The organism is Blautia sp. LMAG:36 (assembly GCF_008680535.1).
Classification (GTDB): domain Bacteria; phylum Bacillota; class Clostridia; order Lachnospirales; family Lachnospiraceae; genus Blautia_A; species Blautia_A fusiformis.
The window spans coordinates 1-115,343 of record NZ_NALB01000007.1 but is presented as its reverse complement, the minus strand read 5'-3'; the positions used below and the strand labels follow the sequence as shown (position 1 = coordinate 115,343).

Below are 115,343 nucleotides of genomic sequence, written 5' to 3'. Positions count from 1 at the left end.
AAAAGAGAAAAGGAGGAGTTGCCTTGGCAAGCCGCAGATTAGGTCGAGTGGAGAAAGGTCAGCCGCTGATACTTGGCGCCAACAAAATGGAGGGCGGTTATAATTTTGCAGTGGAGGCATCGGAGGATTCCGAAGTGTCCCTGCTTTTATATAAAAAAAGAGGAGCTGCCGCACCGGTGGAGATCGTTTTTCCAAAGGATTTCCATACAGGACGTGTGTGGGCACTGAAGCTGTGCAGTGCTTCTCTGAAGGAGTTTGAATATAATTATAAAATAGACGGTGAGATCGTGCAGGATCCGTATGCATACGGACTTCACGGGAGAGAGCATTTCGGAGTACCTTACGATCCGGAAAAGGAGGTCCGCTGTCGCTTCCTTAATGAGAATGTTTCCGGCTGGGAAAATGAAACTGCACCGGCAGTAGAATATGAAAATATGATCCTGTACAAGCTTCATGTCCGTGGTTATACGAAGCTTGCCAGAAAGATGGTTTCCCATAAGGGGACTTTTCTTGGCCTGACAGAGATGATCCCTTACTGGAAAGAACTTGGGATCAATGCCATTGAACTGATGCCTGCCTATGAATTCTGTGAGGTTCCGATCAATAAACCGAAGGAAGGCAGTGAACACATCAAGACCCGTCGAAAGGAAAATGTAGTGAATTACTGGGGCTATGCATCCGGCTTCTATTTCAGCCCGAAGAGTGCTTACTGCAGCACCAGAGAACCGGAGCAGGAATTTCGGTATATGATCCGGGAGCTGCACAAGAACGGCATTGCCTGTATCATGGAATTCTATTTTCCAGAGGAAACAGACAGCCTGATGGCTCTTCGAGCTTTGCAGTTCTGGAGAGATTTTTACCATGTAGATGGATTTCATGTGCTGGGAGAGGGCTTTAACCGGGAGATGCTTCTTCGGGATGGGATCCTTTCCGGAGCAAAACTGATCTTCCAGGGCTTTGATTTTGATCATTTTTACAGAGGAAAGCTTCCGGTCAGACGCTGCGGAGCGGAGAGCAATATGAATTTTCTCCAGGATATGCGCCGTTTCCTGAAAAGCGATGAAGGTATGGTGGAGGCTGCAGCATGGCATATCCGTCATAACAGCGAGAATCATGGAGTGATCAATTACATGGTCTGCCAGGACGGATTTACCATGAATGACCTGGTGAGCTACAATTATAAACATAACGAGGCCAATGGCGAGGGCAATCAGGACGGAAGCAGCTATAATTATTCCTGGAACTGTGGTGTGGAAGGCCCTACCCGTAAGGTTTCCGTCCGTCAGATGAGGGAACGCCAGATCAAAAATGCCTTTCTGATGATGCTGCTGAGTCAGGGTGTTCCCATGATCTATCACGGTGATGAATTCGGCAATTCCCAGAGCGGAAACAATAATGCCTACTGTCAGGATAATGCTACCGGCTGGACAGACTGGAAGGGCCTTTCCAGAAACCAGGGACTGAGGAAATTTGTAAAGGATGCCATTGCTTTTCGTAAGGCCCATCCCGTTCTTCATATGCCGGTGGAACTGAAAGGGGTAGATTATCTGACCAAGGGGTTCCCGGATGTGTCTCTTCACGGGGAACGTGCCTGGTATCTGAGCTATGAGAATACCAGCAGGCTTCTTGGTATGATGTACTACGGAGCCTATGCAAGGGAAAAAGAGGATCTGGAGGCTGCAGAGGATGATTTTATTTACATCGGCTATAATTTCCACTGGGAAAACCGGAGCCTTGCTCTGCCCAATCTCCCGGAAGGCATGTGCTGGAAAAAAATCGCAGATACCTCTCTTCACGGAACAGGATTCTGTCTGGAGGAGGAAGAAGAATATAAAAAATCAATCGAAATAGGCCCCCGCGCCATTGTGGTATTGCTGGGCAGACAGGAGGCGGAGAAAGATGCGATCATGGCACCCGTGGCTGCACTTCAGGACCATCACGAGGCATAAGCTTCTGGTGATGAAATATTGTTTTCGTATCGGGTTATATAAGCAGGGGTTGCTTCATGACCTGTCCAAATATTCCCCGACGGAATTTCTGGTAGGCTGTAAATATTATCAGGGGACAAGAAGTCCCAACAACGCAGAACGTGAGGCAACCGGCGTATCCATGTCCTGGCTGCACCATAAGGGAAGAAACAGACACCATTTTGAACATTGGGTAGACTATTCCCTTGACGGTGAGCATGTGATCATGGGAGCCAGAATGCCCAGAAAATATGTGGCGGAAATGGTCATGGACCGGATCAGTGCATCCAGAAACTATCTGGGAGAGGAATATACCTATCATGAACCATTGCAGTATTTTCTGAAAAGCAAGGAGAAGCTGTGGTTTATCCACCCACAGACAAAGAAAGAGCTGGAGGGACTTCTCCGGATCCTGGATAAATACGGAGAGGATAAGACCCTGTGGTATATCCGCAATGTATATCTATGTGATAACCGCGGAAAAAAAGTGAAAAGCCCTGGGAAAAAGCTTCGAAATCACAGATAGGGGTGTATTTTTGGCAGGTTGTCTGATATAATATTCAGATATCAGGAGGAAGAATGAATGGATACACCAACAATTGCGAAATACTATAGAGAGAAAGATCCCATGGAGCGCCTGAAGCTTCTGGAGCAGTCCATTGCAGCAGGAGAAGAACCGGAAGAAAACAGGATCCGCAAGGAACTCTGGGAGATCCGTTACAGCGATAAAGCTGAGACTGGTGATACCAGGGCAGACGGTTATCTCGGTCTCTGGATGACCATGGAGTTTAACCGGAATTCCGCTTCCAGATTCTTTGGTACAAGAAGTGCGAAGAAAGAGATAGGCAAGTATCTTAAGAAGCTGAAATTTCAGGAGCTCCAGGAAAGGGGCGGCCTTTATGAGGAGCTTCTTTACCGGGAATGCTGTCATCTGGTTCTGGTCTACATGGATCTCTGTCAGACAGATAAATCCTATAACACAACGATTTTCGGCCTGATCCACATCAAGGAGGACAGTGCGAAGGCCAAGGTCCAGAGAGACATCAGGGAAACAGCTGTGGAGCTTCCGGCTAATCTTGGAATGGAAGCTGAGCTTGGAATCATCACAAGAGCTGCCAGAGAGATCTACAGGCAGTATTATCCCAACGAAGGAAACATTTAGGAGGCCGGAGAGCTTCCGTTTCAGGCTGTCTGACTACTCAGGCAGCCTTTTGTTGCCATGCATCCGATAAAATATTCTGAGATTTTTTGAACGAAGATCCATGTCGGGTGTGAAGAGAAACATTCAGGAGGTTACTATTTTATGAATCCCAATCATCTGAAAGCATATGAAGTCCTGAAGGAAGAGGAGCTTCAGGATATTCATTCAAAAGGATGGCTTCTGAGACACAAAAAAACAGGAGCCAGAGTGATGCTCATCGAGAATAGTGATGAGAATAAGGTTTTTAACATTGCATTCCGTACACCGCCGAAAAACAGCACAGGTGTTGCTCATATATTGGAACACAGCGTACTGTGCGGCTCCAGGGAATTTCCGCTTAAGGATCCTTTTGTGGAGCTGGTAAAAGGTTCTCTTAATACCTTCCTTAATGCCATGACCTATCCGGATAAGACCTGCTACCCGATAGCAAGCTGTAATGACCGGGATTTCCAGAATCTGATGCATGTATATCTGGATGCGGTATTCTATCCGAATATTTACAAAAAAGAAGAGATCTTCCGTCAGGAAGGCTGGAACTACCATCTGGAGAAAAAAGAAGGCCCGCTGAAATACAACGGTGTCGTTTACAATGAAATGAAGGGTGCTTTTTCCTCACCGGATGATGTTCTGGAGCGTGAGATCATGAATTCCCTGTTCCCGGATACCACCTATGGCTGTGAGTCCGGCGGAGATCCTGTAAATATCCCGGATCTCAGTTACGAGGAATTCCTGGATTTCCACAGACAGTACTATCATCCGTCCAACAGCTTTATCTATCTCTATGGAAACATGGATATGGAGGAGAAACTGGAGTTTATTGACAGCCATTATCTGTCTGCCTTTGATTCCCTTGCCATTGATTCCCAGATCCGGGATCAGGAAGCTTTTGCCCAGGTAAAAGATATCCAGAAAAATTATCCGGTGTCAGAGGACGAAGGAGAAGAGGATAACACTTATCTTTCCTACAATATGGTTGTGGGTGAAGCAGCAGATATCAACTTAAGTCTTGCTTTCGAAGTCCTGGATTACGCACTTTTAAGCGCACCGGGTGCACCGTTGAAACAGGCACTTCTGGATGCAAAGATTGGCAAGGATATCTATGGCTCCTTTGAGGATGGAATCAAACAGACCTATTTCTCCATCGTGGCAAAGGGAGCCAACTTAAGCCAGAAAGAGGAATTTGTCAAAGTGATCCGTGACACCCTCACAAAGATCATGGAGGAAGGTATCGACAAGAAGGCAGTAACAGCCGGAATCAACTACTACGAATTCCGTTTCCGTGAGGCAGATTTCTCTTCCTATCCGAAGGGACTGATGTATGGCCTGGATATTTTAAGCAGCTGGCTTTATGACGATACAAAGCCGTTCTGTGAAGTACAGCTTCTTGAGGGATTTGAGTTCCTCAAAAAAGCTCTGGAAGAGGGATATTTTGAGGATCTGATCCGTAAATATCTTCTGGATAATACCCATGGCGCGATCCTTTCCCTGGTACCGGAGAAAGGCCTTGCTGCTAAGAGAGACAAAGAACTGGAAGAAAAACTGGAGAATTACAGAAAGAGCCTTTCTGATGAAGAGCTTACCCGGATGGTAGAGAATACAAAAGCCCTGGAAGCTTATCAGGAATCCGAGGAAGATCCGGAAACACTGACCTGTATCCCGATGCTTTCCAGAGAAGATATCAAAAAAGAGATCACAGGACTGACAAACGAGGAGCACCATGTGGAGGACAGCCTGTTTCTGTATCATGATGTGTGCACCAATGGTATCGGTTATGCAGATCTTCTTTTTGAGATCCATGACTTTGATGTTGACACAGTCCATTATCTGGGACTTCTGAAATCTGTGCTTGGTGCAGTGGATACAGAGAATTACACATATGGCGAGTTGTTTAATGAAGTGAATGCGAGAACCGGCGGTATTGCCTATGGGATAGAGGTTTTTGATGATGCCCAGGATACCGATGCATTCCGTGCCATGTTTGCCGTAAGAGGAAAAGCGTTATATCCGGAGATGGATTTCATGTTTTCCATGATCCGGGAGGTTCTTACAACTTCGAAGCTGGATGACACCAAACGTCTCTACGAGATCATTGCCAGAGTGAGATCCAGAGCCCAGGCCAGCCTTGCAAGTGCAGGCCATTCCACCGCCGTTCTCCGTGGTGCTTCCTACGCATCTCCGATGGCGGCATTCCAGGATGAGATGGCAGGAATCGGATATTATCAGTTTATCGAAAAACTGGAGAAGGATTTTGACAGCTGCAAGGATGAGATCGTGAAAAATCTCCGTAAGGTGATGGAAGAGGTCCTTCGTCCGGAGAATTTCTGTGTAAGCTATACCGGAGAGAGAGAATCTCTGGATGTAGTAAAAGCACAGGCTGCCGGGATCAAAAAAGTTTTGTTTAACGGACAGAAGCCGGAGTCTGTGAAGCAGGCCCCCTGCATAAAGAAAAACGAAGCCTTCAAGACCTCCGGCCAGGTCCAGTATGTGGCACAGAACGGAAACTTCCGCAAAAAAGGCCTGGAGTATACCGGTGCACTGGAGATCCTGAAAGTGATCTTAAGCTACGATTATCTCTGGATCAACCTTCGTGTAAAGGGTGGAGCGTATGGCTGCATGAGTGGCTTTAAGAGAAACGGAGAGAGCTTCCTGGTATCCTACCGTGATCCCCATCTAAAGAGAACCCTGGAAGTATACCAAGGAGTGCCGGATTATATCCGTGCCTTTGAGGCAGACGAGCGTGAGATGACAAAATATATTATCGGAACGATCAGCAACAAGGATGTGCCGAGAACTCCGCAGATGCAGGGAAGTATCTCAAAAACCGCATATTTCTCCAATGTTACAGAGGATATGCTCCAGAAGGAAAGAAATCAGATCCTCGGAGCGCAGAAGGAGGATATCCAGAAACTGGCAGCTCTTGTAGAAGCAGTACTTTCCGATGATCAGATCTGCGTAGTAGGAAGTGAGACTGCAATAGAGAAGGCGGAAGATGTATTCATGGAAGTGAAGCCACTGATCGGCTGATGAGAAACAAAGCCTGCTGTCCGTTAAATGGGATAGCAGGCTGTGAAAGGATTATGAGAGGATAAAGAATGGATAATAATTTTAGATCAGGCTTTGTTGCGATCATCGGAAGACCGAATGTTGGAAAATCCACGCTGATGAACCATCTTATCGGACAGAAGATCGCCATCACATCAAACAAGCCACAGACAACCAGAAACAAGATACAGACTGTGTATACCTGTGATGAGGGACAGATCGTATTTTTGGACACACCGGGTATCCACAAGGCAAAAAACAAGCTTGGAGAATACATGGTACAGGTTGCGGAGAGAACCCTGAAGGAAGTAGATGCCATTATGTGGCTGGTGGAGCCGTCCACATTCGTAGGTGCGGGAGAGCGCCACATTGCCGAGCAGCTGCAGAAGGTTGGAGTTCCAGTGATTCTCATCATCAACAAGATCGATACGGTAAAAAAAGAAGAGCTTCTTCCTGCGATCGATACCTACCGTAAGATCTGCGATTTTGCAGAGATCATTCCTTGCTCTGCCCTCCGCGGAAAAAACACACAGGATATCATTCCAAGTATTTTCAAATATCTTCCGTACGGACCGATGTTCTATGATGAGGATACAGTTACCGACCAGCCTCAGCGCCAGATCGCCGCAGAGATCATCCGTGAGAAGGCTCTGCATGCACTGGATGAGGAGATCCCTCACGGAATCGCCGTTGCCATCGACCGGATGAAGAAACGTCCGGGAAGAAGCAACATCATAGATATTGATGCGACCATCATCTGCGAGCGTAATTCCCACAAAGGCATCATCATCGGAAAACAGGGTGCCATGTTGAAAAAGATCGGAAGCAATGCCCGCTATGAGCTGGAGCGTATGCTGGAAGCAAAGGTAAACCTAAAGCTCTGGGTCAAGGTGACTAAGAACTGGAGAGACAGTGATTTCCTGATCAAGAACTTTGGATATGATAAGAAAGAAATCTGAAAATGAGTGATCTGATTACCGTACAGGGAGTGGTACTTTCTGCCATGCCGGTAGGGGATTATGACAAGCGGATCGTCCTTCTCACAAGAGAGAGGGGGAAGATCTCCGCTTTTGCCAAGGGAGCGAGACGGCAGAACAGTCCGTTCATGGCAGCAGCTAACCCGTTTGTATTCGGAAGCTTTACTCTTTATGAGGGAAGGACGAGCTATAATCTGAACCAGGTCAGCGTGCAGCATCATTTTGTGGAGCTGGCCACCCGGCAGCCGGGGGTTTACTATGGATATTATTTTCTGGAGCTGGCAGATTATTTTGGCAAAGAGGGAACGGATGAGAAGGAGATGATGAATCTTCTCTATGTGACCATCAAAGCCATTTTGAATCCTCATATAGAAGACCGGCTGGTGCGCTGTATCTATGAACTGCGGACTATGGTGATCCAGGGCGTGATGCCGCAGCTGTTCCAGTGTGCGGGCTGCGGGAGAGAGCTTACGGAGGAAGAAACCGGAGAACTTTTTTTCTCCCAGGACGAGCATGGGATCCTGTGTGCGGACTGCAGCAGGATGGCCATGGACAGGAAACGGATCTCAGCGGCTGCCCTGTATGCCATGCGCTACATAGCCGTGTCCCCCCTGGCAAAGCTGTATACGTTTACAGTACGGGATGATGTGCTGCGGGAACTGGAACGCCACATTTACCGGTATACGGAGCTGAATACAGACAAGCGGTTTAAAAGTCTGGAGATCCTGGAATTGATGAGATAGATCACTGCCGGCTGCGGAATAACCGTAACGATTTATTTTTCAAAAGCAGGACAGGAAGCAATGCAAATGGAAATATCCTTGAAAAATCATGAGGATACTAGTATAATAAGACCAAAAATGTAAAAAAGCAGCTTTTTCCGGAGCTTTCCGGACGCATTTGGCGGAACAGCTGCAAGTCAAGAGGAGAGAAATCATGGAAAAGACAATGGAAAAGATCGTAGCTCTTGCAAAAGCCAGAGGATTTGTTTACCCGGGTTCCGAGATCTACGGCGGCCTGGCAAACACGTGGGATTATGGAAATCTCGGTGTAGAGCTTAAAAATAACGTAAAACGTGCATGGTGGCAGAAATTCATTCAGGAGTCTCCGTACAATGTAGGTGTTGACTGTGCGATCCTTATGAACCCGCAGACATGGATCGCTTCCGGACATCTTGGCGGATTTTCTGATCCTCTTATGGACTGTAAAGAGTGCCACGAGCGTTTCCGTGCAGATAAACTCATTGAGGACTTTTGTGCAGAGCATGACATTGCCATTGAGGGAAGCGTAGATGCATGGTCCCAGGAGAAGATGATGGACTTCATCAAAGAACACGAGGTAGGATGTCCGAGCTGTGGTAAACACAACTTCACAGATATCCGTCAGTTCAACCTGATGTTCAAGACATTCCAGGGTGTTACCGAAGATGCCAAGAATACTGTATATTTAAGACCGGAGACTGCACAGGGTATTTTCGTAAACTTCAAGAACGTACAGAGAACATCCCGTAAAAAGATCCCGTTTGGTATCGGCCAGATCGGTAAATCCTTCCGTAACGAGATCACACCGGGTAACTTCACATTCCGTACCCGTGAGTTCGAGCAGATGGAGCTTGAGTTCTTCTGCGAGCCGGATACAGATCTTGAGTGGTTTGCATACTGGAAGAAGTTCTGCCTTGACTGGCTGAGTGCTCTCGGACTTAAGGATGATGAGGTTCGTTACCGTGACCATGATAAGGAAGAGCTGAGCTTCTACAGCAAGGCTACCACAGATGTGGAATTCCTTTTCCCATTCGGATGGGGTGAGCTCTGGGGAATCGCTGACAGAACAGATTATGACCTGACACAGCATCAGAATGTATCCGGCCAGGATCTCACATACTTTGATGATGAGAAGAAACAGAAATATATCCCATACGTTATCGAGCCATCACTTGGAGCAGACCGTATGGTACTTGCTTTCCTCTGCAGCGCTTACGATGAGGAAGTTCTGGATGCAGAGAAGAACGATGTCCGTACAGTCCTTCATTTCCATCCGGTGCTTGCACCGGTTAAGATCGGTGTGCTTCCGCTTTCCAAGAAGCTTAACGAGGGTGCTGAGAAGATCTACCAGCAGCTTTCCAAGAAGTACAACTGTGAGTACGATGATCGTGGAAATATCGGTAAACGTTACCGCAGACAGGATGAGATCGGTACTCCGTTCTGTATCACTTATGACTTCGAGTCTGAGAATGACGGTGCAGTTACAGTCCGTGACCGTGACACTATGGAGCAGGTACGTGTGAAGATCGATGAGCTTGATGCATACTTTGCTGATAAATTTACATTTTAAGTAAATACATTTTTTAATAAAAAACCTCCGGCTATTTTCTGGCCGGAGGCTTTTTTTCAATAAGTCTGTTTTTCATCCGCCAGTTTCTTGGCGACATTCCGTATACATTTTTGAAAGCCCGGGAAAAATGCAGCTGATTGGGATATCCGACTGCATTTCCGATATCTGCGATAGACAGGGCTGTGATCTTAAGAAGTTCTGCAGCTTTGGTCATGCGATAGCTGATCAGGAATTCCTGGGGAGAACGTCCGATGGTGTCGTGGAAGATCTTACCGAAGTAGCTTCGGTTCAGGCCGCAGCAGGCTGCGATATCCTCAATGGAAATATCATTCTGGAAATTCTGTTCAATAAAAGAGAGCGCCTCCTTGATATAAAAATCACGGATACTTCCATCCTGTTTCATGCGGACAGTTTCAGTAGAGCGCATAAAGTAATCCAGAAAAAGCCAGGTATGTCCGATAAGATGAAAGGGTGATTCCTGGGAATTATGGCTGATATAAAGCATTTCCTCCATCATTTTCTGGCGGAGATCTGCAGAGTGGCTGTGATAGACCGGATGATCCGGACTTAAACCTGCAGTTTCCACGATCTCTTTTGCCCGGAGCCCGTCAAATTCCACCCAGGTGTACTCCCATGGAAAGTCGGTATCTGCAATGTAGGTGTTGATCTGACCGGGAAAAAGCATGAAACCCTGGCCGCTTTTTACCTGATAGGTGATGGTCTCTCCTGCGGAATTGTCTGCCATCAGAGTTCCTGTACCGGAGATCACATAATGAAAAATATAATGGTTTCGTGCGGCCGGGCCGAATGAATGTGCCGGAGCGCAGTGCTCCCAGCCATATTGGTATAGTCCGATATCAACAAAGTTTTCATTTGGAAAAACGGAGAAGAGAAGGTCATTCATATTTTTATCCTTTAGGCGCATGATTTTGTCTGGTTTCAGTAACATTATATATTAAAACAGCAGGGAACTTCAACATATGTATAAAAATGCAATTACAAAAACAGCCTGTAAAATATACAAAAAAGAGAAAAATAATCGAGAAAACTTTGTGAGAAAATTAAGTTTCGCGAGAAACCTATTGATTTTCGATGAATCAGGAATATACTAATTTTAGATAAAAGTAGTGATATAGGTATAGAATATATCAAAATGCTAGATGACTTTAATGAAGACAGAGAAAAATTGCATTTTGGTATAAAACAAGAAAAACACTGCTATTTATGCAAGCATAAAGCTATGTTAAAATAGCTTTCAGAAAAAAGAAACCAGAGAATAAGTATTGGAGAACCCGGATAGCCATATCAGTTAAATGGGTGATATCCGACTTATCAAATAAAAGGAAAAGGAAGGAGCATTACAAGATGCGCAACAGAAGTAAATGGATCCTCTGTATGGGACTTGCCTTTACCATGGCAGCTTCCGTTACATTGAGCGGATGCGGCACAGGTAAAAAGGATAGCGGAAAGACAGAGATCGAACTTGTGCAGTATAAACCGGAAGCGGTTAAGGCATTTGAAAAACTGGAAGAAAAATTCAATGCCACTCATGATGATATCCATCTTACCATCGAATCACCAAACGATGCTATGACTGTATTGAAGACAAGATTTATCCGTGAGGATAATCCGGATATCATTGGAATCGGAGGCGATGTTAACTTTTCCAATTTTATTGATTCTGATATGCTGATGGATATTTCCGATTATCAGGGACTGGATTCGATCAAAGATGCATATAAAGAAATTGATAAAGCGCTGGAATTCGTTCCGGAAGACGGAGTCTATGCGGTTCCTTACGTGGCCAATGCCGCCGGAATCCTTTACAATCGTGAGCTTTTCAAGGAGCATGGCTGGCAGATCCCGACTACATGGGATGAATTTATGAGCCTTTGCCAGGAAATTCAGGATGCAGGTATCCAGCCGCTTTATTTCGGATTTAAAGATACCTGGACCTGTCTTGCACCGTGGAATTCTATTGCGGTAGATCTTGCACCAGCCGATGTATGCCGCCAGGTAAACCAGGGAAACACTACTTTTGCAAAAGAGTATAAGGAAGTAGCAGACCGTATGCTGGAGCTTATCCAGTATGGACCGGATGATCCCTTTGCCTATGATTACAATGGAGCCTGCACCGCTTTTGCAAAAGGGGAGGCTGCCATGTATCCCATCGGAAGCTATGCGATCCCGCAAATCCAGAGTGTAAATCCGGATATGGATATTGATTCTTTTGTAACACCGGCAAGCAATGATCCGTCAGAAAACAAACTGAATTCCGGAGTTGACCTTCAGTTCTGTGTGATGGATGACTGTGAGAATAAGGAAGCTGCATATGAAGTGCTGGATTTCCTTCTTGAGGATGAGAATATACAGACATATCTGGATGACCAGAAGGCAGTTCCCTGTAAAGAGGGTGATTTCACACTTCCCTCTACGCTGGATGGTATGAAGGAATACATAGAAGAGGGAAGGATGGCCGACTACCAGGATCATTATTATCCTACAGAGATGGCTGTGGATGCACAGATCCAGACCTTCCTGATGAAAAAGGATAAAGATGCATTCCTGAAAAAATTTGATACAGACTGGACAAGATATAACCGTGACATTATCCGTAAAGTACAGGACTATGAGGAGAAGAACGGGGAAGGAGAGAACTGATCATGGGAAAAAAATCTATGAGTGGAAGAAAGCTGACCTTTCTTCTGATCACCATTCCGATCGTGGCATTATTTTTCTGCTTTAACACACTGCCTCTGATCAAGGGTGTGATCTACAGCTTTACGAACTTTAAAGGCTATGGAAGCTATGACTGGGTAGGACTTCGAAACTATAAGGATCTTTTTACAGACAGCCGTGTTGGCGGTTCCTATCTGTTTACCTTTAAGCTGGCCATCGTGGCAACTATTGTAACGAATGTACTCAGCCTGATCCTGGCACTTGGACTGAACAGCAAGATCCGTTTCAAGAGTGCACTGCGTGGAGCTTATTTTATTCCTAATGTACTTGGCGCACTGGTCGTAGGATATATTTTCAATTATTTCTTTACATATATCCTGCCTGCATTCGGAAAGATGATCGGAAATAAAACATTGTCTTCCAGCATGCTTTCCAGTACGAGCCTGGCATGGGTTGCCATCGTGATCGTTTGTGCATGGCAGTCCATCGCAATGAATACCATTATCTATATTTCGGGCCTCCAGACAGTGCCGGAGGATGTATACGAGGCAGGAGCTATTGACGGTGCTACCGGATTCAGTAAGTTCCGTTATCTGACATTCCCGCTGATCGTTCCGTTTTTCAGTATCAACATGGTTCTCTGTGTGAAAAACTTCCTGATGGTATTTGATCAGATCATGGCTTTGACAAAGGGTGGTCCTGCACAGAGTACAGAATCCATTTCCTATCTGATCTATAACAATGGTATGAGTGGCGGTCAGTTTGGATTCCAGAGCGCTAATGCGGTTATATTCTTTATTGTGATCGTGATCATTTCTGCAGTGCAGTTGACTATCACAGGGAAAAAGGAGGAGCAGCTGTAATGAAAACGAAAGTAAGAGAAAAAGCGAACTGGCCGGTAACGATCCTTCTGATCCTTGGCCTTATCACAGTGGTATTTCCGCTTTATATGACAATTGTGATCGCATTCAAGCAGCCGACAGAGATGACCAACAGTGTAGCCGGGATCCTGTCTCTGCCAGAGAAATTCAGTCTTGCCAATTTCAGGGAAGCTATGGAGGTAACAGACTTCTGGCATTCTCTTGGAAACAGTGTATTGATCACTGTGATTACAGTGGTTCTTGCTATTGTAATTCATTCACTTTTAGGTTATGCTATAGCCAGAAACAAGAGAAGTAAATTTTATAAATTTATCTATCTCTATGTAGTGAGCGGTATGTTTGTTCCGTTTGCTATCCTGATGATGCCGCTTGTAAAGCAGACTGCTGAGATGGGCCTTGATAACAAAGTCGGTGTGATCATTCTTTACACGGTATTTTATATGCCTATGAATGTGCTTCTTTATTCCGGATATCTGACAAACATTCCAATGGCCCTTGAGGAGGCTGCCTGTGTGGATGGAGCCAGCACCTGGAAAACATATTGGAAGATCATCTTTCCGATCATGAAGCCGATGCATGCCACAGTGGCAGTTCTGACAGCACTTGGAACCTGGAATGATGTTATGACTCCATTGGTTATCATGTCCGGATCTACGGGTGGAACCACATTGCCTCTGGCACAGCTGAATTTCCAGACTCAGTTCGGAACAAACTATAACCTTGCGTTTGCCTCTTATCTGCTGGCACTGCTTCCGATCCTTCTGTTTTATCTGATCTGCCAGAAGCATATTTTAAATGGTGTTGTAAACGGTGCCGTAAAATAAAAACACAAGAAAAAGGAGGATTCACATATGGGAATCATCTACTGCGAGAAAGACAGAACGTTTACCCTGCAGACAAAAGAAACTACATATCAGATGCAGGTGGATCAGTACGGATTTCTTCTTCATCTCTATTATGGTAAAAAGGCAGAAGGCTGCATGGATTATCTTCTGACCTACTATGACAGAGGATTTTCCGGAAATCCCTATGATGCGGGAACAGACAGAACCTATTCCATGGACTCTCTTCCACAGGAGCTTTCCTGCTACGGAAACGGAGATTTCCGCAGTGCATCACTGATGCTGGAAAACGGTGACGGAAGCATGAGCTGTGATATGCGTTACAAGAACTATACTATCCGTGACGGTAAATACAGCCTTCCGGGGCTTCCGGCGGTTTATGCAGATAATGATGAGGCACAGACTCTGGAGATCGTACTGGAGGATCCGGCTACTGGCGTGGAGGCCATGCTTCTTTACGGTGTACTTCCGGAACTGGATATCATTACAAGAAGCGTCTATATCCGCAATCAGAGCAGTGAGAAGATCTATGTGAACAAGGTGATGTCCGCAGAACTGGATTTTCTTTACGGAGATTATGACCTGCTTACTTTTTACGGAAGACATGCCATGGAGCGGAATCTGCAGAGAGTACCGGTGGCTCATGGAAGTCAGATGATCGGCAGTGTCCGTGGCACATCCAGCCATCAGTATAATCCGATGATGATCCTGGCAGAGAAGGACACAACAGAGGATCATGGAGGCTGCTATGCTATGTCCTTTGTATATAGTGGAAATTTCCAGGGTGAGGTTCTTAAAGATCAGTACAATCAGACAAGAATGCTCCTTGGTGTACAGGAGGAGTGCTTCCGGTATCCGCTGGAAGCCGGGGAGACCTTCTATGCACCTGAGGTGATCTTAAGCTACACAGATCAGGGAATGAACCGTCTTTCCCAGAATCTGCACAGCTGCATCCGTCATCATATCTGCCGTGGTAAATATAAGACAGAGGTCCGTCCAGTGCTGGTAAACAGCTGGGAGGCAGCATATTTTGATTTTACAGGGGAGACTTTATATAATCTGGCAAAAGAGGCAAGGAGCCTTGGTATCGATATGCTGGTTCTGGATGACGGCTGGTTTGGAAAACGTGACGATGACAACAGTGGTCTTGGGGACTGGTATGTCAATGAGAAGAAGCTTGGAGAGACTCTCGGCGGACTGGTAAAAAGAGTCAATGACCTTGGAGTGAAATTCGGTATCTGGATCGAGCCGGAGATGATCTCTGAGGACAGTGATCTTTACCGTGAGCATCCGGACTGGGCACTTACGATTCCGGGAAGAAAACCAGTGAGATCCAGAAATCAGCTGGTACTTGATTTTTCTAGAAAAGAAGTTGTAGACGGAATCTTCGGACAGATCAGTGCGGTATTGGATAATGCCAATATTGAGTACGTTAAATGGGACATGAATCGAAGCCTGATGGATGTATTTTCCGTAATGACCAAGGATCAGGGACGTGTAATGTATGATTATGTCCTGGGATTGTACGATTTTCTGGACCGTATGGTGAACCGTTATCCGGATCTTCTGATCGAGGGCTGCAGCGGCGGCGGCGGAAGATTTGACGCAGGTATGCTGTATTACACACCGCAGATCTGGTGCAGCGACAACTCCGATGCTATTGACAGGCTTCGGATCCAGTATGGAACTTCCTTCGGATATCCGGTATCGGCCATGGGAGCACATGTGTCTGCAGTGCCGAACCATCAGACAGGAAGGATCACCCCGTTACATACCAGAGGTGTGGTTGCTATGTCCGGAACCTTCGGCTACGAGCTGGATCTTCTGAAGCTGACTGAGGAAGAAAAAGATGAGGTCCGCAGCCAGATCGGGGAATTCCGTAAATATGCGCCACTGATCCAGAACGGACGGTACTATCGCCTGACAGATCCGTTTAAGAGTGAGGTCTGTGCATGGGAGATCGTTGGAAATTCTCAGGAAGAAGTTCTGCTCAATGTTGTCATGGAGGAGTTCCATGGAAATATGACTGTGAATTATGTGCAGCTTCGCGGCCTTGATGAGAGTGCACTTTATAAGGAACAGACTACCGGCAGGATCTATTCCGGAGCTGCTCTGATGCATGGTGGAATGCCGCTTCCTGCAGAGTTTGGGGAGTACAGAGCTTATCAGTATCATTTTGTGAGAGAATAAGAGCGTATTGAGACAGTAAGATAAATAAAAGGATCCGTCATACAGACAGCTGAAAAAGCCGATGTATGGCGGATCTTTTTTATCATAGCTCAGTGTACGGTGATCTGATAGCTCTTGATAAATTCCTCATCCGGTTTCAGCACATTGATATTTGCTTTTTCGGAAAGAGGTTTTTCAAAACCACAGTCATCACAGCGTCCCATCCACGGCTCCAGGCATACGAAGGGAGCACCGGGTACGGACCAGATACCGAAATTCGGGAAGCCCTCACTGGTAAGTGTCAGATATGGAGTTCCGTCCGGGAAGAGGATACCGGCCTTTTGGATCTGGCCGTTATCAAAAACAAGAGCGTCTTTATCAAACATGTGAGGAGCAATGGAACAGGTTCCGTTTTCAAGGGAAAGTGTATGTGGCTCGTCAGCAAGGACTGTTCCTACAGACGTATCGATAAGGAGATAGGTAAGAGTGTCCAGGCCTTCAAAAGCAAGACGGTAATCACTCTGGGATTCGCCTTCACGTACCGGAACACGGAATGCCGGATGGCCGCCGATGGTAAAATACATAGTTTCAGAATCATTATTAACTACTTCCCAGCATACTTCCAGGTCGTGCTTCTTCAGAGTGTAGGTGATCTTCAGAGCGAAAGCAAACGGATAAACATTCAAGGTTTCTTCAGAGGACTTAAGGACAAAGGAAAGGGAAGTATCGGTGATATCCGTGCAGATAAAATCGCTGTCTCTTGCAAAGCCGTGCTGGCTGGAAGGATATTCCTTTCCGTTCAGACGCCAGATATCTTTGTAGTTACGTCCCACGTTGGGAAAAAGTACAGGCGCATGGCGTTTCCAGTAAGCCGGATCTGCCTGCCAGAGGATCTCCCTGTCATTAGTCTTGTCATAGATGCCGGTGAGTTCAGCACCGTGATCGGAAACGGAAATCTTAAGAAAGCTATTTTCAATCGTTCGTGTCATGATAAACCTCCTGTATGACAGCATTCGGGTAATATTACCTCGGAATTGCTGCATGTTTTTTTCTATTTTAGCACATTTTTCAGATGATAACGAGAAAAATACAATCTGTGAAAAATATAACTGGAAAATCTGTCATATTTCACAAGAGAAATTGCTGTTTTTTGGAAGAATAACCTTGACTAATGAAGGATAAATCTATAAAATAATTATGTGCGTAGAAAACATACATTTTTTATGTTTTAAAGAACAATAATTAGGAGGAAAATGTAAAATGGCAAAATGGGTTTACATGTTTACAGAAGGTAATGCTACTATGAGAAATCTTCTGGGCGGCAAAGGTGCCAACCTTGCTGAGATGACAAACCTCGGTCTTCCTGTACCGCAGGGCTTCACAATCACAACAGAGGCCTGCACACAGTACTACGAGGATGGCAGATCCATCAACGATGAGATCATGGCTCAGATCATGGAAGCAATTACCAAGATGGAAGGAGTTACCGGTAAGAAATTCGGTGACAAAGAAAATCCTCTGCTTGTATCCGTTCGTTCTGGTGCGAGAGCATCTATGCCAGGTATGATGGACACAATCCTCAACCTTGGTTTAAATGAAGAAGTTGTTAACACTCTTGCTGAGAAATCCGGCAATGAGCGTTGGGCTTGGGACTGCTACAGAAGATTCATCCAGATGTACTCTGACGTAGTTATGGAAGTTGGTAAGAAATACTTCGAGGAGCTCATCGATGAGATGAAAGCTAAGAGAGGTGTTAAGCAGGACGTTGAGCTTACAGCTGCTGACCTGCATGAGCTTGCTGACCAGTTCAAAGCTGAGTATAAATCTAAAATCGGTTCTGATTTCCCAACTGATCCGAAGGAGCAGCTGGTAGGCGCAATCAAAGCCGTATTCCGTTCCTGGGACAACCCACGTGCGAACGTATATCGTCGTGACAACGATATCCCATATTCCTGGGGTACAGCTGTTAACGTACAGATGATGGCATTCGGTAACATGGGTGATGACTGTGGTACAGGTGTTGCCTTCACACGTGACCCTGCTACAGGTGCTAACGGTCTGTTCGGTGAGTTCCTTACCAATGCACAGGGCGAGGACGTAGTTGCTGGTGTTCGTACACCTATGCACATCTCCGAGATGGAGCAGAAGTTCCCGGAAGCATTCGTACAGTTCAAACAGGTTTGCGAGACTCTTGAGAAACATTACAGAGACATGCAGGATATGGAGTTTACTGTAGAGCATGGTAAACTGTATATGCTTCAGACACGTAATGGTAAGAGAACTGCACAGGCTGCTCTTAAGATCGCTTGTGACCTCGTTGATGAGGGAATGAGAACTGAGGAAGAGGCTGTTGCAATGATCGATCCTCGTAACCTTGATACACTTCTTCATCCGCAGTTCGATGCAGCTGCTCTTAAAGCTGCTACACCGATGGGTAAAGGTCTTGGTGCTTCTCCAGGAGCTGCTTGCGGTAAGATCGTATTCTCTGCAGAGGACGCTGTTGAGTGGGCTGCAAGAGGAGAGAAAGTTGTTCTTGTTCGTCTTGAGACATCCCCAGAGGATATCACAGGTATGAAAGCTGCTCAGGGTATCCTGACAGTTCGTGGTGGTATGACATCTCACGCAGCTGTAGTTGCTCGTGGTATGGGATCCTGCTGTGTATCCGGATGCGGCGATATTGCTATGGATGAGGAGAACAAGAAATTCACACTTGCTGGTAAAGAATTCCATGAAGGAGATGCAATCTCCATTGATGGTACAACAGGTAACATCTATGACGGACTTATCCCGACTGTAGATGCTAAGATCGCTGGTGAGTTCGGACGTATCATGGGATGGGCTGACAAGTACAGAACAATGAAAGTTCGTACAAACGCTGATACTCCTGCTGATGCTAAGAAAGCTCGTGAGCTTGGTGCAGAGGGAATTGGTCTTTGCCGTACAGAGCATATGTTCTTCGAGGGCAACAGAATCGATGCATTCCGTGAGATGATCTGCTCTGAGACAGTAGAGGAGAGAGAAGCAGCACTTGCTAAGATCCTTCCGGAGCAGCAGGGAGACTTCGAGAAACTCTATGAGGCACTTGAAGGAAATCCTGTAACAATTCGTTTCCTTGATCCGCCACTTCATGAGTTCGTTCCTACAGAGGAAGAGGACATCAAGAAACTGGCTGATGCTCAGGGCAAGACTGTAGAGCAGATCAAGACAATCATCGCTTCCCTTCACGAGTTCAACCCGATGATGGGACATCGTGGATGCCGTCTTGCTGTTACTTATCCAGAGATTGCTAAGATGCAGACAAGCGCTGTTATCCGCGCAGCTATCAACGTTAAGAAGAATCATCCGGATTGGAACATCAAACCGGAGATCATGATTCCGCTTGTTGGTGACATCAAAGAGCTTAAATATGTTAAGAAATTCGTTGTAGAGACAGCAGATGCTGAGATCAAAGCAGCAGGTTCTGACCTTGAGTACGAGGTTGGTACTATGATCGAGATCCCGAGAGCAGCTCTTACAGCTGATGATATCGCTAAAGAGGCTGACTTCTTCTGCTTCGGTACAAACGACCTTACACAGATGACATACGGATTCTCCCGTGATGATGCTGGTAAGTTCCTTAACGCATACTATGATGCTAAGATCTTCGAGAACGATCCATTTGCTAAGCTTGACCAGACAGGTGTCGGCAAACTTATGAAGATGGCTATCGAGCTTGGAAAACCGGTTAACCCGAAACTTCACGTAGGTATCTGCGGTGAGCACGGTGGAGATCCGTCTTCCGTAGAGTTCTGCAACGAGATCGGACTTGACTATGTATCCTGCTCACCGTTCCGTGTACCGATTGCTCGTCTTGCAGCAGCACAGGCAGCAATCGCTAAGAAGAACGCATAAGTAAGAATACATTTCAGGCTGAAGTTTCAGTCTGAGCATATATAAAGCTTCTGGCAGTCTGTAGAAATACAGATTGTCAGAGGCTTTTTTTTCTTTATGATATTTTTTGAAGTATTCCGACGGTTTACGAAAAATAGGATTCATGGTATCATGAAAGAAACAGGGCAGATAAAGCCGGAGGATAAGGAGAATTTTATGAATCAGGAATCACAGACACCTCATAAGAGACGTGTACGATATAAAGGAAAATATCCGAAGAAATTCGAGGAGAAATATAAAGAGCTTCAGCCTGAAAAGTATAAGGATACCATTGAACATGTGATCAGCAAGGGAAACACACCGGCTGGAATGCATATTTCCATTATGGTAAAAGAGATCATTGATTTTTTGGAGATTAGGCCGGGACAGGTTGGATTTGATGCTACACTTGGTTACGGTGGGCATACAAAGGCCATGCTGGAATGTCTGAGAGGTCAGGGACACATGTACGCCACGGATGTGGACCCGGAAGAATCTGCCAAGACAAGAAAACGTCTGGCAGAGCAGGGATTCGGAGAAGATATCCTGACAATTAAACTCCAGAATTTCTGCACCATTGATGAGATCGCAGAGGAAGTTGGAGGCTTTGATTTTATCCTTGCGGATCTTGGGGTGTCTTCTATGCAGATCGACAATCCCAAGAGAGGGTTTTCCTTTAAGGTGGATGGTCCTCTGGATTTAAGGCTGAACCAGGAAACCGGGATCAGCGCAGCACAGCGTCTGGATACCATTTCAAGAGAAGAGCTTGCCGGAATGCTGGATGAGAATTCCGATGAGCCGTACTGTGAGGAGATCGCGAAGGCCATCACAGATGAGATCCGAAGAGGAAACCACATAGATACCACTACGAAGCTTCGTGAAGTCATTGAGAAGACATTGTCTTTCCTTCCTGAAAAAGAGAGGAAAGACACGGTGAAAAAAACATGCCAGAGAGTTTTCCAGGCACTGCGTATTGATGTGAACCGGGAATTCGAGGTCCTCTATGATTTTATGGAAAAACTTCCCGGAGCGCTGAAGCCAGGCGGCCGTGTAGCAATCCTTACCTTCCATTCCGGAGAGGACAAGCTGGTAAAGAAAGCCTTAAAGCAGGGCTATAAAGACGGCATCTATTCCGACTATTCAAAAGATGTGATCCGTCCTTCCGCACAGGAATGTGCACAGAATGGGCGCGCCAGATCCACGAAGATGCGCTGGGCTGTGAAGGCCTGAGTGAAGAGTGAAAGAGCAGTTCTGATACAAATACAGAAACAGAAAAATCCTGGAATGCGTTGACATTCGGGATTTTTTTTGCTATGTTATATAAGTTTACATATGATAAAGCTACGGCTTAAACTGAATAGGAGAAAGGGTATGGATGTGGAGGAAAAGAAGGACATTTTTGATAAACTGATGCATCTTCCGGTGCTGAATATATTTGAACCTTTTTATAAGAAACATAAGGAAGTTCTGATGTATCTGTTCTTTGGAGGGCTCACATTTTTTCTGAACATTGCATTGTATGCATGGCTGGATAAGGGCCTGGGCATGAATGCGCTGATTGCCAATGTGATCTGCTGGGTGGTCTGCGTACTGTTCCAGTATTTTACAAACAGGACATGGGTATTCGACGGGCAGGTGGATTCCGCCGCCGGATTTTTAAAGCAGATGGCTTCGTTTTTCGGAGGACGGCTCTTTACTCTGATTGTGGAGGAAGCAATCCTTGCGGTATTTATCACCTGGCTTGGATTTAACAGCATGGCAGTGAAACTTGTTGCTCAGGTGGTTGTGATCGTATTGAATTATGTGATCAGTAAATTGATTGTTTTTAAAAAATAAAAGATAGTTATATTTGTGGAAAAGGAGTTGGACTGAAATTGACAAAGGACAAGACCAATGATATGACCGTGGGAAATCCGGTGAGCCTGATCATCCGCTTTATGATTCCCATGTGTCTCGGAAATATTTTTCAGCAGTTTTATAACATTGCGGATTCCATTGTTGCGGGGCAGTTCCTGGGAGTAGATGCGCTGGCTGCAATCGGAAGCACCGGTTCACTGATGTTTTTTGTTACCGGATGGCTTAACGGACTGAGCAGTGGCTTTGCCATTCTGGTATCCCAGTGGTTCGGGGCGAAGCAATATGATAAGATGCGTCATTACGTAGCTATGTCCATTTATCTGGCAGCAGCCTTTGCCATTGTGATGACCATTGGCTTTGAGGCTTTGAATGAACCGATTCTGCGGCTGATGAATTCACCGGAGGATCTGATGGGATCTGTGAAGGGATATATGGGAATTATTTATGCAGGCCTGATTGTAACAGCGGCATATAATTCACTGGCAGCGTTTCTCCGTGCACTTGGAGATTCAAAATCTCCGCTGTATTTTCTGATCATTTCGGCAGTGATCAATGTGTTCCTGGATATTCTGTTTATTGTAAAAATCGGGATGGGAGTGGAAGGCTGTGCCTATGCTACGGTTATCGCGCAGGCAATTTCCGCAGTCTGCTGCCTGATCTATATTATCAAAAAGTTCCCGATCCTGCATCTGAAGAAAGAAAACTTTGAAGTTTCTTTTACCAGCTTCCGTTATCTGCTGGCCCTTGGTATTCCCATGGGACTTCAGTTTTCCATCACAGCGATCGGAACCATTATTGTGCAGGGTGCGGTAAATATTTACGGTTCTGTATATATGGCAGGATTTTCCGCTGCGGGAAAAATACAGAATATCATTGCAACTGTATTTGTAGCTTTTGGTGCGACGATGGCAACCTATGTAGGACAGAACCGGGGCGCCGGAAAGATGGACCGTGTAAAAGCAGGAATGAAATATACCCAGATCATGGTCCTGATCTGGAGTGTGATCACTATGATCATAATGTTCTTTTTCGGAAAGTACATGACCTGGTTATTTATTGACAAGTCCCAGACGGATGTTATTAATGTTTCTGTTACTTATTTTCATACGGTATTCTGGGCATATCCGTTCCTTGGAAGTATCTTCCTCTACAGAAACGGACTTCAGGGACTGGGATATGGCTTGGTTCCCATGCTGGGCGGTGTGTTTGAACTGGCGGCAAGAAGTGCGATCGTTATGTTTGTTGCAGGAAAAACAAGTTTTGCAGGTGTATGTCTGGCGGATCCTGCCGCATGGATCGCAGCGCTGATCCCTCTGATCCCGTATTATATTTATGTGATGAAAAAGTGGAGCAGGGGAAAAAAGGAAACTGCTGCCTGAGTGGGTATAATACAGAAAATGAAAAGAATAAATTTAGGCTTGCAATTATGGAAGATACAGTTATAATGATATTATAACTGCGGAAAAAACCAGGAAACCGGGATTCCGGGTAAGATTACAGATCCAGAAGGGAGAATATAGATCATGGAAATCACAAAGGAAACAACAATGGGCGAGATGCTTGCATACGATGAGAAGATCGCATACATTCTTATGCAGGAAGGAATGCACTGCATCGGCTGTCCGTCTTCTATCGGTGAGTCTCTTGAGGAGGCATGTATGGTACACGGACTTGATGTAAACGCTGTACTGGCAGACATCCATCATTATGAGGAAACCAAGAAAAAGAAATAATCAGCAGTACAATTTATATTAGAACGTACAGATTACGGACCGCAAGGGGATAACGACTGTGCATGTCTTTTTGGCATGCCGTCGTTATCCCTTTTTTTGTGAGCAGACGATAAAGAGAGTCTTAAATATCTGCTTGATATGGAGGAAAAAAGCATGTATGTGATGATCGATAATTTCGATTCATTTGTTTATAATCTCAAGGCATATTTTCAGGAACTTGGAAGAGAGATCCTGGTCAGACGCTACGACGAGATCACCCTGGAGGAGCTGGAAGAGCTGAACCCGGAAGGAATCATCCTTTCTCCGGGACCGAAGCGTCCCTGGGATGCGAAGCTCTGCGTAGATACCGTAAAAAGATTTCAGGGAAGGATTCCTGTTCTTGGTGTCTGTCTGGGGCATCAGGTGATTGGCCACTGTGCGGGAGCAGTAGTGGAAAAGGGAGTGTGTCCCATGCACGGAAAAGTAACAGAGATCCACAACCACGGAACAGGAGTGTTTGCAGGCCTGCCTGAGAAATACAAGGTGACAAGATACCATTCCCTGATCGTGCGGGAAGACAGCATTCCGGAGGAGTATCAGGTGGATGCGCTTTCTGATGATGGTGCTGTTATGGGAATTTCCCATAAAGCATTGCCTATCTATGGTGTGCAATTCCATCCGGAAGCCGTTCTTACGGAATATGGACATGAGCTTCTTGAGAATTTTTGCAGGATCGCGGAGAATTTTCAGAAGGAGGAGTAAAAATATGTACAAAAATCAGCGAAGAATAAAAGAACTGACCCCATATATCCCGGCAGTGGACATTTTTCGGATCTACGAGAGAGAACCCGGAGCAGCGTTTCTGGATTCCTCCCTTGTCAATGAGCTGGGACATTATTCTGTGATCGGAAGATGTCCGTATCTGAAGCTGGTAAAGGACGGAGAGAACTTTACTATCAACGGAAGGCCGGAAACAGAAACAACCTTTGAAGACTATATGCGGGAATATTTAAATACCCATGAAGACAAAAATAACAGCGGACTTCCTATCGTATCCGGTGCAGTAGGATATTTTTCCTATGATTACGGAAGAAAACAGATGGGAGTACCATCCGGAGAAAAGGATCTTGTGACTGTTCCGGAGGCAGTTCTGACGTTTTATGACTGTTTTATCATAGAAGACTGTCAGGAAAAAAGAACCTATCTTGTGTCAAATGGAATCAGTGCAGACGCTGCAGCAGAAATCGGAGCGATGGAAAAAGCAATCCGGGAATTTACAGAGGCGGGGAAACAGGAAGGATCGGAAACAGGGGAAAAAAAGGAATCCGGAAACAGGATGGTCACGGAAAATTCTCACCGTGAGAAATTCAGGATCCAGGTTCATCCCAATTTTGAAAAAGAAGAATACAAGCAGGCAGTAGACCGGATGATCCGCTATATTATAGAGGGCGATATCTATATTGCCAATATGACGCAGCAGCTGACCATTGAAAGCGAAAAACCACCTCTGGATGTTTTTTATGATCTTCGGAAAAATAATCCGTCTCCTTTCGGCGGATATCTGGATTTCGGAGATTATCAGATCGTCTGTGCATCTCCGGAACGTTTTCTGAAGATGAAAGACCGTCATGTAAATACCCGTCCTATAAAGGGAACAAGGAAACGTGGCGTAACATCTGAGGAAGATGAAATGCTCCGTCGGGAGCTTCAGGATTCCGGAAAAGATAAGAGTGAACTTCTTATGATCGTAGACCTGGAGCGAAATGATCTGAACCGGGTGTGTACACCGGGAAGCGTGAAGGTAACCGAGCTTTTTACAGTGGAAGCATACGCTACGGTTTTTCATCTGGTATCGGATATTGAAGGAAAACTGGAAGACGGAAAAAATGTTATGGATCTTCTGGAGGCTGCATTCCCCGGCGGTTCTATTACCGGTGCGCCGAAATACCGTGCCATGGAGATCATTGACGAGCTGGAACACGGAAAGAGAAATCTTTATACAGGCTCTATCGGCTACCTGACACTGGACGGAAGCTGTGATTTCAACATCGTGATCCGTACAGCTCTTCATAAAAACGGAAAATATCACCTTGGCGTTGGCGGCGGGATCACAGCAGAGTCAGATCTGGAATTTGAGTATGAGGAGACTCTGCAGAAGGCGAAAGCGATCCTGGATGCACTGCAGTAGAGAAACATACAGAACGGTAAAAGTGAAAGGCTCTGTGGACAGATCAGAGAATCTGACAGGGACACTTCATAAGGAGGTCAAAGGAAATGAACAACATAACCTTAGACGAATGTTTTCAGTTCGGTCTGGGAGCATTTGAGACCATAGGAATAGAAAAGGGAACCCCCATACTTCTGGAAAAGCATCTGAAAAGACTGGAACGAGCGGCAGATTTCCTGAAGCTGGGTGATCCGGCAGTGCGTGGGATCACAGCCGGGAGGATCGAAGAATATCTGGAAGAACAAAAAAAACGCCCGGAGGTGCAGAAAGAATTTGGCGGACTGGAACACTGTGCGCTGAAGCTTATGCTTACAAAGGAAAATGCAGTGTATTCTCTTCGTGCCAATCATTATACGCCGGAGAATTATGAAAAAGGCTTTATCATGGATGTCAGCAAGGTAAAACGAAATGAAACATCACCTCTTGTATATCACAAAACCATGAATTACGGAGATTGTATCCTGGAAAAACGAAATGCTACAGCAGCAGGAATGGATGAACGGTTGTTTCTGAACACAAAGAAACAGATATCGGAAGGGACAGTAAGTAATGTATTCTTTGTGCGAAAAGGCGTGATCTATACACCAAAAGTCAGCTGCGGACTTCTCCCGGGAATCCTCCGTGAATACCTCTGTGACACGGAAGAAGTGGAAGAAACTTATATCTATGTTCAGGATCTTAAATGGTATCAGGAATGCTTTGTCACCAATTCCCTGATGGGGATCATGCCGGTGCGCCAGATTGAGGGAATCCGGTTCGAGGAAGACAAAGTGACGAAGGAGCTGATGGGAAAATATCAGAAGATGGTCAGAGATACTGTGAATAAGAAACAAGTCGGATAAAGGTTATTGCGAAACCATCACATTCCGGAATGAGAAATAAAATGTGGATAGCTGATTTCTGAGAAATGTACCTGAAGATGGCGGAAGTATAATCAGGAATTCGAAATGATACATAGAATGATAACGGAATTTGACAGAATATGACCAAGACAATCAGGGATAAAGGTGCATCAACCTGGAAATACTAGGGATGATGCACTTTTTTTGTGCAAACTCAACCAAAATCGGTCATAAATTTTGTGAAGTAGTTTGGTTGACTTTGAACGAATTTGGAAGTATACTAAGTTCAACAAATAAGGAACAACAAAAAGCGGTCAGAAACCCGCAGAAATGCGAATACCCGCTTAACAAATAGGGAGGAGAAAGAAATGATCTGTACCGTTACTTTTAATCCATCTCTGGACTATATCGTTTCCGTAGAAAACTTCAAACTGGGGCTTACCAACCGGACCAGTTCCGAGCTGATGCTTCCGGGCGGAAAGGGAATCAACGTTTCCACCGTGCTGATGAATCTTGGAATCGAGAATACAGCACTTGGTTTCATGGCAGGATTCGTCGGAGATGAGATTGTAAGAAAGCTTGAGGAGATGGGAGTGAGATCTGATTTTATCAGGATCCCGGAAGGCGTTTCAAGGATCAACCTGAAGCTGAAATCTATTGATGGAACTGAGATCAACGGAATGGGACCGGAGATCAGCGCTGAAAAGGTTCAGGAGCTGATGAAGAAGCTTGACAGACTGAAAGAGGGAGATGTGCTTTTTCTGGCAGGAAGTATTCCTTCATCTATGCCGGATGATATGTATGAGAAGATCATGGCGAGGCTGGACGGAAAAGGCGTGATGATCGTTGTGGATGCAACGAGAGATCTTCTTGTAAATGTCCTGAAGTATCATCCGTTCCTGGTGAAGCCCAATAACCATGAGCTTGGAGAAATCTTCGGCGTAGAGCTTAAGAACCGTCAGGATGTGATCCCTTACGGAAAGAAGCTCCAGGAAAAAGGAGCCAGAAACGTGCTGATCTCAATGGCCGGTGAGGGAGCTGTCCTGGTAGCAGAAAACGGTCAGGTGTTTGAGAAACCGGCGCCGAAAGGAACACTGGTAAACGGCGTAGGAGCCGGAGATTCCATGGTAGCAGGCTTTATGGCAGGCTGGATGGAAAAACAGGATCACGAATATGCATTCCATATGGGAATTTCCGCAGGAAGCGCAAGTGCATTTTCTGAAAATCTTGCCACAAGGGAAGAGGTTCAGGCAGTATATGAACAGGTAACAGAGGGGTAAAGAAGAAAGGAGAAGGGAAGATGAGAATCACAGATCTGCTTGACAAACGAAGCATATCACTGGATGCTGCACCGAAGACGAAATCTGAAGCTCTGGACATGGCCGTAGATCTTATGGTAAAAAGTGAAAAGATCAGTGACAGGGAAGCTTATCGGAAACAGGTGTATTTAAGAGAGGAAGAAAGTACGACAGGAATCGGTGAGGGAATCGCTATTCCTCATGGAAAATGTGATGCGGTAAAGAAACCGGGACTTGCTGCCATGGTAGTAAAAAACGGCGTGGAATTTGAGGCATTGGATGATGAGCCGGTTACCCTTCTTTTCCTGATCGCAGCACCGAATACAGAAGATAACATTCATCTGGATGTACTCAGCAAGCTTTCCGTAATGCTGATGGATGATAATTTTACAGAATCCTTACGCAACGCAGGTTCTGTAGATGAATTTATGGAGATCATCGACAAGGCCGATGAGGAGAAAAAAGATATTGATGAAAGACTGGCAGATACAGGAAGTTCCGAAGGAGCCAGAGCTAAACTGCTGGCAGTTACTTCTTGCCCCACAGGTATTGCCCACACCTACATGGCAGCAGAGGGACTGGAAAAAGCAGCAAAGGCGAAAGACTGTTTCATTAAAATAGAGACACGAGGCTCCGGTGGAGCAAAAAATGTACTTACGGATCAGGAGATCCGGGAGGCAGACTGCATCATTGTAGCTGCAGATGCCAAGGTTCCCATGGATCGTTTCGATGGAAAGAAAGTCATCGAATGTCAGGTTTCAGATGGAATCAGCAAAGCGGACCAGCTTGTTGAACGTGCGATTTCCGGAGATGTTCCGGTATATCATGCAGCAGCAGGCAGTCAGAGCTCTTCCTCAAATGCAAAAGCAGGCGGCGGAGCAGGCCACAAGATCTATATGCAGCTGATGAACGGGGTATCTCATATGCTTCCACTGGTTGTAGGCGGTGGTATCCTGATCGCTCTAGCATTCTTGATCGATGGTTTAAGTGTAGATTTGAGTTCCCTTCCTGCAGACCAGAGAGCAAACTTTGGTACCATCACACCGGTAGCGGCTGTTCTGAAAAACATTGGTGGAACCGCATTTGGTTTCATGCTTCCGATCCTGGCCGGATTTATTGCAATGGCCATCGGTGACAGACCGGCACTTGCAGTTGGACTTGTGGGCGGTATGATCGCGGCAAACGGAAAATCCGGTTTCCTCGGAGCACTTCTTGCAGGCTTCCTTGCAGGATATCTGATCCTTGGACTTCGTAAGGTTTGTGATAAGCTTCCGGAAGCACTGGAAAAAATAGCGCCTGTACTGATCTATCCGGTTGTTGGTGTCCTTCTTATGGGACTCTGTATGACCTTCGTTGTAGAGCCGATCATGGGCGGTATTAATACAGGATTAAATAATGCCTTGACAGGCATGGGAAATTCAAGTAAAGTAATTTTAGGGTTGGTTCTTGGTGGTATGATGGCCATTGATATGGGCGGCCCGTTCAACAAAGCAGCATATGTATTTGGTACAGCAGCTATTGCGGCAGGCAACTATGACATTATGGCAGCAGTTATGGTGGGAGGTATGACTCCTCCGTGTGCCATCGCACTCGCATCCCTGCTGTTTAAAGACAAATTTACAAAAGAAGAGCGTGAGGCAGGACCGACCAACTTTATTATGGGACTTGCATTTATCACAGAAGGTGCGATTCCTTTTGCGGCATCTGACCCGGTCCATGTACTTCCGTCCTGTATCGTCGGTTCCGCAGCAGCTGGAGCGATCTCCATGTTCTTCAACTGTACACTGATGGCACCACATGGCGGAATCTTCGTATTCCCGGTTGTAGGTAATGCAATGATGTATCTGGTCGCACTGGTTGTGGGAACTCTGATCTCAGCTGTACTTCTCGGGGTACTGAAGAAAAAAGTTGCTTAAATTTTTTTAAATTAAAATGAAAACTGGAGGATAAAGAAATGAAAGAATTCAAGTATGTAGTAACAGATAACGAAGGAATCCATGCACGTCCGGCCGGAGAGCTTGTGAAGCTTGTAAAAGGTTTCGAGTCCAAGATCACTATCGAGAAGGACGGCAAGACTGTAGAGTGCAGAAAGCTTCTTGCACTTATGGGACTTGGCGTAAAGAAGGGACATGAGGTTACCTTTACATTCGATGGTGCAGATGAGGATGCAGCATACGAGGCAGTAAGCAAATTCATGCAGGAGAACCTGTAATCTCAGAATGAGTGAACAGAAGGCATCCCGGTCCGGTCGATCGGGATGTCTTTTTTGAAGGAGGAAAAGGAATGCTGACGGAGCAGAGATACGAGATCATACTCGGCCTTCTCAGAGAAAAAAACAGTGTTACGGTAACAGAACTGAAAGATATCCTGGATGCATCGGAATCTACGGTCCGCAGAGACATCACGGCGCTTTACAAGGCGGGGAAGCTGACCAGGGTTTTTGGCGGTGCGGTGGCACTGGAACATACTGTCAATGCCTATGAGCCTACCGTAGCCCAGAAAGTTGAGCTGAATATTGAAGAAAAAAAGAAGATCGCAGCCTATGCGGCAGCTCTGATCCGTCCGGAAGATTTTGTGTATCTGGATGCGGGAACGACTACCGGATATATGCTGGAGCATCTGGAAGGCTCCGGGGCGACTTTTGTCACCAATGGTGTTTCCCATGCCAGGGCTCTGGCTCAGATGGGAGTCCGTGTGCTGCTGATCGGCGGAGAACTGAAGGGATCTACGGAAGCTGTGATCGGAAGTCAGGCCATGCAAATGCTGAAGAATTATCATTTTACAAAGGGCTTTTTCGGGACCAACGGGATGACTCAGAGAGAAGGCTTTACCACGCCGGAATCCAATGAAGCACTGGTAAAGCGAACCGCCATGGAGCAGTGTCTGGAAAAGTACGTAGTGTCTGACAGCTCCAAATTCGGACAGATCAGTGCGGTGACGTTCTTTTCATTTGACGGAGCAGTGATCCTGACGGAAAGCTGTTCCAAAGAATATAAAGATTGCAGAAATATACAGATCGTATCATAGAAAGATCGCAAAAAAAACCGGTTTGGAAGAAAAAATTCTTCGTAAACCGGTTTTTGGTTTGCTGAGGATCTGTTTCAGGCTTCCCTGGAGATCATGGCTTCTAGATCTTCTACGGAAATGTCTTTTTTTTGCATCAGCTTGAGCAGACGTTTCAGTTCAGCAGCTTCCTTTGCCTTTTTTTCAGCTTTGCGGATCTCATCCAGCTGAGCTGCCAGTGCAGTTTTTTCATCCTCCAGCGCTGCTATCTTTTCGGTGCAGGCAGCAATCTTGGAATCTACTTTGGAAATTTTCTCATTGAGTACTTCTATCTTTGTACGTCTCTGTGCCATATGAAACCTCCTGATAAAAATATTACTTCTTATACACTATACAATAGCATAAACGACGATGAAATACAATTGTGAATTGATGTGCAATATGTTATCATGAATGTATATAATATTTCAGAAACGCAGGATAATACTATGGATAAAGATAAGGGTGTATTTATGACTGCCCGGGAAGTAAATATGGAAATAGAAATGCTGAAGACGGTTTTTGACATTGTAAGACTGGTGGATGTCAGCCGTACAGCTCCGGTAAATATTGGCTTAGACGATTGCTCTTATGAAGCAGAACATAAATGCTTTGCAGTGTGGAATAAAGGCAGAAGATGTGAGAACTGTATTTCTGCCAAAGTTTTTGCCCGTAAAAACAAAATGACGAAATTTGAGTTCGTCAATGATGACATTTATCAGGTAATCGCCAAATATGTGGTTATAGACGGGACACCTCTTGTCATGGAAATGGTCTTTAAAATGACGGATAAGATCTTTCTGGGAGCTTATGGAAGCGGATTTCTGATCGATAAGATCAGCAGATTCAACCGGGAATTATATGAAGATCCGCTGACTGGTGCCAGAAACCGGAGATATTTTGAGGAACAGCTGAAATCCCTGGATAAGATGGGGGCTATAGCTATGATCGACGTGGACAATTTTAAACAGATCAATGACAGCTATGGCCATGTAGCTGGAGATGCGGCGCTTTGTACCATTGTCAGAACGATCTTTGAGCATGTGCGGGCAGATGACGTGGTACTGCGTTATGGAGGAGACGAATTTCTTCTGATGTTTGAAGAAATCCCGGAAAAGGTATTTCAGCAGAAGCTGGAAGATATCCGGGAAGAGATCGCAATGGCAGATGTGCCGGAATACAAAGAAATCCGGCTTTCCATGAGCGTGGGAGGTGTATATGGAAGCTGTAAGGTCAGAGATGGAGTGATGGAAGCGGACAGGCTTCTCTATCAGGCCAAGCGGCAAAAAAACTGTGTTGCCTACAAGAGAATCTGACGGAAATGACATGACAGTCATTGAAAGCAGAATTATGTAACAGGCGCATGAGGTGTATATCTGGCAAGTGAAAGGGAGAATAGGGATATGAAGATAATCGCAAGGATCAGAAGTGATTTTCCGACAAAATTCGGAATCCCGCGTCAGAGCGGTCGAGTGGAAGAACTGACAGCCTGTATTGTTTTTGAACCGGAATACCGGGTACGGGAAGCGGTAAAAGGACTGGAAGATTTTTCGCATATCTGGCTGCTGTGGGAGTTTTCACAGTCGATCCGTGAGAACTGGTCCCCTACAGTACGTCCGCCACGCCTGGGCGGAAATGAAAGGATGGGCGTATTTGCCACCAGATCGCCCTTCCGTCCCAATCCTGTAGGCTTATCCTGTGTGAAGCTTGAAAAAATCGATCTGGAAAGCAAAGAAGCTCCTGTACTGATCGTATCCGGTGCGGACCTGATGGACGGAACCCCCATCTATGATATCAAGCCATATCTGCCTGTGGCAGACTGCCATCCGGAAGCACTGGGCGGCTTTGCGACGAAGGTGGAGCAGCATTTTCTGCAGGTAGAGATCCCGGAAGAATGGAAGGCAAGGATTCCGGAGGATAAGCTTACTGCGTTGGAAGGCGTGCTCAGAGAGGATCCGAGGCCTGCCTACCAGAAAGATCCGGAGAGGATATACGGAATGCCTTTTGCAGGAATGGATGTTCATTTTCAGGTAAAAAACGGCATACTTACAGTATGCGAGATCACAGGATATAAAAAATCAGACAGAATTTAAAATTACCTTTGACAAACTTTTTGTAAGATGGTATTATAATAAATGAGTTAGCAAGTGCTAACTCAATATTTTAAAAGTAAAGTTAGTTTAAAATAACCTTGAAACAGTCATATAAAAGTTCAGAGATCAAAGGAGAGTGAATTATGAGCGTTGTAATTGTAGGCGGTAATGAAAGAATGGTATGTCAGTATGAGGATATCTGCAAAGGCTTCGGATGCAAGGCGAAAGTTTTTGCCAAGGAAAAAGGAGCCATGAAGAAAAAGATCGGGGTGCCGGATCTGATGATCCTGTTCACCAGTACCGTTTCCCACAAAATGGTAAACTGCGCAGTAGAAGAAGCAAAGAAAAAATCCATTCCGGTATGCCGCTGTCACACAAGCAGCGCTGCAGCTCTCGAGAACATTCTGAAGCAGTACTGTGCATAAGAAACAGGTCAGGAGATACTTTTCTCTTGTATAATTTGACTTTTTTTGCGGAAATGTTACGGAAAGGCTTGCAAAATTACAAATTATTCAATAAAATAGCCGTAGGTTTCTGTGGTAAAGCGTTGCAGTGAATGGTGAAAAGGCGGCGCTGGAAGTCGAAATTACAGGTGAGAGGTGTTATCATGAAAAAAGTTGTAAAATTCGGTGGAAGTTCTCTTGCAAATGCGGAGCAGTTCCAGAAAGTGGGCGATATCATCCGCAGTGATGAGAGCCGCCGTTATGTAGTTCCGTCAGCTCCGGGAAAGAGATTTGACGAGGATATCAAAGTGACGGATATGCTTTATGGATGTTATGACGCAGCATCCAAAGGGGAGGATATCACTGAGAAGATCAATGCGATCAAGGCGCGATATTATGAGATCATCAAGGGACTCGGACTGAGCCTTTCTCTTGAGGAGGAGTTCAAGAAGATCGATGAGGATTTCCGTGCACAGGCAGGAATCCAGTATGCGGCATCCAGAGGAGAGTTTCTTAATGGTAAGATCATGGCTGCATATCTTGGATATGATTTCGTGGATGCAGCTTCTGTGATCCGTTTTGATAAAGCTGGTAATCTGGAAGCGGAGGAGACCAATAAACTCCTTTCCAAAAAGCTCAGCAAATCCCAGCATGCGGTTATTCCGGGATTTTACGGCGCATGTGCAGATGGCACGGTAAAGACATTTTCCAGAGGTGGTTCTGATGTGACAGGTTCCCTGGTTGCAAAGGCTATCCATGCAGATATTTATGAGAACTGGACGGACGTTTCCGGTTTTCTTGTAACAGATCCGCGTATCGTTCACAATCCGGAGCCTATCGAGGCAATCACATACAGAGAGCTTCGTGAGCTTTCCTACATGGGAGCTACTGTTCTTCATGAGGATGCCATTTTCCCGGTTCGTAAAGAGGGAATTCCGATCAATATCCGTAACACAAACAGCCCGGAGGATAAAGGTACTCTGATCGTAGAGAGCACCTGTAAGAAGCCGAAATTCACTATTACCGGTATCGCCGGAAAGAAAGGCTTCTGCTCTATTAATATCGAGAAATCCATGATGAACAGTGAGATCGGGTTCGGACGCAAGGTACTTCAGGTATTTGAAGATCAGGGAATCAGCTTTGAGCATGTACCATCCGGAATCGATACCATGACTGTATATGTTCATCAGGACGAATTTGAGGAGAAAGAGCAGCAGGTTATCGCAGGTATCCACCGTCTGGTGCAGCCTGATTTTGTGGAGATGGAATCTGACCTTGCACTGATCGCAGTTGTTGGTCGTGGAATGAAATCCCAGAGAGGCACTGCAGGAAGGATCTTCTCTGCTCTTGCCCATGCAAATGTAAACGTAAAAATGATCGACCAGGGTTCCAGTGAACTGAATATCATCATCGGTGTAGAGAATCGTGATTTCGAAAAAGCAGTCAGAGCAATCTACGATATTTTTGTTCTGACACGGATATAAACAAAATCCGGAAACGGATTTTGTTTATGAGAAAGTAGCGAAGCGGATTTCGAATATCCGATTGATATAAATCCGGAAACGGATTTTGTTTATGAGGAAGTAGCGAAGCGGATTCCGAATATCCGATTTATTTAAAACCGCCGCAGTACGTGTAACATGATATGCCCCTTGTCAAGTAGACAGGTGAGATATCTAAAGGTAAGCGACAAAAATACCTACATTTCATTTTGGAGTGTAGGTATTTTTATGCACACCATTTCTCTTTATATTTTTTAATTCGTTTGTTTTCTGGAATAGGATATTCTACTGGTATGTCAGATTTCAGTGCTTCTTGACGTACTTCTAGGGGTGTTTTGCAGCAATACCTATCCTGTGGACGTTCTTCACTATAAAATCTTATATAATCCTTTATTGCAAATCTTAATGAGGATTCATCAGTTATTTCGTACATCTGATACATTTCTGCTTTGATAATTCCCCAGAAACCTTCTGTTGGTCCATTATCAATACAATGTCCAACCCGAGACATGGATTGTCTCATTTCTTGTTTTACAAGTTTCTTTTTAAACATTTTGCTGGTATACTGGAATCCCCGATCTGAATGAAAAATCGGCTTTGCACAGGGGTTCAACGCAATTGCCTTATCAAAAGTTTTAAATACTAATTTATTATCATTTCTGGCACTAACAGCATATGACACAGGATATCTATCATACAGATCTATAATGGCACTTAAATACAACTTCTTTTTTTTACCTGGCACTTTAAATTCAGTCACATCAGTAGCCCATTTTTGATTGGGTGCAGTTGCGTAAAAATCTCTTTGTAATATATTTTGTGTTGTTTCATCTGCATTGGCATTCCTATATTTTTTCTTCTTTTTTCGTATAACGGAATGGATTCCCAGTTTTTTCATAATTCTGTGAACTCTATTTTTGCTGTACTTTGTTTGATTAAAATGATTGATCCAAGAAGTCATTCTCCGATACCCTAAGATATGACTAAAGCGTTCATCATACTCCTTAATGAGCTCTGCAAGTTTGATGTTTTCCATTTCATCCTCAGGTGTTTCACGGTGTAGCCATTTATAATAAGCAGCTCTTGCGACCTCCAAATGTTTACACATCCATCCAATACTCCAGTTTTTCTCTGTATGAAAATATTCTATCGCAAGATATTTTGATTCATGACGAACCTTACCCAGCCTCACATCCTTTCGAAGTCTTTCACTTTTTTTAACAATTCAACAACCATATCCTTTTCTTCCAGCTGACGCTTTAGTCGTAAGTTTTCACGTCTCAAACGTTCTAATTCATCTACTTCATCATCTGTTTTACGTTGACCGCGTCTGTCAGTTAATCCGGATTCCCCATCACTATCATATTTCTTTACCCAAGAATAGACCTGACCGTAAGAAACATTGAATTTTGTAGCTGTATTCTTATAGTCACGATTATGGTTGATGCAATAATTAACGATTTCTTTTCGTTCCTCAAGTGTTGTTTTTCTTCGTGCCTCTGCCATATAGACCTCCCGTTTTGGATTATAATCCTTGAACTCTCTATTGGCATTATACACCTTAATCCAACTTCGCAAAACAGAACGACTAGATATTGCATATTTAGCGATGATATCGTCAACAGTCCCTTCTCCATTTAGAACTGCTTCTACGCATCGGAGTTTAAACTCCTTTGAATAAGTTCTATTTCTATTCGATGGATGACAAAATGCAGCTATCCCATGAATTTGATATTCATTAATCCATCCTTTTAGTGTTGAATATCCTATACTGTATTTATCAGCAAGGAACTGAATAGAACCTATACCATCCAGATATTCCTGCGATACTTTAGCTCTAAACTCAGGTGAATGTTTTGATTTTGGCATGAAAAATACCTCCAAAGTAACAGATTTTTATATTTAATCTGTCTACTTTAGAGGTATCATATCAACATACCGTCCTGCGGCGGATTTTTTTGGAAAAATCCAAGATTTATCTAAAAATAATACAATCAAATTCAACAGGATTTCCAAAGGAAAGACAAAGATATTGTACATTGTGTCGAAAAAAGTTTGATATGAAATAAACAGTATTGACAAAAACTTAACTTTTGTGTAAAACTGAAATATGAAAAAATCAGAAAGGCAGGCGGTCAGCTATGGAGAAACAGATCAAACTGGATGAAAAAAGTGCACAGGAGTTTGTCAGTGCAGCCAGCAGATGTAATTTTGATATTGATGTATTTTATAACCGTATTATCATTGATGCAAAGTCGATCCTCGGACTTTTGAGTCTGGATCTGACAAAGACTCTGACAGTAAAGTGTTACGGAGAAGATGAGGATTTTAATCGTGTTCTTTCCAAGTATGCAGCAGGTTGAGAAATATGAATAAAGAAAAACGGTGATAAAAGGGCGCAGTTCATGAGAAGAAAAGCAGAACATGCGTCCTTTTTATTATGGGAAGCTTTCGGATCATATTTTATGGTATAATCCTGGTATAGCATGGAAAAAGAATAGCTGCCGGACTGGAATTCCGGCAGCTGCCGGGAGTGAAAATATGGAAAAACCAAGAGTGAGGATTTCTGTCAGAAATCTTGTGGAATTTATACTGAGGAGCGGAGATCTGGATAACAGCAGTGGGACATCCGGAGATAAGGAAGCCATGTTAAAAGGCGGAAGGCTTCACCGCAAGATACAGCGGAGTATGAAGGGCGATTATCAGGCAGAGGTTTCTCTGAAAAAAGAAAGTGAATACGACGATGTGGTCATTCAGGTCGAGGGCCGTGCAGATGGGATCTTTACAGAGGACGGAGCCGTTTATATTGATGAGATCAAGGGGACTTACGGAAATGTCCAGGCAATGGACATGCCAATACCTGTCCACCGTGCCCAGGCCATGTGTTACGGAATGATCTGGGGAGAAAAAGAAGGGATTTCTGAAATCCACATTCAGATGACATACGCTCATCTTGAGACGGAAGAAACCAGGAGATTTCGTGAGGATTTTTCCATAGAGGAGCTTAAAGGCTGGTATCAGAAGCTTCTGGATGCCTATCACAAATGGATCGCATATTCTCTTAACTGGAAAAAAGAGAGAAATGCATCCATGAAGGATCTGCAGTTTCCGTTTCCATACAGAGAAGGGCAGCGGGATATTGTTAGTGGTGTGTACCATACGGTTTCCAGCGGGAAGACCTTATTTGTTCAGGCGCCTACCGGTGTGGGAAAAACCATGTCTGCCATTTTTCCGTCCGTGCGCGCCATCGGTGAGGGAAAAGGTGAAACACTTTTTTATCTTACCGCAAAAACCATCACAGGAACTGTGGCGCAGGAGGCATTTCACATCCTGCGGGAAAAAGGTCTGAAATTCAAGGTAACGGCGATCACGGCAAAGGAAAAGCTGTGTTTTCAGGATACTCCGGAATGTACACCGGAGAAATGTCCTTATGCAAAGGGGCATTTTGACCGGGTAAATGATGCGGTTTATGAGCTCTGGACCACTGAAGAGGTATATTCCCGAGAAGTGATCCGTGCTCATGCAGAAAAATGGCAGGTGTGCCCTTTTGAAATGTGTCTGGATCTTTCAATCTGGGTAGACGGGATCATCTGTGATTATAATTACGTGTTTGATCCCAATGTTCATCTGAAACGTTTTTTCGGGGAAAATATTTCCGGGGATTATATTTTTCTGATCGATGAGGCACATAATCTGGTAGAACGTGGCAGAGAGATGTACAGTGCCGGTATTTCCCGTCAGAGTCTGGTAGCACTTCGAAAGAAGATAAGAAAGAGATTTTCAAAACTGGCCAGAACACTGGATAAAGCAAATCGCCAGATGATGGAACTGGAAGAGAATCTTGCGGAAACAGGAAAAGGGTATCAGGTGCTTCCCAATCCCGGAGTACTGCCGATCACATTTCTTACAATATCAGGTGAACTGGAAGAAATACTGGAGGAAAAAGAACTGGAAGAAGAACTACGCAGGGAAATACTGGAATTTTATTTTATAGTGCGTGATTTTTTAAATGTTTCAGAGCTGGTAGATGAAAATTATGTAGTATATACCGAAAACAACGCAGAAGAAGGATTTCGTCTGAGGCTGTTCTGTGTGAACCCGGCAGAAAATCTGGGAGAATACCTGAAAAAAGGGAAAAGTGCTATTTTCTTTTCAGCTACAATGTTTCCCATGCTCTATTACCGGGAGCTTTTGACAACAGACCGTGATGCCTATGGGATTTATGTGCAGTCTCCTTTCCCAAAAGAAAACCGCAGGATTCTTATCGGCAGCGACGTAAGCAGCCGGTATACCCGGAGAAATCGTGCAGAATACCGGAAGATCGCCGGATATATTGCCAGATGTGTCTGGCAGAGGCAGGGAAATTATATGGTGTTTTTTCCGTCGTATCGTCTTATGGAAGACGTACTGCAGGTTTATGAGGAAGAATTTTCCGTAGACTGGGTGCGCTGCGTGTGTCAGACGCCGGATATGACAGAACAGGAACGGGAAGGATTTTTGGAGGAATTTCAGGAACGGGAAGGTACCCTGGTAGGGTTCTGTGTCCTTGGAGGAATTTTTTCTGAGGGTGTTGATCTGACAGGGGAAAGTCTGATCGGGGCAGTGATCGTAGGAACCGGACTTCCCCAGATCGGCAGTCACCGTGAGATCTTGAAAGAGTATTACGATAAAAAGAATCACTGTGGTTTTGATTATGCATATCGCTATCCGGGTATGAACAAGGTGCTTCAGGCCGCCGGGCGCGTGATCCGCACAAAAGAGGATAAAGGCGTGATATTGCTTTTGGATGACCGCTTCTGGGATCGGGATTACCAGGAAATCTTTCCCAGGGAATGGCAGGACCGTACAGGCTGCAGGCTGGATACGGTAGAAGGTGCAGTGGAGACGTTCTGGAAGAGGTTTACTTGACAGAACGGAGAAATCCGATATACTTATAGAGTCTTTATCTGGAAAATCACTGGAGGAATGTGTGGATGCCGGATCAGGACAAGAAACTGTAAAATAGGATCATAAGAAAAGTGAAAGAAGTATATGAGACGAAAAAAAATATATAAAGCATTGGCATTTTGTCTGAGCACAGTGATGCTCGCACAGCCGGTTTTTGCGACAACAGTGCAGCAGACAGCACAGGGAAGCCTTGGTTCTGTTACGGAGGAGTCCCAGATACTTCCAATTCCCGGTGAAAACGGGAAATATATTCTGAAAAGCAATGGCTTTTACTGCCTGAATGAAGATGGAACCAAAGAAAATACTCCGGCAGTGTATTATTTTGATCATTTTGAGATCGACGGAACGGTTTTTGATGGATATTATTATCACGACGAAAGCGGTAAATTTACAGCGGGAAACTCGCATATGGTCCAGATCACCGATCTGAAGGCTCCGGCAAAAGACGGCAGCGGTGAGGAAGTTTCTTTTGACGGCTGTTATATGGTAAACAATCTGGGAAAACTCAGCGCCTCTCCACAGGTACGTTATATGGATGAGCTGGTGGTGGACAAAACAACATACAACGGGCTGTATTATTTTGATGAATATGGAAAAATGGTCACAGATTCAGGTATCCATTATCTGGAAATGAATGCTGCAGGACAGATGTTTGACGGATATTATTATTTTGGCGGAGAAAACGGCGTTCTGCTCCAGGAAGAGGGAGAGACTCCGGAGGGATTTTCCGTGGATAAATCTGGAAAAGTCGAGACGAAAGATCTGGGAATGGATGGCCTTGAGAAACGGCTTGCGGATCTTCTTGGAACCTATGAGGGTACATGGAGCGTTTATGTAAAGGATCTGACCAGTGATCAGGAGTTTGAACAGAACAGTCAGTCACTGTACTCAGCCAGTCTGATCAAAGTGTTTGTCATGGCCCAGACCTATGCCAACATGGATGCAGTCCTTCAGAACGAAGCGGCAAAAATGAAAAAAGATGTTACAGATCCGTCCGTATCCACAAAGGTCAATGACCTTCTCTGGAATATGATCACAGTCAGTGACAATGAATCTTTTAATGAGCTGGTACGTCTGCAGACAGCATCGGGTGTTTTTAAGGACGGAGCACAGGCTGTAAATGGATTTCTTGCGGAACAGAAATTTGCAGATACTTCCGTACAGCACATCTTAAGCCCGTCCTCTTCAAAGGACGTCGGCCTCGGTGGCAGGAACACTACTTCCGTAAAAGACTGCGCAGAGCTTCTTTCCCGGATCTATAAAGGAGAATGTGTATCGAAAGAAGCTTCGGAGGCTATGCTGAACCTGCTTCTGAACCAGCAGGTTACTACTAAGATCCCCAGCGGGATATCTGTGTCCGTGGAAATTGCAAATAAGACTGGAGAAACGGATACGGACCAGCATGATATCGCCATTGTATATGGAGAAAAGACTACATATATCCTCTGTGTGATGTCAGAAGACTGTAAACCTGGGGACGCAGTTTCGCATATCCGGGATATTTCCGGTATTGTTTATAATTATCTGAATATGGACCTTGACCAGGGGTGATCTGTGAGTTAGAATAAAAAACAGCTGAGCAAGATCCTGATGGATATTTCCGCCAGAGAAGTATCCGAAATGTTCATGAAAGGGGAATTCTATTATGAAGACAGTACATACAGACAAAGCACCTGCAGCAATCGGACCATACTCCCAGGCTATCATCCATGGAGATACACTTTACACATCCGGTCAGATCCCAGTGGATCCGGCAACTGGAGAGGTAGTTGGCACAACCATCGAGGAGCAGGCTGACCGTGTTATGAAGAATCTCGGAGCAGTTCTGGAAGCTGCCGGTTCCAGCTATGAGAATGCGATCAAGACAGTATGCTTCCTTGCAGATATGAACGATTTTGCGGCATTTAATGAAGTATATGCCAAATATTTCGTAAATAAACCTGCACGTTCCTGTGTTGCAGTCAAGACACTGCCAAAGAACGTTCTCTGCGAGGTAGAAGTGATCGCAGCGATCGGATGATCTGATAAAAAATCCCTGTTGTCTGATTTCAGTCAGACAGCGGGGATTTTTTTTCGTGGTGATAAAGTATTTTTCTCTGTTTTGGAGCAATCTCTTTTTTGTGTTTTCAGGCGTTAAAACGGTAATGTTTTTTCTTGTGTAAAGTAGAACGCTGTAGTATAATAAAACCAGTTTTTTAGGATACGTATAAAAGCTTAATAAGGATGATCGGCAAACCAGATGAAAGTCTGGGACGCAAAGCTACAGGGCCTGTAAAATGGCAGCCAGTTGCATGAAATGAGGTGCACTGTCTGTGAGACGGTGTTTTTTTTATGATGTTATTCGGTTATGAGCAAGTAGCGAAGCGGATTGCGAATATCTGTTTGACAGACAGTGGGGTTGTAGGTCTGGATGCTGCAAAAGAGTTTTTTGGGCAATTAAAGACTTTAAGTGAAGCAGACGCTGAATGGAAATAAGCGGAGGGGAAGGATGCAGAAGAGCAAGAGTACAGAATGAATTGAAAAAGCTTGAAAATGTAATGTAATAATCAGAGCCACTTCCCTTTATTGTGAGTGGCTTTTTATTATGACAATTTTTGTGACAAACAAAAGAAAATAGACGCAACCAGGCGAAACATTGTTTGGCGTAGAAACACCGGAAATCCTTGAAAATAAAGGATTTTTGCTATATGATGAAACAAGTTGAACTCTATCATTGCGTAATAAAAAAAAATCCTGTATAATACCAAACTGTAATATTGTATCATTCAGCGGACAGAGAAATACGCTGTGAATCATTAAAAGAAGTCAGGAGGACATAAGTACATGCGAGTCGATGCGGACGATTTTGCCCGACCTTGCAGCTGCGGGAGGGAGCACCACATAGACGTTAGAGAAATTGTAATTGAATCAGGAGCTATCGGGAAATTGGAAAAGGAAATGTCAGACGGTGATCTGAAAGAATGTATTTCCCCGCTTCTGATCTGTGACACGAACAGTTACAAAGCTACAGAGGAACTGATGGAGGATATCTATGACCGGTGTCAGGTACTGATCCTGGATGCTGAAGGTCTTGAGGCAGATGAGCGTGCCGTGGAGATCGTGGAGAATTATATGGAAGAGGACATCGATCTTGTTCTTGCAGTTGGAGCGGGGACGATCCATGATCTCAGCCGTTTTGTCGCCCATCAGTACCGGATCCCTTTTGTCTCTGTGCCCACCGCAGCCAGTTCAGACGGATTTACTTCCACAGTAGCAGACATGACCTGGAATGGTGTAAAAAAAGTATTTCAGGCATCTGCGCCACTTTTTGTTTTTGCGGATACGGATATTTTTGCTAAGGCGCCTGCAAGGCTTACAGCAGCCGGGGTGTCAGATATTCTGGGAAAATACATTGCGCTGGCAGACTGGAAGATAGCAAGTATTCTTATGGATGAATACTATTGTACAGCGGTGGCAGACCTGGAAACAAAAGCGATCCGGACTGTTAAGGATAATCTGAAAGAAATTGCAGCAGGAGAGAAAGATGCATGTGAGAAGCTGATGTATGCGCTGATCCTTTCCGGACTGGCCATGCAGATGACAGGAAACTCCAGACCGGCATCCGGGGCGGAGCACCATATGGTCCACCTCTGGGATATGGAAGTGGTCAATGGTCACCTGGATGCTCTTCACGGGGAGAAGGTTTCTGCAGCAACCATGCTGGTCCTTCTGGAATATAAAAAGCTTGCAGATGCTATCCGAAGAGGAGCCTGCAGAGTGCATGCCTTTACAGACGGAGATACAGAACTCCTGCAGGAGACCTTCGGCAGAAAAGGGATTCTTGAAGCACTTGAAAAAGAAAACACCCCGGAACTTCTGGACGATGTAAGCACAGAAACACTTTCCGGTGCACTTCCGGAAATCCTTAAGATCATAGATCTTCTTCCTGCAGTTACAGATATGCAGGAGATGATGAGTATCGTTGGCTGCGTGAGCAGAGTCCGGGATATCGGACTGCCGGGAAAAGCGATCGAGGAGAGTCTCAGACTTGCACCGTATACAAGAAGAAGGCTGAGCCTTCTGAGACTTCGGAAGATGCTCACATACTGAGCAGGAACAGCTCATAAAAGGTTCTTTTGACTTGACATAAATTTCAGGAAAGGCAGTGATGAACGGTTTGATGAGAGTAGGAATGGGATATGATGTACATAAACTGACAGAGGGCAGGAAGCTGATCCTTGGTGGTGTTGATATTCCCTGGGAAAAAGGTCTTTTGGGCCATTCGGATGCGGATGTTCTGATCCATGCGATCATGGATGCACTTCTGGGAGCTGCGGCTCTTGGAGATATCGGAAAGCATTTTCCGGATACAGACCCTGCATATAAGGGAATCTCCAGTGTGAAACTTCTGGTGCATGTTGCCGGATTACTGAAGGAGAATGACTATGCGATCGGAAATATCGATGCCACCATCATCGCTCAGAAACCGAAGATGGCACCACATATTCCGACGATGAGAGAAAATATCGCAGAAGCACTTGGGATTAAAATATCACAGCTGAATATCAAGGCGACCACAGAGGAAGGCCTTGGATTTACAGGACAGGGAGAGGGAATCTCCTCACAGGCGATCTGCTCCCTGTACAGAATCGGGAAATTGGAGGAAGAGTAACATGAAGATTTTTAACACACTGACACGCAGAAAAGAGGAATTTGTACCTCTGGAAGAAGGAAAAGTAAAAATGTATGTCTGCGGACCTACGGTATACAATCTGATCCATATCGGAAATGCCCGCCCTATGATCATTTTTGATACGGTGCGCAGATATATGGAATATAAAGGATATGAAGTAAATTATGTATCCAACTTTACCGATGTAGATGACAAGATCATCAAGAAGGCCATTGAAGAGGGCGTTTCCGCAGAGGAAATCTCTACCCGTTATATCAAAGAGTGCAAGAAGGATATGGCAGATATGAATGTAAAACCTGCTACAACTGCACCTCAGGCTACACAGGAGATCCAGGGCATGATCGACATGATCCAGACTCTTATTGATAAAGGATATGCATATCCGGCAGCTGACGGGACCGTTTATTTCCGTGTAAAGAAATTCAAAGAGTATGGCAAGCTTTCTCATAAGAATCTGGATGATCTCCAGTCAGGATTCCGTTCTCTTAAGGTATCCGGTGAGGATCAGAAGGAAGATCCGTTAGACTTCGTGCTTTGGAAACCAAAGAAAGAGGGCGAGCCGTCCTGGCCATCACCGTGGTGCGACGGACGTCCTGGCTGGCATATTGAGTGCTCTGTTATGTCCAAGAAATATCTCGGAGAAGAGATTGATATCCATGCAGGCGGTGAGGATCTGATCTTCCCGCATCATGAGAATGAGATCGCACAGAGTGAGTGCTGCAATGGTAAGATTTTTGCAAGATACTGGATGCATAATGGTTTCCTGAACATCGACAACCGCAAGATGTCCAAATCTCTCGGAAATTTCCGTACCGTTCGTCAGATCGGTGAACAGTATGATCTTCAGGTTCTCCGTTTCTTTATGCTGAACGCACATTACAGAAGTCCGCTGAACTTCAGCGCAGATCTGATGGAGGCAGCAAAGAACTCTCTGGAGCGTATCCTTGAGGCGGCAGGCAAGCTCAGTGACCGTAAAGACAATGGGGCGGCAGAGAATATTACAGAGGAAGAGCTTGCGCTTCTCAAAGAAGCGGAAGGTTTTGTTACCAAATTTGAAGCTGCCATGGATGATGATTTTAATACTGCAGATGCACTTGCGGCAATTTTTGAGCTTGTAAAATTTGCCAACACAAACGTAGACGAGAACAGCTCAAGGGAGTTTGCCGGTGGCCTTTATGAGGAACTTTTTAAGCTCAGTGATGTGCTGGGACTGAAAATCGAGAAAAAAGAAGAGATTCTTGACAAAGAGATCGAGGATCTGATCCAGGAGCGCCAGGCTGCAAGAAAGGCAAAGGATTTCAAGAGAGCAGATGAGATCCGAGATGAGCTCCTGAAAAAAGGTATCATCCTTAAAGATACAAGAGAAGGTGTGAAATGGCAGAGAGCTTAAAGAAACTGAAAGAGCTGTTTGATCTGAAAGACGCAGACCTTCGGACCTATTCGCCGCTGACGCTGGCCTATATCGGGGATGGCGTTTATGAGCTGGTGATCCGTACTATTCTTGTGAAAAAAGCGAATTGTCCGGTAAATCGTCTCCACAAAAAAGCCAGCAGCCTTGTAAAAGCATCTGCACAGTCGGGTATGATGGAGATCCTCGAACCACTTTTGACAGAAGAAGAAAAAAGTGTATATCGAAGAGGAAGGAATGCGCATTCCGCTACTATGGCCAAACATGCCACCATGGCGGATTACCGGCGTGCCACAGGGTTTGAGGCGCTGATGGGATATCTTTACCTGAAAGAGGATTTTTCAAGGATACTGGAGCTGGTCCATGCAGGACTTGAGAAGGAGGAAGTTTAAATTGACTGAAATGATAGAAGGAAGAAATGCGGTCCTTGAGGCATTTCGTTCCGGTAAATGTGTTGATAAACTGTTTATTCTGGATGGCTGTCAGGACGGACCGGTCCGCACCATCGCAAGAGAAGCCAGAAAACATGACACCATTGTAAAATTTGTTCCAAAGGAACGATTGGATTCCATGAGCGAGACAGGTGCACATCAGGGTGTGATCGCACAGGTTGCGGCTTATGATTATTCTACAGTGGAAGACATCCTGAAAAAAGCAGAAGATAAGGGAGAGCCTCCGTTTATCATTCTTCTTGATAATATTGAGGATCCTCATAATCTGGGAGCTATCATCCGTACCGCAAATCTCGCAGGTGCTCATGGTGTGATCATTCCCAAACACAGAGCAGTAGGACTGACTGCTACGGTTGCCAAGACGTCGGCAGGCGCACTGAATTATACACCGGTTGCCAAGGTTGCTAATCTGGGACAGACTATTGATGAACTGAAAGAAAAAGGCATCTGGTTCGTATGTGCAGATATGGACGGAGAGGTGATGTACCGTCAGAATCTGACAGGACCTATTGGCCTTGTGATCGGAAATGAGGGAAATGGTGTAAGCCGCCTTGTAAAAGAGAAATGTGATTTTACTACCGCGATCCCGATGAAGGGGGATATCGATTCCCTTAACGCTTCTGTAGCAGCAGGGGTGCTTGCTTTTGAGATCGTGAGACAGAGACTGTCAAAATAAATACATCAAATACAGCCATAGCTGTTCGGAGAAAAAATGTGCCGATATAATGAGATGACGGATGAAGTTCTTATCGAAAGACTTCGTGCAGGGGAATCTGCAATTGCAGATTATCTGATGGAAAAGTATAAAGGTCTGGTCAGAAAAAAGGCCCGTGCCATGTTTCTGATAGGTGGGGACACAGATGATCTGATACAGGAGGGGATGATCGGACTGTTTAAGGCAGTCCGTGATTACCAGCCAGACAGGGAGTCGTCTTTTCAGTTTTTTGCAAATATATGTATTGACAGACAGATATATACTGCAATTAAAAGTTCAAACCGCCAGAAACATCAGCCACTGAATACTTATGTGTCTTTAAGCGACGGAGAGGCGGAGGAAAACTTCAGAGATTCCTGTGTGGAGCATGATAATCCGGAATCGATCCTGATCGACCGGGAAAATGTGGCGGCTCTCGAAAATGAAATGAAAAAGAGCCTGAGCCCTCTGGAAAACAGGGTACTGCAGTTGTATCTGGATGGAAATGGATATATGGATATTGCCCGGATCCTTGGAAAAACACCGAAATCCATTGATAATGCACTGCAGAGGATCCGTGGGAAAATTAAAAGCTATTTTTGAGAAGAGTAAATACCTCTTTCCTTTTGAATATAAAAGTATTAAAATAATATTCATAAGGAGCAGAATAAGAAAGGAGACCAAATTATGGCAAAGATCAATAAATATTGGGGACTTGTTGCAGTAGGAGCGCTTACCGCTGCCGCAGCAGGAGCTATCGCAGCACTTGTATCCAGACGATCCGTATGCGAAGAAGACTTTGAGGATGATTTCGAAGATCTTGATGATTTCAAAGATGACGAGAAGAAGGAAGAAAAAGAAGAGAAAGAAGTCTTCCAGGACTGGGACAAGACTGCATCTGAGACTGTAGAAGTTTCCAAAGAGGCAGAGGATGCTAAAGAGGCACCAACAGAAGCAGAAGAGGAAACACCTGCAGATGATGAATCGGAGGCCGAAGCGGAAGAAGAGACAGAAGCAGAAGAGACAAAGACAGAAGAGTAAAAAGAGAATCCTGCGTGCTGTGTCTGTGAGCGACAGCACACAGGATTTTTTGTGCTATAATCATGAAAATATGAATTTTTAAAAAAATAAAAATAATGTATTGACAATATGACAATCATCTGATAATATAAACAACTGTGAGCGGCACAAACGTCGCGAAACAAGCTGCTGTGGCTCAGTCGGTAGAGCGTCGCCTTGGTAAGGCGGAGGTCACGGGTTCGATTCCCGTCAGCAGCTTTTTTTGTGTCTAAAAACAGACAATTTTTTGTTTAGATACAGGTTTTGCGGGTTTCAAAAACTCCGGATTTATGATAAGATAAAACATCAGGATGATATTTAGGAGGGAAAGCAATGGAGAACGAAACAGTTTCCAAAAACTTTATTGAAAATATTATAGACAAAGATCTTGAAGAAGGCGTTTATGACACCGTGCATACACGTTTCCCACCGGAACCTAACGGCTATCTTCATATCGGACATGCGAAATCCATTCTTTTAAATTATGGACTGGCTCAGAAATACAACGGAAAATTCAACCTCCGTTTTGATGATACCAACCCTACAAAGGAGAAATCCGAATTTGTAGAGTCCATCAAGGCTGACGTGAAATGGCTTGGTGCAGACTGGGAAGACAGACTTTTCTTTGCATCTGATTATTTTGATCAGATGTATGAGGCAGCAGTGAAACTTATTAAGAAAGGCAAGGCCTTTGTCTGCGACCTGACTGCAGACCAGATCCGTGAGTACCGAGGAACTCTTACAGAGCCAGGTAAAGAGAGCCCGTACAGAAACCGTACTGTAGAAGAGAATCTTCAGCTTTTTGAAGAGATGCGTGAGGGCAAATACGGAGATGGCGAGAAGGTTCTCCGTGCCAAAATCGATATGGCATCACCGAATATGAACATGCGTGACCCGGTCATTTACCGTGTAGCCCGCATGACACATCACAATACAGGAGATAAATGGTGCATCTATCCGATGTACGACTTCGCTCATCCGATCGAGGATGCCATTGAGGGTGTGACACATTCTATCTGTACTCTGGAGTTTGAGGACCACAGACCGCTTTATGACTGGGTGGTAAAGGAACTGGAATATCCGCACCCACCGAAGCAGATCGAGTTTGCAAAGCTGTACCTGACCAACGTTGTTACAGGTAAACGTTATATCAAGAAGCTTGTTGAGGACGGCATCGTAGATGGATGGGATGATCCGAGACTAGTATCCATCGCCGCACTTCGCCGCCGTGGATTTACACCGGAGTCTATCCGTAAATTTGTAGAACTCTGTGGTGTTTCAAAGGCGAACAGTTCTGTAGATTATGCAATGCTCGAGTACTGCATCCGTGAGGACCTGAAGCTGAAACGTCCGCGTATGATGGCGATTCTTGATCCGATCAAGCTCGTGATCGATAACTATCCGGAAGGACAGGTTGAGTATCTTGAAGCTCCGAATAATATGGAGAATGAGGAGCTTGGAACCAGAAAGATCCCGTTCAGTGGAGAACTTTATATTGAACGTGATGATTTTATGGCAGAGCCTCCTAAGAAATACAAACGTCTTTATATTGGAAATGAAGTTCGTCTTATGAATGCATATTTTGTAACCTGCACAGGTTATGAGGCAGATGACGACGGAACGATCCGTGTAGTCCACTGTACCTATGACCCGGAGACCAAGGGCGGAAATGCACCGGACGGACGTAAGGTAAAAGGAACGATCCACTGGGTGGAAGCATCCAATGCAGGTAAAGTTGAGGTAAGACTTTACGAGAATATCGTAGATGAAGAAAAAGGTGTTTACAATAAAGAAGATGGTTCTCTTAATGTAAATCCGAATTCTCTTACAGTAACAAGTGCTTATGTAGAGCCGGAGCTTCTGAAAGCAAAAGGTTATGACAGCTATCAGTTTGTACGTAACGGTTTCTTCTGCGCAGATATCCATGACTCCAGGGAGGGAGCACCGGTATTTAACCGCATTGTATCTCTGAAGAGCTCTTTCAAATTACCGAAAGCATAAAAACTGTCAAAAAGAATACGAAACATATGACAGCAGTACACCGTGAACAGGTATCAGGGTGTACTGCTTGTTTTGTTTTATCGTCATCAGGAATAAATGGATAAGTACAAAATGCTCCTGCAACGATTTCGGTTGCGCCCATTTACAGAAACGGTTATACTGATAACACAGGAAAGAGAGGAATTACACATGAAGAAAATCGTGCTTGCTTCCGCATCTCCCAGGAGGCGGGAACTTTTAAGCCAGGTAGGAGTCGCCTTTGAAGTGAAGCCTGCCAGCGGGGAAGAACGGATCACCAGTGCAGAGCCTGCGAAAGTGGTGGAGGAACTTTCTCGTCAGAAAGCTATGTTTACGGCATACGCGCTGGAGGAAGAGGAGAACCGAGATCTGAGAGATGTGGTTGTGATCGGTGCAGATACCGTTGTATCTTATGAGGGTAAGATTTTAGGTAAACCGGCAGATGAGACAGCTGCAATAGAGATGCTCGCTATGCTGCAGGGGAATACACATCAGGTATATACCGGTGTAACTTTGCTGATAAGAGAAAAAGGGAGATGGAAAGCTCATACCTTCCATGAGTGCACAGATGTGAGCTTTTATCCGGTGACAGAGGAAGAAATAAAGGAATATGTAAACAGCAAAGACCCAATGGACAAAGCCGGAAGCTATGGGATCCAGGGCGCCTGGGGAGCCTATGTGAAGGGAATCCGTGGTGATTATAACAACGTGGTGGGACTGCCTGTGGCAAGACTGATTTATGAGACAAAAAAACTGGGAATGAACCTGAGAGGATGAAAGAGAAAATGATAAAAGCTTGTATATTTGATCTGGATGGAACAATTGCGGATACACTGGAATCTATGGCATATGTGGCGAATGAGATCATGGAAAAGTTTTCCCTGAAACCACAGCCGGCAGATAATTTTCGTTATTACAGCGGTGAAGGTGCAGATATGCTGATCAGAAGATGCCTGATCGATGCAGGAGATCCGGAGCTGGTACACTACGAAGAAGTCAGGGAACTTTATCGCAGGAAATTTGATGAAGATCCGCTGTATAAAGTTGTGCCATATAAAGATATGCCGGAAACCCTTCAGAAGCTGAAACATGCAGGCCTTAAGATGGCTGTATGCTCCAATAAGCCTCATGTTGCGGCACAGAAAGTGGTAAAGGCGATCTATGGCGATCTGTTTGATGAGGTGATGGGACAGCAGGAAGGGATCCGCAGAAAGCCGGCACCGGATGGTCCGCTGAAGATTGCAGAAGATTTCGGCGTAAAGCCGGAAGAATGTATGTATATCGGAGATACAAAGACAGATATGCAGACAGGAAGTGCTGCTGGAATGTATACCGTTGGTGCACTATGGGGATTCCGTGACAGAGAAGAGCTTGAAAATAACGGTGCAGATATTGTAGCAGCTGTACCTGGTGATCTGTTTACTATTTATGAGGAGAAGCAGCATGATTAAGATGGTTGCCAGCGATCTGGATGGAACGCTGCTTATCGGTGGAAGACAGACGCTGCCGGAAGAGATCTTTCCGCTGGTAAAGGAACTGAAAAAAATGGGAATCCTCTTTGTGGCAGCCAGTGGCAGACAGTATGCCAATATGAGGAATCTTTTTGCGCCGGTAAAGGACGAGATGGCATTTATCAGTGAAAATGGCGGGCTCGCTGTCCAGAATGAGAAGCTTCTGTACTGCGACAGCTTTGACAAAGAACTGGTCAGAGAGATCATTCAGGTAATATGGGAAAAGCCCGGAGCGGAATTTTCCTGTTCTACAAAGGATTTTTATTATATCATGCCCAAGACAGAACATTATCGCCATCTGATGATCGAAGAAGTAAAAAATCAGTGTAAGATCATAAAGAGTTTTGATGAGATCACAGAGCCTTGTATGAAGGTTGCAGTTTATGAGAGAGAAGGAATGACGGAGGAATCCATCCAGTACTGGAGAGAACGGTTCAAAGACAGATGTACTGTTGTGACATCCGGATTTGCGTGGGTGGATTTTGTTCCATTTACCACGAACAAAGCAAAAGGGATCCGTAAATACCAGGAACTTTTGGGAATCGGACCGGATGAATGCATGGCGTTCGGGGATGAATACAATGATATTGAAATGATGAAATCTGTAAAATACAGCTTTGCCATGAAGCATGCGAAGCCAGGGGTAAAGGCGGCGGCTTTCTACGAGACAGAGAAGGTGGAACCAGTACTTCGCAGACTGATCGCGGCGGGCGGAGATATAAAGGAGGTACTTTAATATGTACAAGAAAGAATATGTCCAGACATTTCTGGAAAAACAGGGTCAGCTTTTTGATGAGCCGGTAGCAGAGGATTTTGAGGAGGCAGAGGAATTTCTAGAGGATTGCATGGCAGTTGTGCTGGATTCCCTGAAGGATGTTAAAAAATATCTGGATGGAATGGGCGCAGATGTGGAGGGGATTTCCCTGAAGGAGCTGGAAGAAGAAAGCGAAGTATTTAAACTCCCGGACGGAAAATATATGATCGTAGAAGGCTGACGGAAAGCAGGGATTACACCTCTGAAAATTAAATATGATAAACTTGCATCAGCAAAAGAAAGCCCTGCGTAGAAAGGGTAAATGTGGGGAAAATAAAATGATGTAAAGGAGGATGGGATATGAAAAAAAGCAGAGTGCTGGCAGTCGTCATGGCTGTGCTTATGATGGTAACGCTGCTTCCATCGATGGTATTTGCCACTGCAGTTCCATCTGGAACTCTTGATGGAAAGTTGAAGGTCAAAGGAACACTTGCGATCGGGTCTACTTTAAGTGCAGATTACTCAAAGGTCAAGCCGGAGGGGATCACAGATGATAATGTGAGTTTTTCCTGGTCATTAAAGGACGGAGACCTTCTTACAGAGGTAGGAACTGACAAGACTTATAAAATCGATGAAAAAGATCTGGGTCTTCCGATCGTTCTGAAGATTACCGGAAAAGAAGAGACGGGAGTTAGTGGTGAGCTTACGGTGACGACCCAGGAGGTTTCCGAAACAGAGGAGGAAGCCAAAGCACTGGCAGAAAAGAAAAAGGAAGAAGCCAAAGCAGCAGGAGAAGATCCGGATGCGGAGGAAAGTGAAGCTTCGGCAGCTTCGGAGTCTTCAGAGAACACGCCGGATACAGAAGCTGGAATGTCAGAGGAGCCTGATAGTGCTCAGCCTGAGGAAACCATAGAGCCGGCAGAAGAAACGGAGTCAGCGGATGTGCAGGAGAATACAGATGTACAGGAAAATACAGATGCACAGGAACCTGCAGATACCCAGGAGCCTGCTGAAAACTCTGTTATAGAAGTAAACGGAGAACAGTCAGGGCCTCAGAATACCGATGAGGCAGATACATCTGGAGATAGTCAGACAGAGACACCGGATTCCGCAGATACAGCAGCAGACGCTTCTGAAAAAAATGAGGAACCGACATATTCGGCATCTGCATACACGGAAGATGGAAGTGGAATTCTGGATTTTGGTTCCGTGGAAGAAGGATATACGGAAATTCCGGAAGCACAGATGGTTACTATCAAAAATAACGGAACCGGCGATCTTAATTTTAAAGAGATCGCCCCGGAGAATTTCATGGCTGCGGATATTAATGATGCGCCATTAAAGAGTGGTGAAAGTGTTACTGTGTGGGTAAAACCACGAGAAGGTCTGAAGGCTGGGGAATACAAAGATCTGATCACGTATCAGACAGAAGAAGGTGCCGATGTCTTCTTTGAAGCGGACTTTACAGTAAAAGAACCGGAAAATAAAAAAGCCGAAGATAATGAAAATAATGAGCAGACAGATCCCGGGGAAACATCGGACCCTGCAGCGGAAAAAATATACAAGCTAACTGCGGATCCGACAGAACTGCCTTTTGATGATCTGACTGCCGGTTATGAAAAGGTAGAAACAACAAGTACAGTCACGATCAAAAACGAAGGTACAGAAGCTGTGACGTTAGTACAGCCTGAGTCGGAGTTTTTTGATATTGCGCCGGTCAGTGAAGTGGAGAGTAGCGGAAATATCCAGTTGGCGCAGGGAGGAGAGCAGACCTTTACCGTACAGCCTAAGCTTGGACTCTCTGCAAAAGATGATCCATACGTGGAAGAGCTTGTATTTGCTTCTGATGAAAGCACGGAAGCATCTGCTACAGTGACGGCTTCGGTTATGGTAAAGACAGAAACACCAAAAACAGTTACTGCAACAGTGAAACCGGAAGGTCCTCTGAAGTTTGGAACACTGGAACAGGGCTATGAGACTGCGCCGGATGCACAGCCTGTAACCGTAGAGAATACAGGTACAGAGGCTATCCGGATCCAGCTTTCTGCTCCGGAGGATTATGAGGTGGGAGAGCCTTCTGCGGAAGTGCTCAATCCCGGAGATAAGGCGGCAACCTTTACCGTACAGCCCAAGACCGGTCTTCAGGTCGGAGATCACAGCGATACGATTTCTGTGACAGATCAGAATACCGGAAACACACTGGCTGAAGTCCGGCTGGAATTTACAGTTTCGGAGCCGGAACCGGAACCGGAACCCAATCCCGGTCTTTCGGTAACAGATAGTCTGGAGTTTGGAACCAAAGAGGAAGGCTATAAGGAACTTCCTGATGCGAAGAAAGTTACAGTTACCAACACCGGAAATACAAAGATCGTTCTGAAACAGCCTTCATCAAATGCATATACAATTGGTACACTTTCCGCCACAGAGCTGGAAGCAGGAGATAATGCAACCTTTAGCGTACAGCCGGTCAGCGGACTTTCACAGGGGGAATATCTGGAAGACATTGTGATCGCCAATGATGCAAATGTGGAAGCTTATGTAAATGTCCATTTCAGTGTTACAAAGAAAAAAACAGATAACGGTAAGAAGGCGAATAACCTTACAGGCATCAAAAAGCCATCCGATATCAAAGATCTACCCAATGGAACCCAGAAAACCCAGAAAGCCCTGAAGCTTCCGGGAACAGTAAAGATCACTACAACAAAGGGAGAGCAGAAGGCATCTGTTAAATGGGATGTTAAGGGATCTTCTTATGATCCGTCTTCTGCAGAACGTCAGATATTTAATGTAAAAGGTACCGTCATTCTTCCGGAGGGGGTTAAGAATCCCAACAAGATCAGTACAGTGATCGCAGTAAGTATTACAGTAAATGGATATCAGGGCACGGAAGCCGCTGCATCGGACAATAAGATCACAGGCATTGATTCCAATGGCAAGTATGATACCAATACAAAGATCACCTTTACAGCAGCTGGTGCAGGAATGGATAATACAAACCCGCGTAAGGGAGATACCAGATATCAGCCGAAGAGCTGGAAGATCACAGAGACCCGTACCTGGGATGGAGAGCCTTATACTGCAACATTCCGTGTCAGCAAGCCGGGAAAATATACTCTGAAAGTTACCTTTGGACAGCAGAAATACGACGGCTCCAGCTGGAAGGATACCGGTACACAGTCAGAAAGTACGGTTACTTTTACGGTATCACAGGCAGCAGTTCTTACTGCGACTCCGAGTCCGGCAGTGACACAGACAAATCAGAAATCTGCAGTGCAGACGGGAGACAGTACACCGATCATGACATTTGTGATCATTTTGATCGTGGCTGTGGTATGTATTGGAGGAATCCTTGTATATCGTAGAAAGAAAAAATAAGAACAGAATGTAGAAGATAGTTTTACAGCACCCTCCGTACAAAAAATGTACGGAGGGATTTTTTTGCACATAGAGATCCGTTTTACATGCTGTTACTAGCACTCTATAATGATGAGTGCTAAATTTTTCTTGACTTTTGTAAAAAGTCGTATTAGTATATATTTATTGAAAAAAACAACAGGTTTCCGGCTCTGTCGGAACATCAGAAATAAAAATAAAAACAAAAGGAGAGTGACATATATGTCAGCAAAACATGGCAGTTTATCAATCAACAGTGAAAATATTTTTCCGATTATCAAGAAATGGTTATATTCCGACCATGATATTTTTGTAAGAGAGATGATCTCCAACGGATGCGATGCGATCACCAAACTGAGAAAGCTGGAAGTTATGGGAGATTATACATTCCCGGAAGGTTACAAACCGGCTGTAAATGTTATCGTTGATCCGGATCAGAAAACTTTGAAGTTTATCGATAACGGTATTGGTATGACAGCAGATGAAGTAGAGGAATATATCACACAGATCGCTTTTTCCGGTGCCACAGAGTTTCTTGAGAAATATAAGGATAAAACAACGGATGATCAGATGATCGGTCATTTCGGACTTGGATTTTATTCTGCATTTATGGTTGCAGATGAAGTTCATATTGATACTCTCTCTTACAAGGAGGGTTCCACACCGGTACATTGGACCTGTGACGGTGGTACGGAGTATGAGATGGCAGACGGAAACAAAACAGAACCGGGAACAGAGATCACTCTTTTCCTCAATGAGGAAAGCCTGGAGTTTGCCAATGAATATCGTATGAGAGAGGTTATCGAGAAATACTGTTCTTTCATGCCGGTAAATATCTATCTTTCCAAAGCAAATGCTGAACAGGAGTATGAAACGATCGATGAGGCAGATCTCCGTGAAGATGATGTGGTAGTTGAGCATATCCATGAGGATGCCAAGACAGAGGAAAAGGAGAATGATAAAGGCGAGAAAGAAGTTGTGGAAGTTTCTCCTGCCAAAGATAAAGTAAAGATCAATAAACGGCCGGTATCCTTAAGCGATACACAGCCGCTCTGGATGAAACACCCAAATGAGTGCACGGATGAAGAGTATAAAGAATTTTACCGTAAGGTATTTATGGATTACAAGGAACCGCTGTTCTGGATCCATCTGAACATGGACTATCCGTTCAACCTGAAGGGTATCCTGTATTTCCCGAAGATCAGGACAGAGTATGATTCCATTGAGGGAACCATCAAGCTTTATAATAATCAGGTATTTATTGCAGATAACATCAAAGAGGTGATCCCGGAATTCCTTCTTCTTCTGAAAGGTGTGATCGACTGCCCGGATCTTCCATTGAATGTTTCCCGTTCTGCACTGCAGAATGATGGTTTTGTGAAAAAGATTTCTGAATACATCACCAAGAAAGTAGCAGATAAGCTCACCGGAATGTGCAAGACAGACAGAGAGTCTTATGAGAAGTACTGGGATGATATCAGCCCGTTTATCAAATTTGGTTGCATCAAGGATGCGAAATTTGGTGAGAAGATGAACGATTATATCCTCTTTAAGAATCTGGATGGCAAATATCTTACCCTGAAAGACTGCATTGAGGAAAATAAAAAAGAAGAAACAAAAGCAGCTGAAGAGGAGAAGACAGAGGAGAAAGCTTCTGAAGGATCCCAGAATGAGGAACCGGAAAAAACGGTGATCTATTATGTGACCGATGAGGTACAGCAGAGCCAGTACATTAATATGTTCCGTGAAGCGGGTAAAGATGCTGTACTGCTGAAGCATGTGATCGATTCACAGTTTATTTCCCATCTTGAACAGCAGGATCAGACGATCCAGTTCAAGAGAATTGATGCAGATCTGACAGAAGAGCTTCGTGAAGACGGAAAAGCGGATGAAGCAACAGTCAAGACACTTACTGAGGTGTTCCGTAAGAATCTTGGCAAGGATAAACTTGAAGTAAAAGTAGAGAAGCTGAAAAATGAGGGAACTGCAGCGATGATCACTCTTCCTGAGGAGAGTCGCCGTATGCAGGATATGATGAAAATGTACAATATGTACGGAATGGATCCGAATATGTTCGGTGGTCAGGAAGTACTTGTACTGAACGCAAATCATCCTCTTGTAAGATTTATAGCAGAAAATCAGGGATCAGAGTATGTTCCGGTGATCTGTGAACAGCTTTATGATCTTGCAATGATGAGCCATAAACAGCTTTCTCCTGAAGAAATGACAAAATTTGTAAAGAGAAGCAACGATATCCTTATGGTCCTTACAAAATAAAACGACATATAAAATGATCGAAAGGCTTTGCCCGTAATGGGGCGAAGCCTTTGCTTTTTTTATAACAATATGTGTATCTTTAACACAATTATAGGAATTTTAAATAAAATAATAGCTATTAAATAAAAATAACCTGTAAAATATGACTAAAAATTTAAATTAGTATCTAATATGTATAAAATAAATTTTCAGAAGAAAGCGAAAAATATAGATAACTGTCGTATTATACATAAGGGAGTGCTTTTAAAAAGAGAAAAAAATGAAATGGAGGAACAAATGTATGAAAAAGGTGTATGGATTGATCAGAAGACTTGGTGCAAATTCGAAATACAAAGGATATTTTTTCGTTGCGGAAGCGGTAAAGATTTCCATGGGGTATCAGTATAAACCATTGCGGATCACAAAGGACATTTATCCATGCCTGGCGCGGAAGTACAGATCAACACCTACCAATATTGAGCATGATATCAGAACAATGGTAAATGTGTGTTGGGAAGGAAATAAAAAACTGCTGGATGAGATTGCAGGATATCCTCTGGAATACAAGCCTACCAACAGTGAATTTATTGATATGCTTGCGTATTACCTGAGGGAAATAGAAGAAGAGAATTGACTATAGCCTTTCAAAAAGAATCTGATTCCTGGACAGAAAGCTCAGGATCATATCATCCCAGAGCTGCTCTGGGCGTTTATCCATAGAGAATGTTTTAAGAGAGGTTCCGGTAGTACAAAGAAGGCTGTTATTTTTAAATTGAAGATTTAAGAATAGTCCGTCTATCTGTTCGGAGGAAATTCCGAAATCTGTATTTCTCATTGCAGCTTCAACTCCACTCCGACTTAAATGCAGCACGATCCTGAAGCTTAAGGGCGTACGCTTACCGCGGATCACAGACCAGCAGAAAGGTCTGATGTCCTTCCAGAGAGAATGTGTCCGGCCGTGCTCTGTGAGTCTGTTCATGCTGTCTGTATCAAAAAAATCTTTCTGAAGCCTGCCATCAATGGTAAAAGTATTAAAAGTAGTCACAGTCGCTTCGGACAGACAGAATTTGTCAAATACTTCTCCTATAAAAAGTTTGTTTGTGAAATCCCGGATATCTGTGATCTTTAATGCAAGCATGCCGCACTTCCTTTCTTTTATGTGATCGCGTGTAGACATTATATCTCAGATAAAGAAAAAAGGACAGACTTTTTAAAAAACTCTTTTCAAATATCTGTTTATGTGATACGATAGATGTGGTATTGAATACTACATATAATGGAAAAGAGGACGATATAATTGAGCTATAAGATTGCGATAGATAGCTGTGGGGAGCTTTTAGATGAATGGAAAAATGACGGCAGGATTGAATCCATACCACTGACGCTGACAGTGGGCGGTGAGAATATTATAGATGATGAGAATTTCGATCAGAAAGATTTTTTAAAGAAGGTTGCGGCCTGCCCGGAATGCCCCAAGTCTGCATGCCCTTCTCCGGAACGCTATATGAAGGCATATGAGTGTGATGCGGAACACATTTATGCGGTGACGCTATCGGCAGAATTGAGTGGTTCCTATAACAGTGCGATTCTTGGAAAAAACCTGTTCCTGGAAGAGCAGCCGGAGAAAAAGGTTCATGTATTTAATTCCAAATCTGCATCCGGTGGTCAGAGTCTGATTGCCATGAAGATCGTGGAGTGTGAAGAAAAGGGACTTTCTTTTGAAGAAGTAGTAAGTGAAGTAGAGAAATATATTGAAGAGATGAACACATTTTTTGTGTTGGAGAATCTGGAAACTCTGCGCAAGAACGGACGTTTGGGCAGAGTGAAAGCTCTGGTGGCCAGTGCACTGAAGATCAAGCCGGTTATGGGAGCTACTCCGGAAGGAACGATCTGTCAGCTGGATCAGGCCAGAGGCATGAATAAAGCAATCGTAAAAATGGTGGATCACATTGGAGAGAAGGGGATCAACATCCCGGAAAAGACAGTTGCCATCACTCATTGCAACTGTCCGGAAAGAGCGAAGATGCTGGAGGAGGCTATCCGTGAGAAACTGCACCCAGCAAAGATCGTAGTTATGGATACTGCCGGTGTCAGCAGTATGTATGCCAACGATGGTGGCGTTATCGTAGCAGTCTGATCAGAGAAAATCTCCAGTTCAGAAAATTATCACATTTCTTCAGGGAGTTGCCGCTTTTCTTTTGAAAACAAGTGTGCTATAATGAACGAAGTACTGAAGCGGCAAAGGAGAAAGACAATGAGCCAGAAGAAAGTTGACAAATATAAAAACAACAAATACTCGCGAAACAGTGCCCTGAAGAAGGAACGCGCAGAATTTGTACTTGAGATGGCGGCATGGATCCTCATCGCGGTTCTGCTTGTAGGCTGGATCGGATATTCCGCATATGCCAAGATCCAGGCGAAGGAAGCCAGTGTGAAGGTGGATACTGTGATGGATACTTCTGCATTGACAGATTATATTTCCGGATTATCTTCAGACAGTGCGGAATAGAAAACACATATGAAATGATGGGTTCCCGGGATGTGTTGAAGCATCCCGGGGATTTTTATATACAGGATAAATACAATGCAATAAAAAACGGGTCTGCCATAAAGCAGCCCCGTTTTGACTTATACGTTTTTTATGGTTATAGAATTATAACTTTGTAACGTTAGCAGCCTGCATTCCGCGAGCGCCCTCTGTTAAGTCGTAGGATACAGCCTGTCCTTCTTCAAGAGATTTGAAGCCTTCACCGTTGATAGCGGAGAAGTGTACGAATACATCCTGTCCGTCCTCACCTGTGATAAAACCATAACCTTTTTCTGCGTTGAACCATTTTACAGTTCCCTTGTTCATTTTGTGTTACCTCCATAAAAATAAAAAAAATTAAAATAGCCTTCTGATGATAATAAAAAATCACCAGATTTTACAGACTATATTCATGTAAATATAATCTCTAAAAACTAGTGATTTTACATTAAATATTTTGCCATGCTCTGATTATATAACCCGTGTTTTGAAATGTCAAGGAGAAAATTCCAACAATTCCGGGGTGTAAAAAGAGGCGAAATTGCTTTGTAAAAAAAATCTTTATAAATAGAGAGATTTCGTGTATGATATAGGAGAATACAAGCGGATTGAAGGATCTGCTTTGAAAATACAGGATGAGAGGAGAACAGAAATGGGGATTCTGATTCGAGGAGGCCGGATCGTGGATGCGGCTACAGATACGGATAAAACAGGCGATATTTATCTGGAAGACGGAATCATTGCGGAAATAGGCCAGAAGCTGAAAAAGAAAGACGGCGACCGTGTGATCGATGCGAAAGGAAAGCTGGTCATGCCGGGAATTATCGACCTTCATGTCCATTTTCGTGATCCGGGCCAGACACATAAGGAAGATATCAAGAGTGGTGCTGCTGCGGCAGCACGTGGTGGTGTGACAACTGTAGTTGCTATGCCAAATACAACTCCCACTATTGATAATCCGGACCGGGTAAACTATGTACATAACAAGGCGGCGCAGGTTTCCGGTATTCATGTACTTCAGGCAGGTGCAGCCACTATGGGAGAGAAAGGTACTGAACTTGCAGATATTGCCGGAATGGTGAAAGCAGGGATCCCGGCAGTATCCGAGGATGGAAAATCTGTGATGAATACAGCACTTTGTAAAGAAGCAATGAGGATCGCAGCAGAATGTGGCGTGCCGTTTTTTGACCATTGTGAAGATATCGATCTGCGTGGAGATGGATGCATGAATGAGGATGAGAACGCCAAAAGACTGGGGCTTCCCGGAATCTGCAATGCAGTGGAAGATACCATTACAGCCAGAGATATCATTCTGGCGCTGGAGACAGGAGTCCATCTTCATCTCTGCCACTGTTCCACTTATGGGGATGCCCAGATGATGAAGATCGTAAAAGAGAAAGGATACGACAATATCACAGCTGAAGTATGCCCGCACCATTTTATCCTTTCATCCGATGATATTAAAACAGATGACCCGAATTACAAGATGAATCCGCCGCTCCGTACACCGAAGGATGTGGAAGCACTGAAACAGGGCCTGAAGGACGGTACCATCGAGGTGATCAGCACGGACCATGCACCGCACAGTGCACAGGAAAAAACAGGTTCTATGAAGAATGCACCATTTGGGATCGTAGGTCTGGAAACAAGCCTTCCGCTCACCTATACAGAGCTGGTGGAAAAAGATGTGATCACACTGAAACAGATGGTTGAGAAGATGTGCCTGAATCCGGCGAAAATCCTCGGGCTTGACAGAGGAACTCTCCAGAAAGGCCATCCGGCAGATGTGATCATCGTGGATACGGAGCAGGAGTATGCTATCGATAAAAATAAATTTGTTTCTAAAGGACATAACACACCGTTTGATGGCTGGAAAGTAAAGGGAAAAGTGCTTTATACCATCTGTGACGGAAAAATTGTATTTAATAACCAGGAGGAGAAAGAATCATGATTAACAAACTGATCAGCAATATCCGCAAAACAAATGCACCAATCGTTGTAGGACTGGATCCTATGCTGAATTATATTCCGGAGCATATCCAGAAAAAGGCTTTTGCAGAGTTTGGGGAGACTCTGGAGGGCGCTGCAGAAGCAATCTGGCAGTATAACAAAGGAATCGTGGATGCGACCTTTGATCTGATCCCGGCAGTGAAACCACAGATCGCCATGTATGAGCAGTTTGGTATCCCGGGACTGATCGCATACAAGAAAACGGTTGAGTATTGTAAATCCAAAGATCTGGTTGTGATCGGTGATATCAAAAGAGGTGATATCGGTTCCACATCTGCAGCATATGCAGTTGGTCACTTGGGACAGGCTCAGGTAGGCTCAAAAAAATATGCAGGTTTTGATGAGGATTTTGCAACAGTCAATCCATACCTTGGTTCTGATGGTGTGAAACCCTTTATGGATGTATGCAAGGAAGAGAAAAAGGGTATCTTTGTTCTGGTCAAAACTTCCAATCCATCAAGTGGTGAGTTCCAGGATCGTGTCATCGACGGTCGCCCGCTCTATGAGCTGGTAGGTGAGAAGGTTGCACAGTGGGGCGAAGAGCTTATGGGTGATGGATATAGTTATGTTGGTGCTGTTGTAGGTGCGACCTATCCGGAAATGGGAAAGGTATTAAGAAAGATCATGCCGAAGACATTTATCCTTGTTCCCGGATATGGTGCTCAGGGTGGAAAAGGCGCAGATCTTGTCCATTTCTTTAATGAGGACGGACTTGGTGCTATCGTAAACTCTTCCAGAGGAATCATCGCTGCATATAAGCAGGAGAAATATAAAGAGTTTGGCGCTGAAAATTACGCAGATGCTTCCAGAGCGGCAGTAAAAGATATGATCGCGGATATCAGCGGTGCGCTGGAGAACAGATAATACAGGAGGCATTTTATGAGTATATCAGAAAGTAAAAAAACAAAAAAGCCCTGTAAGATACTCAGCCAGGAATGTATTGGTACAGATATTTACAGTATGTGGCTGGATGCAGGTGAGATTGGAAAAAATGCAGTGCCGGGACAGTTTGTATCACTTTACAGCCGCAATGGCGGTAAGCTTCTGCCAAGACCCATCAGTCTCTGTGAGATCGATAAAGCAGAAGGAAAACTGAGACTGGTATATCGCGTTACAGGAAAAGGAACCGGTACGGAGGAATTTTCCAGACTTCATGCAGGGGTCCCCATTGAGACTATGGGACCTCTGGGAAATGGTTTTCCGCTGGATGCAGTAAAAGGCAAAAAAGTGTTTCTCATGGGTGGAGGAATCGGAATCCCGCCAATGCTGGAAACTGCTAAACAGCTGGACGCAGAAAAGATCATGGTTCTCGGATACAGAGATGAGCTGTTTTTAAATAAGGAATTTGAAGCTTATGGAGATGTCTATGTGGCAACAGAAGACGGCTCTGCAGGAACAAAGGGAAATGTTATGGATGCCATCCGTGAGAACGATCTTGAGGCAGATGCGATCTTTGCCTGCGGACCTGCCCCGATGCTCCGTGCCATCAAGGCATATGCCCTTGAAAAAGGAATTCCGTGCTGGATCTCCATGGAAGAGCGTATGGCCTGTGGCGTAGGCGCGTGTCTTGCCTGTGTGTGCAAATCCAAAGATGTGGATTCTCATTCTCATGTCCATAACAAGAGAGTATGTAAAGACGGACCTGTATTCCTGAGCACGGAGGTAGAGCTATGAGCAGAATGAATGTAAATCTTGCCGGCGTAGAACTTAAGAATCCGGTGATGACAGCGTCCGGAACATTTGGTTCCGGAGCGGAATACAGTGAATTTGTGGATCTGAACAGACTTGGCGCAGTTGTGACAAAAGGTGTGGCAAATGTACCGTGGCCGGGAAATCCTACACCGAGAGTGACAGAGACAGCATCCGGAATGCTCAATGCCATTGGTCTTCAGAATCCGGGGATTGATGTTTTCTGTGAAAGAGATATTCCGTTCCTTAAAAAATATGATACAAAGATCATCGTCAATGTCTGTGGAAAATCTGCAAAGGATTACTGTGAGGTTGTAGAACGCCTTGGAAATGAGCCTGTGGATATGCTGGAGATTAATGTTTCCTGCCCGAATGTCAAGGAAGGCGGAATTGCCTTCGGTCAGAATCCGAAAGCTCTTGAAGAGATCACAAAAGAAGTAAAGAAATATGCAAAACAGCCGGTGATCATGAAGCTGAGCCCAAATGTAACCGATATTACCGAGATGGCGAAAGCAGCAGAAGCTGGCGGCGCAGATGTTCTTTCTCTTATCAATACCCTGACAGGAATGAAGATCGATATCAACAGACGTACATTTGCACTGGCAAATAAAACTGGTGGAATGTCCGGTCCTGCAGTAAAACCGGTAGCTGTCCGTATGGTATATCAGGTGGCAAATGCAGTATCCCTTCCTATCATCGGTATGGGGGGAATTGCAACTGCTGAGGATGCCCTGGAATTTATTATGGCAGGTGCTACTGCAGTGTCTGTGGGAACTGCAAACTTTTTTAACCCTTATGCCACTGTGGAGATCGCAGATGGTATTCAGGCATTTCTTGAAAAACAGAAAGTGGAAGACATCAATGAGCTGATCGGAGTAGTGAAATAACGGAGGATTGCCGTATTTGCAATTCTGTTGTTCATATGTTAGAATTAACAGGATAAATAAAGGGATTTTACACTGGGATTGTAACAGAGTGTGGATCCTGGGTTTGTCGTATATATGAAAAACATGGAGGATTAGATAAATGGAACAGTATAAGCAGGAATTTATTGAATTTATGATTGACTGTAATGTCCTGAAATTTGGAGATTTTACTACGAAATCAGGAAGAAAGACACCATTTTTTGTAAATACAGGATTTTACCGTACCGGTGCGCAGCTTCGCAAGCTGGGACAGTATTATGCAAAAGCGATAGAAAGCAAATTCGGACTGGATTTTGATGTGCTGTTTGGACCGGCATACAAAGGAATTCCGCTTTCTGTAGCAGCAACTATGGAAATCAGTGAAATGTACGGAAAGGATATCCGTTACTGTTCCAACCGTAAGGAAGTGAAAGACCACGGAGATAAAGGAATTCTTCTTGGTAGCCCGATCCAGGATGGGGATAAGGTAGTGATCATTGAGGATGTTACGACTGCAGGAACATCCATTAAAGAAACACTTCCGATCATCAAAGCGCAGGGAGATGTAAATCCGATAGGTCTTGTGGTTTCTGTTGACCGTATGGAACGTGGCCAGGGAACAAAGAGTGCGCTCAAAGAGATCGAGGAAACCTACGGCCTTCAGACTACAGCTATTGTAACTATGGCGGAGGTTGTTGAGCATCTCTACAACAAAGAATACAAAGGCCGTGTTGTGATCGATGATAAGCTGAAAGCTGCCATTGATGCATATTATGACCAGTACGGCGCAGAATAATATTGTTATAAAAGGTCATAAAAGAGCGGCGGATTCCGAAGGTCCGCTTTTACTGGGAGGACGCAGCCTTATGAATGAAAAAATTTATAAAACTATGGCGAGCAGCGGGGCGGGAAGCCTTGCACTCGGTATTGTCGTTCTGGTGACGGGACTTGTCACAGGAATTCTGATGATCGTGAACGGTGCGAGACTGCTCAGAAGAAAATCAGAGATATTAATCTAATATGATCTGAAAAGCCGCACGTTGTTCCGTGTGGCTTTTCGGACTATTTAAGCAGGGGAGAATATTGGAAAAAGGGACAAAACGCAGAGTAAAAAAACTCGGGACAGCTTTTTTTGTATTGTATGTTCTTGTTCTTGTGTATCTTCTGTTCTTTTCGGAAGGATACGGAAGAGTGGCGGATGCAGAAAGAGAATACCGTTACAATCTTGTTCCGTTTGTGGAGATCAGGCGTTTCTGGACTTATCGAAAAATAGTGGGTACATTTGCGCTTTTCACAAATGTTTTTGGAAATGTGCTGGGATTTGTGCCATACGGATTTATTCTTCCGGTAATAACCGGAAAAATGCGAAATGGCTTTTTTATCATATTATCCGGCTTTTTTATCAGTCTGACGATAGAAGTGATCCAGCTGCTTACAAAAGTTGGCTGCTTTGATGTGGATGATATGATATTGAATACTCTGGGCGCAGCGCTTGGATATGGGATTTATGCAGTCTGCGACAGGATTAGGAGAAAAATTAATGGCAAGAAGATATAGATATGCATTTGCAAAAAAAAGAGAAGCTTCCAAGGGAAAATGGTCTGTAGGACTTGCGGCGGCTTCCCTCGTGCTGTTTATCGCGGCAGTTGTGCTTGCACTCTTTTTTGATGGAAAGCTCGGGGGCCTGATCGGCGGAACCGGGCTTTTTGCCATGCTACTTTCTGCATATGGCTTTACACTGGGGCTTTCCAGCTTTTCGGAAGAAAACCGGAAACACAGGACGAGCATGGTCGGGTCTATTTTGAATGGAGTGATCCTGGTTATCTGGCTGGGACTTTTTTTATCGGGGGTATAACAGATGGATAAAAAAGAACGCTTAAAAAAACAGCTGGACTTTATTATGGAAATAGATAAAGTCAAGAATATTTTTCGTCAGACATATCTTGCAGACGGAAAGCGGAAAGAGAATGATGCGGAGCATTCCTGGCATCTGGCGTTGATGGCAGTGCTTTTAAAGGAATATTCCAATGAGGAAGTGGATCTTTCGAAGGTGATTCCTATGGTACTGGCGCATGATCTGGTAGAGATCGATGCAGGTGATACCTATGCATATGATGAAAAAGGAGCGACAACCAAGGAATACAGGGAGAAGCAGGCAGCAGAACGGATCTATGGACTATTGCCGGAAGATCAGGGACAGTGGTTAAAAGCATTATGGGAGGAGTTTGAGGCTTACGAAACCCCGGAGGCGAAATTTGCCCATGTGCTAGATAATTGTCAGCCATTGTTTCTAAATGATGCTTCCAACGGAAAAAGCTGGGAAGAGCATCAGGTGAAGAAAAGTCAGATTTATAAGAGAAACCGGAAAACAGGAGAGGGTTCTGAAGTGATCTGGGAATATATGAAAGAACTCGTTGACAAACACATTGCCCTGGGGCATGTGATCAATGATGAAAAAGATGGGAGATGAAGTCTTGGAAGAATGCATGAAAGAACGTTATGGACTTGCGAAGGAACGGATCCGTGAGATCATAACAGAAGAAACCGTAAAAAAACCGTTTGGAGATTTTTTCAGAAACAGGGCAAAGTTTCTTTCCATGGCAGCAGATGTGATGGATGAGAGCGCAGCAGAGCTTACGATGGAGGCGTTGAAAGAGAGAAATCATTGCTTTTATCAGGATATCCTCCCGGAAAATTATGAAAGCAGCTATGGAAATCCGGCGTATGCAGTACAGCAGATGGGAGAATATGGAAAAGCCTTCAGTTTTCTGTATGCAGAGATCGCAGGAACTGTAGCTTATGCTCATGAGAAAAGGCTGTGGGATATGACTGTATCCATGGAACTGTTTCTGGAAGTATATTCTGCATTTTGTGAGGAAGAACTTCCAGAGGCGGCAACAGTGGAGGGGATTCTCCGTTCCTATGTAAATGATTACTGCCAGGATATGATGGAGCAGAGGATACGGGAAGGTGTAGATCCGGAGCTTGACTTTGCAGCAGATATCATCATGAATTCGGATCTTTCGGATCTGAGATATCTGTATCGCTATGGCGAGTTTGTTTCAGAGAATGAAACAGGAGTTGCAGAGTTTCTGAACTCCCTTTCTCAGGAAGAGATCGATAAGATGGCTTCTACCTATACAGAAGGCTATCGGATCGGATTTATCACCGGACGGAAGGATATCACAAAAAAGAAAACAGTAAATATCCGATATAGTCTTGGTTTTGAACGGATGGTAAAAGCAGCGATCCTCCAGTTTGAAAAAATAGGTCTGAAGCCGGTAATCTATCGCCATGCAACGCATGTGGTAAATAAGAGAGGCGCCGTGAGAGTAGGCTATACAGGCGGCGTTGCCAATCCGCAGTACGATTACGATCATCGTCAGGACAGTGCATTGTTCCTGGATGGGGATTTTGTTCAGCGAAAACTTCGTGCTATGCAGACCTCCTATGAGAAGTACAGAGAACTGGCAGAAGTACATGGCGGTCCGGCCTGCATTGATACATTTGGAGAAAATCCTTTCTCTCCGATAAGTAAACCGGAAGCTTATGCATTAAGCGAGACACAGCAGAAGCTTCAGACAGAACTTGACAATGAATCCGGACAGATCGTAAACCGATACATCAAAGGTGATGAGAGAAGTTTTACGATCATTGCATATCCGGTTCCTGAGATTGGTGGAAATTATGAGGAAATTTTCCGTGAGATCGTAAAGATCAATACATTGGATTACCATCTCTATCAGGAAATCCAGCAGACGATCATCAATACCCTGGATACCTGTGAGTGGGTGGAAGTCAAAGGACGTGGAGACAATGAGACGGATCTTCTGATCCATCTTCATGAGCTGACAGATCCGGAGAAACAGACGAATTTTGAGAACTGTGTGGCAGATGTGAACATTCCGGTGGGCGAAGTCTTTACATCTCCGCAGCTGGCAGGCACAGGCGGAATCCTTCATGTGAAAAAAGTATATCTGAACGGTCTTCAGTTCCGGGATCTGAAACTGGTATTTGACTGCGGCCAGGTTATTGATTACACCTGCTCGAATTTTAAAACCGAAGAAGAGAACCGGAAATATATTGAAGATAATATCCTCCACCACCATCCGAAGATCCCCATGGGAGAGTTTGCCATCGGTACAAATACCACAGCTTATGTGGCGGCGCTGAAATACGGAATTGCGGATAAGCTTCCGATCCTGATCGCAGAAAAAATGGGACCGCATTTTGCTGTGGGCGATACCTGTTACAGCTGGGCAGAGGATACACCGGTATATAATCCGGATGGAAAAGAGATCATCGCCAGGGATAATGAGATTTCCGAGATGCGAAAAGATGACGTAAGCCTTGCTTATTATGGCTGTCATACAGATATTACCATTCCCTATGATGAGCTTGGAAGTATCCGTGTGATCGATGATGAGGGAGAAATGCTTTCTATTATCGAAAACGGAAGGTTTGTTCTTCCGGGAACAGAGGAATTAAACCGTCCTTTTGAGAATCTTCCATTAAATAATAATATAAGTTAATTAGTAAATTTACAGTTTTTCCGATCGTATTGACAGAAAGTGAGAATATACGTAGAATAACCATAACAATAGTCAAAGGACACAGGCTAATATTCAGTTAGTGTACCATGAAAGGAGAACACAATGGCAAAAGTAGGAATTGTAATGGGTAGTGATTCAGATATGCCGGTTATGAGCAAAGCAGCAGATATCCTGGAGAAACTGGGGATTGATTATGAAATGAAGATCATTTCCGCACACAGAGAACCGGATGTATTTTTCGAGTATGCAAAGACAGCAGAAGAAAAAGGCTTCAAAGTTATCATCGCAGGCGCAGGAATGGCAGCTCATCTTCCGGGAATGTGCGCAGCGATCTTTCCAATGCCGGTGATCGGTATTCCGATGCATACAACCTCTCTGGGAGGACGAGATTCCCTTTACTCAATCGTACAGATGCCAAGCGGTATCCCGGTTGCCACAGTAGCGATCAATGGTGGCGCCAATGCGGGACTTCTTGCTGCCAAGATCCTTGCAACTTCCGATGCAGAGCTTCTTTCCAGACTGAAAGCCTACAGTCAGGATCTGAAGGAGCAGGTTGAGAAGAAAGACGCAAGGCTTCAGGAAGTTGGATACAAAAATTACTAAATAAATCTTTTACCATAAAATAAAAAGGTGTTGTCATAAGGAGGACATTATGGATTACAAGACTTCAGGCGTAGATATTGAGGCAGGATACAAATCAGTAGAGCTGATGAAAAAGCACATTGCCAAGACAATGAGACCGGAGGTACTTGGAGGAATCGGTGGATTCTCAGGTGCATTTTCCATGGAGAAATTCAAAGATATGGAAGAGCCTACTCTGGTTTCCGGAACAGACGGATGTGGAACCAAGGTTAAGGTAGCCATGGTTATGGACAAGCATGATACCATCGGAATCGATGCTGTAGCCATGTGTGTAAATGATATTGCATGTGCAGGCGGCGAGCCATTGTTTTTCCTGGACTACATTGCCTGCGGCAAAAATTATCCGGAAAAGATCGCAGAGATCGTAAAAGGTGTTGCAGAGGGCTGTGTACAGTCTGAGGCAGCTCTGATCGGTGGTGAGACAGCAGAGCATCCTGGACTTATGCCGGAAGATGAGTACGACCTTGCCGGATTTGCAGTAGGAGTCGTTGACAAAAAAGATCTTCTTACAGGAGAGGCCCTGAAACCAGGAGATGTCCTGATCGGTATGGCTTCCACAGGAGTTCACAGTAATGGATTTTCTCTTGTACGTAAAGTATTTGACATGACAAAAGAGTCTCTGGATACTTATTATGAAGAGCTTGGAACAACTCTGGGAGAGGCACTGATCGCACCGACCAGAATCTATGTAAAAGCGCTGAAGAGCATCCGAGAGTCTGGTGTGAAGATCCATGCATGCAGCCATATCACAGGGGGTGGATTCTATGAGAATATCCCACGTATGCTGAAAGAGGGAACCAGAGCTGTTGTCAAAAAAGACAGCTATCCGGTACTTCCGATCTTCAAGCTCCTTGCTGAAAAAGGAAATATTGATGAGCATATGATGTATAATACATATAATATGGGTCTTGGAATGATCCTGGCAGTAGATCCTGCAGATGTTGACAAAACAATGGAAGCTATCCGTAAAACCGGCGATAAGCCATATGTGGTAGGATCCATTGAAGAGGGAGAAAAGGGAGTGACCTTATGTTAAAGATCGGTGTTCTTGTTTCCGGTGGGGGAACGAATCTTCAGGCGATCCTGGATGCTATTGATGCAGGAGAGATCACAAATGCAAAAGTGGATATCGTGATCAGTAATAATGCCTCCGCTTATGCTCTGGAAAGAGCCAGAAAGCATGATATAGAGGCGGTATGCATCGCACCGAAAGACTATCCGGACCGAGAAGCTTTCCATAAAGCATTACTGGCGAAGCTTCAGGAAAAAGAGGTAGACCTGATTGTTCTTGCAGGATATCTGGTTGCGATCCCTCCGATGATGGTGGAAGCGTATCCCAACAAGATCATCAATATCCATCCATCTCTGATCCCGTCTTTCTGCGGAAAAGGTTTTTATGGACTTAAGGTTCATGATGCAGTTCTCGCAAGAGGAGTGAAAGTAACAGGCGCTACGGTTCATTTCGTAGATGCCGGAACGGATACAGGTCCGATCATTCTTCAGAAGGCAGTAAAGGTAAAAGACGGAGATACATCCAAGGAGCTTCAGAGACGTGTAATGGAAAAAGCGGAGTGGAAGATCCTTCCGGAAGCAATCAATCTTATCGCCAATGACAAGATCACAGTGACAGATGGAATTGTTTCTTTAAAGTAATCAGCAGACAGATGAAACAAAGGAGTAAACAGATGAAAGTATTAATCGTAGGAAGCGGCGGAAGAGAACATGCAATTGCATGGAGTGTTGCAAAAAGCTCGAAAGTTGACAAGATCTACTGTGCACCTGGAAATGCAGGAATCGCAGAGTATGCGGAATGTGCAGATATCGGAGCAATGGAGTTTGAAAAACTGGCAGCCTTTGCCAAAGAAAAAGAGATCGATCTTACTATCGTGGGAATGGATGATCCTCTTGTGGGCGGAATCGTAGATGTATTTGAGGCAGAGGGACTGCGTGTGTTCGGACCGCGCAAAAATGCTGCTATTCTGGAAGGCTCCAAGGCTTTTTCCAAGGATCTTATGAAAAAATACGACATTCCTACAGCTGCTTATGAGAATTTTGATGATCCGGAAAAAGCTCTGGAATATTTAAGGACCGAGGCAAAATTCCCGATCGTTTTGAAGGCAGATGGCCTTGCTCTTGGAAAAGGTGTTCTGATCTGCCAGGATCTTGCAGAGGCAGAAGCTGGCGTAAAAGAGATCATGGAAGACAAAAAATTCGGAAATGCCGGAAATACCATGGTAATTGAAGAATTTATGACTGGCCGTGAGGTTTCCGTACTTTCTTTTGTAGATGGAAAGACGATCCGTACCATGACATCCGCACAGGATCACAAGCGTGCGAAGGATGGGGATCAGGGACTGAATACAGGCGGAATGGGAACATTTTCTCCAAGTCCGTTCTATACTCCGGAAGTAGATGAATTCTGTAAGAAATATGTTTATCAGAAAACAGTAGATGCCATGGCAGCAGAGGGACGTCCGTTTAAGGGAATCATTTTCTTCGGACTGATGCTTACTGCAGATGGCCCGAAGGTTCTGGAATATAATGCAAGATTTGGGGATCCGGAGGCACAGGTTGTTCTTCCGCGTATGGAGAATGATATCATTGAAGTAATGGAAGCCTGTGTAGACGGCAAACTTGATCAGATCGATCTGAAATTTGAGGACAATGCAGCAGTTTGTGTTGTTCTTGCAAGTGATGGATATCCGGTAAAATACGAAAAAGGTATCCCAATCCATGGATTTGAGAATTTTAAGGACAAAGACGGATACTACTGTTTCCATGCGGGAACCAAATTTAAAGATGGAGAGATCGTTACAAACGGTGGGCGTGTTCTTGGCATCACTGCCAAAGGAGAGACATTAAAAGAAGCCAGAAAGAATGCATATGCTGCTACAGAGTGGATCAGCTTTGCAAACAAGTATATGCGTCACGATATCGGAAAAGCTATCGACGAGGCTTAAGTTGGTCATTTTTCACAGGCACAGCTTGACGAAAACAGGGATTTCATTGTACAATAGTAACAACTATGAAACACAGTGAGTAGTTACGAACATGAAAAGCTGGATGCTGACAGGGCACAACAGGAACCAACCATTTTCCTTGATGAGGTGTCGCATCCAAGTGATGAGGCAGAGAGGACAGAAAAATGGGAATCAGTGTAGAAGAAGCAATCCATGAGCTCAGAAACAGGGAGGAAGTATTTGTTGCATATTCACAGGCAACCAGACTTCCATATGTGACCTGTGATGAAGAAACATTTAATGACCAGGCAAGGATTTTTGCCACAGAAGAAGAGATCAAAGAATATGGTAAACAGCTCCTTGAGGATAAGATCCTTCTTATGGGCATGAAATATGAGAAAAAAGACTATCCAAGACTGTATGGTACGCTGTACGCGATCGGAGTGAACAGTGTGATCTGGATCGACGGAGAAGAGAAGATCGAGATTGAGATCGGAAAGATCGCAAACCAGAGAGATATGAGTAAGATCGAGCCGTCAAAGAGACCGCTTCTGAACCCGTCTCTTGAACTTTCCGGAATCTATTTTATGCAGGAATTGCGTCGTCCGGTAAAACAGGAAGAGCACAAAAATATCCGTGAGCTGGAAGAAGAGCTGATAGCTAACCTGCGTAAGGCAGAATTTCTGATCGCAATCAATGCAGAGCAGGAAGAAGATGGAAAGCTCCATATTCCGTATCTGAAAAATAAAGAGGATAAGATCATGCAGCCTGTGTTTACAGATGTTATGGAATTTGAGAAATTTGGAAGAGGCAAGAATCTCCGTGTTGCGAAAGTGACTATAGATAAACTTCCGAGCCTGATGATTCCGCAGGCAAACGCTTATGTGGTAAATCCAATGGGATTTAATCTGGTTCTTAACAAAGAACAGATAGAGAAGATTGCAGGGATCAGTAAATAAAAACAAAAATCACAGCAGGCTGCCAGGATGAAACTGTGCAGCCTTTTGCTGTTGTAGAGGAGAGATTACCCTATGGTGATAGAAATCGATTTTAACAGTGATGAGGCAATCTATATGCAGATCACCAATCAGATCATAATGGGGATCGCTACATCAAGGCTTCATGAAGGGGATACTCTGCCTTCTGTACGGCAGCTTGCAAGCATTGCAGGAATCAATATGCATACTGTGAATAAGGCATATGCGCTGCTTCGTCAGGAAGGCTTTGTGACTATTGACAGGCGAAAGGGAGCGGTGATCTCCATAGATGCAGATAAGGTCAGAGCACTGGAAGAAATGAAACAGAATCTGACAGTAGCAATGGCATGGGGATGCTGTAAAAATGTAACAAGAGAAGAAGTCCATCAGCTGGTGGACGAGATTTTTGACGAGTATGACACAGACAGATAGGAGGAGACATCATGCAGGAACGATATACAAAACAGGCAGAGAATGTTCTTGCTCTGGCAAAAGAGGCAGCCAGCTCCTGCGGACATAGTTATATCGGCACGGAGCATCTGCTGGTCGGGCTTGTAGAAGAAAAGGAGGGCACAGCAGGAAGAGTTCTGGAGGAGTTTGGGATCCAGGCTGATAAAGCGATGGCTCTGATCGATAAACTGATCGCACCGCCGGGAAATACGGCTGTTTCACAGAAACCGGGATTCAGTCCGAGAACCAGAAGAGTTCTTGAGGGTGCATATGCAGAAGCAGAATCCATGCGTTTTGAGGAAGTCGGGACAGAACATATTCTGCTGGCAATGTTGAAAGAAACAGACTGTGTGGGTACCAGACTGCTGTACACAATGGGTGCAAATATCCAGAAGCTTTATGCGGCAGTGCTGACAGCTATGGGAATGGACAGCGATGCCATTGCGGAAGAATTCCAGGCTGTAAAAGCTTCAAAGGGAAGAAACAGCAGTGTAACACCAACTCTGGATCAGTATAGCCGAGATCTGACGGCTATGGCAGAAGAAGGTAAGCTGGATCCTGTAGTGGGAAGGGATAAAGAGATTGCCAGACTGATCCAGATCCTGAGCAGAAGAACAAAGAACAATCCCTGCCTGACTGGAGAGCCGGGAGTAGGAAAAACGGCTATCGTAGAGGGACTTGCACAGCGGATCGTCACAGGAATGGTACCGGATACTGTGAAGGATAAGCGGGTTGTAGTTCTGGATCTTTCCGGAATGGTCGCAGGAAGTAAATATCGCGGTGAGTTTGAAGAACGTATCCGAAATGTGATCGATGAGGTAAGCGAACAGCAGGGAATATTGCTCTTTATTGATGAGATCCATACGATCATCGGAGCAGGTGGAGCGGAAGGTGCACTGGATGCTTCCAATATCCTGAAACCGTCTCTTTCCCGTGGAGAGATCCAGCTGATCGGAGCAACGACACTGGAAGAATATCGGAAATACATTGAAAAGGATGCAGCGCTTGAACGGCGTTTTCAGCCTATCATCGTGGAAGAGCCTACAGAAGAGGAGGCTGTTGAAATCCTGAAGGGGCTGCGCCCATATTATGAAAAACATCATGATGTAGAGATTCTGGATGAGGCCCTTGAGGCGGCTGTAAAAATGTCCGTTCGTTATATCAATGACCGGTTTCTTCCGGATAAAGCCATTGACATTATTGATGAGGCAGCGTCGAAAGTACAACTGGCGGGATATCGTCCGTCTCCGAAAGCAGAAGCACTGGAAAGAGAGATCCACGATATTTTGAAACAAAAAGAACAGGCAGTCATAAATGCAGATCTTGAAGGTGCAAAAGCAGCACAGGCAAAGCAGAATGAGGCGGAAGCAGAATTGGAAAAGATCCGAAGAAAGGCGGAGCGGAAAAATCGGAAAAATCCACTTACAGTTGATGAAGAGGCAGTTGCCGGTATTGTGTCTGACTGGACAAAAATACCTGTACAGCGTCTGACAGAGGGGGAATCCCGTAGGCTTGCAAATTTGGAAAAGGTTCTGAAAAAACGTGTGATCGGACAGGATGAGGCAGTTTCTGCAGTTGCCCGTGCGGTAAAAAGGGGAAGAGTAGGATTAAAGGATCCCGCAAGGCCTATAGGTTCTTTCTTATTCCTGGGACCTACCGGAGTGGGAAAAACGGAGCTTTCCAAAGCGCTGGCGGAAGCTGTATTTGGAAGTGAGCAGGCAATGATCCGTGTAGATATGTCCGAATATATGGAAAAACATAGTGTTTCTAAAATGATCGGATCGCCGCCCGGATATGTAGGCTATGAAGAAGGTGGACAGCTCAGCGAAAAAGTGCGCAGAAATCCATACAGTGTCATTCTTTTTGACGAGATTGAAAAGGCTCATCCGGATGTGTTTAATATTCTTCTGCAGGTACTTGATGATGGTCATATTACAGATGCTCAAGGCAGAAAAGTGGATTTTAAGCAGACGATCATTATCATGACTTCTAACGCAGGTGCGCAGATGATCATGGAACCGAAACATCTTGGATTTATGTCCGGAGATACGGAAAAGCGTGATTATGAACGGATGAAGTCCGGAGTGATGGAAGAAGTGCGGCGGATGTTTAAGCCGGAATTTCTGAACCGGATCGATGAGATCATGGTATTCCATTCTCTGAATAAAGAAAATATCAGAAAGATCGTTACTATTCTTTTGAAAAACCTGGAAAAACGCTGTCAGGAACAGCTGGATATCATACTGAAAGTTACCGGAGCAGCTAAAGATCTTATCGCAGATGCAGGCTTTGACAGTAAATACGGTGCAAGACCGCTGCGTCGTGCGATCCAGACAAAGATTGAGGATGAGATGGCAACAGAAATCCTTGAAGGTCGGATCAAAGCCGGTGATACCGTACAGGTGAAGGTCAAAGACAAGAAAATCTACTTTGAAGTAAAAGATGCGGAGAAAGCGTAAGAATTTTATTACTTTCTATAGCCAAAAAAACAGAAATAAGTTATAATTAACAAAATTAAAACTATACAACGAAAGATTTCAGGAGGACATAAGATCATGGCAGTGGTACAGGAATTGATCCGCACAGAAGATAATGGGACTATCAGTTTTGGAGATTATGAATTAAATCAGAAATCCAAATTGTCGGATTATCAGTATCAGGGAGATATGTATAAAGTAAAAACATATAAGGAGATCACCAAACTTGAGCGTAATGGAATGTTCGTATATGAGTCTGTTCCGGGAACCAGTGTGTTCCATCTTCAGCAGGATGGAACAGCAATGAGTTTTGAGGTTCAGGGCTTTGAGGATTCTCAGATTACTGTTGAACTGGAAGCTGAGACAGAGTATCAGGTATTTATTGATGATGTAAGTACAGGTACAATGACCACAAACCTGGGCGGCAAGCTTTCTTTCAGTGTTGAACTGGATGCGAACACCAAAGCAGAAGTTAAAATTGTAAAATGCTAAAAAATAAAAAAACGGTTTATTTCTGTCAGGAATGCGGGTATGAATCAGCCAAGTGGATGGGGCAGTGCCCGGCATGCAAGGCATGGAATACTTTTGTGGAGGAAACGGTTTCTTCCAAAAAATCTTCCTCAGGGAGTATTAAAACTACACAAAAGAAAACGGAGCCTGTAGTTCTGAAAGATATCAGTCTTTCTTCAGATGAACGTCAGAGCTGTGGAATCGGTGAACTTGACAGGGTGCTGGGAGGCGGAATCGTCCCCGGCTCCCTTGTTTTGGTAGGTGGAGATCCTGGTATTGGCAAGTCTACATTGTTGTTGCAGGTGTGCAGAAATTTATCTTCACAGGGGATTTCTGTTTTGTATATTTCTGGTGAGGAGTCTCTCAGACAGATCAAGCTCCGGGCAGATCGGCTTGGAACGTTTAATGATAAACTGAAACTGCTCTGTGAGACGAATCTTGAAAATATCCGGGAGATCATTGAGCGGACGAAACCAGATGTAGCTGTTGTGGATTCTATCCAGACGATGTTTCATGAAGATATTTCGTCTGCACCGGGAAGTGTTTCTCAGGTGAGGGAATCTACCAATGTACTGATGCAGATCGCTAAGGGTATGGGAGTGTCCATTTTTATCGTGGGTCATGTGACCAAGGAGGGAAATGTGGCAGGTCCTCGTGTACTGGAACATATGGTAGATACTGTGCTTTACTTTGAGGGAGACAGGCATGCTTCTTACCGGATCCTGCGTGCGGTGAAAAATCGTTTTGGTTCTACCAATGAAATTGGTGTTTTTGAGATGCAGAATTCCGGACTTGAAGAAGTGAAGAATCCTTCCGAGTTCCTTTTGAATGGAAGACCGGAGAATGCTTCGGGGTCTGTTGTTGCATGTTCTATGGAGGGGACGAGACCGATTTTGGTGGAGATTCAGGCTCTGGTGTGTCAGAGTAATTTTGGAATTCCGAGAAGAACAGCAGTTGGTACGGATTTTAATCGTGTGAATCTTTTGATGGCGGTTCTGGAGAAGAAGGCGGGAGTTCATCTTGCTGCTTCGGATGCTTATGTGAATATTGCGGGTGGCATGAAGATGACAGAGCCGGCGATCGATCTGGGTATTTGTCTTGCTATTATTTCCAGTGCGAAGGAGATCGTGATCCCGGATTCTGTGATGGCGTTTGGTGAAATTGGTCTGAGTGGCGAGGTTCGTGCAGTGAGTATGGCCGGACAGCGTGTGCAGGAAGCGAAAAAGCTTGGGTTTGAGACGGTGATACTTCCTGAGGTGAACCGGACGGCTACAGAGAGTATTAAAGGAATTAAATTGGTTTATGTGGCTGGGATCCGGGATGCGATTTCTTTTATCAGAGGGTTGTGAGTTCCCGGCAGGTTATTTTGAATAGGATCATGTGGTCAGCCGCTGTATGGTTTGTACGGCGGCTGTGTTTGGGTTAATAGATAAAAAAACATAGATGATAGTAAGGGAAAGGCTGGTGTTGGTTATGGGTATTGGTAATATTGGAAATATTGGAAATATGATGAAGGTTATGAATGCATGGAATACATTTAAACAGAATCATCCGAAGTTTCCGGCATTTTGTAGTGCGGTTTCCCGGCGGGGGATTCGTGAGGGGAGTATTCTTGAGGTGACGTATATTAGCCCTGAGGGTGAGAAGCTGACTACGAATATTAAAGTGCAGGCCAGCGATCTTGAGTTGCTGAGAGAACTTTCTGGTGGTAATTGAGTTGAGCGGATAGCGAATGTTGATTATATATTGTATAGGTCTGTTTGACGGGTGTTTTGGTTTCGGTGTCTGGCAGTGTTGGAACTGCCGGGTGCCGTTTTTTTTGTTGGGATGGAGAGGGACGCCAGAGGGAGGTGGCATCGGTCCGGGGAGTGGATGCAGTCGGTGGGGTTTTTGAGGTTTTGTGGGTGGATGTGGTTGAGGGACGCCAGAGGAAGGTGGCATCGCTCCGGGCAGGGACTCCGTCGGGGGATACTACTAGGGCTCCGTGAGACGGCTAAAAGCATTGCGGCAGGGCCAGAACTCGCCTGCGGCTCAGACAGCAGGCCCTGCCGCAATAACGCCGTCTCCCGCAGCCCAAGTAGTAATCACCCCTCCTCCGCAGCAGCCCGGCCCGATGCCACCTTCCTCTGGCTGACGCTTCCAGCCGACAGGAAAAAACATGCGGGGGATGGAAGCGGACTGGGCGTCCTGTCCTGAAATGTCAGACCGGTACAGAATATTCCTATAAGTATCGAAGAATACAGAAACAGGATCGGCCCAGTGTATCACCATAAATATCGAAGAATACAGGGACCAGATCGGCCCAGCGTACCACTATAAGTACCGAAGAATCCCAGAACCAGATCGCAGATCGCAGATCGGCACAGCGTACCACCATAAGTACCGAAGAATACAGAAACCAGATCGGCACAACGTTCTATTCTGAGTACCGCAGCATACAGACAAAAGTCAACAACGCTGCACACACAACAACGAAGAACTACTTCCGTGCCCAAGAGGGTGGGGGTGCAGGGGGAGGGCCTTCGGGCTACGGAACTCTGAGATGGCCTTCCCCCTGCATATTCCCGCATTGAAAATGCGACCGGCGTAGCGCCATCCAGCGAAGAGACTTATTATTAAAAAACAACACGATAAACAACACAATAAACAACAACAAAGATAATCCTAAAAATTACAAATAAGAATAAAAAATTGTCCTATAAAAACAAACTTCCAGGAAAATCTAAAAAAATTGAAATTTATGGTTGACAAGCATAACTCCCAGTGGTATTATAACTGAGCTGTCGCAAATAATTGTTCTTGAAAAACAAACAATTAAAAAGAATTTCAGAAAAATGAAATTTACAGTTGACAAAAGACAGAAGATATGATAAAGTATCCAAGTCGTCAACAAAACGACAACAAGATCTTAACTCAAAAATGTTTGAAAAAAACTTAAAAAAGTGCTTGACAAACAAAAAGAGATGAGATAAAATAAACGAGCTGTCTGAGAGACAGACAAAACAAACCTTGATAACTAAACAGTGAAACACATACGATTCTCGAAAATTTCTTTACATTTAAAGAACGGTTTAAACAAACCAAAAGCAGTAAAAACGAGAGATAGCCAAACGGTTGTCTTGAGTAAACGAATCAAACATTTTATCAGAGAGTTTGATCCTGGCTCAGGATGAACGCTGGCGGCGTGCTTAACACATGCAAGTCGAACGGGAAACCTTTTATTGAAGCTTCGGCAGATTTAGATTGTTTCTAGTGGCGGACGGGTGAGTAACGCGTGGGTAACCTGCCTTATACAGGGGGATAACAGTCAGAAATGACTGCTAATACCGCATAAGCGCACAGAGCTGCATGGCTCAGTGTGAAAAACTCCGGTGGTATAAGATGGACCCGCGTTGGATTAGCTAGTTGGTGAGGTAACGGCCCACCAAGGCGACGATCCATAGCCGGCCTGAGAGGGTGAACGGCCACATTGGGACTGAGACACGGCCCAGACTCCTACGGGAGGCAGCAGTGGGGAATATTGCACAATGGGGGAAACCCTGATGCAGCGACGCCGCGTGAAGGAAGAAGTATCTCGGTATGTAAACTTCTATCAGCAGGGAAGAAAATGACGGTACCTGACTAAGAAGCCCCGGCTAACTACGTGCCAGCAGCCGCGGTAATACGTAGGGGGCAAGCGTTATCCGGATTTACTGGGTGTAAAGGGAGCGTAGACGGATGGACAAGTCTGATGTGAAAGGCTGGGGCTCAACCCCGGGACTGCATTGGAAACTGCCCGTCTTGAGTGCCGGAGAGGTAAGCGGAATTCCTAGTGTAGCGGTGAAATGCGTAGATATTAGGAGGAACACCAGTGGCGAAGGCGGCTTACTGGACGGTAACTGACGTTGAGGCTCGAAAGCGTGGGGAGCAAACAGGATTAGATACCCTGGTAGTCCACGCGGTAAACGATGAATGCTAGGTGTCGGGGAGCAAAGCTCTTCGGTGCCGCCGCAAACGCATTAAGCATTCCACCTGGGGAGTACGTTCGCAAGAATGAAACTCAAAGGAATTGACGGGGACCCGCACAAGCGGTGGAGCATGTGGTTTAATTCGAAGCAACGCGAAGAACCTTACCAAGTCTTGACATCCTTCTGACCGGAACTTAACCGTTCCTTCCCTTCGGGGCAGAAGTGACAGGTGGTGCATGGTTGTCGTCAGCTCGTGTCGTGAGATGTTGGGTTAAGTCCCGCAACGAGCGCAACCCCTATCCCCAGTAGCCAGCGGTTCGGCCGGGCACTCTGAGGAGACTGCCAGGGATAACCTGGAGGAAGGCGGGGATGACGTCAAATCATCATGCCCCTTATGATTTGGGCTACACACGTGCTACAATGGCGTAAACAAAGGGAAGCGAACCTGCGAGGGTGGGCAAATCCCAAAAATAACGTCCCAGTTCGGACTGTAGTCTGCAACCCGACTACATGAAGCTGGAATCGCTAGTAATCGCGGATCAGAATGCCGCGGTGAATACGTTCCCGGGTCTTGTACACACCGCCCGTCACACCATGGGAGTCAGTAACGCCCGAAGTCAGTGACCTAACCGCAAGGAAGGAGCTGCCGAAGGCGGGACCGATGACTGGGGTGAAGTCGTAACAAGGTAGCCGTATCGGAAGGTGCGGCTGGATCACCTCCTTTCTAAGGAAAAAGTAGAGAGTAAGAATGTGTTTTACTGTTGAGTTATCAAGGCAACTGAATAATGATATTTCTGGTGCCGATGCGGTTGGGGGACACACCCGTTCCCATCCCGAACACGACGGTTAAGACCCAATCGGCCGATGGTACTGCACTGGAGACGGTGTGGGAGAGCAGGTGGGCGCCAGATCAAAAAAAGAAGAACAGGGAAACCTGATGAGATAGATGCTGGTTTTACCAGTGATCTGAGAGAAAAAGCTATTTTCCTTTCAGATGGCTGATAAAACATCAGTCAGCATTGTACCTTGAAAACTGCATACATGAAATTTGATTAAGTTAATCAAATATCCTTAAACGCAAAGTATTAAGAAATTAATGCAAACGCAAAGATAGGAAGACATCGATTTATCTGTTATGAACAGAGTAATCAAACACCGTTGTAAAACGCGAGAGCGTGATACAACAGAGAATCAAGAGACCGCATCACCTACGCTAGGGTGATGAAGCGAAAGGTCAAGCAATAAGGGCACAGGGCGGATGCCTTGGCACTAAGAGCCGATGAAAGACGTGATAAGCTGCGAAAAGCTTCGGGGAGGAGCAAATATCCCGTGATCCGGAGATGTCTGAATGGGGAAACCCGCATGAGCAGACCTCATGCATCCATACGCCAATCCATAACGTATGGAAGGGAACCCGGGGAACTGAAACATCTAAGTACCCGGAGGAAAAGAAAGAAACATCGATTCCGTAAGTAGCGGCGAGCGAACGCGGAGGAGCCTAAACCGGTGTGCGTGCATGCCGGGGTCATGGACTGCATTTAAGATTCAGCGAAGCTAACAGAACGGTTTTGGGAAAGCCGGCCGAAGAGGGTGAAAGCCCCGTACGTGAAAGCAGAGCTGACTGAGCAGGATCCGGAGTACCACGAGACACGAGGAACCTTGTGGGAAGTAAGGGGGACCACCCCCTAAGGCTAAATACTACTTAGTGACCGATAGCGCATAGTACTGTGAAGGAAAGGTGAAAAGGACCCCGGGAGGGGAGTGAAAGAGAACCTGAAACCCTGTGTCTACAAGCTGTGGAAGTACTTTATATGTACGACCGCGTACTTTTTGTAGAACGGTCCGGCGAGTTACGCTTACTGGCAAGGTTAAGCACTTCAGGTGTGGAGCCGTAGGGAAACCAAGTCTTAATAGGGCCAGAGTCAGTAGGAGTAGACCCGAAACCGGGTGATCTATCCATGTCCAGGTTGAAGCTGCCGTAAGAGGTAGTGGAGGACCGAACCCACATCCGTTGAAAAGGGTGGGGATGAGGTGTGGATAGGGGAGAAATTCCAATCGAACCCGGAGATAGCTGGTTCTCCTCGAAATAGCTTTAGGGCTAGCCTCGGTGTGAGTCTTGCGGAGGTAGAGCACTGAATTTCCTAGGGGGCGTCAAAGCCTACCGAAGAATATCAAACTCCGAATGCCGTGTAGATATCACCGGGAGTCAGACTGCACGAGATAAGTTGGGCGGTCAAAAGGGAAAGAGCCCAGACCTACAGTTAAGGTCCCAAAGTGCGCGTTAAGTGGAAAAGGATGTGGGATTTCGAAGACAACCAGGATGTTGGCTCAGAAGCAGCCATACATTCAAAGAGTGCGTAATAGCTCACTGGTCGAGAGGTCCTGCGCCGAAAATGTCCGGGGCTGAAACGCGCCACCGAAACTAAGGAATCTGAAAAGATTGGTAGAGGAGCATTGCATGCGGGAAGAAGCAGTACCGGAAGGAGCTGTGGACTGCATGGAAGAGAGAATGCCGGAATGAGTAGCGAGATAGAGGTGGGAATCCTCTAGGCCGAATATCCAAGGTTTCCAGGGTAAAGCTGATCTGCCCTGGGTGAGTCGGGACCTAAGGTGAGGGCGAGAGCCGTAGCCGATGGACAACAGGTTGATATTCCTGTACTGCAGTATGACAGAACTGTGGGGACACGTAAGGAGAGCGGGAGCCGGGAATGGAAAGCCCGGTACAAGCGAGGTACCAGTATGGTAGGAAAATCCGCCATGCAATGGGAAGACGTGATGTGGAGTGAATTTTAGTAACGAAGCCCGTGAGCCATGCGTCAAGAAAAGCCGCTATCGTTCATATTGTACCCGTACCGTAAACCGACACAGGTGGATGAGGAGAGAATCCTAAGGCCGGCGGAAGAAGTATTGCCAAGGAACTCGGCAAAATGGCCCCGTAACTTAGGGAGAAGGGGTGCCTGCGAGAGCAGGCCGCAGAGAATAGGCTCAAGCAACTGTTTAGCAAAAACACAGGTCTATGCGAAACCGAAAGGTGAGGTATATGGGCTGACGCCTGCCCGGTGCTGGAAGGTTAAGAGGAGAGGTTAGACGTAAGTCGAAGCTTTGAATTTAAGCCCCAGTAAACGGCGGCCGTAACTATAACGGTCCTAAGGTAGCGAAATTCCTTGTCGGGTAAGTTCCGACCCGCACGAAAGGCGTAATGATTTGAGCGCTGTCTCGGCAATACATCCGGTGAAATTGAAGTGCCAGTGAAGATGCTGGCTACCCGCGCCAGGACGGAAAGACCCCATGGAGCTTTACTCCAGTTTGGCACTGGGGTCCGGTGTTGCATGTACAGGATAGGTGGGAGGCTGAGAAACGGTAACGTCAGTTGCCGCGGAGCCGCTGTTGGGATACCACCCTTGTGATATTGGGCTTCTAACCAGCCGCCGTGAACCGGCGGTGGGACAATGCCAGGCGGGGAGTTTGACTGGGGCGGTCGCCTCCGAAAGGGTATCGGAGGCGCCCAAAGGTTCCCTCAGAATGGACGGAAACCATTCGAAGAGTGCAAAGGCAGAAGGGAGCTTGACTGCGACACCGACGGGTGGAGCAGGTACGAAAGTAGGGCTTAGTGATCCGGTGGTATTAAGTGGGAATGCCATCGCTCAACGGATAAAAGCTACCCTGGGGATAACAGGCTTATCACTCCCAAGAGTTCACATCGACGGAGTGGTTTGGCACCTCGATGTCGGCTCATCGCATCCTGGGGCTGTAGTAGGTCCCAAGGGTTGGGCTGTTCGCCCATTAAAGCGGTACGCGAGCTGGGTTCAGAACGTCGTGAGACAGTTCGGTCCCTATCCGGCGTGGGCGTAGGATATCTGAGAGGAGCTGTCCTTAGTACGAGAGGACCGGGATGGACGGACCGCTGGTGGACCGGTTGGCTTGCCAAAGCCATGGCCGGGTAGCCAAGTCCGGAAGGGATAAACGCTGAAGGCATCTAAGCGTGAAGCCCCCCTCAAGATGAGATATCCCATTCTTAGTGAAGTAAACCCCCTTGAAGACGACGAGGTAGATAGGGCAGAGGTGGAAGTGTGGTAACACATGGAGCTGACTGTTACTAATCGGGTGAGGGCTTGACCAACAAGCCGAGGAAGCGGACAGGATGTAACAGAAATGGGGCGGAACAAGCTTGCTTGTGGAGAACCATTTATGGTACAGACTGAACATTTGCGAAGCAAATGACATCGAACGACGGAGTCGTGAGATGACCACCGCTGGAGTATCGGTACGCAGGTTAGAATTGATTCAAAGAGTTTGATTAACGATCAACAGGCATGTATGTAGTTTTTAAGGTACAAACCTTAATTAAATATTTAAGTAATCCTCCTTAGCTCAGTCGGTAGAGCATGCGGCTGTTAACCGCAGTGTCGTTGGTTCGAGTCCAACAGGGGGAGTTTTTTTATGCCTGTAAACAAGGAATTGTTTACAGGCACTTTTTATATGTTTGTATAAATATCCGTTATATATATCGTAATATTTGACCGAATCAAGTAATCCCCTATAGAATGTTTTCTGATAACAGACTGGAAACTATTTCGAAATCATGCTAGAATGAAATTGGTTTGGTTAAGAATGAATAATTTATGAGAAAGAAGCAAAAAAATGGAATTATTTGATATCATAGATGAAAACGGAAATCCCACTGGAAAGATCGTAGAACGGAGTATTGCTCACGCAGAAGGAATCCCTCATCGTACTGCTCATATCTGGATCATCCGTCGGAGGAATGAAAAAACAGAGATCCTTCTTCAGAAAAGATCCAGAAACAAGGACTCCTTTCCTGGAAAATTTGATACTTCATCTGCAGGTCACATACAGGCGGGAGATGAACCAATGGAATCGGCATTACGGGAACTGGAAGAAGAACTGGGAATCCATGCAGAATCAGCTGATCTGCAGTTTGCAGGAAAATTCCCCATATCTTTTGCCAGAGAATTTCATGGAAAAATATTCCGGGATGAAGAAATCGCTTTTGTTTATATTTACGATCACCCGGTAGAGATCGATCATCTTACACTTCAAAAGGAAGAAGTAGAAGAGGTACAGTGGTTTGATCTGGAAGAAACGTATCAGCAATGTAGTCAGCACAGAGAGAAATTCTGTGTTCCGCTGGGAGGTCTGCAGCTTGTACGTCAATTTATAAAAAGTAACGGCAATACAATAAAGGAGTGAAAGATCATGAGAAAAGATTTCGGAGCAAAGCCTTACACTTATCCACAGCCGGTATTAATGATCGCTACATATGGTGAAGATGGAAAACCGGATGTTATGAATGCAGCCTGGGGAGGAATCAGCGATGATAAGGAAATTTCCATCTGTGTCAGTGAAAATCATAAAACAACTGAAAACATCCTGAAAAAAGGCGCTTTTACAGTAAGTATGGCAGATGTGGAGCATATGACAGCCTGCGACTATGTAGGAATTGTTTCCGGAAACAAAGAGCCGGATAAATTTGTAAAAGCCGGATTTACAGCAGAAAAATCTGAAAAAGTAGATGCACCTATTATCAAAGAGCTTCCAATCTGTATAGAATGTAAGCTGAAAAGCTATGACAAAGACACCTGCCGGCTGATCGGTGAGATCGTAAATGTCAGCGTGGATGAGAGCGTTCTGGATGAAAATGGAAACGTAGATGTTGCAAAAGCAGCACCGATCACTTTTGATCCGTTCAACAATGCATATATCCGTCTTGGCGAAAAAGTCGGCGATGCTTTTAAAGCCGGAACGGTACTGAAATAAATAATATCTACTGAAATACAGAAAGTCTCTTTCACAGGTACAGATAAAAAATTATCTTCTGGAAGAGACTTTCTATTTGTTATAAATATTCTTTAATTCAGAACTCCCAATTCTTTAAAGGCCTGAAAAATCCCGTCCTGATCATTACTCTTTGTTACAAAAGAGAAATGTTTTTGCAGCTCAGAAGGTGCATTTCCCATCAAAACTCCACATCCTACTGCCTCCAGCATTTCCAGATCATTATAATTATCTCCGAATGCAATAGTACTGGTAAGAGGGATTTTTCGAAGCTCACAAAGATATTTTACAGCTTCCGCTTTGTTTATGCCGCCAGCCATGATCTCCAGAAGAGAATCGGAAGATCTTGCAATAGATAATTCCGGAAAATATTTGCGAAGAAGTGTTTCTGACGGTGACATATATTCAGAATCGCACATACACAGGATTTTATCTACCATAAGCGTATCTGAGAGAGACTGAAGGGATCCCTCTATAGAGGTAGTTTCCACAACCGTTTCTTCATGGATCACATGAGGGTCTGTCCGGTCTTTTACGATCCAGTCTTCTGAGGTAAAAACATTCCAGGTCACGTGAGGACATTTTTTTTCGATCACATCAATGATTTTGGAAGCGTCGGAAATGCTTATTCCTTTTTCGTAAAGGATATTTTGATCTTCATCCAGGATTAGTGCACCACTGAATGCAATGGTACAACAATGGAAATCATTTTTTTTAATAATAGGACGGATGCCGGAAGGGCTTCGTGCTGAAGAAATAGTAAACAGAACGCCCTGATCTGTCAAAGTATGAATGGCGGAACTGGTCAGCGGAGATACCACATGTTCTGAGGTTAGTAAAGTGCCGTCAATATCGCTGAAAACAGCCTGTGGCTTAAATGAAGATAATGGTTTCATATTCGAGATCCTTTCTGCAAAAGATGAGTATCGGTGTTTCTGTATATAAAATAGCACATAAATAACAAAATAAAAATATATCCAGATTTCATTATGACAAAGCTTTTTTTGGATCCAGTGCAGTAGATGCCTCTTTTGGAGCATCGGCCACTAGAGAAATCGAAGCAGCTGTGAAATGCTGCGTGTATGCCAATGCAGAGGAAAGCTATCTTCTGGCGGACCATACCAAGTTTGGCAAAAAAATCTCATAAAATATAATGATGTCAGTGAGTACCAGTTGATCTTTACCGATGAAGAATTGGAAACAGAGCAGAAAAATAAAGTGATCCGACAGGGTGGAAGATTTTGTGAATAGCAAAAATACAGAAATCTGTTGACAGAAGATAAATCTGCAGATTATATATAAATATAACAGATTCACGAAAAAGCCTCGGATTATTCAGAAAATTCATGCTTGTAGGTGAATATAGGATATGATAACATAAAAAATATCATTTTTGTAAAAACGCAAAAAAGGAGGTGCTGACATGCGCTCAATGAGAAAAAATGCATACAGGAGAGCTATATCTTCCTAATGATGATGAGATCATCCAGGATCAGATCAAAAAGCTGGATCGACTTTATGATTTCAATATGACACGTCCCACACAGTTGGATAAAAGAAATGCTGAAAGAGATACTACACTATGATATAAGAGTGGAAGGAATGTCCGGCTTTTGAAAAATCAAAAAGAAGCAGGTTGATAGGAACAGGAAAGGATGAGGACCTGTCTGATGCTGAAAGAAAAGAGGATAAATTATGGGAATGAATGAAACACCGTCAGCAGACCGTGTACATATCGGTTTTTTTGGCAGAAGAAATGCAGGAAAATCCAGTATCGTAAATAAGGTGACAGGCCAGGAGCTGGCTGTGGTATCCGATGTAAAGGGAACTACTACAGATCCGGTAAGTAAGGCCATGGAACTACTTCCTATGGGCCCGGTGGTGATCATAGATACACCAGGTATTGATGATGAAGGACATCTTGGAGAACTTCGCGTCCGCAAGGCGAAACAGGTGTTGAACAGAGTGGATGTAGCAGTTCTTGTAGTAGATGCCACTGTGGGAAAAACCAGTGTGGATGAAGAATTGATCCATATTTTTAAAGAGAAGGAGATTCCATATCTGGTTGTTTATAACAAGGCAGATCTGCTGAAAACAAAAGATGGGAACCGGCTTTCTTCAGATAATAACTTAAACTGGAATACCCATGCGGGTGCGGTCAAAGAGAGTAGTGTCAGCCAGAAACAGGATCATGAAAACCAGAACACAGAGCAATCTATTTATGCCAGCGCCGCCACCGGTCAGAATATCTACGAATTGAAAGAAAAGATCGCTTCGCTGGCAGTAACGGATGAACTGAAATTGCGTCTGGTAGGGGATCTCCTTGAACCATCAGATTTTGCGATTCTTGTAGTTCCCATAGATAAAGCTGCACCAAAAGGGCGTCTGATCCTTCCGCAGCAGCAGACGATCCGTGATGTGCTGGAAGCCGGAGCAGCAGCCATCGTGATCAAAGAGGATGAGCTTTCCAATACACTGGAAACCTTGGGGAAAAAACCAAAGCTTGTAATCACAGACAGCCAGGTCTTTGCCAGAGTCAGTGAAGAAACTCCAGAAGACATCTGGCTTACTTCATTCTCTATTCTGTTTGCCAGATTTAAAGGAAATCTAAAGACAGCGGCAGCTGGGGCAGCAGCACTGGACCGGCTGAAAGACGGTGACAAGATCCTGATCTCAGAGGGATGTACCCACCACAGGCAGTGTGATGATATCGGAACAGTCAAGCTTCCACGCTGGATCCGTAATTATACGGGGAAAGAGCTGGAATTTGAGTATTCCTCCGGAAGAGATTTCCCGGAGGATGTGACGAAGTACAGTCTGATCGTGCATTGTGGCGGATGTATGCTTAATGAGAGAGAAATGCGTTACCGTCAGAAATGTGCATTGGATCAGGAGATTCCTATCACCAATTACGGAATTGCCATTGCCTACATGCAGGGAATCCTGAAACGTTGTGTGGAAATGTTCCCGGATGTGAGGAAAGAACTGGATCAGTAATTTTTTTCAGGTGTTTACATTTTTTCCGAAAAATGATATAGTAGCGATTGTTCATTTTATAAATTTGCAAAAGGTGACGATAAGGAGTTGCAGATACAATGATCGATCAGACACTTTCACAGGCCCTACAGAAAGAAATTCCAATACTTACAGCTCAGATCCGAAGTCTCTATGCAGAATTCGATAAAAAATTTCATCTTAACGGAGCAAAGATCCCTATAACTTTTGGCATGGAGCCGGATCTGCTGGGATCTTATACAAGAGGCAGCTGCCACGAAAAAGAGCATTTCCATTTTTCTCTGCTGTTTATCGGCTATGCGGTAAAAAATCCTCTGAAAAAAGAAGACCGACTGGATCTTTATAAACATGAATATGCTCACTATATGCAGTATAATTTTCACATTCCCTCAGAGTATCAGTGGCAGCACGGAACCCACGGAAGTGCCTGGAAATACTGCTGTTCCTTGACTGGTGCGGCACCAACGCCATATTATAAGGCAGGGGAAGCTCTGATGAAACACAACTATGAGAAAAAACTCCGAAGCCCGATCCATGACCGTACTGTAACGGTGCGGGATACTTACAGAAGAGAGCAGCAGCACAGGAATACTCAGAACAGTATTGTACGCTATGAGATCGGAGAGGATGTCAGTCATCCGAAATTCGGAACCGGAAATATTGAGCATGTAGAGCAGCTTCCGGGTTCTGTAAGGCTTCACATCCGTTTTGGAGAAGAGCTGAAAGTGATCGATCAGAAATGGCTTCTTCGGACAAAATATAAAAAGATCTGAATATAGTTTTATAAAAATAGACATCATCCTGGATATCAAAATAGATATCATATGGAGATGTTTATTTTTTTTATATCATTGATACAGTATAAAAAAATTCTCCGGTACAGAAAATCTGTGTTCCGGAGAATTTTAAGTCAGGCGGATATTTGCGATCCGCATTTAGCCAGTTGCCTGATTCGGTTAAAATCAGCTTATATTATTCAGAAACCTTCACAAACTGGCTGTTATAAAGATTCTGATAGAATCCGCCTTTTGCCATAAGCTCTTCATGGCTTCCCTGTTCGATGATGCTTCCGTCTTTCATGACAAGAATCTCATCTGCATTGCGGATGGTAGAAAGACGGTGTGCAACGATAAAGCTTGTTCGTCCCTGCATCATCCGGTCAAAGGCCTCCTGGATCAGCATTTCTGTTCGGGTATCAATACTGGAGGTTGCCTCGTCAAGGATCAGCATCGGCGGCAGACACAGCATGACACGGGTGATGCAGAGAAGCTGCTTTTGTCCTTGACTTAAGCTGTCTTCATAAAGAATGGTATCCAGGCCATTTGGAAGACGGCGGATAAATTCCCAGCTGTGGGACATTTTAGCTGCCTGAATCACGTCCTCATCAGAAGAATCCGGCTTTCCGATACAGATGTTGTCACGGACAGTTCCATGCTTGATCCAGGTATCCTGGAGAACCATGCCATAGCTTCCGCGGAGGGCATGTCTGGAAACATCGGTGATGGGGGTTCCGTCTACGGAAATACTTCCACCGGTGACGTCATAGAACCGCATCAGCAAGTTGATAAAAGTTGTCTTGCCACAACCGGTAGGGCCTACGATGGCAATACGTCTGCCTGGTTCTGTATGAAGATTAAAGTTTTTAATGAGAGGTTTGTCCGCTTCGTAGCGGAAGGAAACATTCTGGATATCCACTGCACCTTTTACATCGACAAGAGTTCCGGACGGATCCGGGCTTTCTGGCTCTTCCTCCAGAAGATCAAAGATCCTGGTAGCGCATGCCAGAGCGTTCTGAAGCTCTGTGATCACGGAGCTGATATCGTTGAAGGGCTTCATATACTGGTTTGCATAAGCCAGCAGTACGGAAAGTCCACCGACAGTCAGATGACCGCCCGGGATCAGAAAGGCACCTGCAAGAGCTACACCTGCGTAAATGATGTTGTTGACACATCGTGTGGACGGGTTGGTGAGGCTGCTGTAAAAAACAGCCTTCTGGCTGGCATCACGGAGTTCTTCATTGATCGCAGCAAAACGTTCGGAAGAACGATTTTCGTAACCAAAGGCCTGAACCACTTTCTGATTTCCGATCATTTCCTCGATCAGTGCAGTCTGACGTCCACGGGCATCACTCTGCGCACGGAACATCTGGAAGGAATGGGAGGAGATGAATTTCGCCACAAAAAAGCTTACAGGTGTCAGGACAATGATCATCAGAGTGATCCACACATTTTTGGAGAACATGAAGAGCAGGGTTCCGATGATGGTGATGATACCGGAAAACAGCTGTGTAAATCCAAGGAGCATACCATCGGAAAGAATATCCGTATCTGCGATGACACGGCTGATGATATCACCGGTGCTGTGTCCGTCCAGGTAGGACAGAGGAAGCTTCTGGATATGGCGGATGGATCTTGCACGGATATCCTGTACTGTGCGGTAGGTCATACGGTTGTTGATGACACTCATGATCCAGGTGGCAATGCCGGAAAATACGATCATGACAAGAATACGGGAAAGATAGAATCCCATTCTTGTAAAATCAACTTCGTGGGCAGCAACGACCTCATCAATGGCATAACCAAAAAGTACGGGAACATACAGCTGCAAAATTACAGTGACTGCTGCTAGGATCACACTTAATACGAGAAGAAAACGGTATTTTCCAATGAAACGTAGTACCTTGAAAAAGGTTGCCATGCTGTTTTTGCTTTTGGCGGTTGTATCTGTTTTACTCATGCCAGGACCTCCTTTCCAGTCGCTTTTTCATATTTGGTACGCTCTTCCGGGAACTGTGAGAAAAAGATCTCACGGTAAGTTTCACAGGTAGAGATCAGCTCCTGATGGGTTCCTTTTCCGGAAAGCTGACCGTCATCCAGTACCAGGATCAGATCGGCCTGGCGGATGCTGGCGGCTCTCTGGGATACCAGGAAGGTGGTTGTTTTTCCACCAAGCTGGTGAAGGGATTTCCGAAGTGCCGCATCTGTGGCAAAGTCAAGAGCACTGGCACTGTCATCCAGGATCAGGATCTCTGGTTTTTTCACAAGGGCGCGGGCAATGGTAAGTCTCTGACGCTGGCCACCGGAAAGATTCCGGCCGTTCTGTTCCAGACGGAAATCCAGCTGACCGTCCTTTTTCTCTACGATTTCACGAGCCTGAGCGGTGGTAAGTGCTTCCCACATTTCTTCGTCCGTGGCATCTTCCCGTCCCCAGCTTAAATTATCGCGGATGGTTCCCTGGAAAAGTGCTGCTTTTTGAGGAACTACGCCGATTTTTTCCCTGAGTTCCTGCCTGGAATAGGTCTGTACATTCTGACCATCGAGGGTAATGACTCCGGAGGTTGCGTCGTAGAAACGGGCGATCAGATCCACAAGAGTGGATTTACCGCTTCCGGTACCGCCGATGATTCCGATCGTAGAGCCTTTTTTTGCGGAAAAAGTGATATCAGAAAGGCTAGGTGCGCCGGTTCCTGCATAGGAGAAACTCACATGGTCAAAAGCGACTGCATAGTCACTGCTTTCCACAGTCGGTAAGGAAGCTTTGTCCGGGTAAGTCATGGTGGAATCGACTTTCAGGATTCCGGCAACGCGATCCGCACAGGCCATGGATTTGTTCAGGGTGATGATCAGGGACGCAAGCTTGATCAGTTCTACGATCATCTGTGCCATATAGTTGTAAAGAGCAACTATTTCACCCTGCTGCATGTTTCCGAGGTTTACCTGTACACCTGCAGTCTGGATCAGGATTACTGTTGCGATATTGATCAGTACATAAGTTGCAGGATTTAAAAGTGCAGAGATTTTTCCGACAAATTCGTTCAGTTTGGTAAGTGCAAGATTGCTTTCGTCAAACTCCGCAACGGCATCAGCTTCACGGCAAAATGCACGGATCACACGGACACCGGTCAGGTTTTCTCTGGTAAGACGGGTGACGGAATCCAGACGTCCCTGTACTTTTTTGAAAAGCGGGATACTTAAAAACATGATCACAAAGACAACCAGGAACAGTACCGGAATGGCAACTGCGAAGATCAGTGCACAGCGTACATTGATGGTAAAAGCCATTACCATAGAGCCTAGAACAATAAACGGGCTTCGAAGAAGAAGACGGAGTCCCATGTTTACTCCGTTCTGTACCTGATTGACATCGTCTGTAAGACGGGTGATCAGCGTGTCAGTGCCAAGGGTGTCCAGCTCCGTATAGGAAAGCTTCTGGATATGGTCAAATACAGCCTGACGCACTTCTGTGGCAAAGCCTACGCTGGCTTTTGCAGCAAAAAACTGTGCAGTAATGCTGACTGCAAGTCCTGCAGCAGCCATCAGTATCAGGATAAAAAACTTCTGAACGATATAGCCGTGGTCATTATTTGCAATTCCCACATCGATGATCTGGGCGATGACGACAGGCACCAGCAGATCAAATACAACTTCCAGAAACTTGAAAAAAGGAGCCAGAACGCTTTCTTTTTTGTAGTTTTGAAGATATTTTGCAAGTGTTCGCATTTCTTTTTCTTCCTCCGTTTCCTTATTTTTCTATAATAAACCTCTGTTATTATACTCCTATGGAGATAATACGTATAATATTGTTTTTAATGTATGATAATATAATTTTGCTATTGCCTGGGACGGAAATCTGTGGGATGATAGAAGTATGGTTTTTCGGATAATTGCATGGGAAAGATATTCATAGTATTTACAAAGCATTGCAGATATAGTATTTTTTAACCGAATTAAGAAAGTACTCTGTGGGACAGCGAAAAGCAATAAGCAGTAGATGGGTTTTGCCTGTGTTATATATCAGATAAAGAAAGAAGGATTTATATATGGAAATCAGACAGCTGGAATATTTTCATGAGATCGCAGCAACAGGAAGCATCAATGAAGCCGCAAGGAGACTGAACATGTCCCAGCCGCCGCTGAGCTATCAGATCAAGCAGCTGGAAGCAGAGCTGAAGGTGAAGCTTTTTGAGCGGACCAGGGCAGGCGTGACACTGACAGAAGCCGGAAAGCTTCTTTATGACAGGACAGAGAACATTTTGAGCTACGTTCGTTCCACAGAACTGGAAGTATCCAAAGCAGGGAAAAAACAGGTTTTACGTATCGGGATCACGCCAACCACAGTGACCACCATTATGCCTTATATTTCCAGATTTTCCAGGGAAAATTGTGATGTAAACTTTGAGGTAAGGGATGCGATCACCTTTACACTTCTGAATTATCTGATGGATGGGATCATTGATGTTTCGGTAGTGCGTACACCGATCAAGCTGGAAGGTTTAAATTATCTGGAACTGGATGAGGAACCCATGATCGCGGTCCTTCCTCCGGAGATCCCGGAAAATGAGACAAAAAAAGAGGGCATCAGCCTTAAAGAGCTGACTGGATGCCCTCTCATTATTTACCGGCGGTACGAAGAATTTCTGATGAAAGCCTTTGGAGAAAAAAATCTCCAGCCAGATATTTTCTGTGTCTGCGATGATCCCAGAGACGCCATGCTCTGGGTGCAGGAAGGTCTTGCAACCGCCGTTTTTCCAAGATCCATGGAAGATCTCTGTACAGATCTTCCGATCCGCATCATTGAAGAAGAGAAGCTGAAGACCAGGATCCTTCTTGCCTGGAAAAAGGATCGCAGGCCTTCTGCCGTGATGCAGGATTTTATCAATATCTGTGAGAAATATGCAGGAAACCCTGCAATCTGATCATGGACCTGGAAAGGGGATGTATGCAGAAATCAGTCTTTGAGATGCTCTTCCTTCCAGTGCTTCCATTTCTGAACAGCTTCCGGATTCTGCTTTTCCAGCCGTTCTTCCAGCTTTTTCCGGCGCTGTTCCAGCCGTTCTAGGACTTCCGGATGCTCGGCAAGGATTTTTTCTTTCAGCTTGCCACGGCGCTTTTCCAGAAGATGAAGGATCAGTTTCCGGTCGGAAGTTAATTCCTCAGGCAGCTCATCCATATGTAATTCAATTCTTCGAAGCAGTTCATCCTCATCCAGAACACCCAGCCCATGCCAGTTATCCAGAAGCTCTTCCAGACCTTCTTCGGAGAGACGTTGGATATCCGGGATCTGATGCAGCTGTTCAATAATGTGATGGACAGATTCTTCGATCTCTTTTACTGCATCATCACCAAAAGCCCAGGCGAACTCTTCCAGGGTATTTTCTTCCTCTGCCGGAAGAAAAGCGATACTGCGGCGCAGAAGCTTTGTCTCGTCTTCCTTTGGAACATCCAGTTCATAAGGGGCTTCGATCCCTGCGTCATGCAGAGCAGCAAGAATGGTACGGCGGACCATACCGTCCTTGATCATATGACCGATGCCGAACTGACGCAGCTGGTCATTGATCTGGGTGGAATGCTCTGTGAGGTAAAAACGGATCCCACGTTTTTTCAGGCTTGCGGAGATGGCATCCAGACGGTCTGCTGCTGTGACATCAATGCTGTTGATAGCACTGGCATCTACGATCACTACCCTGGTGTCTTTTCGGATGCTGTTCTCAATATCTTCCTGAAAAATCTTTATATTTGCAAAAAACAGGTTTTCACTGAAACGGTAGATCACAACGCCCTTAATAGGGTAGGCGAAACGGTTTTTGGACAGATCAAAATAAGCATCTCTTCCAGGGATCATACCACGGAAGGAGCGCGGCGGGTTGGTGGCCTTCAGGATCACAGCTACGAAAGAGAGCAGGATACCAATGATAACCCCATAAATGGTTCCAAGACAGAGCACACTGAAACCGGCAGCCATGAAGATGTAGAATTCTGTACGGCTTACTTTGAAAAGACGTACAGCCAGATGGGTTTCCACCACATCCATCAGAGCAGAGATCACAATGGCTGTCAGTACAGGAACCGGAAGATATCCGATAAAACCGGTGCCGAAAAGAAGGATCAGAGCCATGGTGATCCCGGCAGTGATGGAAACCGCCTGAGATTTTCCACCGTACTGTTCATTGAGGGAGGTGCGGGAGATACTGCCGTTTACCGGGCAGCAGCCTACTGCGGCGGCAGCAATATTTCCGGCGGCACAGGCCAGGATTTCCTGACGGTCGTTCAGCTTATAATCATTGCGGAACGCAAAGGTATTCTCTGCAAGAAGAGTTTCTGCCATAATGACAACAGCAACCATAAGACCGCGGCCTGCCGCCTGGGTCAGATCAACATTTCCGAAATCCGGGATCACCAGGGAGGGAAGTCCACGTTCTACAGACTGCAGGAGGACTACGCCTTTTTCGTCCACATGAAAAACAACGGTGGAAAGAACACCCAGAGCCATAATAACGATAGCCATGGGGAATTTCGGCGCCAGCTTTTTAAATGTGCGGATCAGCACCAGAGCACCAAGCCCCATGAAGAGGGAAAGCCAGCTGATATTTTTGGCAGCAGCAAAGATATGCTCTGCCAGTTCCAGGAGCTCTCCGGATCCTGCAGGACTTCCCATAAGTTTCGGGATCTGCATCAGGATGATGGTAACTGCGATACCGCTGATAAAACCGCCCATAACAGGTGTGGAGATAAAGTCCACGATCTTATCTGCGTGAAGCAGAAAGAAGATAAACAGCCACAGACCTGCAAAAAGTGCGATGGCAGGAACATAATCCATGGCAGCTTCTGACTCTGCAGCAATGCCAAGAGTAGACAGTGCACCACCTACAATGGCAGCAGGTGCCGCATCAACTCCAAAGATAAACTGTCTTGAAGTGGAAAATAGAGCAAACAAAAGGATCGGCAGAACAGAACCGTACAGTCCGTATACCGCCGGGATCCCGGAAATCTGGGCATATCCCATGGAGATAGGGATGGAAACAGCTGCTATGATGATGCCGGAGAAAATATCTTTGGGAAGGTATTCCTTCCGATATCCTCGCAGCGTGGAAAACAGGGAAAGCTTCATATAGTCACATCCTTTTCTGAAAAATATTTTCTATTATATACCAAAGAGAGCCTGCAGGAAAGAAGCAAAGCAAAGGTTCCGGGTGAAAAATCGTGGACAAAGAATAACTGCCATATTATAATAAATGCGAAATTGCAGTAACCGTAAGAGAATACAGGCTGCAAAGCTGAGAAATCATCAATCATCAGGAAAGGTTAAGATATAAATGAAAAAAGCGATCATAGCAATGAGCGGCGGTGTAGACAGCTCCGTGGCAGCTCTTTTGACAAAGGAATCCGGTGACGAGTGCATCGGCGCTACCATGAAACTTTACAACAACGAAGATATCGGTGTCCACAGGGAAAAGACCTGCTGTTCCCTGGACGATGTTGAGGATGCCAGAAGCGTAGCCTATCAGATGGATATGCCTTACTACGTGTTTAATTTTACCGCAGATTTCCATACAGAGGTTATGGACAGGTTTGTAGATGCCTACGAAAACGGCTGCACCCCTAATCCATGTATCGACTGTAACCGATATCTGAAATTTGATAAAATGTTTCACCGCATGCAGGAGATCGGCTACGATTATATTGTAACCGGACATTATGCAAGAGTGGAGTACGATGAGAAACGGGACCGCTACCTTCTGAAAAAAGCAGCGGACGATACAAAGGATCAGTCATACGTTCTCTATATGCTGACCCAGGAACAGCTGGCACATGTAAAGCTTCCGCTTGGAGGTCTCCGGAAGGACCAGGTTCGTGTCATTGCCGAAAAACATGGCTTTATCAATGCCAGAAAGCATGACAGTCAGGATATCTGCTTTGTGCCGGACGGCGACTATGCGAAATTTATTGAGAAGTACACAGGCAAAAAAACACCGGAGGGTGATTTTGTAGATAAAGAGGGAAACTATATCGGACGCCATAAGGGGATCATCCATTACACGATCGGCCAGCGCCGCGGCCTTGGCATTCCGGCGGCCAGCCGTCTTTATGTCTGTGAGATCTCTCCGAAGACCAATACGGTAGTTCTCGGGGACAACGCAGATCTTTTCAGTAGTGAACTGGAGGCAGACAGTGTAAATCTGATCTCTGTGGACTGCTTAGCTGAGCCGAAAAGAGTGACTGCCAAGATCCGTTACCGTCACAAAGAGCAGCCTGCCACTGCATGGCAGACACCGGATGGCATCCTTCATGTGAAATTTGATGAACCGCAGAGAGCTATCACAAAAGGTCAGGCTGTGGTGATGTATGACGGAGATGAGGTTGTAGGCGGTGGCGTTATAAATAAAATCTATAGCCAGTCATAAATAAAGGTGAGAACCTAAATAGATAAACCCCATTGACATACTAGGAAAAGGGTGATATGATTGCATCATCAAAAAACGGAGCACACAAAACAAGGTGAGCAACGTGATGATTAGGAGGAAATCATGAAGGTTTTACAGAAGTCAACAAGGGTGTTTATCGAAGAAAAGCGAATGTGTTGTTGTCGCTGATAAGCAGATGATTATAAGATAAGCAATTACTATTTTACCGAATATAAGAATAAAAGAAAAGAGGACAAACACATGAGCAAAATTACAAGAGATCAGAGAAAATTCAAATTTGAGACATTACAGCTTCACGTAGGACAGGAACAGCCGGATCCGGTTACAGATGCAAGAGCAGTACCAATCTACCAGACATCTTCCTATGTATTCCGCAACTGCGATCATGCAGCAGCACGTTTCGGACTTGCAGATGCCGGTAACATTTACGGACGTCTTACAAACCCGACAGAGGACGTATTCGAGAAGAGGATTGCAGCACTTGAGGGTGGCTCCGCAGCACTTGCAGTAGCATCCGGTGCAGCAGCTATCACATACACGATCGAGAACCTTGCACAGCAGGGAGATCACATTGTAGCAGCCAAAAATATTTACGGCGGTACAACAAACCTTCTGGAGCATACGCTTCCGGCATACGGAATCACAACAACATTTGTTGATGTATTCAATCTCGAGGAAGTGGAGAATGCGATCCAGGAGAACACAAAAGCTGTTTATATTGAGACTCTTGGAAACCCAAATTCTGATGTTGTAGATATTGAGGCTCTTGCAAAAATCGCTCACAAACATAAAATTCCGCTTGTTGTAGATAATACATTTGCAACACCATACCTCGTAAGACCAATTGAGTACGGCGCAGATATCGTTGTTCATTCCGCAACAAAATTCATCGGTGGCCACGGAACTACTATCGGTGGTGTGATCGTAGAGAGTGGTAAGTTTGACTGGGAGGCATCCGGCAAATTTGCATCTCTTACAGAGCCAAACCCAAGCTATCATGGCGTAAGCTTCACAAAAGCATGCGGACCGGCTGCATTTGTTACAAAGATCCGTGCGATCCTTCTCCGTGACACAGGAGCAACAATTTCACCGGTAAGCTCCTTCATCTTCCTGCAGGGACTTGAGACACTGTCTCTCCGTGTAGAGCGTCATGTTGAGAACGCACTGAAGGTTGTACAGTATCTGAATGATCATCCGCAGGTAGAGAAGGTTCATCATCCGTCTGTATCCACAGATCCAAGCCAGCAGGAGCTTTATAAGAAATATTTCCCTAACGGCGGCGGTTCCATCTTTACATTCGAGATCAAGGGAGATGCACAGAAGGCAAAAGATTTCATTGATAACCTTGAGCTGTTCTCACTTCTTGCAAACGTTGCAGATGTGAAATCCCTTGTTATCCATCCGGCTACTACAACACACAGCCAGTGCACAGAGGAAGAGCTTCTTGATCAGGGAATCAAGCCAAATACGATCCGTCTTTCCATCGGAACTGAGAATATCGATGATATCATCCAGGATCTTGATGAGGCATTCAAGGCTGTCCAGTAAATAAGACAATTAATAAGAAGAACACCTTCTAAAATCAATAGCACAGAAAAATCTGCTCCGGAACATATGAGAACATAGTCCCGGGGCAGATTTTTTGTGTGCTTATCTGGAGAATTCAAAAGTGGGAAGATCCGTGTCGATGGCACTGAGGATGCATGGATCATGTGCGATTTTTTTCAGGCGGATCCTGATGCTACGAGTTCTTCTAATGTTCCGAAGGTATATCCCATCTCTTCCCATTTTGTCAGCAGTTCATCCAGAATAGAAGCATTGGTGGAAGAGGTGCTGTGCAGTAGCACGATGGCACCCGGATGGATCCGTCCCAGAAGCTTTTCAAAAGCTTCTTCTTTCGAAGGCTGCTTATCCTGATACCAGTCCACATAAGCCAGACTCCAGAAAAAGGTGTGGTATCCCATCTCTTTTGCCATCTCTAAATTTTCCACGCTGTAAATGCCCTGGGGCGGGCGATAAAATTTTGTCATTTCTTTTCCGGTGGCTTCCTTATAAAGAACCTCTACATCTTCAAGCTGCTTCTGAAAGGCTTCCTTTGTGGAGATGCCGGACATATCTGGGTGTGTCATGGTGTGGTTGCCTATGGTATGGCCTGCATCTACGATCTCACGGATCAGTTCCGGTTTTTCACGGATCAGAGTCCCCACAACAAAAAATGTGGCATGTACCTGATGATTATGTAAGGCATTCAGAATGGCAGGCATATTTCCATTGTCATAGCCTGCGTCAAAGGTAAGATAGATTTTTTTCTCATCGCTATCGGCTGCATACCAGGCATTGTATTTTTTTAATTCTTCCATAGAAGCATTTCCTGTGGGCCGTTTGCCTTCTTCCTGAAAACCGAGCCCCCAGTTTTCATTTTGGAATGTCATAGAAGCAGAAGAGGTCTGGCTGTTTTTGGCAGAATTCGGATCGGATCGTGTGTCGGAAGTAAAATGAGAATAGATCTTTCCTACAAGACTGCCAAGAGCAAAAGCCATGACAAAGAAAAAAATAAGACGGTAGATGTGTTTTTGTTTCATGGGAACCTCAGAGAAAATGGAGTTATTAATATGTTTATGAACACGAAGAAGAAGATATGAAAGCAGAAGATCATGAGATCATGTCTGTGAGACAGAGGTCAAAATAAGCAAAAAATAAGAGTCATCAGCGATTGATTTCTTCTGCCGATGACTCTTTTAATTTTCATTATCCAATGGAATATACCTCTCATTTCTTAGATTTAAAACTTATACGGAATTAAAATTTACGTTCTCGGTGGTCCGTACCTCCTTGTTTTAATTATGATGGAAAATCTTTAAATCTTCTGGTGGACTGTACCTCTCTTTCTTAGATTATGGGAAGTAAGTTATGTTTTCGGTGGGTTCACGCTCCTTTTTGATTTAGTTTTTTGTTTTCCGTTTGTTTTATTTGATGGTTAAACTATAACAGATAAAATAGAAAATGTCAATACTAAATTTTTAAAATAATAAGAATATATTTAAAAAGAAAAATAATAAAAATAAAACAACAAAAAAATCAGATAATATCGAAACCAGATAAAAGGTATAGACCAAAACCTTTTCGGACAAGATACCTTTATGAACATAAGAAGAGAATCACAAAGTGCAGGAGATCATAAACAGTATTATTATTTTCAAGGAGGGAAAAACTTATGCTACGTTATCTGCCTGTTCGAAAAGTTCATGCAAGACAGGTCCTTGATTCCAGGGGGAATCCTACAGTGGAAGCGGAAGTGACGGTAGGTGAAGGAATTGTGGGGATTAATGGATACACAGGAAGAGCCATGGTGCCGTCCGGAGCATCCACAGGTAAATTTGAGGCTGTGGAGCTGCGAGACGGAAACCGGGAGGAATATCTGGGCCAGAGTGTAAAAAAGGCAGTGGAAAATATCAATACACGTCTGGCAGATGCCATTATCGGAGAGAATGCCCTGAACCAGGCATGGATCGATCATCTTCTGATCGAAACCGACGGAACGGAGAACAAAAGCAGCGCAGGAGCCAATGCCACGCTGGCAGTATCTCTGGCAGCAGCCCGTGCAGCAGCCGGGGCCCTTCGGCTTCCTCTTTATCAGTATCTGGGCGGCTGCCATACCATGCAGCTTCCGGTACCGATGATGAATATTTTAAACGGGGGAAAGCATGCGGACAATACGGTAGATCTTCAGGAGTTTATGATCATGCCAACAGGAGCTTGCTGTCTGGAAAAGGGTATCCGCATGTGTGCGGAAGTCTACCAGCACTTAAAGCTTCTTCTCAGGGAAAAAGGACTCTCCACAGCGGTTGGAGATGAAGGCGGCTTTGCTCCGGATCTTTCAGATTCGGAGGAAGTGCTTACCCTGATCGTTCATGCCATAGAAAAAGCAGGATATAAACCAGGAGAAGAGATCACCATTGCCATTGATGCAGCCTCCAGCGAGCTTTATGATGAGGAAAAGGGCGTGTACTTTTTCCCTGGGGAGAGTCGCATGAAAGGAGAAAAGATCTACCGGGATGCTGGTGAGATGACAGAGTATTATGAAAAACTGGTGGAAAAATTTCCCATTGTTTCCATTGAAGACGGTCTCTGGGAGGATGACTGGGAAGGCTGGAAATATCTGACGGAACACCTGGGAAAAAAGATCCAGCTGGTAGGCGACGATCTGTTTGTCACCAATATCAAACGGCTGCACTGTGGCATCGGACTTGATGTTGCCAATGCTATCCTTATTAAAGTAAACCAGATCGGAACTCTCACGGAAACTCTGGATGCGGTGGAGATGGCTCAGCATGCCGGGTATCGTGCAGTGATCTCTCACAGATCCGGGGAAACAGAGGATTCCTTTATCGCAGATCTGGCAGTTGCCTGTGGGGCGGGACAGATCAAAACAGGCGCACCCTGCCGTTCGGACCGGAACGCCAAGTATAACCAGCTTCTGCGGATCCACGAACAGCTCGGAGCTCTTGGAAGATATAAAGATCCTTTTGCAAAAAAATCTCAGAAAAAGCCCTGCATAAAATAAACGGAAAATGGTTGAAATCCCGGTTTAGCTATGGTAAAATAACCTCTAGTTGATTAGGAGGTGTAACCGCGTGAACATTTTGAAAATTATTCTGACTGTAATTTATGCAATAGATTGTATCGCTCTGACTGTTGTCGTACTGATGCAGGAGGGCAAGCAGCAGGGTCTTGGCTCTATCGCCGGAGTAGCTGATACTTACTGGGGTAAGAATAAGGGCCGTTCCATGGAAGGTGGTCTTGTAAGAGGTACCATTATCATGGGAGTTATTTTCTTTGTACTGTCAATCGTACTGAACATTATCTGATCTGCCAGGGGCAGAACAGAAGTTGGTAACACTCTTGCTGCGTTAGCATGCAGAAGAAACTCGGATGGGGACTTCTTTTGTTAATCAGCAGGAGTGTTTTTGCGTTGATACAGGGGCACGGGTGAGCCTTCCTCCGGAATGATAACAGGGTAAAATGAAATATAAATATGAAACAGGAGAAAATGTGAAAAGATCGAAAAATTTTGAAAAAAGAAAAAAGTTTATAATGGAGCTTCTGGGAGATCCGCTGTATAAGCCCATGCGCCTGCGTGAGATCGCATCTCTTCTTCAGCTGGATAAGAGTGAGAAAAAAGAGCTTTTTGACGTGCTGGACGAGCTTTGCGCCCAGGGCAAGGCTGAAGTAGATAATAAAGGAAGATACAGCAAGGTTTCCGGCAAGCGCAGAGACAGACGAAAGAATAAAGAAGCTCTGAAGGCAGAAAAGTCGGAGCGTGGCCGTAAGGGAAGAGAACGCAGAGAGAAGGATCATGAGGAACATCATTTCTCTGAGAAGGACGGAACCCTCATGGAAGGAACTTTTATTGGCCATTACAAAGGTTTTGGCTTTGTGGAAGTGGAGGGTCAGGAACAGGATATTTTTATTCCGGAAAATGACACGGGAAGCGCCATGCATCAGGATAAGGTGCAGATTCTTGTACGGAACGGACATAAAGAGGGAAAACGTCAGGAAGGCGTTGTGCTGAAGGTTCTGGAAAGGGGAATGCCTTCGATCGTGGGAACATACCAGAGCAGCCGTGATTATGGCTTTGTGATCAGTGATAACCCCAAATTTTCCAAAGATATCTTTATTTCCAGAAAAAACTCCATGGGAGCAAAGGACGGAGACAAGGTAGTTGCAGAGATCACAGATTACGGCTCCAGAAACCGGAAGCCGGAAGGAAAGATCACGGAGGTGCTGGGAAACTTACGTTCACCTGGAACAGATATCCTTGCTATTGTGAAGAGCTTTAACATACCAAGTGTATTTCCTGACAAAGTACTTCGTCAGGCTGACCGTGTGCCGGATCATGTACAGGAAGCGGATCTGGATGGAAGACTGGATCTCAGAAATCTTGTTACAGTTACCATTGACGGTGAGGATGCAAAGGATCTGGATGATGCCATTTCCCTGACAAAGGAGGATGGAATCTACCATCTGGGTGTGCACATCGCAGACGTGAGCAACTATGTTCAGGGCGGCAGTGCCCTTGACAGAGAGGCACTGAAGCGCGGAACCTCCGTCTATCTTGCAGACCGTGTCATTCCCATGCTCCCGGAGCGGCTTTCCAACGGTATCTGTTCTCTGAACCAGGGACAGGACCGTCTGACCTTAAGCTGTCTGATGGATGTTAATGAAAAAGGAAAGGTGATTTCCCATAAGATTGCAGAAACCGTGATCCGTGTAGATGAGCGTATGTGTTACACAGATGTGAAAAATATTCTGGAGGATACCGACGAGGTGGCGAAGAAACGCTATGAAGCTCTGATCCCCATGTTTTTCCTGATGAAAGAGCTTTCCGGGATCCTGCGCAGCCGTCGTCATACAAGAGGTTCCATTGATTTTGATTTTCCGGAGAGTAAGATCATCCTGAATGCGGCAGGAAGAGCTATTGATGTGCAGCCCTATGAGGCCAATGTGGCAACCAGGATCATTGAGGATTTTATGCTTCTTGCCAATGAAACTGTGGCACAGGAATACTGCACCGGAGATTATCCCTTTGTATACAGAACACATGAAAATCCGGATCCGGAAAAGATTGAAAGTCTTTTGATGCTTCTTCATAATGAAGGAGTCAACATACAGAAATCCGGACAGGAGATCACGCCTGGTGAGATCCAGGAGATCCTGGAAAGTATTGAGGGAATGCCCAATGAGGCACAGATCAGCCGACTGACCTTGCGTACCATGAAACAGGCAAAATATACTACGGAATGCAGCGGACATTTCGGACTTGCAGCGAAGTATTACTGCCACTTTACTTCTCCGATCCGAAGATATCCGGATCTTCAGATCCACAGGATCATCCATGACCGTCTGAGAGGCAGACTGGTAAGGGAAGGACGTACCGAGCATTACAAGGAGATCCTGGATGAAGTGGCGCGTCAGTCCAGTGTGTGCGAACGGCGTGCAGACGAAGCGGAAAGAGAATCCGATAAGCTGAAGAAAGCAGAGTATATGTCCTATCATCTCGGAGAGGAGTATGAGGGGATCATCTCCGGCGTTACAGGATGGGGACTTTATGTGGAGCTTCCGAATACCGTAGAAGGACTGATCCATATCAATACATTACGAGATGACTATTATGTATTTGACCAGGATGCATATGAACTGCGGGGAGACATGACAGGAAAGATCTTCCGTCTTGGGCAGAAGGTCCGTGTCCGTGTGGCAGATGCGGATAAAATGCTGAAAACCGTGGATTTTGTCCTGGCTGAGGAAGACTGAGGGAGCGCGAAATGGCAAAAAAAACAGGAATGAAACTGATCGCAAATAATAAAAAGGCTTTTCATGATTATTTTATCGAGGATACTTATGAGGCCGGGATCGCACTTGCAGGAACCGAGGTGAAATCCTTACGTTCCGGTAAATGCAGCATCAAGGAGGCCTTTGTCCGTGTAGAAAACGGAGAAGTTTATGTATATGGAATGCATATCACTCCTTATGAGAAAGGAAACATTTTTAACAAAGATCCTCTTCGTGTGCGTAAGCTTTTGCTGCATCGTTACGAGATCAATAAGATCGAAGCTAAATTAAAGGAAAAAGGATTGACTTTGGTACCACTGAAGGTTTATTTCAAGGACAGCCTGGTAAAAATAGAGATTGGCATGGCACGTGGTAAAAAGCTTTATGACAAGCGCCAGGATATTGCAAAGAAGGATCAGAGAAGAGAAGCGGAGCGAGACTTTAAAGTAAAAAATCTTTATTGATCGACTGGTTTCAATTGAAAAAGTAAAAGTATGATAAAATGCGGGGAATGAGAAATGACAGAGGTACAGGAAAGACGTAAAAAAACGGTAGAAGCATCGATGACGGAGCAGGTTCATCTGATCATGCAGCAGCATCTGAACGGAGGCGGAAGACTTTTTGGCGGAGCACTGATGCAGTGGCTGGATGAGGTTGCCGGAGTGGTAGCTATGCGTCATGCGGAGACATATCGGGTGGTAACTGCGGCAGTGGACAATCTTCAGTTCAAGCATGCGATCTATGAGGGAGAGATCGTAGTACTTAAGGGATATGTGACTTATGTGGGAAGAACTTCCATGGAGGTCGAGATCGATACGTATGTGGAACAGCCGGATGGCATGCGTCATACTGTAAACCGGGCATTTTTTGTGATGGTGGCTGTAGATGAAGACCAGAAACCGATCCAGGTGCCGGAACTGATCATTACCACAGAAGCGGAAAAAGCCCGGAATGAAGCTGCGAAAATGCGCCGTGATATGCGCAGACAGCGAAGGGAAAACGGGTTCTGACCTCAGCTGTTCCAATTTTTGACATAGTTTAAAATATCTAAAGATTCTGTGAAATTCAGAACGGTCAGGTTGACAAGAAAGTGATACTCTGTAATAATAGAAAAGGAAAACCTGACAGCGAATAGGACCATTTTATATGGAGGAGATATAATGAAAAAACGTTATTTGATTCTTGCCGGAATTCTTGCAGCGAGCATGCTTGCAGCCGGTTGCGGAAAGAAGAACTCTGTGGCACCGGAGCAGAAGGTGGAGGCAACGGCAACCCCGACGGTAACGGAAGCTGCGAAAACGGATGTGGTGGAGATGCAGACCTCTACGGATGAAACAGCAAATATCAAGAACGTAATGGGAACCAAGAGTGAGACCACTACCAGTATTGTATTTACCAATAAGATGAACTCCACGATTTCTGCAATTTATGTCCGTCCTACCAGAGATGATGGCGATGACAGTGATGAGACCTGGGGAAGCGATCTTGTAAATAGTAAATTCACACTGGCTTCCAACGACAAGGCTGTTTATTATATGGAGAAGAGTCAGAAGGACGATAACGGAGATACAGCAACAAGCTTTGATGTAAAGATCACATTTACTGACGAAGAGCAGAATGAATGTTTCTTCCGCCAGCTGCCGCTTCTGACGATCTCACAGCTGAGCCTGTGCATGGATGGTGAGGGTGAAGACGGAATTCCATATGCTACATATCTGGCGAGCGGAAGCACCAAGGAGGTGTCTACCCTGAAGGATGTAAAGGCAAGGCTTGGCATTGAGGATGACAGTGAAAGTGACAGTGACAGTACAGATTCTTCAGACAGTACGGCTGTGACTCCGACTCCGGAGAGTTCTGATGATAATGGAGACAGTACAGACAGCAGTTCGTCCGGCAGTTCGGACTCCACATCCACACCGGATCCAACATCTGCACCAGCTTCCTCTGATTCTTCCGATGCGGATCCTACGGAAGCACCATCCGGCGAGGATGATCCGGCATCTGTAGCAGCAAGATATATCGGTCAGTCCATGTCTGAGCTTGAGAATGCATGCGGCAGCCCAAATGGCAGTGATTATGAGGACGAGCCGGAGTCCGGTAAGACAGGTTATTATTATTATGATACGTTTACGGTATCCACAACTTTTGACAATGACGGCAATGAAGTTGTATCCGGCGTATGGTAAAGGAGAATAAACATATGAAAAGAGTGTTACTGAAATTAAGCGGAGAGGCTCTTGCAGGAGAGCAGAAGAGAGGCTTTGATGAAGCAACTGTTACAGAGGTTGCCAAACAGATCAAGACGATCGTGGATGAAGGACTTCAGGTTGGTATCGTGATCGGAGGTGGAAACTTCTGGAGAGGACGTACCAGCGGAGCCATGGACAGAAGCAAGGCGGATCAGATCGGCATGCTTGCTACTATCATGAACTGTATCTATGTGTCTGACATCTGCAGATATGTGGGACTTAAGACAGAGGTGTTTACCCCGTTTGTATGTGGTGCATTTACCACACTTTATTCCAAGGATGCTGTAGAAGAGAGCTTCGCAGAAGGAAAGGTTGTATTCTTTGCAGGTGGTACCGGCCATCCGTATTTCTCTACAGATACAGCTACTGTACTTCGTGCTGTTGAGATCGGCGCAGATGCCATTCTTCTTGCCAAGGCTGTTGACGGAATCTATGACAGTGATCCGAAGGTAAATCCGGATGCCAAGAAGTATGATGAGATTTCCATCGATGAAGTAGTTGCAAAGAAGCTGGCAGCTATGGATCTTACCGCTTCCATCATGTGTATGGAGCAGAAGATGCCGATGCTGGTATTCGGTCTTGATGAAAAGGATAGCATCGTCAATACCGTACATGGCAAGTTCTCCGGAACAAAGGTAACCGTGTGATCAAAAGGGAATAATAAAAAAAACCATACAGGGAGATATGTGAAATGGATGAGAGAATTCAGGTATACGAAACAAAAATGGGAAAAACACTGAATGCTTTGGAGAGTGAGCTGACAACCATCAGAGCCGGCCGTGCAAACCCGCATATTCTTGACAAACTTACCGTAGATTATTATGGAGCACCGACTCCGCTCCAGCAGGTTGCAAACATTTCTGTACCGGAGGCACGTATGATCCAGATCCAGCCGTGGGAATCCAGCATGATCAAAGCGATCGAGAAAGCGATCCTTTGCTCTGATCTGGGATTAAACCCGAGCAACGATGGAAAAATGATCCGTCTTGTTTTCCCGGAGCTTACCGAGGAGCGTCGTAAAGAGCTGGTGAAGGACGTTAAGAAAAAAGGCGAGGGTGCCAAGGTTGCAGTAAGAAATATCCGTCGTGATGCCAACGATGCATTTAAGAAACTTGCAAAACAGGATGTTTCTGAGGATGAGATCAAAGAGCTTGAGGATCAGATCCAGAAACTTACAGATAAGTACATCAAGGAAGTTGACAAGGCGATCGAGAACAAGTCTAAAGAGATTCTGACTGTATAATTGTAAGAAATACGAGGATAGAGAGGGCTTCTTTGAAGAAGCTCTCTTTCTGTATGGAGGAGATTTATGAACGTACCAAATCATATCGCGATCATTCTGGACGGAAACGGACGTTGGGCAAAGGAACGAGGAATGCCGAGAACCTACGGACATGTAAAGGGATGCGCCAATCTTGAAAACATTTGTTATGATATCAAAGACCTTGGGGTGAAATATCTTACGGTTTACGCTTTTTCCACAGAAAACTGGAAACGCTCCAGAGAAGAAGTGGAAGCACTGATGAAACTGTTCCGCGGTTATCTTAAGAAATGTATCAAGATTTCCAAGAAAAATAATATGAAGATGAAAGTCATCGGAGATGTTACTGCCTTTGCACCGGATATCCAGCAGAGTGTCCGGGAACTGGAGGAATATTCCAAAGATTTTGACGGTATTTATTTTCAGCTGGCATTAAATTACGGAAGCCGTGATGAGATCCGCCGTGGAATGCAGAAGATGGCACAGGATGTAAAAGACGGAAAAGTTGAGCCGGATGGCATTACAGAAGATACGATTGAGAGCTATCTGGATACTGCAGGTGTACCGGATCCGGATCTTTTGATCCGCACAAGCGGTGAGCAGCGGCTTTCCAATTTCCTGCTTTGGCAGCTTGCCTATTCCGAGTTTTATTTTACACCGGTTGCATGGCCGGATTTCAATAAAGAAGAGCTGATCAAAGCCATCGAGAAATACAATCAGAGAGACAGACGCTACGGTGGCGTCAAGGAGGAGTAGATCATGTTTAAGACAAGACTGATAAGTGGTATCGTCCTTGTCATTATTGCCCTGGCAACTATCATTTCCGGAAGCTGGATCTTATTTTTTACACTTCTGGCTGTTTCACTGATCGGAATGAGAGAGCTTTACAAGGTAATGAAGGTAAGCGATGAGCATGTTACTGTGCTGGAACTTGTAGGATATCTTGGAGCAGTGCTTTATTATATTGCCATGAAAGCTGATTTTGGAAATTACGGAACAATGGCGATCATCATCAGTATGATCCTGATCCTGTTTGTTTATGTATTCGGTTATCCGAAATACCATGCAGAACAGGTGATGGCAGCATTTTTTGGAGTTGTATATGTTGCTGTGATGCTTTCCTTTATCTATCTTACCAGAAGCCTTCCGGACGGAAAATTCCTGGTATGGCTGATATTCCTGTGCTCCTGGGGATGTGACACCTGTGCTTACTGTGTGGGAATGCTTATCGGAAAGCATAAAATGGCGCCGGTTTTAAGCCCGAAGAAATCCATCGAGGGAGCTGTAGGAGGCGTTGCGGGAGCGGCGCTTCTTGGAGTGATTTATGCAGCAGCAACACAGGGAAAAATGGCTGAGTATGCCTTGATCTGCGCAGTTGGAGCTCTGATCTCCATGGTGGGTGATCTGGCTGCATCTGCGATCAAAAGAAACCAGAACATCAAGGACTATGGAAAGCTGATCCCGGGCCATGGAGGAATCCTGGACCGTTTTGACAGTGTGATCATCACAGCCCCTGTTATTTACTATCTTGCAAAAATGATTCTTGGAATTTAGGAGACATTAAAATGAAGAATATTGCAATCTTAGGTTCTACCGGCTCCATCGGGACCCAGACACTGGATGTGGCAAGAAAAAACGAAGACCTTCGTGTTGTTGCAGTCAGTGCAGGCAAAAGTGTGGAGAAGCTGGAAGAGCAGATCCGTGAGTTTCATCCGCTTCTGGCAGCAGTCTGGGATGAAGAAGCAGCCCGGGATCTGAAAACGCGTATTGCGGACACGGATACAAAGGTAGTCAGCGGAATGGAAGGACTTCTGGAGCTTGCGTCCATGCCGGAATCAGAAATTCTTGTCACCGCGATCGTGGGAATGATCGGGATCCGTCCTACCATGGAGGGAATCCGTGCCGGAAAGGACATTGCCCTGGCAAATAAGGAAACCCTTGTCACAGCCGGTCATCTGATCATGCCCATGGCAAAGAAATATGGCGTATCTATCCTTCCGGTGGACAGTGAACACAGCGCTATTTTCCAGGCTATCCACGGAGAAGAAAACAAAGAGATCCACAAGCTTCTGATCACGGCATCCGGTGGTCCCTTCCGCGGACGTACCACAGAAGAGCTGCGAAGGGTCACTGTTGCAGATACTCTGAAGCATCCAAACTGGGTAATGGGACGAAAGATCACCGTAGATTCCGCAACCCTGGTAAACAAAGGGCTGGAAGTTATGGAAGCCAAATGGCTGTTTGACATGGATCTGGATCATATTCAGGTGGTGGTGCAGCCGCAGAGTATCATCCATTCCATGGTGGAGTTTAAGGATGGTGCGATCATGGCACAGCTTGGAACTCCGGATATGAGACTTCCGATCCAGTACGCTCTGTACTATCCGCACAGACGATATCTGGATGGAGACCGCCTTGATTTCACGAAGCTTCATGAGATCACATTTGAGGTTCCGGATATGGAGACATTCCGGGGACTTCCTATGGCGATCCAGGCATCCCGGGAGGGCGGAAGTATGCCGACTGTCTTTAATGCAGCCAATGAGCTTGCAGTAAAGAAATTCCTGGAGGAAAAGATCGGCTTTCTGGATATTTATGAGATTATTGCACAGTCTATGGAAAGACATAAAAAAATCGCACATCCGGATCTGGATGAGATCCTTTCTGTAGAGCAGGATACTTATCAGTGGATCGAAAGCAGGTGGTAAATTGAGATTTGTGATTGCTGTAATTATTTTCAGTGTTGTGATACTGATCCATGAGCTGGGACATTTTCTTCTGGCAAAAAAGAACCATATCGAGGTATTGGAATTTTCTCTTGGTATGGGACCCAGGATCATAAGTACGGTAAAGGGCGGCACACGTTATTCCGTGAAACTGTTTCCTCTTGGAGGTTCCTGCGCCATGGCCGGAGAGGATGCGGAAGATGACAGTCCGGGAACCTTTAATTCGGCTCCTGTGTGGGGCAGGATCGCAGTGGTTGCTGCCGGTCCGATATTTAATTTTCTGCTGGCATTTGTTTTGTCTGTGATCATTGTAGGCTGTATGGGCTATGATCCGGCAACCGTATTAGAAGTAACCCAAAATTCTGCTGCGGAAAAGGCCGGATTGAAAAAGGGCGATGTGATCACGGAATATCAGGGCTACCATATTGATCTGGGGAAAGATCTTTATGTATATTCGTATCTCAACGAACTGAAAGAGGGAGATACCATCCGGCTGAAAGTAAAACGTGATGGAAAGGAACAGGAGATTTCCTATAAACCAGATGTAAATGTGCGGTATCTTCTTGGCTTTAACCGTTCCGATGTAAATTCCATGACAGTGGAATCACTGATCAAGGGAATGCCACTGGAAGAGGCAGGTCTGGAAGCAGGCGATGTGATCACGAAGATCAACGGTGTGGAGGTTCCGGATGGAAATGCATATGAAAAATACATCGAGGAGCATCCGTTATCCAAGAAACCTGTGACGATCACCTATGAGCGTAACGGACTGGAATATGAGGCAGAGATAACACCAAGGGAATACAGAACACCGGTTTCCGGTTTCGGATATAACACATACAGTGAAAAAACTTCCGGCTTTAATGTTCTGAAATATGGTGCTGTGGAAGTGAAATACATGATCCGTACTACGATCTTAAGCCTGAAAGAGCTTGTGACCGGTCACCTTGGAATGAAAGACTTAAGTGGTCCTGTGGGTATTGCGGATGCCATTGGCGACACTTACGAACAGTCCAAGAGTGAGGGAACGCTGATGATCTGGATGAATTTGCTGAATATGGCAGTTCTTCTTTCTGCAAACCTGGGAGTGATGAACCTTCTTCCTCTTCCTGCGCTGGATGGAGGAAGGCTGGTATTTCTGGTGGCAGAAGCGATCCGGAGAAAACCGGTAAACCGTCAGGTAGAAGGCATGATCCATTTTGCGGGGCTGATGCTTCTGATGGCGTTGATGGTTATCGTTATGTATAATGATATTCTGAAGATATTCTGATATCTGGCGGAAGAAGGTAAATATTAAGTGTTACTGAGAACGGAGTGAACAATAACTAGCAAGTGCTGTATGATCTGTGAGGAGATGATACAGCACTTTTTTTGTGCAGATATTTATTATATAATAAAGGCATCAGAGTAAAGGGGGATATATAAATTTGAAAAAGGATATTTTAATACTGGCGGCATTGATAGCAGTTGTTATAGCAGTTCCTTTTCTGGCTACAAAGGCAGAAGAGGCAATCCAGATTAAAAATGAGGAATTTAAGGAAAAACAGAACAGGGAATGTTATGAAAAAGCGGAAGAATGCATGGATGCAGGCAAATATGATGAGGCGATAGAGCTGCTGGAAAAACTTCCGGGATATTATGAGGATGTAAAATATATTATCCAATATGCAAAGTTTTGCGATGCTGTTCAGAATGGAGAAGGAATTGAGGAGCTGCATAAGCTTATATGGTATGTTCCAAAGGGAGATGAGTACAGTAGCAAATATATAGAAGAAATGAGGAAGGCCCAGAAAGATACAGAAGAACAATACAAAAAATATATGGCACAGAAGGAAAAAGAAGAGGAAGAAAAAATGAGAAAGAAGGATGAGCCATATAAGGGAATGAAAGAAAAATACATAAACATTACGCTTCTGGGAAGGGCAAAAGAGAAAAG

Annotated in this window: 103 protein-coding genes, 2 tRNA genes, 3 rRNA genes and 1 riboswitch; of the genes, 96 read left to right on the top strand and 12 right to left on the bottom strand. The window is 45.0% G+C overall.

Annotation, left to right across the window (positions count from 1 at the left end; all coding sequences use genetic code 11):
* The first annotated feature begins 23 nt into the window (after positions 1-23).
* The 7 genes from CCC17_RS10060 to CCC17_RS10030 all read left to right on the top strand — a co-directional run bounded on the left by CCC17_RS10060 (position 24) and on the right by CCC17_RS10030 (position 9,518).
* Positions 24-1,949: a Type II secretory pathway, pullulanase PulA and related glycosidase gene (locus CCC17_RS10060; protein WP_059085211.1), complete on the top strand. Its 1,926-nt coding sequence runs from the start codon at positions 24-26 to the stop codon at positions 1,947-1,949.
* On the top strand, positions 1,900-2,493 hold the full coding sequence (locus tag CCC17_RS10055) for a DUF5662 family protein (protein WP_021977109.1): 594 nt from the start codon (positions 1,900-1,902) through the stop codon (positions 2,491-2,493). The genes CCC17_RS10060 and CCC17_RS10055 overlap by 50 nt, the downstream gene beginning before the upstream one ends.
* Positions 2,494-2,550: 57 nt before the next feature.
* Positions 2,551-3,129 carry a DUF6553 family protein gene (locus CCC17_RS10050; protein ID WP_015525807.1) on the top strand — a complete coding sequence of 193 codons (579 nt, stop codon included), beginning with the start codon at positions 2,551-2,553 and terminating at the stop codon, positions 3,127-3,129.
* A gap of 141 nt (positions 3,130-3,270) precedes the next feature.
* Entirely contained in the window at positions 3,271-6,192 is a 2,922-nt protein-coding gene (locus CCC17_RS10045) for an insulinase family protein (protein WP_015525808.1), read from the top strand.
* A gap of 68 nt (positions 6,193-6,260) precedes the next feature.
* Positions 6,261-7,169, top strand: a complete 909-nt coding sequence (gene era, locus CCC17_RS10040; protein ID WP_015525809.1) for a GTPase Era — start codon at positions 6,261-6,263, stop codon at positions 7,167-7,169.
* Between the two features lie 2 nt (positions 7,170-7,171).
* Positions 7,172-7,930: a DNA repair protein RecO gene (gene recO, locus CCC17_RS10035; protein WP_015525810.1), complete on the top strand. Its 759-nt coding sequence runs from the start codon at positions 7,172-7,174 to the stop codon at positions 7,928-7,930.
* 193 nt (positions 7,931-8,123) lie between these two features.
* Entirely contained in the window at positions 8,124-9,518 is a 1,395-nt protein-coding gene (locus tag CCC17_RS10030) for a glycine--tRNA ligase (RefSeq protein ID WP_015525811.1), read from the top strand.
* A gap of 31 nt (positions 9,519-9,549) precedes the next feature.
* Here CCC17_RS10030 and CCC17_RS10025 read toward each other — a convergent pair whose 3' ends face one another.
* Complete coding sequence (locus CCC17_RS10025; protein WP_022426301.1) at positions 9,550-10,422, bottom strand: AraC family transcriptional regulator; 873 nt, start codon at positions 10,420-10,422, stop codon at positions 9,550-9,552.
* Between the two features lie 461 nt (positions 10,423-10,883).
* On the opposite strand from CCC17_RS10025, the gene CCC17_RS10020 reads away from it, so the two are divergent.
* From CCC17_RS10020 to CCC17_RS10005, 4 genes are read left to right on the top strand one after another with little or no spacing between them, the layout of a single operon-like run.
* Positions 10,884-12,179, top strand: a complete 1,296-nt coding sequence (locus CCC17_RS10020; protein WP_015525814.1) for an ABC transporter substrate-binding protein — start codon at positions 10,884-10,886, stop codon at positions 12,177-12,179.
* Positions 12,180-12,181: 2 nt separating this feature from the next.
* Positions 12,182-13,060, top strand: coding sequence for a carbohydrate ABC transporter permease (locus CCC17_RS10015; protein ID WP_015525815.1), 879 nt, complete (start codon positions 12,182-12,184; stop codon positions 13,058-13,060).
* Positions 13,060-13,902, top strand: coding sequence for a carbohydrate ABC transporter permease (locus CCC17_RS10010; RefSeq protein ID WP_015525816.1), 843 nt, complete (start codon positions 13,060-13,062; stop codon positions 13,900-13,902). The genes CCC17_RS10015 and CCC17_RS10010 overlap by 1 nt, the downstream gene beginning before the upstream one ends.
* 27 nt (positions 13,903-13,929) lie before the next feature.
* Complete coding sequence (locus CCC17_RS10005) at positions 13,930-16,110, top strand: alpha-galactosidase (RefSeq protein ID WP_015525817.1); 2,181 nt, start codon at positions 13,930-13,932, stop codon at positions 16,108-16,110.
* An 89-nt stretch (positions 16,111-16,199) separates the two neighbouring features.
* Here the strand turns inward: CCC17_RS10005 and CCC17_RS10000 are convergent, their stop codons facing one another.
* A complete protein-coding gene (locus CCC17_RS10000; RefSeq protein WP_015525818.1) occupies positions 16,200-17,078 on the bottom strand; it encodes an aldose 1-epimerase family protein in 879 nt (292 codons plus the stop codon).
* A gap of 271 nt (positions 17,079-17,349) precedes the next feature.
* Here CCC17_RS10000 and ppdK point away from each other — a divergent pair, with 271 nt between their 5' ends.
* The 12 genes from ppdK (at position 17,350) to CCC17_RS09940 (ending at position 30,961) form a co-directional block, all read left to right on the top strand.
* A complete protein-coding gene (gene ppdK, locus CCC17_RS09995; RefSeq protein ID WP_015525819.1) occupies positions 17,350-19,980 on the top strand; it encodes a pyruvate, phosphate dikinase in 2,631 nt (876 codons plus the stop codon).
* A gap of 195 nt (positions 19,981-20,175) precedes the next feature.
* Positions 20,176-21,228, top strand: a complete 1,053-nt coding sequence (rsmH, locus tag CCC17_RS09990) for a 16S rRNA (cytosine(1402)-N(4))-methyltransferase RsmH (protein WP_129974628.1) — start codon at positions 20,176-20,178, stop codon at positions 21,226-21,228.
* Between the two features lie 141 nt (positions 21,229-21,369).
* Entirely contained in the window at positions 21,370-21,834 is a 465-nt protein-coding gene (locus CCC17_RS09985) for a GtrA family protein (protein WP_015525821.1), read from the top strand.
* Positions 21,835-21,896: 62 nt separating this feature from the next.
* Complete coding sequence (locus tag CCC17_RS09980) at positions 21,897-23,234, top strand: MATE family efflux transporter (protein ID WP_110102117.1); 1,338 nt, start codon at positions 21,897-21,899, stop codon at positions 23,232-23,234.
* Between the two features lie 144 nt (positions 23,235-23,378).
* Entirely contained in the window at positions 23,379-23,588 is a 210-nt protein-coding gene (locus CCC17_RS09975; RefSeq protein WP_015525823.1) for a DUF1858 domain-containing protein, read from the top strand.
* Positions 23,589-23,741: 153 nt separating this feature from the next.
* Complete coding sequence (locus CCC17_RS09970) at positions 23,742-24,329, top strand: anthranilate synthase component II (protein WP_015525824.1); 588 nt, start codon at positions 23,742-23,744, stop codon at positions 24,327-24,329.
* A 4-nt stretch (positions 24,330-24,333) separates the two neighbouring features.
* On the top strand, positions 24,334-25,755 hold the full coding sequence (pabB, locus tag CCC17_RS09965) for an aminodeoxychorismate synthase component I (RefSeq protein WP_227588355.1): 1,422 nt from the start codon (positions 24,334-24,336) through the stop codon (positions 25,753-25,755).
* An 86-nt stretch (positions 25,756-25,841) separates the two neighbouring features.
* Positions 25,842-26,636: an aminotransferase class IV gene (locus CCC17_RS09960; protein ID WP_287083021.1), complete on the top strand. Its 795-nt coding sequence runs from the start codon at positions 25,842-25,844 to the stop codon at positions 26,634-26,636.
* 368 nt (positions 26,637-27,004) lie between these two features.
* The gene (pfkB, locus tag CCC17_RS09955; RefSeq protein WP_287083020.1) at positions 27,005-27,916 is read left to right on the top strand and encodes a 1-phosphofructokinase; all 912 of its coding nucleotides are present in this window, start codon (positions 27,005-27,007) and stop codon (positions 27,914-27,916) included.
* Between the two features lie 20 nt (positions 27,917-27,936).
* Positions 27,937-29,850 (top strand): PTS fructose transporter subunit IIABC, encoded by a 1,914-nt coding sequence (locus tag CCC17_RS09950; protein ID WP_015525830.1) that lies wholly within the window; start codon positions 27,937-27,939, stop codon positions 29,848-29,850.
* A gap of 38 nt (positions 29,851-29,888) precedes the next feature.
* Positions 29,889-30,146: an HPr family phosphocarrier protein gene (locus tag CCC17_RS09945; RefSeq protein WP_015525831.1), complete on the top strand. Its 258-nt coding sequence runs from the start codon at positions 29,889-29,891 to the stop codon at positions 30,144-30,146.
* Between the two features lie 71 nt (positions 30,147-30,217).
* Positions 30,218-30,961 (top strand): DeoR/GlpR family DNA-binding transcription regulator, encoded by a 744-nt coding sequence (locus tag CCC17_RS09940; RefSeq protein WP_044961183.1) that lies wholly within the window; start codon positions 30,218-30,220, stop codon positions 30,959-30,961.
* 74 nt (positions 30,962-31,035) lie between these two features.
* Here CCC17_RS09940 and CCC17_RS09935 read toward each other — a convergent pair whose 3' ends face one another.
* On the bottom strand, positions 31,036-31,290 hold the full coding sequence (locus CCC17_RS09935) for a hypothetical protein (RefSeq protein WP_022426090.1): 255 nt from the start codon (positions 31,288-31,290) through the stop codon (positions 31,036-31,038).
* 135 nt (positions 31,291-31,425) lie between these two features.
* Here CCC17_RS09935 and CCC17_RS09930 point away from each other — a divergent pair, with 135 nt between their 5' ends.
* The 4 genes from CCC17_RS09930 (at position 31,426) to CCC17_RS09915 (ending at position 34,996) form a co-directional block, all read left to right on the top strand.
* On the top strand, positions 31,426-32,292 hold the full coding sequence (locus CCC17_RS09930) for a GGDEF domain-containing protein (RefSeq protein ID WP_182465468.1): 867 nt from the start codon (positions 31,426-31,428) through the stop codon (positions 32,290-32,292).
* 87 nt (positions 32,293-32,379) lie between these two features.
* A complete protein-coding gene (gene tsaA, locus CCC17_RS09925) occupies positions 32,380-33,069 on the top strand; it encodes a tRNA (N6-threonylcarbamoyladenosine(37)-N6)-methyltransferase TrmO (protein ID WP_021650988.1) in 690 nt (229 codons plus the stop codon).
* 143 nt (positions 33,070-33,212) lie between these two features.
* Positions 33,213-33,494: a DUF2325 domain-containing protein gene (locus tag CCC17_RS09920; protein WP_015525835.1), complete on the top strand. Its 282-nt coding sequence runs from the start codon at positions 33,213-33,215 to the stop codon at positions 33,492-33,494.
* Positions 33,495-33,676: 182 nt separating this feature from the next.
* Complete coding sequence (locus CCC17_RS09915; protein ID WP_015525836.1) at positions 33,677-34,996, top strand: aspartate kinase; 1,320 nt, start codon at positions 33,677-33,679, stop codon at positions 34,994-34,996.
* A gap of 244 nt (positions 34,997-35,240) precedes the next feature.
* Here the strand turns inward: CCC17_RS09915 and CCC17_RS09910 are convergent, their stop codons facing one another.
* Both CCC17_RS09910 and CCC17_RS09905 read right to left on the bottom strand, forming a co-directional pair.
* Complete coding sequence (locus CCC17_RS09910) at positions 35,241-36,206, bottom strand: IS3 family transposase (protein ID WP_173717587.1); 966 nt, start codon at positions 36,204-36,206, stop codon at positions 35,241-35,243.
* Entirely contained in the window at positions 36,203-36,883 is a 681-nt protein-coding gene (locus CCC17_RS09905) for a helix-turn-helix domain-containing protein (RefSeq protein WP_173717586.1), read from the bottom strand. The genes CCC17_RS09910 and CCC17_RS09905 overlap by 4 nt, the downstream gene beginning before the upstream one ends.
* A gap of 272 nt (positions 36,884-37,155) precedes the next feature.
* Between CCC17_RS09905 and CCC17_RS09900 the strand changes: the two genes are divergently transcribed.
* The 21 genes from CCC17_RS09900 to CCC17_RS09800 all read left to right on the top strand — a co-directional run bounded on the left by CCC17_RS09900 (position 37,156) and on the right by CCC17_RS09800 (position 58,813).
* On the top strand, positions 37,156-37,377 hold the full coding sequence (locus CCC17_RS09900; RefSeq protein WP_015525837.1) for an HPr family phosphocarrier protein: 222 nt from the start codon (positions 37,156-37,158) through the stop codon (positions 37,375-37,377).
* Between the two features lie 178 nt (positions 37,378-37,555).
* A complete protein-coding gene (locus CCC17_RS09895; RefSeq protein WP_287083019.1) occupies positions 37,556-39,922 on the top strand; it encodes an ATP-dependent DNA helicase in 2,367 nt (788 codons plus the stop codon).
* A gap of 123 nt (positions 39,923-40,045) precedes the next feature.
* On the top strand, positions 40,046-41,512 hold the full coding sequence (locus tag CCC17_RS09890; RefSeq protein WP_287083017.1) for a serine hydrolase: 1,467 nt from the start codon (positions 40,046-40,048) through the stop codon (positions 41,510-41,512).
* A 94-nt stretch (positions 41,513-41,606) separates the two neighbouring features.
* Positions 41,607-41,981 (top strand): RidA family protein, encoded by a 375-nt coding sequence (locus CCC17_RS09885; RefSeq protein ID WP_015525839.1) that lies wholly within the window; start codon positions 41,607-41,609, stop codon positions 41,979-41,981.
* A 199-nt stretch (positions 41,982-42,180) separates the two neighbouring features.
* A riboswitch (cyclic di-GMP riboswitch) is annotated at positions 42,181-42,256 on the top strand.
* A 36-nt stretch (positions 42,257-42,292) separates the two neighbouring features.
* Positions 42,293-42,436: a hypothetical protein gene (locus CCC17_RS09880; protein ID WP_015525840.1), complete on the top strand. Its 144-nt coding sequence runs from the start codon at positions 42,293-42,295 to the stop codon at positions 42,434-42,436.
* 450 nt (positions 42,437-42,886) lie between these two features.
* Positions 42,887-44,050 carry a sn-glycerol-1-phosphate dehydrogenase gene (locus tag CCC17_RS09875; protein ID WP_243148555.1) on the top strand — a complete coding sequence of 388 codons (1,164 nt, stop codon included), beginning with the start codon at positions 42,887-42,889 and terminating at the stop codon, positions 44,048-44,050.
* A gap of 70 nt (positions 44,051-44,120) precedes the next feature.
* Complete coding sequence (ispF, locus tag CCC17_RS09870) at positions 44,121-44,612, top strand: 2-C-methyl-D-erythritol 2,4-cyclodiphosphate synthase (RefSeq protein WP_044961210.1); 492 nt, start codon at positions 44,121-44,123, stop codon at positions 44,610-44,612.
* 1 nt (position 44,613) lies between these two features.
* Positions 44,614-46,023: a cysteine--tRNA ligase gene (gene cysS, locus CCC17_RS09865; protein WP_021650981.1), complete on the top strand. Its 1,410-nt coding sequence runs from the start codon at positions 44,614-44,616 to the stop codon at positions 46,021-46,023.
* Positions 46,008-46,433 (top strand): Mini-ribonuclease 3, encoded by a 426-nt coding sequence (locus CCC17_RS09860; protein ID WP_022426226.1) that lies wholly within the window; start codon positions 46,008-46,010, stop codon positions 46,431-46,433. Before cysS ends, CCC17_RS09860 begins: the two co-directional genes overlap by 16 nt.
* 10 nt (positions 46,434-46,443) lie before the next feature.
* Positions 46,444-47,169 carry a 23S rRNA (guanosine(2251)-2'-O)-methyltransferase RlmB gene (rlmB, locus tag CCC17_RS09855; protein WP_227573913.1) on the top strand — a complete coding sequence of 242 codons (726 nt, stop codon included), beginning with the start codon at positions 46,444-46,446 and terminating at the stop codon, positions 47,167-47,169.
* Positions 47,170-47,205: 36 nt separating this feature from the next.
* Entirely contained in the window at positions 47,206-47,790 is a 585-nt protein-coding gene (gene sigH, locus CCC17_RS09850) for an RNA polymerase sporulation sigma factor SigH (protein ID WP_161208969.1), read from the top strand.
* 84 nt (positions 47,791-47,874) lie between these two features.
* A complete protein-coding gene (locus CCC17_RS09845) occupies positions 47,875-48,228 on the top strand; it encodes a hypothetical protein (RefSeq protein ID WP_015525846.1) in 354 nt (117 codons plus the stop codon).
* Between the two features lie 164 nt (positions 48,229-48,392).
* Positions 48,393-48,465: transfer RNA gene (locus tag CCC17_RS09840), tRNA-Thr, on the top strand.
* Positions 48,466-48,579: 114 nt separating this feature from the next.
* Positions 48,580-50,247 (top strand): glutamine--tRNA ligase/YqeY domain fusion protein, encoded by a 1,668-nt coding sequence (locus CCC17_RS09835; RefSeq protein ID WP_015525883.1) that lies wholly within the window; start codon positions 48,580-48,582, stop codon positions 50,245-50,247.
* A gap of 189 nt (positions 50,248-50,436) precedes the next feature.
* Complete coding sequence (locus CCC17_RS09830) at positions 50,437-51,042, top strand: Maf family protein (RefSeq protein WP_022426223.1); 606 nt, start codon at positions 50,437-50,439, stop codon at positions 51,040-51,042.
* 8 nt (positions 51,043-51,050) lie between these two features.
* Positions 51,051-51,716 (top strand): HAD family hydrolase, encoded by a 666-nt coding sequence (locus CCC17_RS09825; protein WP_147603664.1) that lies wholly within the window; start codon positions 51,051-51,053, stop codon positions 51,714-51,716.
* Positions 51,709-52,512: a Cof-type HAD-IIB family hydrolase gene (locus CCC17_RS09820; protein ID WP_015525886.1), complete on the top strand. Its 804-nt coding sequence runs from the start codon at positions 51,709-51,711 to the stop codon at positions 52,510-52,512. The genes CCC17_RS09825 and CCC17_RS09820 overlap by 8 nt, the downstream gene beginning before the upstream one ends.
* A 1-nt stretch (position 52,513) precedes the next feature.
* Complete coding sequence (locus CCC17_RS09815) at positions 52,514-52,771, top strand: hypothetical protein (RefSeq protein ID WP_015525887.1); 258 nt, start codon at positions 52,514-52,516, stop codon at positions 52,769-52,771.
* Positions 52,772-52,890: 119 nt separating this feature from the next.
* Positions 52,891-55,905: a hypothetical protein gene (locus CCC17_RS09810; RefSeq protein WP_287083016.1), complete on the top strand. Its 3,015-nt coding sequence runs from the start codon at positions 52,891-52,893 to the stop codon at positions 55,903-55,905.
* Positions 55,906-56,145: 240 nt separating this feature from the next.
* Positions 56,146-58,200, top strand: coding sequence for a molecular chaperone HtpG (gene htpG / locus CCC17_RS09805; RefSeq protein WP_059085170.1), 2,055 nt, complete (start codon positions 56,146-56,148; stop codon positions 58,198-58,200).
* A 280-nt stretch (positions 58,201-58,480) separates the two neighbouring features.
* Positions 58,481-58,813 carry a sporulation initiation factor Spo0A C-terminal domain-containing protein gene (locus CCC17_RS09800; protein WP_022426218.1) on the top strand — a complete coding sequence of 111 codons (333 nt, stop codon included), beginning with the start codon at positions 58,481-58,483 and terminating at the stop codon, positions 58,811-58,813.
* On the opposite strand, the gene CCC17_RS09795 is transcribed toward CCC17_RS09800, so the two are convergent.
* Entirely contained in the window at positions 58,814-59,317 is a 504-nt protein-coding gene (locus tag CCC17_RS09795) for a DUF5721 family protein (RefSeq protein WP_022426217.1), read from the bottom strand.
* Positions 59,318-59,476: 159 nt separating this feature from the next.
* On the opposite strand from CCC17_RS09795, the gene CCC17_RS09790 reads away from it, so the two are divergent.
* Both CCC17_RS09790 and CCC17_RS09785 read left to right on the top strand, forming a co-directional pair.
* Positions 59,477-60,316, top strand: a complete 840-nt coding sequence (locus tag CCC17_RS09790) for a DegV family protein (protein ID WP_021650968.1) — start codon at positions 59,477-59,479, stop codon at positions 60,314-60,316.
* A 117-nt stretch (positions 60,317-60,433) separates the two neighbouring features.
* A complete protein-coding gene (locus CCC17_RS09785) occupies positions 60,434-60,688 on the top strand; it encodes a hypothetical protein (RefSeq protein ID WP_015525893.1) in 255 nt (84 codons plus the stop codon).
* A 144-nt stretch (positions 60,689-60,832) separates the two neighbouring features.
* On the opposite strand, the gene CCC17_RS09780 is transcribed toward CCC17_RS09785, so the two are convergent.
* On the bottom strand, positions 60,833-61,033 hold the full coding sequence (locus CCC17_RS09780; protein ID WP_015525894.1) for a cold-shock protein: 201 nt from the start codon (positions 61,031-61,033) through the stop codon (positions 60,833-60,835).
* A gap of 325 nt (positions 61,034-61,358) precedes the next feature.
* On the opposite strand from CCC17_RS09780, the gene CCC17_RS09775 reads away from it, so the two are divergent.
* The 26 genes from CCC17_RS09775 to CCC17_RS09650 all read left to right on the top strand — a co-directional run bounded on the left by CCC17_RS09775 (position 61,359) and on the right by CCC17_RS09650 (position 87,604).
* Positions 61,359-62,657 carry a dihydroorotase gene (locus tag CCC17_RS09775; RefSeq protein ID WP_015525895.1) on the top strand — a complete coding sequence of 433 codons (1,299 nt, stop codon included), beginning with the start codon at positions 61,359-61,361 and terminating at the stop codon, positions 62,655-62,657.
* Positions 62,654-63,580, top strand: coding sequence for an orotidine-5'-phosphate decarboxylase (pyrF, locus tag CCC17_RS09770; RefSeq protein WP_287083015.1), 927 nt, complete (start codon positions 62,654-62,656; stop codon positions 63,578-63,580). Before CCC17_RS09775 ends, pyrF begins: the two co-directional genes overlap by 4 nt.
* A gap of 15 nt (positions 63,581-63,595) precedes the next feature.
* Positions 63,596-64,390: a dihydroorotate dehydrogenase electron transfer subunit gene (locus tag CCC17_RS09765; RefSeq protein ID WP_178529108.1), complete on the top strand. Its 795-nt coding sequence runs from the start codon at positions 63,596-63,598 to the stop codon at positions 64,388-64,390.
* Positions 64,387-65,292 carry a dihydroorotate dehydrogenase gene (locus CCC17_RS09760; protein ID WP_015525898.1) on the top strand — a complete coding sequence of 302 codons (906 nt, stop codon included), beginning with the start codon at positions 64,387-64,389 and terminating at the stop codon, positions 65,290-65,292. The genes CCC17_RS09765 and CCC17_RS09760 overlap by 4 nt, the downstream gene beginning before the upstream one ends.
* Before the next feature lie 139 nt (positions 65,293-65,431).
* Entirely contained in the window at positions 65,432-66,106 is a 675-nt protein-coding gene (gene pyrE / locus CCC17_RS09755; RefSeq protein WP_015525899.1) for an orotate phosphoribosyltransferase, read from the top strand.
* Between the two features lie 70 nt (positions 66,107-66,176).
* Positions 66,177-66,329, top strand: coding sequence for a hypothetical protein (locus CCC17_RS09750; protein WP_022426215.1), 153 nt, complete (start codon positions 66,177-66,179; stop codon positions 66,327-66,329).
* Positions 66,330-66,393: 64 nt separating this feature from the next.
* The gene (locus tag CCC17_RS09745; protein ID WP_022426214.1) at positions 66,394-66,867 is read left to right on the top strand and encodes a VanZ family protein; all 474 of its coding nucleotides are present in this window, start codon (positions 66,394-66,396) and stop codon (positions 66,865-66,867) included.
* Positions 66,851-67,165 (top strand): hypothetical protein, encoded by a 315-nt coding sequence (locus CCC17_RS09740; RefSeq protein WP_015525901.1) that lies wholly within the window; start codon positions 66,851-66,853, stop codon positions 67,163-67,165. Before CCC17_RS09745 ends, CCC17_RS09740 begins: the two co-directional genes overlap by 17 nt.
* A 3-nt stretch (positions 67,166-67,168) precedes the next feature.
* Positions 67,169-67,780: an HD domain-containing protein gene (locus tag CCC17_RS09735; protein ID WP_118752432.1), complete on the top strand. Its 612-nt coding sequence runs from the start codon at positions 67,169-67,171 to the stop codon at positions 67,778-67,780.
* Positions 67,761-69,842, top strand: coding sequence for an aminopeptidase (locus CCC17_RS09730; RefSeq protein ID WP_412913178.1), 2,082 nt, complete (start codon positions 67,761-67,763; stop codon positions 69,840-69,842). Before CCC17_RS09735 ends, CCC17_RS09730 begins: the two co-directional genes overlap by 20 nt.
* Before the next feature lie 123 nt (positions 69,843-69,965).
* Entirely contained in the window at positions 69,966-70,466 is a 501-nt protein-coding gene (gene purE, locus CCC17_RS09725) for a 5-(carboxyamino)imidazole ribonucleotide mutase (RefSeq protein WP_015525905.1), read from the top strand.
* Between the two features lie 49 nt (positions 70,467-70,515).
* Entirely contained in the window at positions 70,516-71,541 is a 1,026-nt protein-coding gene (purM, locus tag CCC17_RS09720) for a phosphoribosylformylglycinamidine cyclo-ligase (protein ID WP_015525906.1), read from the top strand.
* Entirely contained in the window at positions 71,535-72,158 is a 624-nt protein-coding gene (gene purN, locus CCC17_RS09715) for a phosphoribosylglycinamide formyltransferase (RefSeq protein WP_015525907.1), read from the top strand. The genes purM and purN overlap by 7 nt, the downstream gene beginning before the upstream one ends.
* A gap of 32 nt (positions 72,159-72,190) precedes the next feature.
* Positions 72,191-73,465: a phosphoribosylamine--glycine ligase gene (gene purD / locus CCC17_RS09710; RefSeq protein WP_059085166.1), complete on the top strand. Its 1,275-nt coding sequence runs from the start codon at positions 72,191-72,193 to the stop codon at positions 73,463-73,465.
* 185 nt (positions 73,466-73,650) lie between these two features.
* Positions 73,651-74,424 (top strand): SseB family protein, encoded by a 774-nt coding sequence (locus tag CCC17_RS09705; RefSeq protein ID WP_015525910.1) that lies wholly within the window; start codon positions 73,651-73,653, stop codon positions 74,422-74,424.
* A gap of 72 nt (positions 74,425-74,496) precedes the next feature.
* The gene (locus CCC17_RS09700) at positions 74,497-74,874 is read left to right on the top strand and encodes a GntR family transcriptional regulator (RefSeq protein WP_015525911.1); all 378 of its coding nucleotides are present in this window, start codon (positions 74,497-74,499) and stop codon (positions 74,872-74,874) included.
* 11 nt (positions 74,875-74,885) lie between these two features.
* A complete protein-coding gene (locus CCC17_RS09695; protein WP_015525912.1) occupies positions 74,886-77,351 on the top strand; it encodes an ATP-dependent Clp protease ATP-binding subunit in 2,466 nt (821 codons plus the stop codon).
* Positions 77,352-77,447: 96 nt separating this feature from the next.
* Entirely contained in the window at positions 77,448-77,861 is a 414-nt protein-coding gene (locus CCC17_RS09690) for a hypothetical protein (RefSeq protein WP_015525913.1), read from the top strand.
* On the top strand, positions 77,855-79,228 hold the full coding sequence (gene radA, locus CCC17_RS09685; protein ID WP_021650957.1) for a DNA repair protein RadA: 1,374 nt from the start codon (positions 77,855-77,857) through the stop codon (positions 79,226-79,228). Before CCC17_RS09690 ends, radA begins: the two co-directional genes overlap by 7 nt.
* Before the next feature lie 124 nt (positions 79,229-79,352).
* Positions 79,353-79,595: a hypothetical protein gene (locus CCC17_RS09680; protein WP_015525915.1), complete on the top strand. Its 243-nt coding sequence runs from the start codon at positions 79,353-79,355 to the stop codon at positions 79,593-79,595.
* Positions 79,596-81,020: 1,425 nt separating this feature from the next.
* Positions 81,021-82,550 (top strand): 16S ribosomal RNA (locus CCC17_RS09675).
* Between the two features lie 69 nt (positions 82,551-82,619).
* Positions 82,620-82,737: ribosomal RNA gene (gene rrf, locus CCC17_RS09670) — 5S ribosomal RNA — on the top strand.
* 321 nt (positions 82,738-83,058) lie between these two features.
* A 23S ribosomal RNA gene (locus CCC17_RS09665) occupies positions 83,059-85,946 on the top strand.
* The 16S, 23S and 5S rRNA genes sit together here with 1 tRNA gene alongside, the layout of an rRNA operon.
* Positions 85,947-86,186: 240 nt before the next feature.
* Positions 86,187-86,259: transfer RNA gene (locus tag CCC17_RS09660), tRNA-Asn, on the top strand.
* Between the two features lie 208 nt (positions 86,260-86,467).
* Positions 86,468-87,037 (top strand): NUDIX hydrolase, encoded by a 570-nt coding sequence (locus CCC17_RS09655; protein WP_287083014.1) that lies wholly within the window; start codon positions 86,468-86,470, stop codon positions 87,035-87,037.
* 6 nt (positions 87,038-87,043) lie between these two features.
* On the top strand, positions 87,044-87,604 hold the full coding sequence (locus CCC17_RS09650; RefSeq protein WP_092070928.1) for a flavin reductase family protein: 561 nt from the start codon (positions 87,044-87,046) through the stop codon (positions 87,602-87,604).
* A gap of 92 nt (positions 87,605-87,696) precedes the next feature.
* Here the strand turns inward: CCC17_RS09650 and CCC17_RS09645 are convergent, their stop codons facing one another.
* The gene (locus CCC17_RS09645; RefSeq protein WP_175442967.1) at positions 87,697-88,518 is read right to left on the bottom strand and encodes a Cof-type HAD-IIB family hydrolase; all 822 of its coding nucleotides are present in this window, start codon (positions 88,516-88,518) and stop codon (positions 87,697-87,699) included.
* A 77-nt stretch (positions 88,519-88,595) separates the two neighbouring features.
* Here CCC17_RS09645 and CCC17_RS15215 point away from each other — a divergent pair, with 77 nt between their 5' ends.
* The 4 genes from CCC17_RS15215 to CCC17_RS09630 all read left to right on the top strand — a co-directional run bounded on the left by CCC17_RS15215 (position 88,596) and on the right by CCC17_RS09630 (position 91,410).
* Complete coding sequence (locus tag CCC17_RS15215; RefSeq protein ID WP_442859776.1) at positions 88,596-88,769, top strand: hypothetical protein; 174 nt, start codon at positions 88,596-88,598, stop codon at positions 88,767-88,769.
* 295 nt (positions 88,770-89,064) lie between these two features.
* Positions 89,065-89,208, top strand: coding sequence for a maltose acetyltransferase domain-containing protein (locus tag CCC17_RS09640; protein WP_015526815.1), 144 nt, complete (start codon positions 89,065-89,067; stop codon positions 89,206-89,208).
* Positions 89,209-89,317: 109 nt separating this feature from the next.
* Entirely contained in the window at positions 89,318-90,619 is a 1,302-nt protein-coding gene (gene hydF / locus CCC17_RS09635) for a [FeFe] hydrogenase H-cluster maturation GTPase HydF (RefSeq protein ID WP_287083013.1), read from the top strand.
* Positions 90,620-90,717: 98 nt separating this feature from the next.
* On the top strand, positions 90,718-91,410 hold the full coding sequence (locus tag CCC17_RS09630; RefSeq protein WP_015526812.1) for a hypothetical protein: 693 nt from the start codon (positions 90,718-90,720) through the stop codon (positions 91,408-91,410).
* A gap of 199 nt (positions 91,411-91,609) precedes the next feature.
* On the opposite strand, the gene CCC17_RS09625 is transcribed toward CCC17_RS09630, so the two are convergent.
* Both CCC17_RS09625 and CCC17_RS09620 read right to left on the bottom strand, forming a co-directional pair.
* On the bottom strand, positions 91,610-93,373 hold the full coding sequence (locus CCC17_RS09625; RefSeq protein WP_287083012.1) for an ABC transporter ATP-binding protein: 1,764 nt from the start codon (positions 93,371-93,373) through the stop codon (positions 91,610-91,612).
* Positions 93,370-95,136, bottom strand: a complete 1,767-nt coding sequence (locus tag CCC17_RS09620; RefSeq protein ID WP_287083011.1) for an ABC transporter ATP-binding protein — start codon at positions 95,134-95,136, stop codon at positions 93,370-93,372. Before CCC17_RS09620 ends, CCC17_RS09625 begins: the two co-directional genes overlap by 4 nt.
* Positions 95,137-95,456: 320 nt before the next feature.
* Between CCC17_RS09620 and CCC17_RS09615 the strand changes: the two genes are divergently transcribed.
* Entirely contained in the window at positions 95,457-96,332 is an 876-nt protein-coding gene (locus tag CCC17_RS09615) for a LysR family transcriptional regulator (protein WP_021652963.1), read from the top strand.
* 32 nt (positions 96,333-96,364) lie between these two features.
* On the opposite strand, the gene CCC17_RS09610 is transcribed toward CCC17_RS09615, so the two are convergent.
* Positions 96,365-98,524: a SulP family inorganic anion transporter gene (locus CCC17_RS09610; RefSeq protein WP_110103620.1), complete on the bottom strand. Its 2,160-nt coding sequence runs from the start codon at positions 98,522-98,524 to the stop codon at positions 96,365-96,367.
* A 205-nt stretch (positions 98,525-98,729) separates the two neighbouring features.
* On the opposite strand from CCC17_RS09610, the gene mnmA reads away from it, so the two are divergent.
* Together mnmA and CCC17_RS09600 are read left to right on the top strand one after the other, a co-directional pair.
* Positions 98,730-99,818, top strand: a complete 1,089-nt coding sequence (mnmA, locus tag CCC17_RS09605) for a tRNA 2-thiouridine(34) synthase MnmA (RefSeq protein ID WP_110103621.1) — start codon at positions 98,730-98,732, stop codon at positions 99,816-99,818.
* Positions 99,819-100,079: 261 nt separating this feature from the next.
* Entirely contained in the window at positions 100,080-101,387 is a 1,308-nt protein-coding gene (locus CCC17_RS09600; protein ID WP_015526804.1) for an O-acetylhomoserine aminocarboxypropyltransferase/cysteine synthase family protein, read from the top strand.
* A gap of 176 nt (positions 101,388-101,563) precedes the next feature.
* Here CCC17_RS09600 and CCC17_RS09595 read toward each other — a convergent pair whose 3' ends face one another.
* A complete protein-coding gene (locus tag CCC17_RS09595) occupies positions 101,564-102,421 on the bottom strand; it encodes a polysaccharide deacetylase family protein (RefSeq protein WP_287083009.1) in 858 nt (285 codons plus the stop codon).
* A gap of 632 nt (positions 102,422-103,053) precedes the next feature.
* Here CCC17_RS09595 and eno point away from each other — a divergent pair.
* The 13 genes from eno to CCC17_RS09530 all read left to right on the top strand — a co-directional run.
* Positions 103,054-104,403: a phosphopyruvate hydratase gene (gene eno / locus CCC17_RS09590; protein ID WP_110103623.1), complete on the top strand. Its 1,350-nt coding sequence runs from the start codon at positions 103,054-103,056 to the stop codon at positions 104,401-104,403.
* A gap of 70 nt (positions 104,404-104,473) precedes the next feature.
* A complete protein-coding gene (gene secG / locus CCC17_RS09585; protein ID WP_021652956.1) occupies positions 104,474-104,707 on the top strand; it encodes a preprotein translocase subunit SecG in 234 nt (77 codons plus the stop codon).
* Positions 104,708-104,861: 154 nt separating this feature from the next.
* A complete protein-coding gene (gene rnr, locus CCC17_RS09580) occupies positions 104,862-107,153 on the top strand; it encodes a ribonuclease R (protein WP_129975349.1) in 2,292 nt (763 codons plus the stop codon).
* Positions 107,154-107,164: 11 nt separating this feature from the next.
* On the top strand, positions 107,165-107,635 hold the full coding sequence (smpB, locus tag CCC17_RS09575; protein WP_021652954.1) for an SsrA-binding protein SmpB: 471 nt from the start codon (positions 107,165-107,167) through the stop codon (positions 107,633-107,635).
* Between the two features lie 54 nt (positions 107,636-107,689).
* The gene (locus CCC17_RS09570; RefSeq protein ID WP_021652953.1) at positions 107,690-108,181 is read left to right on the top strand and encodes an acyl-CoA thioesterase; all 492 of its coding nucleotides are present in this window, start codon (positions 107,690-107,692) and stop codon (positions 108,179-108,181) included.
* 150 nt (positions 108,182-108,331) lie between these two features.
* The gene (locus CCC17_RS09565) at positions 108,332-109,357 is read left to right on the top strand and encodes a hypothetical protein (RefSeq protein WP_110103625.1); all 1,026 of its coding nucleotides are present in this window, start codon (positions 108,332-108,334) and stop codon (positions 109,355-109,357) included.
* Positions 109,358-109,371: 14 nt separating this feature from the next.
* Complete coding sequence (gene pyrH / locus CCC17_RS09560) at positions 109,372-110,067, top strand: UMP kinase (protein ID WP_021976283.1); 696 nt, start codon at positions 109,372-109,374, stop codon at positions 110,065-110,067.
* A 44-nt stretch (positions 110,068-110,111) separates the two neighbouring features.
* Positions 110,112-110,663, top strand: a complete 552-nt coding sequence (frr, locus tag CCC17_RS09555; protein WP_015526785.1) for a ribosome recycling factor — start codon at positions 110,112-110,114, stop codon at positions 110,661-110,663.
* Positions 110,664-110,729: 66 nt separating this feature from the next.
* A complete protein-coding gene (locus tag CCC17_RS09550; RefSeq protein WP_015526784.1) occupies positions 110,730-111,437 on the top strand; it encodes an isoprenyl transferase in 708 nt (235 codons plus the stop codon).
* 3 nt (positions 111,438-111,440) lie between these two features.
* A complete protein-coding gene (locus CCC17_RS09545; protein ID WP_015526783.1) occupies positions 111,441-112,235 on the top strand; it encodes a phosphatidate cytidylyltransferase in 795 nt (264 codons plus the stop codon).
* An 11-nt stretch (positions 112,236-112,246) separates the two neighbouring features.
* Complete coding sequence (gene dxr, locus CCC17_RS09540; RefSeq protein ID WP_015526782.1) at positions 112,247-113,389, top strand: 1-deoxy-D-xylulose-5-phosphate reductoisomerase; 1,143 nt, start codon at positions 112,247-112,249, stop codon at positions 113,387-113,389.
* Between the two features lie 10 nt (positions 113,390-113,399).
* Positions 113,400-114,677 (top strand): RIP metalloprotease RseP, encoded by a 1,278-nt coding sequence (gene rseP, locus CCC17_RS09535; RefSeq protein WP_286188030.1) that lies wholly within the window; start codon positions 113,400-113,402, stop codon positions 114,675-114,677.
* 157 nt (positions 114,678-114,834) lie between these two features.
* Positions 114,835-115,343 (top strand): hypothetical protein (locus tag CCC17_RS09530; RefSeq protein WP_287083007.1); only part of this gene is annotated, 509 nt, incomplete at its 3' end.

What these genes read in the sequence shown, in the direction of transcription:
- CCC17_RS10055 (WP_021977109.1), top strand. Translation starts at nt 1,900, where the DNA reads ATGCGATCATGGCACCCGTGGCTGCACTTCAGGACCATCACGAGGCAT.
- CCC17_RS10050 (WP_015525807.1), top strand. Translation starts at nt 2,551, where the DNA reads ATGGATACACCAACAATTGCGAAATACTATAGAGAGAAAGATCCCATG.
- CCC17_RS10045 (WP_015525808.1), top strand. Translation starts at nt 3,271, where the DNA reads ATGAATCCCAATCATCTGAAAGCATATGAAGTCCTGAAGGAAGAGGAG.
- era (WP_015525809.1), top strand. Translation starts at nt 6,261, where the DNA reads ATGGATAATAATTTTAGATCAGGCTTTGTTGCGATCATCGGAAGACCG.
- recO (WP_015525810.1), top strand. Translation starts at nt 7,172, where the DNA reads ATGAGTGATCTGATTACCGTACAGGGAGTGGTACTTTCTGCCATGCCG.
- CCC17_RS10030 (WP_015525811.1), top strand. Translation starts at nt 8,124, where the DNA reads ATGGAAAAGACAATGGAAAAGATCGTAGCTCTTGCAAAAGCCAGAGGA.
- CCC17_RS10025 (WP_022426301.1), bottom strand. Translation starts at nt 10,422, where the DNA reads ATGAATGACCTTCTCTTCTCCGTTTTTCCAAATGAAAACTTTGTTGAT.
- CCC17_RS10020 (WP_015525814.1), top strand. Translation starts at nt 10,884, where the DNA reads ATGCGCAACAGAAGTAAATGGATCCTCTGTATGGGACTTGCCTTTACC.
- CCC17_RS10015 (WP_015525815.1), top strand. Translation starts at nt 12,182, where the DNA reads ATGGGAAAAAAATCTATGAGTGGAAGAAAGCTGACCTTTCTTCTGATC.
- CCC17_RS10010 (WP_015525816.1), top strand. Translation starts at nt 13,060, where the DNA reads ATGAAAACGAAAGTAAGAGAAAAAGCGAACTGGCCGGTAACGATCCTT.
- CCC17_RS10005 (WP_015525817.1), top strand. Translation starts at nt 13,930, where the DNA reads ATGGGAATCATCTACTGCGAGAAAGACAGAACGTTTACCCTGCAGACA.
- CCC17_RS10000 (WP_015525818.1), bottom strand. Translation starts at nt 17,078, where the DNA reads ATGACACGAACGATTGAAAATAGCTTTCTTAAGATTTCCGTTTCCGAT.
- ppdK (WP_015525819.1), top strand. Translation starts at nt 17,350, where the DNA reads ATGGCAAAATGGGTTTACATGTTTACAGAAGGTAATGCTACTATGAGA.
- rsmH (WP_129974628.1), top strand. Translation starts at nt 20,176, where the DNA reads ATGAATCAGGAATCACAGACACCTCATAAGAGACGTGTACGATATAAA.
- CCC17_RS09985 (WP_015525821.1), top strand. Translation starts at nt 21,370, where the DNA reads ATGGATGTGGAGGAAAAGAAGGACATTTTTGATAAACTGATGCATCTT.
- CCC17_RS09980 (WP_110102117.1), top strand. Translation starts at nt 21,897, where the DNA reads ATGACCGTGGGAAATCCGGTGAGCCTGATCATCCGCTTTATGATTCCC.
- CCC17_RS09975 (WP_015525823.1), top strand. Translation starts at nt 23,379, where the DNA reads ATGGAAATCACAAAGGAAACAACAATGGGCGAGATGCTTGCATACGAT.
- CCC17_RS09970 (WP_015525824.1), top strand. Translation starts at nt 23,742, where the DNA reads ATGTATGTGATGATCGATAATTTCGATTCATTTGTTTATAATCTCAAG.
- pabB (WP_227588355.1), top strand. Translation starts at nt 24,334, where the DNA reads ATGTACAAAAATCAGCGAAGAATAAAAGAACTGACCCCATATATCCCG.
- CCC17_RS09960 (WP_287083021.1), top strand. Translation starts at nt 25,842, where the DNA reads ATGAACAACATAACCTTAGACGAATGTTTTCAGTTCGGTCTGGGAGCA.
- pfkB (WP_287083020.1), top strand. Translation starts at nt 27,005, where the DNA reads ATGATCTGTACCGTTACTTTTAATCCATCTCTGGACTATATCGTTTCC.
- CCC17_RS09950 (WP_015525830.1), top strand. Translation starts at nt 27,937, where the DNA reads ATGAGAATCACAGATCTGCTTGACAAACGAAGCATATCACTGGATGCT.
- CCC17_RS09945 (WP_015525831.1), top strand. Translation starts at nt 29,889, where the DNA reads ATGAAAGAATTCAAGTATGTAGTAACAGATAACGAAGGAATCCATGCA.
- CCC17_RS09940 (WP_044961183.1), top strand. Translation starts at nt 30,218, where the DNA reads ATGCTGACGGAGCAGAGATACGAGATCATACTCGGCCTTCTCAGAGAA.
- CCC17_RS09935 (WP_022426090.1), bottom strand. Translation starts at nt 31,290, where the DNA reads ATGGCACAGAGACGTACAAAGATAGAAGTACTCAATGAGAAAATTTCC.
- CCC17_RS09930 (WP_182465468.1), top strand. Translation starts at nt 31,426, where the DNA reads ATGGATAAAGATAAGGGTGTATTTATGACTGCCCGGGAAGTAAATATG.
- tsaA (WP_021650988.1), top strand. Translation starts at nt 32,380, where the DNA reads ATGAAGATAATCGCAAGGATCAGAAGTGATTTTCCGACAAAATTCGGA.
- CCC17_RS09920 (WP_015525835.1), top strand. Translation starts at nt 33,213, where the DNA reads ATGAGCGTTGTAATTGTAGGCGGTAATGAAAGAATGGTATGTCAGTAT.
- CCC17_RS09915 (WP_015525836.1), top strand. Translation starts at nt 33,677, where the DNA reads ATGAAAAAAGTTGTAAAATTCGGTGGAAGTTCTCTTGCAAATGCGGAG.
- CCC17_RS09905 (WP_173717586.1), bottom strand. Translation starts at nt 36,883, where the DNA reads ATGCCAAAATCAAAACATTCACCTGAGTTTAGAGCTAAAGTATCGCAG.
- CCC17_RS09900 (WP_015525837.1), top strand. Translation starts at nt 37,156, where the DNA reads ATGGAGAAACAGATCAAACTGGATGAAAAAAGTGCACAGGAGTTTGTC.
- CCC17_RS09895 (WP_287083019.1), top strand. Translation starts at nt 37,556, where the DNA reads ATGGAAAAACCAAGAGTGAGGATTTCTGTCAGAAATCTTGTGGAATTT.
- CCC17_RS09890 (WP_287083017.1), top strand. Translation starts at nt 40,046, where the DNA reads ATGAGACGAAAAAAAATATATAAAGCATTGGCATTTTGTCTGAGCACA.
- CCC17_RS09885 (WP_015525839.1), top strand. Translation starts at nt 41,607, where the DNA reads ATGAAGACAGTACATACAGACAAAGCACCTGCAGCAATCGGACCATAC.
- CCC17_RS09880 (WP_015525840.1), top strand. Translation starts at nt 42,293, where the DNA reads ATGATGTTATTCGGTTATGAGCAAGTAGCGAAGCGGATTGCGAATATC.
- ispF (WP_044961210.1), top strand. Translation starts at nt 44,121, where the DNA reads ATGAGAGTAGGAATGGGATATGATGTACATAAACTGACAGAGGGCAGG.
- cysS (WP_021650981.1), top strand. Translation starts at nt 44,614, where the DNA reads ATGAAGATTTTTAACACACTGACACGCAGAAAAGAGGAATTTGTACCT.
- CCC17_RS09860 (WP_022426226.1), top strand. Translation starts at nt 46,008, where the DNA reads ATGGCAGAGAGCTTAAAGAAACTGAAAGAGCTGTTTGATCTGAAAGAC.
- rlmB (WP_227573913.1), top strand. Translation starts at nt 46,444, where the DNA reads ATGATAGAAGGAAGAAATGCGGTCCTTGAGGCATTTCGTTCCGGTAAA.
- sigH (WP_161208969.1), top strand. Translation starts at nt 47,206, where the DNA reads ATGTGCCGATATAATGAGATGACGGATGAAGTTCTTATCGAAAGACTT.
- CCC17_RS09845 (WP_015525846.1), top strand. Translation starts at nt 47,875, where the DNA reads ATGGCAAAGATCAATAAATATTGGGGACTTGTTGCAGTAGGAGCGCTT.
- CCC17_RS09835 (WP_015525883.1), top strand. Translation starts at nt 48,580, where the DNA reads ATGGAGAACGAAACAGTTTCCAAAAACTTTATTGAAAATATTATAGAC.
- CCC17_RS09830 (WP_022426223.1), top strand. Translation starts at nt 50,437, where the DNA reads ATGAAGAAAATCGTGCTTGCTTCCGCATCTCCCAGGAGGCGGGAACTT.
- CCC17_RS09825 (WP_147603664.1), top strand. Translation starts at nt 51,051, where the DNA reads ATGATAAAAGCTTGTATATTTGATCTGGATGGAACAATTGCGGATACA.
- CCC17_RS09820 (WP_015525886.1), top strand. Translation starts at nt 51,709, where the DNA reads ATGATTAAGATGGTTGCCAGCGATCTGGATGGAACGCTGCTTATCGGT.
- CCC17_RS09815 (WP_015525887.1), top strand. Translation starts at nt 52,514, where the DNA reads ATGTACAAGAAAGAATATGTCCAGACATTTCTGGAAAAACAGGGTCAG.
- CCC17_RS09810 (WP_287083016.1), top strand. Translation starts at nt 52,891, where the DNA reads ATGAAAAAAAGCAGAGTGCTGGCAGTCGTCATGGCTGTGCTTATGATG.
- htpG (WP_059085170.1), top strand. Translation starts at nt 56,146, where the DNA reads ATGTCAGCAAAACATGGCAGTTTATCAATCAACAGTGAAAATATTTTT.
- CCC17_RS09800 (WP_022426218.1), top strand. Translation starts at nt 58,481, where the DNA reads ATGAAAAAGGTGTATGGATTGATCAGAAGACTTGGTGCAAATTCGAAA.
- CCC17_RS09795 (WP_022426217.1), bottom strand. Translation starts at nt 59,317, where the DNA reads ATGCTTGCATTAAAGATCACAGATATCCGGGATTTCACAAACAAACTT.
- CCC17_RS09785 (WP_015525893.1), top strand. Translation starts at nt 60,434, where the DNA reads ATGAGCCAGAAGAAAGTTGACAAATATAAAAACAACAAATACTCGCGA.
- CCC17_RS09780 (WP_015525894.1), bottom strand. Translation starts at nt 61,033, where the DNA reads ATGAACAAGGGAACTGTAAAATGGTTCAACGCAGAAAAAGGTTATGGT.
- CCC17_RS09775 (WP_015525895.1), top strand. Translation starts at nt 61,359, where the DNA reads ATGGGGATTCTGATTCGAGGAGGCCGGATCGTGGATGCGGCTACAGAT.
- pyrF (WP_287083015.1), top strand. Translation starts at nt 62,654, where the DNA reads ATGATTAACAAACTGATCAGCAATATCCGCAAAACAAATGCACCAATC.
- CCC17_RS09765 (WP_178529108.1), top strand. Translation starts at nt 63,596, where the DNA reads ATGAGTATATCAGAAAGTAAAAAAACAAAAAAGCCCTGTAAGATACTC.
- CCC17_RS09760 (WP_015525898.1), top strand. Translation starts at nt 64,387, where the DNA reads ATGAGCAGAATGAATGTAAATCTTGCCGGCGTAGAACTTAAGAATCCG.
- pyrE (WP_015525899.1), top strand. Translation starts at nt 65,432, where the DNA reads ATGGAACAGTATAAGCAGGAATTTATTGAATTTATGATTGACTGTAAT.
- CCC17_RS09750 (WP_022426215.1), top strand. Translation starts at nt 66,177, where the DNA reads ATGAATGAAAAAATTTATAAAACTATGGCGAGCAGCGGGGCGGGAAGC.
- CCC17_RS09740 (WP_015525901.1), top strand. Translation starts at nt 66,851, where the DNA reads ATGGCAAGAAGATATAGATATGCATTTGCAAAAAAAAGAGAAGCTTCC.
- CCC17_RS09735 (WP_118752432.1), top strand. Translation starts at nt 67,169, where the DNA reads ATGGATAAAAAAGAACGCTTAAAAAAACAGCTGGACTTTATTATGGAA.
- CCC17_RS09730 (WP_412913178.1), top strand. Translation starts at nt 67,761, where the DNA reads ATGAAAAAGATGGGAGATGAAGTCTTGGAAGAATGCATGAAAGAACGT.
- purE (WP_015525905.1), top strand. Translation starts at nt 69,966, where the DNA reads ATGGCAAAAGTAGGAATTGTAATGGGTAGTGATTCAGATATGCCGGTT.
- purM (WP_015525906.1), top strand. Translation starts at nt 70,516, where the DNA reads ATGGATTACAAGACTTCAGGCGTAGATATTGAGGCAGGATACAAATCA.
- purN (WP_015525907.1), top strand. Translation starts at nt 71,535, where the DNA reads ATGTTAAAGATCGGTGTTCTTGTTTCCGGTGGGGGAACGAATCTTCAG.
- purD (WP_059085166.1), top strand. Translation starts at nt 72,191, where the DNA reads ATGAAAGTATTAATCGTAGGAAGCGGCGGAAGAGAACATGCAATTGCA.
- CCC17_RS09705 (WP_015525910.1), top strand. Translation starts at nt 73,651, where the DNA reads ATGGGAATCAGTGTAGAAGAAGCAATCCATGAGCTCAGAAACAGGGAG.
- CCC17_RS09700 (WP_015525911.1), top strand. Translation starts at nt 74,497, where the DNA reads ATGGTGATAGAAATCGATTTTAACAGTGATGAGGCAATCTATATGCAG.
- CCC17_RS09695 (WP_015525912.1), top strand. Translation starts at nt 74,886, where the DNA reads ATGCAGGAACGATATACAAAACAGGCAGAGAATGTTCTTGCTCTGGCA.
- CCC17_RS09690 (WP_015525913.1), top strand. Translation starts at nt 77,448, where the DNA reads ATGGCAGTGGTACAGGAATTGATCCGCACAGAAGATAATGGGACTATC.
- radA (WP_021650957.1), top strand. Translation starts at nt 77,855, where the DNA reads ATGCTAAAAAATAAAAAAACGGTTTATTTCTGTCAGGAATGCGGGTAT.
- CCC17_RS09680 (WP_015525915.1), top strand. Translation starts at nt 79,353, where the DNA reads ATGGGTATTGGTAATATTGGAAATATTGGAAATATGATGAAGGTTATG.
- CCC17_RS09655 (WP_287083014.1), top strand. Translation starts at nt 86,468, where the DNA reads ATGGAATTATTTGATATCATAGATGAAAACGGAAATCCCACTGGAAAG.
- CCC17_RS09650 (WP_092070928.1), top strand. Translation starts at nt 87,044, where the DNA reads ATGAGAAAAGATTTCGGAGCAAAGCCTTACACTTATCCACAGCCGGTA.
- CCC17_RS09645 (WP_175442967.1), bottom strand. Translation starts at nt 88,518, where the DNA reads ATGAAACCATTATCTTCATTTAAGCCACAGGCTGTTTTCAGCGATATT.
- CCC17_RS09640 (WP_015526815.1), top strand. Translation starts at nt 89,065, where the DNA reads ATGCATACAGGAGAGCTATATCTTCCTAATGATGATGAGATCATCCAG.
- hydF (WP_287083013.1), top strand. Translation starts at nt 89,318, where the DNA reads ATGGGAATGAATGAAACACCGTCAGCAGACCGTGTACATATCGGTTTT.
- CCC17_RS09630 (WP_015526812.1), top strand. Translation starts at nt 90,718, where the DNA reads ATGATCGATCAGACACTTTCACAGGCCCTACAGAAAGAAATTCCAATA.
- CCC17_RS09625 (WP_287083012.1), bottom strand. Translation starts at nt 93,373, where the DNA reads ATGAGTAAAACAGATACAACCGCCAAAAGCAAAAACAGCATGGCAACC.
- CCC17_RS09620 (WP_287083011.1), bottom strand. Translation starts at nt 95,136, where the DNA reads ATGCGAACACTTGCAAAATATCTTCAAAACTACAAAAAAGAAAGCGTT.
- CCC17_RS09615 (WP_021652963.1), top strand. Translation starts at nt 95,457, where the DNA reads ATGGAAATCAGACAGCTGGAATATTTTCATGAGATCGCAGCAACAGGA.
- CCC17_RS09610 (WP_110103620.1), bottom strand. Translation starts at nt 98,524, where the DNA reads ATGAAGCTTTCCCTGTTTTCCACGCTGCGAGGATATCGGAAGGAATAC.
- mnmA (WP_110103621.1), top strand. Translation starts at nt 98,730, where the DNA reads ATGAAAAAAGCGATCATAGCAATGAGCGGCGGTGTAGACAGCTCCGTG.
- CCC17_RS09600 (WP_015526804.1), top strand. Translation starts at nt 100,080, where the DNA reads ATGAGCAAAATTACAAGAGATCAGAGAAAATTCAAATTTGAGACATTA.
- CCC17_RS09595 (WP_287083009.1), bottom strand. Translation starts at nt 102,421, where the DNA reads ATGAAACAAAAACACATCTACCGTCTTATTTTTTTCTTTGTCATGGCT.
- eno (WP_110103623.1), top strand. Translation starts at nt 103,054, where the DNA reads ATGCTACGTTATCTGCCTGTTCGAAAAGTTCATGCAAGACAGGTCCTT.
- rnr (WP_129975349.1), top strand. Translation starts at nt 104,862, where the DNA reads ATGAAATATAAATATGAAACAGGAGAAAATGTGAAAAGATCGAAAAAT.
- smpB (WP_021652954.1), top strand. Translation starts at nt 107,165, where the DNA reads ATGGCAAAAAAAACAGGAATGAAACTGATCGCAAATAATAAAAAGGCT.
- CCC17_RS09570 (WP_021652953.1), top strand. Translation starts at nt 107,690, where the DNA reads ATGACAGAGGTACAGGAAAGACGTAAAAAAACGGTAGAAGCATCGATG.
- CCC17_RS09565 (WP_110103625.1), top strand. Translation starts at nt 108,332, where the DNA reads ATGAAAAAACGTTATTTGATTCTTGCCGGAATTCTTGCAGCGAGCATG.
- pyrH (WP_021976283.1), top strand. Translation starts at nt 109,372, where the DNA reads ATGAAAAGAGTGTTACTGAAATTAAGCGGAGAGGCTCTTGCAGGAGAG.
- frr (WP_015526785.1), top strand. Translation starts at nt 110,112, where the DNA reads ATGGATGAGAGAATTCAGGTATACGAAACAAAAATGGGAAAAACACTG.
- CCC17_RS09550 (WP_015526784.1), top strand. Translation starts at nt 110,730, where the DNA reads ATGAACGTACCAAATCATATCGCGATCATTCTGGACGGAAACGGACGT.
- CCC17_RS09545 (WP_015526783.1), top strand. Translation starts at nt 111,441, where the DNA reads ATGTTTAAGACAAGACTGATAAGTGGTATCGTCCTTGTCATTATTGCC.
- dxr (WP_015526782.1), top strand. Translation starts at nt 112,247, where the DNA reads ATGAAGAATATTGCAATCTTAGGTTCTACCGGCTCCATCGGGACCCAG.